The sequence below is a fragment of the Psychromonas sp. 14N.309.X.WAT.B.A12 genome (assembly GCF_030397575.1).
GTDB lineage: Bacteria > Pseudomonadota > Gammaproteobacteria > Enterobacterales > Psychromonadaceae > Psychromonas.
Genome location: NZ_JAPNXS010000002.1, coordinates 57,672 through 173,014 on the forward strand (window position 1 = coordinate 57,672; position 115,343 = coordinate 173,014).

The following is a 115,343-nucleotide window of genomic DNA, read 5'->3' on the forward strand; positions in this document are numbered from 1 at the left end:
AACTTCAACGCCAACACAGGCGACCCTAATATTGGAGTAAACATTATGTCAGCAATTCAATTACAAAGAGCACAAGAACTGAGATTACCTTCTCAAACAGCAATGTTATACAGAGAGTCTTCAGTACAACATTTCTGGGATACTAACAAATCAACCTTAATAGATGCATGGGCTGAGTGGGAAAAAACACAAGAAAATTCATTCCTATTAAACGGTAGTCTCTTTGATAAAGCGTTACGTGAAGCCATCACTCAAGCTTGGCAAGATCCTAGTAAAGAGTTCGCAGTTAAAGATCTATTAACAGAAGTAGCATCGGATGTGTATCAATTGCAATTGTTTGATCCAGCAAAATTAGCGGCGTTAAGAGCGTATTTAAAAAACGCATGGAATGCACAAATCCCATTACGCCCACCCTACGGTATCGCTTTAAACCGTGGTGGAGCAATGTTGGACAAACGCTCTGAAGGTTACTTTGCAGCACCTAGCTTCCAAGCTTTTTATCAAGAGGTATTAGATATTTATATGCGACCAATTTCGCGACTATTATTCCCTGAGATAATCGGGTTTGATACGCAAACATTTGGTTTTTCTATTAACTATAAACCAACGACTGATAACTCACTTCGCCCACATTCGGACGCATCAGCAGTCACATTAAACGTAAATTTGAATATACCAGGAGAGGAGTTTACTGGTTCAAGCGTGGACTTTTTTGACCAAAGCAGTGGAAAAATGATCCCACTAACATTCACACCTGGTAGTGCAATGTTACACCGAGGCTCTGTTGTGCACACAGCACAGCCAATCAGAAGTGGTGAGCGTACTAATTTTGTAATGTGGTTATTCGGTAATAGAGGCCAAACTCCGTTACCCAATACAACAAGACCAATAATAGCTGCAACTGAGCGTTGGACAAAAACACAAAGCCTTACAGATAATTACGCGCCTTTTTAGGCTTTGAAAATGCGAGACGTACATCACCTTTACTAGCTGCGAAATCTAGTAAAGGTGATGCTTTTTCTACACAATATTTCTACGGCTCTTTCACTTAATTTGAAGCATCTTCATATTGATTAATAAAGCCTAGGGTCAGGAACAAGATAACAATAAATCGAAATGCCCCCTCTTGGCCATTCCAAATAGGTGACTGCCACATTAAGAACCATTCCGCACCAATCGTCATAAAACCAGTAAACCATAAAATAATTCCTACAAATAACCCTATACTCGCTAACTTTTTAGCTTGGTTAAATTGAGTCTTATCTTGGGTTAATGCTTTAAGCATATTGATTGCACCTAAAAGACATAACAAGCTCACTAGCCCTTCGCTAGCAATAATCAACCAGTAAAACAGATTATGTAAAAATGTTGACTCGATCGCCCTGGATTTCAACTGATTACCTTCAAAGGTTGTATCCATAGTAAGTACATGTTCTACAAAGGCATAATTAGAGCCATAATCAACAATGTTATTATAAGAGACTAACCCTGCAAATAACGCCACGCCTGCCACTAACAACGTTTTTATTACTCTCAAATGCCGCATATTCATTTCCCTTATTATTTTCAAATTAATTTTCCAATGTTTAATTTCATTATTTATCCTCTTTAATCAAATCAAGTCTTATGAAGCACAAAGAAAATAATCCGATCGGACAAATAAATAACAGCACAATTTATGCCAGCTTGGGATGAGTGCTGAAATAAGTGATGGAATGCAATGTCTGACGGGGTATAAGTATGATAATGACTGAGCTGGGTAATTTTAAAGCTGTGCTGCAGACAATATTATTGACTAAGAAAATTCAATTCCATAAGCGCTTATTCGCACTTAAATGGTGAAAAGCAATTTTGCATGCACAGCATTAGCTCAGAGAATTACTGAGAGAAATGAGAAAATAAAAAACATGAACCATTAAGCAGAGCATAGCTGCTCACCTTTTCTTTTTAAACTAAAGCTTAGTAGTGCTCTGTCTGGTTATGGCTAGGAATATAGCAATACTGACAAAGTCACAGTATTTTTAAACATAGAAGTTAAGTCTTTTAATGGCTAATTAAAAAATAGATTAAGTTGGTGAAGTAGACTGTATCAATTAACAAGATATAGAAGGTAGGATAAAAGTAAACTGACTGAAACGAAAAAAGGCTTCTCAAATGAGAAGCCTTTTTTCTTAATGTGGCGGAGGAGGAGAGATTTGAACTCTCGGAGAGCTATTAACCCTCGCTGGTTTTCAAGACCAGTGCATTCAGCCGCTCTGCCACCCCTCCGCAGAACGAGACGAATAATACAGAGTTTAAGCCTTGTTTGTAAAGGAACTTTTTACAAAAAAAAACTGTTTGTCGAATAATCCAACAAACAGTTTAAATAAAAAACATTCTGATCAATTCTTATACCAGTGCTATTAAAGAAATATCCTTAACGACAAGCTAATATTTATTTGAATCTATTAATATGCGCTTCAGGATGTTGTTCCGCATGACATTTAAACAAATATTCTGTTAATGAAGACAGCATATTATCATCACCCTCTTTACCTAGAGAATAAGCAACTGTATGTTGATCGATACGTCTAATTTGAGACCCTGAAATAGCTAAGCGTTCCTGGTCTGGCAACTGTAGATAAATGTTACTGAGTTCTTTAGGTAATGTCTCGCTTTCAGGGTCATCGATCAGCAAAGAGATACCAGAAGCAGATAAATCCTTAACTCGGTATGGTAAAACTTCACCTTTTTCGTTCACAATGCTCATGGCCGTGTTGTTAGATAAACGCCATGAGCGAAGTTGGTCACCGGTTTCAAAAATCTTAGGAGACTTAAGGCTCATGCTAAAGTTACTAAAATCGCCCATTTGCATCTGTACAGGAAACACTAAATGATGATTGCCATAATTAGCAACTAATTGTAAATCATCTGCTAAACCAAGTTGAAACAACAATGATTCTTGGCCAGATTTTCCTGAAATATCATAAACCAGTTCTTTATTTTCTGCTTTTTCAGTTTCTGCTAGCATTTCAGACAGCAGATCTAATTCCTGATCGTTGATTAATAATTCTTCATGTAATTTAGCCATCTGCTCTTCGCCTTTTGTCACTTATAATTATATATAGTAATACTTTACTGCAGTTTTTGCTTTTTATGTCCAAAAAATTCACTTTTTATGTGGTTCTTTATCTCAATAATTCATATTTCTTAAAAAATAGCCTCTGATTCTTCATAAATATTGTTGCAAAGCAACTGCTACTGTATCCTACAGCCCTTATTATTTCATTTTTCATTGCAGGCAGACTGAATATGCAAGAGTTATACAACCCTAAAGAGATTGAAGCTAAATTCCAAAAATATTGGGATGACAATCAATCATTTAAAGCGACAGAAGATCCAACAAAAGAGAAATACTACTGCCTCTCTATGTTCCCTTACCCGAGTGGGAAGTTACACATGGGCCACGTGCGTAACTACACCATTGGTGATGTTGTTTCTCGTTTCCAACGCATGCAAGGCAAAAATGTAATGCAACCTATGGGTTGGGATGCATTTGGTTTACCTGCAGAAAATGCAGCGATTAAAAACAATACTGCACCAGCAGGTTGGACTTACGAAAATATTGCGTACATGAAAACACAGCTTAAACAGCTAGGTTTTGGTTATGACTGGAGTCGTGAACTAGCAACTTGCCAGCCAGAATATTACCGCTGGGAACAATGGTTCTTCACTAAATTATTAGAAAAAGATTTAGTATATAAGAAAATGGCAACAGTTAACTGGGATCCGGTAGATCAAACTGTATTAGCTAACGAGCAAGTAATTGATGGTCGCGGATGGCGTTCAGGTGCCGTTGTTGAGCAAAAAGAGATCCCACAGTGGTTTATTAAAATCTCAGCTTACGCACAAGAATTATTAGATGATTTAGACCAGTTAGAAGAATGGCCTGAGCAAGTTCGTACCATGCAGAAAAACTGGATTGGTCGTTCTGAAGGCATCGAAATGGACTTTAAAGTGGCAAACAGTGATGAAACTTTCTCTGTTTACACAACTCGTCCTGATACAGTGATGGGTGTCACTTATGTGGCAGTTGCTGCACAACATCCTTTAGCACTTGAAGCGGCAAAATCAAACCCAGCATTAGCAGCATTCTGTGAAAGCTGTAAAAATGTAAAATTAGCAGAAGCTGATTTAGCCACTATGCCCAAAGAAGGTGTGGATACAGGTCTAAAAGCTATCCACCCTATTACCGGTAAAGAAGTGCCAATTTGGACAGCTAACTTCGTATTAATGGGTTACGGTTCTGGTGCGGTAATGTCGGTTCCTGCACATGACCAACGTGACTTTGAGTTTGCTAAGCAATACGGTTTAGATATTAAAGCTGTAATCAAACCTGCCGATGCAGAAGTTGATGTTAGCGCTGAAGCATACACAGAAAAAGGCGTTTGTTTTAACTCTGGTGATTTCGCTGAATTAGAAGGCCTCACTTTTGAAGCAGCATTTGATGCCGTTGAAGCTAAGTTAGTAAGTGAGAATAAAGGTAAGCGCCAAGTTAACTTCCGTTTACGTGACTGGGGTGTTTCTCGCCAACGTTACTGGGGTGCTCCGATTCCAACATTAACATTGGAAGATGGTACCGTGGTACCCGTACCTGAAGACCAACTGCCGGTTGTGTTACCTGAAGATGTAAAAATGAATGGCATCACGTCGCCAATCAAAGCGGATTTAGAGTGGGCAAAAACAACTTACCAAGGTCAACCTGCTACACACGAAACAGATACTTTTGATACCTTTATGGAATCAAGCTGGTACTACGCACGTTACTGTTCACCGCAAAGTGATGACCAGATGCTTGACCCAGAAAAAGCAAACTACTGGTTACCAGTAGATCAATACATTGGTGGTATTGAGCATGCTATTTTACACCTTCTATACTCGCGTTTCTTCCATAAGTTATTACGTGATTTTGGATTAGTAAACAGCGATGAGCCATACAAAAAGCTATTAACGCAAGGTATGGTATTAGCAGACGCTTATTACTATGAAGATGAGAAAGGCGGTAAAGTGTGGGTTGCACCAACAGATGCAATCACAGAAACAGATGCTAAAGGTAAAGTAATTTCAGCGAAAACAGCTGACGGTCAAGAATTGGTTTATGACGGCATGAGCAAAATGTCTAAATCAAAAAATAACGGCATTGACCCACAGTTAATGATTGATAAATACGGCGCGGACAGCGTTCGTTTATTCATGATGTTTGCGGCACCTTCTGACCAAACTCTTGAATGGTCTGATTCTGCATTAGAAGGCTCTTTACGTTTCCTTAAACGTTTATGGAAATTAGCATTTGATCATGTTCAAGCTGGTGATGTTGCTGAATTAGATGTGAAAGTATTTAATGACAACCAAAAAACATTACGCAGAGAAGTACATAAAACAATTGCTAAAGTAAGTGATGATGTTGGTCGTCGTCAAACTTTCAATACTGCAATTGCTGCGGTGATGGAACTGATGAACAAACTAACGAAAGCACCGACTGCGGACGTACAAGATCGAGCTATTTTACAAGAAGCACTAGTAGCCATCACTAAACTACTATCACCAATCACACCACATATTTGTGCAGAGTTGCACACGTTATTAGGCTCTGAAGGTGATATTCTATCTGCACCTTGGCCGACAGTGGATGAATCAGCTTTAGTTGAAGATTCAAAACTGATTGTGGTACAAGTAAATGGTAAATTACGTGCAAAATTAACAGTGCCAGCTGACGCTTCACAGGAACAAGTTGAAGCACAAGCAAACGCTGAAGAAAATGTAAATAAATTTACTGAAGGTAAAACAGTACGTAAAGTGATTTATGTACCAGGTAAGCTACTGAATATTGTAGCTAACTAGTTTGTTACGCTATTGATTAAACGATTAATAGCACTAGCAAATCACGTCATCAACCGCTTATTTATGAGCGGTTGATGAGCGTTTAATTTTATTAAAAAACACATCAACCCGTTTATATTATTGATTGTCATAGACACTACAAAAGGCTTTTTTATGTATTCACTTCGCCCTCAAGCTTTTTATCGCCGCTTTATGTTATTTGCGACTTTGGCAATGACTGTAATGCTCTCTGGTTGTGGATTTCACTTGAAACACAGTGATGGTTTAGTAGAAAAGTTTCCAGAAATATATGTGCAAACCAGTAACCCTAAAGGTGAGTTAGCACGTCTGGTTAAACTCCGCCTAGTAGGTGCAAATATTAAAGTATTAGCAGCACCGAATGAAGATACTGCCATCTTAAGATTAATATCAGAAAAACAAAGTAAACGTACTATTTCTCTGTATGCGACGGCACAAAATGCTGAAAAAGAGATTGGTTACATCATGAAGTATTCTATTAAAATGCCAAATTACACGCCAAAAAATTACAGCGTAAATTTATACCGTGACTTTTTATACGACTCAACACAAGCACTAGCAAAATCTCGTGAAGAAGAACAATTAATAGAAGAGTTACGTGTAGTTGCAGCTGACCACATCATCTCTACTATGTTAAGTATTGAAAACAATTCTCCAGAGTAACGGTTAATGCGCATTTACCCAGAACAGTTATTAAAGCAGCTGCAACAGACGTTACCTAGCTGCTGCTTAATCTTTGGTGATGAAGCATTATTAACCATTGAAGCGCTTGAACAAATTCAAACGCAAGCTAAGCAACAAGGCTTTTTAGAACGTTTTAGTTACAGCCTAGATGGCAGTTTCGACAAAGATCAAATATTTAGTCAATTCAATACTCTATCTCTTTTTTCTGAAAGACAAATCATAGAATTATCCTTGTCTAAAACAACCAAGGATAATACGGATTTTATTAAAGAGATAACCCCTCTACTAAATCCAGATACTTTATTAATACTTAAAGGCCCTAAACTCACCACGCAACAATTAAAAAGTGCTTGGTTTACCAAACTAGAGCAACAAGGCTTATTTGTATCTACTAACGCGTTGTTACCACAGCGCTTTCCACAGTGGTTGTACCAGCGTTTAAAAGTAGTTGGTTTAAGTGCGGATAATGAAGTGATTGACTTTCTGACTTTGCATTTTGAAGGTAATTTACTGGCGGCCAAACAGGAAATTGAGAAGCTGTCTATTTTGTTCCCTAAACAGCACTTACACTTGCCGCAAGTCGAACAAAGCATCACTACCCATAACCATTTCAGCCTGTTTCAATGGGTTGATAGTTTATTAGCCGGTGATAAAGCACGTAATGCGCGGATCATTAAACAACTCAATGCCGAAGGTACTGAACTGCTTTTACTGAGTGCAACTTTAAGCAGTGAAGTGCAAAAACTACTTAATTACGCCTATCAATTAACGCATACACCTTTAAGCCAGTTACTTGCGCAACAAAAACCTAAATTATGGCCTGCGAAACAAGCTTTAATTACTCAGGCCCTCACTCGCTTAAAAATACCTCAACTTGAAAATATTTTAATTGCTTGTGCAGATTTAGAAATTTCAGTTAAAGTAGAAAATCGTTCAGATATTTGGCTACAACTGGATGCTATCTGTTATCAGTTTTTCAAATAAAGGAATTGAATGAACAAAAAACACGAGTCTGCAATTGGCTTTTTGGGAGGGACATTTGATCCTATTCATTTTGGGCATTTACGTCCTGCATTAGAGATTCAGGAAGCACTTCAGCTCCAGTCTTTATACCTCATGCCAAATTATATTGCACCGCATAAAGCAACTAGTTTAGCCAGCACTGAACAACGCATTGAAATGGTTAAATTAGCCATTCAAGATACCCCTAGCTTACAAATGGATACACAAGAGCTATTACGCAACTCTCCTAGCTATACAGTGGAAACCTTAGCACTATTAAGAGCACAATACCCTAATACGCCGATCTGCTTCATTATGGGAATGGACTCATTAATTAACTTCCATACTTGGTATCGCTACCAAGATATTTTGCAATATTGCCATCTTGTTGTTAGCCATCGACCGGGTTGGTCACCGCAATTTAACGAAACAGTCTCAACGATTCTCGCCAAGCATCAAACACAAGATACAACAGATCTGCATTCATCACTTAATGGTTGTATCTATTTTCAAAGCACAACACAGCTAGATATTTCTTCATCACAAATTCGTAAGCTATGCGCGAATAACCAAGGCATAGAATTTTTAACGCCTACCCCTGTCTGTCACTACATTAAGGAGCAAAACTGTTACCAATTAAAATAAATAATTGGTATTACGCCTGACTTTATACCTTCGATAATAAATCTACACAAAAATAAAGGAATAGTATTATGTTAGATCTGATCAAAAATAAAATAGCCAAACCTATTAGCTTATTGGTTGTCTCCACTTCATTTTTATTAACTGCACCAGCGATTAATGCGGCTACCACTTCCCAACCGGCGATCTTTAGCCAAATGTCGATTCATCACCCAGTGTGGGCAAAGAGCGGTATGGTTGCAACACAAGAAGCACTTGCGACTAAGATTGGTGTTGAGATTTTAAAGCAAGGCGGTAATGCGGTAGACGCAGCAGTGGCGGTAGGTTATGCGCTTGCAGTTACTTTACCAAGAGCAGGTAACCTTGGTGGCGGTGGTTTTATGTTAGTTTATTTAGCTGACAAAGAGCAAGTTATTGCCATTGATTATCGAGAAAAAGCACCAGCTACTGCATCACGTGATATGTATTTAGATGAAAATGGTGATGTTGTACCGGGTTTATCTAAATTCCATGGTTTAGCCATTGGTACACCAGGCACTGTGATGGGCTTAGAGCATGCGCGTAAAACCTACGGCACACTTTCAAGAGAAGCATTGATCGCTCCGGCTATTAAGTTGGCAAAAGATGGCATTATCGTTACACCTGATTTAGAAAACTCGTTAACGGCGATGCAAGAACGTTTAAGTAAATGGCCTAATACCAGCAAAATATTTTATAAAAAAGATGGTGCAAACTACCATGCTGGAGAGCTACTTAAACAAACTGACTTAGCTAAAACACTTTCTTTAATTAGTGAGCAAGGTGAAAAAGGTTTTTATCAAGGTCCAGTAGCTGATGCTATTGTATCGAGCATTAAAGAGGCTGGCGGTACAGTTAGTCAACAGGACTTAATCGACTACAACTCTGTTGATCGTAAAGCCATTGAAGGTACATACCGAGGTTACCAAATATTCTCTATGCCACCTCCATCTTCTGGGGGGGTTCACATAGTACAAATCCTTAATATGCTAGAAAATTACGATATTAAAAAGATGGGCCACAATAGTGCTCAACATATTCATACCATGGTTGAAAGTATGCGCCGTGCTTATGCTGACCGTAGTTTACATTTGGGTGATAGTGACTTTGTTAAAGTACCTGTAAAAACCTTAACCAGTAAAAAGTATGCAAAACAACTAGTTGACGGTATTGACCCAGACAAAGCAACACCAAGCTCTGAGATTTTGCCTGATGCAGACTTGCCTTATGAAAGTAACCAAACGACTCACTTTAGTATCGTTGATAAATGGGGTAATGCCGTGGCCAATACTTATACCCTAAACTACAGCTATGGTTCTGGGATTGTCGCCGAAGGTACTGGCGTTTTATTAAATAATGAAATGGATGATTTCTCTTCAAAACCAGGCGTAGCTAATGGTTATGGATTGATTGGTGGTGAAGCAAATGCTATTGAGCCTGGTAAACGCCCACTGAGTTCCATGAGCCCAACTGTTATCCTAAAAGATAATGAATTATTCATGGTAACCGGTACACCAGGCGGTTCAAGAATCATCACCACCACTTTACAGGTGATTTCTAATGTTATCGACTTTGATATGAATGTTGCCGATGCCACTGCAGCACCGCGTATCCATCATCAATGGTTACCTGATTACATTCGTATGGAATCTGGTTTGAGTTTAGATACAATCAAACTGTTAGAAGCAAAAGGACATCAACTTAAAGTTGAATCTGCAATGGGAAGTACGCAAAGTATTATTAAATCTGAAACTGGATTATATGGTGCGTCTGACCCACGTCGCCCTTCTTCTCTTAGTGAAGGTTACTAATCTTCCATAGTTAGCAATAAAAACTAAGCAGTTTACCTTCAGATAACCGATAGAATTGAAGGTAAGCTGCTTTATTGTCAATCAGTTTGGAATAACATTATTTTTGTAAATAGTGTAAAAGTAATTGCTGAATCGCAGATTGCACATCTTCAGGTGTGGTAAATACTAAACCATATTGTACTTCGTCATTAACGCCTAATTCTTTATTACTCTTTAATGCTACTGATAGCGTCACTTTTGAGCTACCATCTCCTAAATCAATCAACAATTGATAAATCCCACCTATCGAAAGGCTGCCCTGCTTTTTACAAACAAACGCACAACCTTGAATAGATACATCAATCAATACACCGTTTGCTAATACAGTATCACTTTCAGAATTGACTAACGCCGCTTCAATACTAACGTCAACACGGCGGTGTTTACGTAACGGCACTGATTCTATATTTTTAGGGTAATCAAGCACTAACCAACGACCAGTAATAGTCATAATTTTTTGTATCGACGTACGAAAAGCAGTGACGTTAGCTTGCTGCTGTTCACTATTCATAAAGCGAACAATCACATCATTCGTCTCTTTTAGATGTGGTAAGGCTTTGATCCAAGAAGCATCATTGCCAAATGCCAGAATAACCGACATATTTGGGTCGATGCCTATTAAACGTGTTTTTAAACGAATAGGCTTAGTGGGTGTGACAACTTGAAGGTGCACTACTTCACCACAATTAACATGATTTAAACGAGTCAATTCTCGATTATCAATCTTAGTCACTTACCTTCCCCTGTATTAAAATCCTTTCCCTTATGACATATTTTACCATGGTTCAAAAATCATAGAAGCGCCTTTGTAACAAGAATAGCAATTATGAGCTCTATCTTCAGTGAAAAAAGATGGCTAAGGTGGTGATAAATGAACGGATCAGTTATGATCTCAATTAAGTTTATTATATGAGAAAAATCATGACACAACCGGTTATCAGCAAAAAACAGCTTATCGATACATTGACACTTTGGCATCAAAAAAAAATCGATAATGAACAATTACAAGATTGGATGGTGACACATTTTGATCCACCAGAGACATTAATTGGTGAAGATGAGCCTGAATTAGTTCAAGAAGCAATGCACGTGATCATGAATGAATATGAACTTGCAAAATTAGATAAGTTTAAGGAGCAAGGGTATGAATTTGCGATGCAGTTCTTACAATGTAACGAAGCCAACTTTACTCAACTAAGACAGCAATTTATCCATCAAGGTTTCAGCGATTAGTTCAGCGACTAAGGCAGTTTTAAATTGACTGCCTTTATTCTAAGTCAGAATTAACGTGAGTTATAAATGGCGTGCCATTTTATAGTAAGCCACATCACTTTTATAAAATAACTCTCCTTCCACTTCAAAACCAAAACCTTGATAAAAAGCTAAAGCAGATTCTCTTGCATCAAACCAAAAATAGCTGGTGCCTGCTTCTTTTAGGGCATTAATAATAAACCTTAACATCAAACTACCCGCACCTTTACCTTGATAGTCAACTAAGGTTGCAAACTTTCTTAAGCGAACACAATCATGATCGCGATAGATCGAAGCAACACAAATCAATTGACCGTTTAATTCCACTGCATAATGTAATGCTTGTTCGTCACCTTCGACAATGCAGAACTCAGGCTTTTTATCTGGCCATAAAACTTGATGGCGAATGGCAATCGTTTGTTGCCAATCAATTTCAATAATACGCAAATAGCCTTCCTTTATGTCAATTTTAATGCACGATTACTTTGCTTGCTGACACTGCCAACAAAAATCAAAGGAGCCATCATTACTCTCATTGCAACTATTACAAACCCAGTCAGGTGTATCAGCACTTTGCTGAGATTGCATTGCGATAGCTAATGCTTGTTGATGATCATTATCGTCAAAGACCCAAATTTCCGGCCAGCTATCTACGGCAGAAGTTTCACCCATTGCACCTTGTGTAAACTCATTCTTAATAAATGTTTGAATGCCTTGCGCTTCTATCAAATTTTTTATGTTACCGACAATAAAGTGGTTATCATGGCTATACACTAGTTTCATTATGGCTGCCTATTTATCTATTCAACTTCTTATTTATTGATAATAAGTAGAACGGAATTAATCCATATATATTTCCATTTCGTCACCTATTTTTTTACGCATCTCCATCAACTTAACAGCCGTTTCGTGCTGTTTAATGTCTTCTTCACTTTCTGGCACCCATTGTGGTACTAATTCAGATTGACCATTTTGATCAACGGCAACCATGATCACTATACAATGTGTTGTCGTGCGTTTATTTAAAGATTTAGGATCACAGGCATTCACCTCTAGGGCAATATGCATTGATGTTTTGCCTGTATAAACAACTTTTGCTTTTACTTCAACTAAGCTACCAACATGGATCGGGGCAACAAAGCGAATACCACCAGCATAAGCGGTAACACAATAACGTCCGCTCCATCCAGCAGCACAAGCATAAGCAGCAAGGTCAATCCATTTCATCACTGCGCCACCGTGTACCTTCCCACCAAAATTTACATCCTGTGTTTCAGCTAAAAATCGAAGTGTTATATCACGTTGTGGTTTTTTCATTATTATTCTCAATAAGTATTAGGGTTATTTAAATTTATATCGTTAACAGTGGCTTAGCAAATATTTAATCGTTTATTAACAACGAACTCAGTACCGTTGGTTATGTAAGCTTTTAATATTTACTATTTAGATATCAATAAGATAATAAAATCAGACTTATAATATACTTAAAATATTTTAATTACCTATCGCATTATAGCCACTAAACAATAAAACCATAAAAATAACACTCCTATATTGGTAGTTTTTTCTGCTAAAATAGCAAACAGAGTTACATTATTTATTAACTCGTTACACACAAAATATTACGATTGTTAATAATAAAAATAGGCTTCTATGCAGGTAAATATAGACCAATTACATACCGCGATCTGGATTTATGATATTGATGCCTATGCAATAATCTGGGCAAATACAGCTGCATTATTGTTGTGGGATAGCGCTAGTATCGATGACTTAGCCCAACGTGATTTTAAGATAGGTCAATCTGACGCTATCAATGAAACCATTGAACAATATCGTCGTGCATTTAAAGAGAATAAAGTCGTACAAGAAAACTGGTTTTTCTCTCCAAAAGGCAATGAAACAGAGGCATTGTGTCAGTTTTCAGGAGTGACTCTGGAAGATGGTCGATTAGCGATGTTAGTTGAAGCCACGCCAACTTTAGCACATACAACGATGCAGTTTAAAAGTGCAACAATCATCTCTTTATATAATTTAAATGGCGAATTCCTGAGTGCTAACTCTCCCTTCGCCAAAAAATTTAGTAGCACCACCACACATTTAAAAGACCTATGTTGCGATCATCAAGATGCGCTGAACTTACTGCAAGCGATCGATAAAGAGGAAAAGTTTGAATCTGATATCTTAATGAAGACTTGTTATGGCGATAACTGGTTTAGAGTGATTGCCAATAGAATTAAAAACCAAGATGACTCGACACATATCTTAATTAATCAATATGATATCCATGAAAGTAAAATTGTTGAGCAAAATTTACGTCAACAAGCATGGGCAGACCCGTTAACGAACTTAGTAAATAGACGTGGTTTAATCGATACTTTAAAACCTATGTTTGAAAAACAAACTCCTTTTACTTTGCTATATATCGACCTAGATGGCTTTAAAATGGTTAATGACTCTCTTGGGCACAGACAAGGTGATGAGATACTAGTTAAAGTGAGTGAACGGTTAAAAGAGCACAAGCAAAAAGGCGATATCCTTTGCCGTTTTGGCGGAGATGAGTTTATTTTCATTATTGAAAACGGTTCATCACAGAGTGATATTTCTACTACATTACGTTGCCAAGCTATCATCGACTCCTTAAGTGAACCTTATCAAAGCTTCCTAAGTCGAGAACTTTTATTATCTGCCAGTATTGGCGTAGCAGATTACCCTAATGATGCACAAAGCTACGAGCAAATTATCGCTTATGCAGATGCCGCTATGTATCACGCTAAAAAACTCGGTAAAAAGCAATGGGTGCAATACCAAACAGGCATGGAAAATAGCCAAAAACGTTTAAGTGTAATTGCACAAAAATTGTCTTTTGCCTTAGCTAATAATGAACTTTACTTGCATTACCAACCTGTACTTGATTGCTCCACAGGAAAGATCGTTTCCTTTGAGGCTTTATTAAGATGGTATAACGATGAGCTTGGGTTTGTTTCACCAGAAGAAGCAATTAGTGTTGCTGAAGAGGTTGGCTTAATATACGAAATTGAAACCTGGGTGCTGGACCAAGCTCTGCATGATCTCCTAACCCTCAAAGATCTGTTCCACCCTAGTATCACCATGGCTGTTAATTTATCTGGGTTACATTTGGTTAACCCTAACTTAGTCGATACTATTTTATACATGCTCGATAAACATGACTTACAGGCACAAGACTTGATTCTTGAATTGACAGAAAGTGTGTTGCTAACTGATGTTAATCATAGCAATAGCCCAATTAATACTCTAGCTAGCCACCAGATTAAAGTCAGTATTGATGATTTTGGTACAGGTTATTCTTCTTTAGCCTACTTGCACACCATTCCTGCAACCACGGTAAAGGTAGATAAAACGTTTCTAGAAAATATCAATAGCACTTTAACTCTGGAATGTATTCAGCGTTTAGTGACTGACTTATCGATGAATAGTTTAATTGAAGGTATTGAAACGGAAGAGCAAGCAGAGTTGTTAAACTCATTAGGTTATCGCTTACAGCAAGGTTACTATCATGGCCGCCCACAACCACTTTCATATTACTTAAGCGCCGACACACAAAGGCAATCAGAGGTTTCTGACTGATGGCATTGCTCAACTAGTGTTAATAGTTGTAACTCTAGCTCCTTTAATTTCGCTATCTTATTCCTAACATCCGTTAAATGACTCTGCACAATAGAATGCGATTTTTGGCCACTATCAAACTGACCGTTTTGTAATTTAATCAATTGTTTAATCTCTTTGAGACTAAACCCTAGTGCACGACTATGGCAGATTAGATTTAATCGTTCGCAATGTGCTTGTGTATATTGACGCTGATTTCCTGTGCTGCGAGTCGCTTTATCTAAAATACCTATCTCTTCGTAATAACGAATGGTAGGTATTTTACACTGTGCCAGTTTACTCAGTTGACCAATTGAATAAATCATATGCATCTCCTCGTTAAACTATTTTTATTAAATAACTGTTCGATATTTTGTATAGGAAAAATGACTTAGTTTAAAACGGAACATTCATAACTAATTGTTAAATTTACAAATAATCCATAAATTACCTTAACAAGAATAATAGGATAGCTAATTTTTATGATTGATATTAATAAAAAAAAGCTTGAACCTCTAGTTACTAGAGCTTGTAGACTATCTTAACGTTTCCGAATTCATTTATCAAAGAGGTATAAACTATGGCTGGATGTTGTGATCATAAAGCAGACTTCACAGGAATTGATCCTGTTTATAAACGTATTTTAATTGCCGTTATTGTAATCAATGCAGTTATGTTTTTAGTAGAGATGTTCGCAGGTATAAAATCTAATTCACAAGCACTGCAAGCCGACGCATTAGACTTTTTAGGTGATACTCTGACCTATGGCATTAGCCTTTGGGTCATTGGTAAATCATTAAGCTTACGCAGTAATATTGCTCTTATAAAAGGCGTTAGCTTATTGTTGATGGCAATATATGTATTAGCTTCTACATTCTACAAACTTTGGTTTTCTGTCACTCCTGATGCCAGCATTATGGGGAGTATTGCGATATTAGCTTTTGCTGCCAATGTATTAAGTGTTTTGTTGCTAATGAAATACAAAGATGGTGACGCCAATGTTCGTTCGGTGTGGTTATGTAGCCGTAATGACGCCATTGGTAACTTAGTGGTTTTATTGGCAGCGTCAGGCGTATGGGTCACAGACAGTGCATTGCCCGACCTCATTGTCGCCGCTTTTTTAGCCACCCTATTTTTAAGTTCTGCAAAACAAATTATTCAACAAGCAAGGCAAGAGAAAAAACAAGCACTTGAAAATGATAGCTGCTCATAAACCTTCCGCTAAGCGACACCTTTGAGTCGCTTAGCTTTTTATTCTTCATTTAGAACTAAAAAAGGCCAGAAAAGCGATACAAATAACATAAACACCCTTTTACAAAAATTTAACCTGCCCTTATGATGGAGAATGAAACAATTAATTATCATTCATCATTGGGAATTGTTATGCAGCCTATTTTATATTCTTTTAGACGTTGTCCTTATGCAATGCGAGCAAGGTTGGCACTTGCAATCAGCGAACAATCAGTACGACTCAGAGAAATTGTATTAAAGCACAAACCCGCTGATCTATTAGCTATTTCACCTAATAAGACCATTCCTGTACTGCAATTAACACAACAAGTGACTCCTGATACTGTACTTGATGAAAGTTTAGAAATTATGGTTTGGGCTTTATCAGAAAACGATCCAGCACAATGGTTGTCCCCCTCTATTGAAGAGATGTTAGACCTTATCGATATTAACGATTATGAGTTTAAACCTTGGTTAGATAGATATAAATACGCAGATCGCCACCCTGAACACTCAGTAGATTATTATCGACAACAAGCAGAAGAGTTTATTTTTCTATTAGAATCACGTTTGAATGAGAATCCCTACCTATTTTCAGATCGTATTAGTTTAGCGGATATGGCTATTTTTCCATTTATTCGTCAGTTTGCCAGTGTTGATAAATCATGGTTTGAGCAGGCAGGTTATCAGCAAGTTAAGCGATGGCTAGAGACATTGATGAATAGTAATTTATTTGCTCAGTGCATGAAAAAGTATCCAACATGGTTAGAATCTGGTGAAGAGATTATATTTCCTTAACACGTAGTGAGGTTTACGATGGCAACAATAATTGCTAAATATAATGGATTAAGTAGAGCGTTTCATTGGCTATCAGCAGTACTTGTAATTGGCTTGTTTGCAGCCGGATATTGGATGGTTGACTTAAGCTACTACAGTGAATGGTATAAAACAGCCCCACACTGGCATAAATCAGTAGGCCTTTGTTTTGTTGCTATCACCACTGCTCGATTAATCTGGAAACTACTATCAACCGCACCAGAGATTGAAGGCTCAGCCATTGAGAAGAAAGCGGCGACGGCAGCGCATATATTAATTTACATATTATTGTTCACTATGTTTTTATCTGGCTATTTAATCTCAACAGCAGATGGGCGGGGTATTGATGTATTTGATTGGTTTGAAGTACCAGGATTAGGCTCTTTTGTGGAAGATCAAGAAGACTATGCAGGATTAGTACATGAATACGTTGCTTATACCTTAATTGGCTTAGCTAGTTTGCATGCACTTGCGGCACTCAAACACCACTTTATTAATAAAGATAACACCCTAAAGAAAATGCTTTAATTTACATTTAACTTAATAAGGAAATATCATGAAAAAATTAATGATGGCTTCAGCACTAACTGCTGTAATGGCCTTACCGCTAAGTGCAATGGCTGCTGACTATACTGTTGATACTAAAGGTGCACATGCTTTTGTTAGCTTTAAAGTAAGTCACTTAGGTTATAGCTTTATTCAAGGCCGTTTCAATGAGTTTGATGGCACATTCAGTTACGATGCTGACAATATAGAAGCTTCTAAAGTGACCGTAAACGTTAACACTGAAAGCTTAGATTCAAACCATGCTGAACGTGATAAGCATTTAAGAAGTGATGATTTTATTAACGCAAGTAAATACTCAACAGCTAAATTTGTGAGTACTAAAGTAACAAAGAATGACGATGGTACATTAGCTATTGCAGGCAATATGACACTACACGGCGTGACTAAACCAGCGGTTATAGATGCTAAATTTATCGGCGAAGGTAAAGATCCATGGGGTGGTTACCGTGCAGGTTTTGAAGGTACAACTCGTTTACAAGTGGCAGATTACGGCATTAAAGTGGTAGGTGCTTCGAGTTATGTCGATTTAGACATTGTATTGGAAGGTGTTAGAAACTAAGCTAAACAATTGATTCATAGACAAAAAATTTTACCAATAGACATCTATTCTGTTGGTAAAATGACCTCCATTTTTTTAAATTCCTTATTTTTTAACTTACTTTTTTAAAGAAAAAACACTTTAAAATTTTATTTTTCAGTCATTTACTTATATTTTTCATTATAGAAACGCGTTACACTTTTTATGTGATTAGCAAAACTATGGTGAATATATGAGTTTAGAGACGAACACAGTAACAGTAGATAACCTACAAGAAGCTAACGACACAGAATTACATTTAGACCCAAAACAGCCTACTCTTTTTGTATCCGATATCTGGCTAGAGCGTTTAACAGCAGAGCCTAATAAAAATCGACGACTCGACCAACGCAGCGCATTTCAGCGAGATAAAGCACGTGTTTTGCATTCTGCAGCCTTTCGACGACTGCAATCTAAAACACAAATTCACAATAATGGATTAAGTGACTTTTACCGTACCCGTTTAACCCACTCTCTAGAAGTGGCGCAAATTGGCTCGGGGATTATTGCGAACTTAAAAATGATCCAACCAGAATTTCGTCCTTTATTATCTGGTTATAACTTGATAGAAACAATCTGTCTTAGCCACGACATCGGTCACCCACCCTTTGGGCATGGCGGTGAAACAGCCCTGAATTACATGATGGCTAAACATGGTGGATTTGAAGGTAATGCACAAACCTTTAGAATTCTCACTCAACTAGAGCAATACACTGAGCATAACGGTATGAACTTAACGCGCCGCAGTTTATTAGGGGTATTAAAATACCCGCTATGTTTAAGTGAATTAAGCATGCCTTATCCTGCAGATAATCAACGTAACTTTCGCCAATTAAAAACATCAGAGTGGACGCCAGCAAAAGGCATTTACGACCATGATAGACATTTATTGGATGCCGTATTATCAACGTTGTGTGAAAGTGACCGCCGCTTGTTTGCCAGCACCCGAACGCCCGATGCCGATGTGCAGACTAAGCAACACTTAAAAACAAAATATAAATCCTTTGATTGTTCAATAATGGAAATAGCTGATGACATTGCCTACGGCGTACATGACTTAGAAGATGCGATCGCGATGGGGATTATCAATAAATCACTATGGCAAGAAAAGGTAGTTCCACAACTAGCCGCCATTGAAAATTTTTGTCTTCATGATAAATTGCAAGAACTCACCGACAACTTATTTTCATCACAGCACTTTAAACGCAAAGATGCGATAGGCTCATTAGTTAATGCGTTAATCACTTCCATTACCATTCAACGTGTTGATAAGCAGTTTAAAGAGCCGCTATTGGCTTACAATGCTTATTTAGATACTGCTATGTTTAAAACCTTAGAAGTATTGAAGAAGTTTGTATTAACCTATGTTATCCAAAGCCCAGATTTACAAATTTTGGAATACCGTGGACAACAAATTGTAATGGAACTATTTGAAGCCTTTGAGTCTGGCCCTTTACGTTTTTTACCAGAAAGAGCAAAAAACCTGTGGACGCTGTATGAAGGCGATGTATCACGTCAACAACGAGTGATTGCCGATTACATTTCCAGCTTAACTGATAATCATGCATTACGATTACACGCTAGCTTATTCAGCAGTAACCAAACCGCCCCAATGATCGGTGAACATGCTTTTTAATAAATAGATTCAATATTAAATAAACGGCGCTTAATAGCGCCGTTTTTGTTTCTTGTAAAAACAGAGAAGAGTAATGATGACTCGTCAAAGTTTATGGGTGTTCTTGATCTCATCCCCAAATATACGTGTCATTTCGTGAGTTTTAACTACATCCATTGTTTGGGTTGTCTATTGCGTTAATCACTAACCACATTTTGGTCTAAATAGATGACGTAAGTTATTTATTGCCCCCATTGCTGTATTGGTTTACTAAACCAAAAAATCTATGTTTCTAGCACATAGAAAAAAATCATAGTCATGGTAATAGATGAATAAAGTGGGGATTAAAAATAGAAATGCGCAACATTAAGTGCACTTATCTATAAAAAAATTAAAGGAGAGAAACTAAAAAATCCCATGGTCTGTTAAGTCATGGGATTTTTTATTTAAGCTGAATAAGTAATCTCACTTATTGCTCTAAGCTCAGGTTAGCCAGCGTAAGCAACTTAATCCTGTTTAATATTACGATAAGCTAAGGCAATAGGATAACCACGTTGTTGCGTATACAGCTCTGAACGTTCAGTAATTGCTTGGTCGTCAATCGAGTCAGTGATTGGGAACAATCTTGCACCTACTTTTTCTCTATCCACAAACCCTAGTTCAGCTAACTTTTCAGTTAATGCATCAGCACAAGTTAATACTGAAGAAGCTTTCACTATTTCACAACGCGCATAATGGTTACTTTCAAAAGAGATACCTGCAGTACGTAACGTTGAATCATCACCTGGTATTTGCTGCGCACCAAATAAAGGTTTACCAGCAACGCTAGCATCTTTAAAGGCAGGGATATACTGCGATAGGAAATCTATCGACAACTGCCCTCTTGCAGCGATCTCTTGCTCCAACCACCCTTTATCTATTTTTCTCAAAAATTTAGCATCTAATTGCGGCTGAGAGCTGTTTTCAGTATTTTCGACTAAACCATCTTTAAATAAGGTAATATCCTCGGTCATACCGTGCAATTGTACTAGATTACCTGGGTATGGGGTAAATTGAGCCATCCCCTGAGGTGTACCGCGTGTGCCATGAAAAATTACTTCAGGCCAGAAACCACCTGTACCTTCCCAATGCGTAACGTAAGCAGCTTTAAACTCTACTAAACGATCTCGATGAAATCCTGCTAAGTCATCAATTTCACCCGTTCTAAAACCAGCAGCATTGATCACATAATCAAATTCATGCTCACCTTCCACATCATCTTCAACATAGTTTAACTGCCATTTTTCCGGCTGTTGTTGAGATAGTTTGGTTACCTTGCTATTGAGATGAATCTGACAATTAGCATTTTTCTCTAAAGATAACGCAGCCGTTGCACCTAAGCGGAATACATTCCAACCGAACTCTTGTACCAGAACCACAGGGAACTTAAGTAAAGATAGATCGGTATGCTTAGCAAAGGGAATTAACCATTCCTCAGATGTGCTTGGCACTTTTTGCTCATCTAAAGTGGCTAAGTGCTGTAACTCTTCTAATTCAACTAAACGATAATAATCATTTACTTCACCTAGCACTTTATTATTACTATCTTTATCAATTAACTTTTGATATTCATCTTGTAATAACGTTAAACGTGGTAACAGATCCAATGGTTGCCCTGGGTCATGTTTTGGCACTGCGATGACCGTTGGTCGGTAATCAATAGAATCGGGGTACAAACGTAATGCTTCAATAGACTCTTCTAATAAAGTCACGCATTGCTCGTCAGGAATCTCTCTATACAGATTGCCACCAGCATGTAAGTGGCAAATTGGAGGTCCATTAACTAGACTTGTGCCCTTTTCAAATAAATCTACTTTTAACCCAATTTCACTCAAGTACAGGGCAATGGATGCTCCTGCGATTCCACCACCTATAACTGCAATTTTTTTATCAGACATATCGCTTCTAGTCACTATTAAACCGTTCATATTTGCGTAAAAAGAGGGAAACTAATCAGTTAACATTGATTGATTAGCGTCCTAAAGTGTCGCAATGATATTTGCAAAATCATCAAAGCTAACATCAGGCCCATGCTCGTTAATATCTTCGCCGTAGTTATAACCGTAGGTTAAACCAATGCTCTGCATGTTCGCTGCATTAGCGGCTAAAATATCGTTTTTAGAATCACCTACCATCACACACTGTTCCGCTTTTACGCCTAGTTTTTCACAAGCAAAGTGTAAAGGCAGTGGATCAGGTTTCCGTTTCTCTAAGGTATCTCCGCCAACTAACAGCGAAAATAAGCCGTTCAGTGATAAACCATCTAAAATTGGCTGTATAAAGTCATAAGGTTTATTGGTCACAATCGCAAGTTGGTAGCCCTTGTCTTTCAATGCGTGAAGCGATGAAACCACATTAGGATATGTCACTGTATCAACGCAAAGATTTTTAGCGTAAAAGTCTAAGAAAATGGCTAAAGACTTTTCTAATAATACAGGATCTAAATCTGGGTCAATCTCTGTTTGCCCAGATAAACCACGTTGTACTAAAATGCTAGCTCCATTACCTACCCAAGAGCGGATGATAACAGGGTCAATCTCTTCTCGACCGATACTGGTTAGCATGTGATTAATGGCTAATGCTAAATCTGGCGCGCTATCAATTAAAGTACCATCTAGATCAAACAGGATTGCTTTTTTATCCGTGAATTTCAAAAATAACTCCTACAACATTTTTATTTTTTAGTGTGTGTTCATCTAAGCAGAATGTGTTTAATAACGCCAATAAAATTTGATATTTATCACAATTATTCACTCTTTCAGCCTTTAATAAGTGATACGGAGATCTCTTAGATTAAGTTCACCGATTTTTAGATTATTTAGATAGATTTAATCAATGACTTAGTTAGTTTTAACCAATTAAACTTTTAAGCCTAATCATTGATGTTTTATAGCAGAGGATAAGCAATGCAAAAGGTTTTACAGGAATGGGTTGATAGGCATTAAAATACTGGGAGGAAATATACAAGTAAGAGCAGAGGTTCCTCTGCTCTTACTGAGGGATGCTCAAGTTAAGCTTCAAAGCCACCATGGCGAGAACCTGAATCTGAGTCTGGTCCTGAGTCGGAATCTTGATCATCTGTTTCTGTTACCGCAATGCTCACACCACAGATTTGACGATAAACAATACCTAATACGTTGATGCAGTAAGGAATAACAAACAGTAAACCGATGCCAGAAGTGATTAAACCAAAGAGAAACAGTAAACAGAAAATAACTAATAATTGTGTAAACTGGCTAATGTTTTTATGCACTAATTTAAAAGACAATTTTAAGGCCATTACAGGCGAGGCTTTCTTTTCCGCAATCAATGGATAAACCAAGCAGAATGACATTTTCAAATACAGTAAAACAAGTACAGACAATACAAATCCTGCACTGCCAAATATTTGTCCAAACACCATACTCACAGCATTAGTCATTAAATTAACCATCATCGCTGCCAGTGACAATTTCAATATCATTTTAAAGTAATGAAAAAGATGGAAAGAGTTGGTTTTAAGCCCCACAGAATGATGAACGCCCATCATAATAAGCCCTGTCATTATTGGAGGTGCAATCAGTAATGCAAATACAAAAAATAAACCAATCACTTTAGGATCGGTTAGTGACGTTTCAGTATCAATGAATAGACTTAATAAGGAGAAAGACGCTAACATGATAAAAAGACATGCAGAGACAAGCGGCAGAAAATGTTTGCGAGTGATTTTAAAACCATCGCTTAACAATTTTTTTAAATCTAAATGATACCCTTCGGCCAACGATTTTTTAATATCACCGCCCAATACAAAATATTTTGAACTCATAACCTAGTAACTTCCCTAAATGAAATAACAGCTGTTCAGCAGCCCGTCATTGTAGGGGGTTCTGATAGCATTTCAAGTTTATTCATACTTAGCTAAGACGATTTAGATTGAAAACAAAACAACCAAGACTTAGTGCTTAGCTTAAAATTTGTTTAACTAATTCAGGCACCAACTGCGTTGCTTTACCTTGTATAACTTGATCAAAATGACTATGTACTTCGCTGACTTCAAGGTTAATCTCAATGGACTCTGCCCCACTACTTTTTGCTTCTTCCACAAAGCCTGCTGCAGGATAAACAGTGCCGGAAGTCCCAATCGCAATAAACAGGTCTGCTTCAGATAAATGATGATAGATTTTATCCAAGCCAATCGGCATTTCACCAAACCAGACAATATGTGGGCGTAAGGGAACTGGATACTGGCAACAAGTACACAAGTCATCACTGTTTAAATCTCCCAGCCACTGCACCAATTGATTAGAGCCAGGGCAACGCGCTTTTAATAATTCCCCATGCATGTGTAACACATTTTTCGAACCCGCTTGCTCATGTAAATTATCAATATTTTGTGTCACTAAGAGAAAGTCACCATCAAACTTTTGTTCTAACTCAACCAATGCATGATGAGCAGCATTAGGTAGGTTAATACCCGAACAAAATTGCTTTCGGCGTTGATTATAAAAATCTAAGACTAATTCTGGATCACGCTGATACCCTTCGGGTGTCGCTACATCCTCTAGTTTGTACCTTTCCCATAAGCCATCTTTAGTACGAAATGTATCAATACCAGACTCTGCAGAAATACCAGCTCCGGTTAATACCACAATTTTTTTATAGTCACTCAAATCTTCGGTCCTAATTGGTTAAGGAAGTTGAAAGTACATAAAGTTAGCATTCATTTTATGCACAACATTGTAATCTGAACAGCATGACAAATGTGTGTCTGAACTCATGTAATACCAATCACATATTTAAGCGAGCCAAATTTTAGGCAAAAAAAAAGCCGCAGAGCGACTTTTCTAGATAGTATATTGGCTAACCCTAGATTAATGATTAATAGCAAAAACGCTGATTAATTATTTGTTAGGTTTGTCTGATAAGCTAGTTTCCACTAACTCTTTCAGCTTCTGACCCGCTTTAAAGGTAACAACTCTTCGAGCTTCAATCGGGATATCTTCTCCCGTTTTAGGGTTACGACCAGGTCGCTCGCCTTTGTCTTTAAGCTCAAAACCACCAAAGCCAGAAATTTTAACTGGCGAGCCAGATTCAAGCGTTGATTTAATTTCTTCAAAGAAAGATTCTACAAACTCTTTTGCTTCTCGTTTGCTTAATCCAATTTCTTCCGATAAGTGTGCTGCTATTTCAGCTTTTGTCAGTGCCATAAAATTAATCTCTCAAAGATGCATTAAACTCCGTAGAAACCGCTTCAACTATCGAGCTAACGCTGTCAGCAATCTCTTGTTCTTCCAAAGTACGTGTAGAATCTTGTAATATTAAGCCTATTGCTAAGCTTTTTTTACCTTCTTCAACGCCTTGACCTTGGTATACGTCAAACAAGTTTATGCTAACTAGCTCAGAACCGCCAATTTTTTCTATAAATTTTAGGACCTTACCTGCATTTACTTGTTCATCTACAACAAAAGCAAGATCTCGGCTGTTCGCAGGGAACTTAGAAATATCACCAGCTTGAGGTAGTTGTCTAGTTAATATACTATCAACTTCTATTTCAAAAACAATAGCTTGACCATTTAATGCAAAAGGTTTCTTCAAACTTGGGTGTAGGCTACCGATATAACCAACATTTACACCATTTCGGTAGATACCTGCTGATTGTCCTGGGTGCAATGCACTGTGTTTTTCTGCTTTAAACTCAAAACTAGCATCATCAACCGTTAAATCTAATACTGCTTCTAAATCAGCTTTAAGATCAAAGAAGTCTGCGGCACGAGTTTCCATTGACCAATGTTCATCGCTAACATTACCGATAATCACACCTGATAACATAGCCTGTTGACGAATACCATTTTCAGCTTGTTCATCTTTGATGAAACGTAAACCCGTTTCGAATAAACGAACACGGTTCTGTTGACGTTTTTGATTTTTAGATACACTTTCTAATAAACCAGTCCATAAGCTAACACGCATTGCTGACATATCTTTAGAGATTGGATGCGGTAAAATAAGTGCATCAGCTTCTGGGTGTAATTTAAGTTGCTTATCAGGGTCAACAAAGCTGTATGTGATAGCTTCTTGGTATTCACGGTTCACTAATACATCACGAATTTTAGATAATTTTAAACGTGACTCATTGTGAGCTGGCATAGTTAATGCAGCTTGAGGTGCGATATTTGGGATGTTGTTGTAACCAAATACACGAGCAACTTCTTCGATTAAGTCTTCTTCAATTTCCATATCGAAACGGTAACTTGGTGCAACTGCAGACCAACCTTCAGCGGTTTCAGTTACTTCACAACCTAGTTGAGTCAGAATTTGTTGAACACGTTCTGCATCAATTGAAATACCGATTAAACGATCTAGTTTGCTACGACGTAATTCAATGGTTGCTTGTTTTGGTAAATTTGCTTCGCTCACAGCTTCTGTGATTGGGCCAACTTGACCGCCACAAATTTCAACTAATAACTGAGTTGCACGTTCCATCGCAGTTACTTGTAACAGTGGATCAACACCACGTTCGTAACGATGAGAAGCATCTGTATGTAGACCATAGCTACGTGCACGGCCTGCAATAGCTAATGGAGCAAAGAAAGCACTTTCTAAGAAGATATCTGTTGAACCTTCTTGTACACCAGAATCTTGACCACCAAAAATCCCTGCCATTGCTAAGGCTTTTGATTGGTCTGCAATCACTAATGTGTCTGCATTTAATTTAACTTCTTTGCCATCTAATAATGTAAGCTCTTCATCTTGGTTAGCTAAACGAACTTCAATACCGCCTTCTAGTTTTGATAAATCAAAGGCATGCATCGGATGACCTAGCTCAAGTAATACATACTGAGTAATATCCACGACTGCATCAACACTGCGCACACCACAACGGCGAAGTTTTTCAACCATCCATAATGGCGTTGTTGCATTTTGATTAATACCTTTGATCACACGTCCAAGGTAACGAGGGCAAGCTTCTGGCGCTTGTAAGTTGATAGCCACTTGGTCATCAATTGAAACAACCACATTTTCCCAAGTTGGTTGTGTTGCTACAATGCCATTTAATACCGCCACTTCACGAGCAAGACCTGCAATACCTAAACAATCTGCACGATTTGCTGTTAAATCAACATCAATGATCACGTCATCTAGTTGTAAGTACTCACGAACACATTGACCAATCGGTGCATCTAAAGGTAGTTCAATGATACCTTCTGCACTTTCTGCCATGCCTAATTCAGATTCACTACACAGCATGCCAAAAGAGGGTTGGCCGCGCAGTTTTGCTTTTTTAATTTTAAAGTCACCAGGTAAAACAGCACCCACAACCGCGACTGCTACTTTTAAACCTAAACGACAGTTTTTAGCACCACAAACAATATCGATTAACTCTTCTTCACCGATATTGATTTTAGTCACTTGTAGTTTATCAGCATCAGGGTGTTGACCACATTCAACCACTTCACCGACTAATACTTTGGTAAACTCACCGGCAACAGGATCTACATCATCAACTTCAAGACCTGCCATGGTAATTTGATGTGTTAATTCATCACGTGTAATTTCTGGGTTAACCCACTCGCGTAACCAAGCTTCACTAAATTTCATTATTATTAACCCTTATTTGAATTGCTTGAGGAAACGAAGATCGTTTTCAAAGAATGAACGTAAATCGTTAACGTTGTAACGTAGCATTGTTAAACGCTCAATACCCATGCCGAAGGCAAAACCAGAGTATTTCTCAGGATCTACACCCATTGATTTTAATACGCTTGGGTGAACCATGCCGCAACCTAATACTTCTAACCAACCGTTTTTACCTTTCACGTCAACTTCTGCAGAAGGTTCTGTGAATGGGAAGTAAGATGGACGGAAACGAATTTCCAAATCTTCTTCGAAGAAGTTATGTAAAAAGTCATGCAAAATACCTTTAAGCTGTGTAAAGCTTACGTTTTCTGCAATCATCAAGCCTTCTACTTGATGGAACATTGGTGTATGTGTTTGGTCGTAATCATTACGGTAAACACGTCCAGGAGAGATAATACGCACTGGTGGCTTTTGTGCTTCCATGGTACGGATTTGCACACCTGAAGTTTGTGTACGAAGTACTAAATCAGGGTTGAAGTAGAAAGTATCATGATCAGCACGCGCTGGATGATGCGGTGGAATGTTCAATGCATCAAAGTTATGGTAACCATCTTCTACTTCAGGACCATCTTTTACTTCAAAACCTAACTCACTAAAGAACTCAACGATACGATCAGTAGTACGAGTTACAGGGTGAACATTACCTTGTTTTGTACCACGACCCGGTAGCGTTACGTCAATCGTTTCTGAGGCTAGTTTGGCATTTAAAATATCCTCTTCCATGCCTTTTTTACGTTCAACTAATACCGCTTGAATCGCTTGTTTTGCTTTATTAATTAATTGACCTGCAGCTGGTTTCTCAGCAGGTGGTAATTTGCCTAAGCCTTTCATTTGCTCAGTCATTAGGCCTTTTTTACCCAGATACTGTAAACGAATCTCTTCTAATTCATTAGTATCTGCGGCGTTTTCGATCTGTTGTTGCGCGTTAGCAACGATTTCATCTAGATGCTGCATTCAATTTACTCTACTTTATACAAGTGATAAAAAATATGGCTGTAATTTTACGCAGATCAAATAGATATGGCTAGTGCTGAGAAGTGTTTGCGGCAGATAAAAGGCTGGAAATGCATAATTATTTTGTGCATTTCCAGTACCTAATAGGATGAGTGCTTAATGCACCTTATGAGACGGTCCAGCTTTGCGACACTAAAAGTGTGTCCTGAGAAAAAATCTGCCCAGTGAATTTATCACCTTGGTTAATTTTACCCACACCTTTTGGTGTGCCTGTCATTAAAATATCGTGCTTTTCAAAGGACATAAATTCATTTACTGCCGCAATAATTTCAGCAGGTTTGTAAATCATAAGTTGGTAGTTTGCCTGTTGAATGATTTGATCATTAATCGATAAAACTAAGCTTAAGGAATCCACCGGCTGATCAAAACTCACAAACTCAGAAAAAACAGCAGAGGCATCAAAAGCTTTAGCTCGCTCCCAAGGTAAAGATTTGCTTTTAAGCACACTTTGTACTTCTCGCTTAGTTAAATCTAATCCAACAGCAACACCAACAAACTGATTATCGTCGATCAATAGTGAGATTTCAGCTTCATAGTGAATCGCATCAACAGCATGGGTCGTCATGTCAGTACTAATCGCAGAATTCGGCTTCACAAAAATCACTGGTTCTGTAGGAACTTCATTATTGAGTTCAGCAATATGCTCAACATAATTACGTCCAATACAGACCACTTTTGAAGGGCTAATGGGTTGTCCATCAAATAATACTGTTTGCATAAAAGCTCCTTGGCTAATACCGCCTAATTAATTAACGTTTTGCATTTTTAAATAAGGTGAAGTAGTTATTAGTCGTTGCTTCGGCTAGTTCAGCAAATGAAACACCTTTTAAGTCAGCAACAAACTCTGCCACATTGTAAGTGTATGCGGGTTCATTTTCTTCACCACGATGTGGTACAGGAGCTAAATAAGGCGAATCAGTTTCCACTAATAAACGTTCTAACGGTACCGCTTTAATTACTTCTTGTAACTCTTTAGCATTCTTGAAGGTAACAATGCCTGATACTGAAATATAAAACCCCATTTGCATTGCTTCCTGCGCCATTTCAATAGACTCTGTAAAGCAATGTAAAATGCCACCGACTTGTTCCGCCCCCTCTTCACGAAGAATATTCAGAGTATCTTCACGAGCGCCACGGGTATGAATAATCAAAGGTTTGTTGAGTTTTTTAGCAACTCGAATCTGTTTACGGAAAGCATCTATTTGCCACTCTTTTGTCTCTGGCGAGTAGAAATAATCTAAGCCTGTTTCACCAATGGCAATCACTTTTTCAGCACTTGCATATTCAAGTAACAAATCTTCATTCATCACTGCTTCTTTGTACAAGGGATGTACGCCACAAGTACTCGATACTTGATCGTAAGGTTGAATCATTTCAGCCATCGCTGGATAATCTTCTAACGTGACACAAACGCTTAATAGGTGATTGATGCCTTTTGCTTGTGCCTTTTCAATCACATCGGCAATTCCCGTGTGTTTTTTAGTGTAATCTAATCGATCAAGGTGACAGTGAGAATCAACTAACATGGTGCGTTTCCTTAAATTCGTTCTTTATTTTAATCAACAGAGCGCTGATCAATAACTCTTTCTTTAATGCGTTGTGTTCGGTTAATAAGCTTCGTGTTTTTAATATTTCTTGGCTTAACATACGTAAACTTTTAAAGCTTAATTGGGCTTGCCAAAGTTGTAACTGTGGCAATGCAAAGTAATAGATAGCATCTTGATCAAGTTGTTCGGTGTTTAATTTTAATTTATGAATATCATGTAATAGATGAAAAAGCAGTAATAAATTTTGCTCTGCATCGTTAGCTAACAAGCGTGAAAAGCTAAATAACTGCTGTGGTTGATACAGCATGTTAAACACACCTTCCACACATTGACGACGTGTATCTAGACTTGCATCTTGCTGTAATGCTTTTAAATGATTTAATAAAGCTAATGGACTATTTTGAAACCAACGCAATACACCTAGATCACTGACTTGATAACCCAGTTCATACAACCAGTTAATTAAGCTTTGGTCATCCGGGCTATGCAAATGAGTTTGTTGCAATCGGCTTAATAAAGTTGGCATTAATTGATGATGCGTTCTTGCTAGCAAAACCAGATAACTATCACCCTGCGGCTCTTCTAATGTTTTTAATAATGCATTGGCTGCGGCTTCAGTGAGCTGTTCTGCTCCTTTAATTAGCACGACTTTATTGTTGCCTAGCTGTGGGCGTTCATTGAGTTTTTCAGTCAATAAACGAATTTGATCAATACCGATAGATTTATTTTTTTCAGCCACTAACAAATGATAATCGAGGTGATTATGAGCACTAAATAGCTTGCAGGAATGGCATTCAAAGCAGGCATCATCATGTTGTTTGTTAGTACACAACAGATATTGTGCTAATTGTTGTGCTAACTTGTACTTTCCAATACCAGCACTCCCCGTAAACAACAAACCATGGGCAAATCGCCCCTGCAAATAAGTCTGCTGAAGTTGCTGATAAAAAGGAGTTAACCAAGGCGTTGACACTTGTTCAAAACTTGATTCAACCATATCTGATGTTACTTGCGTAGTAGCCATTTATAAACTCGCTAACCAGTTATCGAGTTGCAGATGAATCGCAGCTTTTACTTGTTCAAAATCCTGACTTGCATCGATACTCACGGCATTTTTTTCTTGCTCTGTCAGTTGCTGAAACACTGCTCGAGAGCGATTAAAGAAGTCGATAGCTAATCGCTCGATACGATCTAACTCTCCGCGACCTCTTGCTCGGCTTAACCCTAATTCCGGTTCAATATCTAAAAATAGGGTAAAGTCTGCCTTGAAGTCACCTAAAGCCACTTGCTTAATGTCATTAATTAACTGTAAGTCGATGCCACGACCGCCGCCTTGATAGGCTAAAGAAGACCAATTATGACGATCACCAATCACCACTTTATCTGCTGCCAGTGCTGGTTTAACTTTATGTTCAACCAGTTGTACACGAGCAGCATACATGATCAATAACTCTGCTTTGTCATCAAGTTGTTCATCTGCGACATCCATTTTAACTATTTCTCGCATCTTTTCAGCGAGTACAGTGCCACCAGGCTCACGCGTTAATTCAATATGTTGTTTATTGACTCCTTGTTGCTCTAACCAATCTTGAATGTATTGAATAGCAGTACTTTTACCTGCACCTTCTAATCCTTCAATAACAATAAATTTACCCGCTAGTTTTTGTATTGCTGACATTTTATTTTCCTCGGATATATTTATTAACTGCATTGTTATGCTCTCTTAAGTTTTTAGAGAAATAAGAGGTGCCATCCCCTTTGCTCACAAAATATAAGTATTTTGTATCTGCAGGGTGCAAAGCGGCATACAGCGCTTCTTCACTTGGCATCGCAATTGGTGTCGGTGGTAATCCGGTAATGGTGTAAGTGTTATAAGCTGTTTTTTCTCGTAAATCTTTACTACGGATACGTCCATCATAACGTTCCCCCATTCCATAGATAACCGTTGGATCTGTTTGTAAACGCATACCTATTTTTAAACGATTAACAAACACCGAGGCTATTTTGTCTCTATCGTTGGCTAAACCACTCTCTTTCTCAATGATTGACGCCATAATCAAGGCTTCATAAGGTGTTTTATAGGGAAGGTTTTTGTCTCTTTCTGCCCATAATTTTTCAACGACCGCCTGTTGATGTAAGTACGCTTTTTTAATAATACTAAAGGCACTCATATCAGCAGAATAGTGATAGGTTTCAGGAAAAAGTAACCCTTCTAATTTAGGTGAAGTGCTGCCTAGCTTAGCTAAAATAGCTTGTTCATCTTCTACAATTGGTTTGATTCTGTCAGCTTTGCTTAATGTGGTTAGCCAATCCTTGTAAGTGCTACCTTCAACAAAGGTCACTTTAAACTGATAGCCTCGCCCACTGTTTAAGATAGTTAAGATTTGCTGTAAAGATGCCTCTTTAGGAAATTGATAAGTACCTGATTTAATATGTGTTAACTCAGGATACAATTTCGCAACTACTTTCCACCAACGGTCTGAGTCTAATAATCCTTGTTCCATTAATTGTGGTGCTAAATGCGAAAAGTAGCTGCCCTCCGACAAGGTAAATAGTTGTGTTTCAGTTACACGTGGTGTACTTAAATAAGTGTCCACTTGCTGTTTTGCCCAACCTATCATAGCGATTACTATAACAATGAATAAGGCGACTGCTAAACCAACTTTCTTGATCATATAAATTAACTTCCTTGCTTAAGCAATGTTTGTAATTCAGTAACAGGTTTAAGTTGCTCTACTGAATAATGTCTATCTTGATATTGTTTGACTGCAACAACGCCCATAAGTGCATTAGTTAAACACAGGCATGTTGCTTGATTAATGTCTGCTAAGGTGATCTCTTTCTCAATCACATTGATATTTTGCAGCTGTAAAATACGGGCTCTCATCACTCCAGCGACACCACTATAATTAAGCTTTGGAGTGATCCATTGACCTGCTAGGTAAATAAAAACATTGGCGCTACAGGCTTCGATGATATGGCCGAATTCATCGCAAACTAACCCTTCAACAGCATTCAATTTAAGTAGTTCTTGTTTGATAAAGACTTGCTCTAATCGTGCTAAGGACTTTAAACCAGCTAATTGTTGGTTGCGCCCTAATTGACTCTGGCACTGTACTATGGCGATGCCTGTTTGTTGCCAAGTAAGATACTGCTCGGGAAAAGCTGACAAGCTGATAATCCGCACCACTTGCTCACAGCCACTTGCACTATAGCCTCGACCACCACTGCCTCTGGTCAACATCACTTTTAATACATGTTGAGGGTATGCAGCAACTGATTGCGCACTGTTAAATACTTCTGTTTGTAACAACTCCCAATCAATATCAGGGAAAAATAAACGCACTGCACCATCTTTAAGTCGTTGTAAATGCAATGACCAATCAATTACTTCACCGTGTGCAATTTTGATGGTAGAAAATACCCCATCACCATAAGCTAAACCACGATCAGCAGCATCAATAGTTTGACTGACAATACCGTTAATTAACATGACGTTACTCATCCAATGTAAAGTTGAATAAAGGATTATACGCATAATCCCTTGTTCACTAAATAGCAGATCGGAAATAATCCCCATCACGCTAAATAGCGGAATATTATTCATTACTAAAATACATTATTTTAGATTATAAATTCTGCAAAAAAGTGCAGCATTAGCTGTATGTCTACCCATAATTGCTATTATTAAAATTGAAATATCCCTTTTGCGGACACAATTTTTGGACATAAAAAAACCCGAACTTGCGTATCGGGTTTTTAAGATCAGCAACTACAAGTGGCTGATTCATATCATTAGCAATAGTACTAGATACGTTTAAAAATTAACGTACCGTTAGTGCCACCAAAACCAAATGAGTTTGACAGTGCATATTCAATATTTGCAGGACGTGCTTTACCGTCTGTTACGTAATCTAAATCACAGCCTTCACTTGGGTTTTTAAGGTTAATCGTTGGTGGAGCAACTTGATCTTTCAGGGCTAGCACACTGAAGATAGCTTCGATTGCACCAGCAGCACCTAATAAGTGACCCGTCATTGATTTAGTTGAGCTCATCATCACTGAATTTGCTGCCTCACCCCAAATGCTTTTCACTGCTTGAGTTTCAGCAATGTCACCAGCTGGTGTAGACGTACCATGTGCATTGATGTACTGAATATCAGAAGCATCGATACCTGCATCACGGATTGCATTTTTCATTGATAATGCTGCACCTGCGCCACTTTCTGGTGGTGACGTCATGTGGTAAGCATCACCACTCATACCAAAACCAACCATTTCAGCATAGATTTTTGCACCACGTGCTTTCGCGTGCTCATATTCTTCGATAATTAATACGCCTGCACCATCACCTAATACAAAACCGTCACGAGATTCATCCCATGGGCGACTGGCTGTTTCTGGTGAATCATTACGTGTAGAAAGTGCACGTGCAGCACCGAAGCCACCCATTCCCATTTCAGTTGATGCTTTTTCTGCACCACCAACAAACATAACATCCGCATCACCATGTTGGATCATACGCGCACCTAAACCAATGCTGTGTGTACCTGTAGTACAAGCAGTTGTTACGGCGATGTTTGGACCTTTCAGGCCTTTGTTGATTGAAACATGACCAGAGATCATATTGATAATAGTTGCAGGTACAAAGAAAGGACTGATTTTACGTGGTCCTGTTTTGTTATAATTATCTTTGTTTTGTTCGATAATGCCTAGACCACCGATACCAGAGCCGATTGCAACACCGATTCTCTCTGCATTTTCTTCTGTAATTTCTAAGCCAGAATCTTGTAATGCTTGTTCAGAAGCGGCCACACCGTATTGGATAAATAGATCCATTTTGCGTGCTTCTTTCTTTGGCATATACTCTTCGACGTTAAAGTCTTTAACTAGACCAGCGAATTTAGTGGAAAACTTTTCAGTATCAAAGTGTTCAATATTTGAAATCCCACTTTGACCAGATTGAATAGCCTGCCATGATTGCTCAACCGTATTACCTACTGGTGAGATGATCCCTAAACCGGTTACTACAACGCGACGCTTTGACACTAGACTCTCCTAAAATAAAGCTATAAAAATAATAACTAAAAATTTTTATACCAATGTATATTAATTTCGTGTTTCTAATATGACACTGATGAAAAAATGGCTGAATTTGTGACGTAAGTTAATGTAATGATGTCTCTTTTACTAAACTTACAACAAAAAACAAGTCACTTTAACCAGGAATATAGAACACGGGATTTGTATGATTGGTGTTTTAAAATACTTAGCTATTATTTAAGGTCAAATTATTAATGTTTAAATAGACAAAAGGCGGTCACAAGACCGCCTTTAGATATTTCTACACTTATAGTGAGAAATTAACCGTTGTTAACAACGTAATCAATCGCAGATTGAACAGTAGTGATTTTCTCTGCTTCGTCATCTGGGATCTCTGTATCAAATTCTTCTTCTAGAGCCATTACAAGCTCAACTGTGTCTAGTGAATCAGCACCAAGATCGTCAACGAAAGAAGCTTCGTTTTTAACTTCGTCTAGTTGAACACCTAATTGCTCAACGATGATGTTCTTTACGCGTTCTTCGATATTGCTCATTTTTTATCTTCCTATGTAATTACGCATTTGCGTTAAGTTGCGGTAGTTTATTCTATCGCGTTTAATATTCAAGTATTCTATCACTGGTTAGACCAGTATTTTAAGATTTTAATCAATAAATTAATAGAATATCTATCTTTTTGAGTTAATTGCTTATTTGCTCAACAAAGTTAGGCAAAAAATTAAACCATGTACATGCCGCCATTAACGTGAATTGTTTCACCGTTAATGTAAGCAGCACCTTCAGAGGCTAAAAATACAACAGTAGCAGCAATCTCTTTTGGATCACCTAAACGACCAGCAGGCACATTTGCTAAAGTAGCTGCGCGTTGCTCTTCGTTTAATGCTTTCGTCATATCTGTTTCAATGAAACCAGGTGCAACTGTATTAACAGTAATACCACGGCTTGCAACTTCACGTGCTAATGATTTAGTAAAACCAATTACACCAGCTTTAGCAGCTGCATAGTTAGTTTGACCAGCATTACCCATTGTACCGACTACAGAACCTACATTAATAATGCGACCAGCACGCTTTTTCATCATTGGACGAAGTGCAGCTTTACTCAATTTAAAGATAGGCGTTAAGTTAGTGCCAATGATGTCATCCCACTCAGCATCTTTCATACGCATCAATAGGTTGTCACGTGTGATACCTGCGTTATTCACTAACACATCCACACTACCAAACTCTTTCTTAATGTCAGCAAATAATGCTTCAATAGACTCTGTTTCTGTGACGTTTAAGACAAAACCTTTACCAGCATCACCTAAATATTCACTGATTGCAGCAGCGCCACTTTCGCTCGTTGCTGTTCCTAATACAGTTGCACCTAATGCTACAAAACTTTCAGCAATTGCTCGGCCAATACCACGGCTTGCACCTGTTACTAAAACAACTTGATCTTGCATACTCATTCTTATTCTCCTTTAACAGCAGCTAATGCAGCCGCTAAACTTGCTGTATCGTTAATTGCTTGTGCAGTGAAGCTCTTGTCGATACGACGAACTAAACCACTTAATACTTTACCTGGGCCAGCTTCAACTTGTAAGTCGATACCTTGCTCAGCCATTTTAACTACTATATCAGTCCAACGAACCGGACAATATAGTTGACGCACTAGCGCATCTTTAATTTTGTCAGCATCTGTTTCAATCGCAACATCTACATTATTAATGACTGAAATGCTTGGCGTATTAAAAGTAACGTCTTGTAATGCAACAGCTAACTGGTCTGCAGCTGGTTTCATTAATGCACAATGTGAAGGTACTGATACTGGTAATGGCAAGGCACGTTTAGCACCTGCTTCTTTACATAACACACCAGCACGCTCAACGGCATCTTTGTTACCTGCAATAACCACTTGACCTGGTGAGTTAAAGTTTACTGGAGAAACCACTTCTCCTTGCGCTGCTTGCTCACAAGCCGCTTGAATTTCTGCATCACCTAAACCGATAATCGCATACATTGCGCCAACACCTGCAGGAACCGCTTGTTGCATCAATTGGCCACGTAATTCAACTAATTTAAGTGCATCTTTAAAGTCAATCACACCAGCACATACTAATGCTGAGTACTCACCTAAACTATGCCCAGCAATGATCGTTGGTTTTTCCCCACCAACCTCTGCCCAAACACGCCAAATAGCAACAGAAGCAGCTAATAAAGCAGGTTGTGTTTTATCAGTTTGGTTTAATGATTCTACCGGTCCATCTTGGCATAACGCCCAAAGATCGTAACCTAGTACTTCACTTGCTTCTTTAAATGTATCAACAACAACCGGGTAAGTTGCCGCTAAATCAGCGAGCATACCTAAGCTTTGCGAACCTTGGCCAGGAAAGGCAAATGTAAAGTTTGTCATGTTTAATTCCTAATATTTATTCTTACGATCTCATCAATGTATCGCTTGTCTATATTGTTACTTTAAAGAGTGTCAGTTGTTACATTACAACTAATGCACTTCCCCAAGTAAAACCACCACCAAATGCTTCTAATAGCACTAATTGGCCAGGTTTAATTTTTCCACTTTTTACCCCTTCGTCTAAGGCAAGTGGTACTGAAGCAGCTGAGGTATTCCCATGTTTATCAAGTGTTAAAATAACTTGATCCATAGACATACCTAGTTTTTTAGCTGTTGCAGCAATAATTCGTTGATTGGCTTGATGTGGAACTAGCCAGTCTAACTTGTCTTTCTCAATGTTATTTGCAGCTAATGTATCCACCACCACTTGGCTCAGTTTCTTCACCGCTACTTTAAACACTTCGTTCCCAGCCATTGATAGGTATGAATTAGTTAATGTTTGATCATTACCACGTTCAACATTAGGCAACTTTAATAGGTCACCAAAACGGCCATCGGCATTAATATGAGTAGATAAAATACCTACTTCTTCAGTTGCTGTTAACACTACGGCACCGGCACCATCACCGAACAAAATGATAGTACTACGATCTTCTGGGTCACAGGTTGCCGCTAATGCATCAGCACCAATCACTAGCACATTCTTAGCGCTACCTGATTTGATAAAATTATCTGCCACACTCAATGCGTATGTGAAACCAGCACAAGCGGCTGATACGTCAAACGCAGGAATATCATAAATACCCAATAGATTCTGAACTTCACAAGCAGCAGAAGGGAAGGCATTATGATTACTTGTTGTCGCTACAACAATTAAATCCAAATCACTTGCAGCTAAACCAGCAGATTGTAACGCTTGCTCGCCAGCTTTTGTGCCCATAAACGCGATCGTTTCTTGTTCACTTGCAATACGACGCTCTTTAATGCCGGTGCGTACTGTGATCCATTCATCACTAGTATCGACCATCTTCTCTAAATCTTGATTGGTGCGTACTGCTGTTGGTAAATAACTACCCGTACCTATAATTTTGCTATTCATGTAATAAACAATCTCGCTCTGCTAATACAGATGCCAACCTTTCGCTAATACTCGTTGGGATCTGCCATTGAATTTCTTTGATGGCTTGTTCTATTGCACAAGTGAATGCTTCTACATTTGCGCTACCGTGACTTTTCACAACAATGCCACGTAACCCTATCAAACTGGCACCATTATACAGATCTGGATGTAAATGTTTTAATTGGTTTTTTATCAATGGATTTAATAACTTACCAAGCAAACGACTATACCAGGTTGCATCCATGGCTTTTTTTAATTGTGCTATAAAAACGCGTCCCATCCCTTCATAGCTTTTTAATGCGATATTGCCACTAAATCCATCAGTTACTACAACATCCGCTGGGCTATCAAACAGCTCATTTGCTTCAATAAAACCGATATAATTAATATATTTAGTTTCATTAAGTAAACTCGCGCAATGTTTGATTTCATCGCTCCCTTTATTACTTTCTCGTCCTACATTTAATAGGGAAATAGATGGTGAACTCACTTGTTCAACCTTCTCGCAAAGCACACTTCCCATTAATGCAAAATTAAATAAAGTATCACAACCACATTGTAAATTTGCCCCCAAATCCATCATATAACTGTGTCCGCCACGGTTATTGGGTAAAGCAGAAACCAATGCTGGTCTGGAAATCCCCTCAAGCGTTTTTAATATATGCTTAGAAAGCAACATTAATGCGCCAGTATTTCCCGCACTAACACATGCATCAGCTTCTCCATCAGCGACTAATTGTAGTGCCATTAGCATTGAAGAGGGTGAGCGATGACGTAACACTGAAACAGGATCATCTTCCATTGATATGGTTTCAGGTGCATGCACTAATTTAACGCGAGCGTGATCAAGTAAATGATATTTTTTTAATAAGGGATTTATTTGCTGCTCATCACCGACAATTATGATGAATAAGTTGGGATGGAGTTGTAAGGATTTATAGCTTGCAGGTAAAGAAATATGGGGGCCAAAATCGCCCCCCATGGCATCAAGCGCAATAGTAAAGTTACGCAAAGTAATAACTTACTTTTCGATTACTTTTTTGCCTTTGTAGAAGCCGTCAGCAGTAACGTGATGACGACGGTGAGTTTCACCAGAAGTACTGTCAACAGTTAAAGTAGGTGCACTTAGTGCATCATGTGAACGACGCATACCGCGTTTTGAAGGAGTCTTACGACTTTTTTGTACTGCCATTTTAAAAATTCCTGCTTGTTACTTGAGCTTTAGCTGAGCTAGAGCATCAAATGGGTTAGGACGTTCTTGTTCTTCTTCAATTTCGCCGAAGCTACTTTCGTAGTCACTGTAATGACAATCCTCAATTGCATGCATTGCAATCTGTGGAAGTGTTAATAACAGCTCGTCTTCAACTATTTGGTGAAGATTTACCTCCCCATTTTCATCGTAATAAATGGGTTCATAAACGTCTGGTAAATTATTTTCCTGCTCTTCATTCAGAACAGGACAATACGTAAATTCAGCTTCACATTGATAAGTCATAGGCTCATTGCACCGTTGACAAGTGAGTTCTACTGCGACGCTTGCTTTCCCATGAAATATTCTCAACCTTTGCTGATCTACTTCAAAAGAAAAATGCACGTCGATATCAGAGTGAATACTGTTTGTTGACTCTCTTAATCTGCTTAATAAAGACTTGTCGAGGCTAGCATTTAGCTCCAATCTATTATTAGCAGCGCGAACAGAATCAACGCTAATCGGTAGTTTAACCTTTTGCATGGTCGCGAATAATATAGATAGAGTTCAATATAGTCAAAGAAAAACCGCTATTTTTCTTAAGTTTTTATTCAACTATCGCTTTATTCTTTCACAGTCCTTAAAATAAACTTATTTTTACACATAACTAGGATTCATTATGCCACAAAAGCTAGTATTAGCATCGACTTCGCCGTTTCGTAAACAGCTATTAGAAAAGCTACACGTAGACTTTTCCACAGCTAACCCACAGGTTAATGAAGATGAACTGCCTGGTGAAACCGCCATTCAATTAGTAGAAAGACTGGCGATCGCAAAAGCACAAGCTGTCACTAGTGATTTTCCCAATGCTTTAATCATTGGTTCAGACCAAGTTTGTTTGAACAATGGTCAAATTTTAGGTAAACCCGGTAACTTTGAAAATGCCTTCAAACAATTAAAAGCAGCTAGTGGTCAACATGTCACCTTCTACACTGGTTTAGCCTTAGTGAACAGTGCAACGGGCGAAGTACAGTCTTTAGTTGAACCCTACGATGTTTATTTTCGTGAGTTATCAGACCAAATGATCACTAATTACTTGAACAAAGAAGAGCCGTATAATTGTGCAGGCAGTTTTAAAAGCGAAGGGTTTGGCATCAGTTTATTTAGCCGCTTTGAAGGTAAAGATCCGAACAGTTTAATCGGCCTGCCACTTATTTCATTAATCGAAATGTTAGACAAAGAAGGTCATCCTGTACTTTAATCGAAAGCAATATTGACATTACAGTATTACCTTTGGCATGATTCAAGGGAAGTAATATTAGGTGATTCACCTTTATTCAATATAAGCTCATCGCTGTATATTAATATTACTTCCTTTTGTTCTATATTTTTTAAGCAACACTTAGCTACCCTGTTTCGTTGCCACTTTGCCACTCATGAAAAGAGTCACTTGATTTTAAAATAGATTTTACCACATACATATTTTTATCTGCTCTATGGATCAGGGTATCTGGTAAACAAAAATCACTAGGCCCGGTCTGCGCATAACCGATACTCATGGTGAGATTATCTAAATTAAGCTTAACCCGTTCTATTAAACGTACTCCAAAGGTTTGTCGCACTTGCTCATGTACACAGTTGGGAAAAATAATACAAAACTCATCACCACCATACCGAAAAGCATAATCCTCTACTCTAGTCAGCTCTTGAATTGTCTGTGCGACAGCCAGTAAAATTTCATTGCCTTTTTGATGCCCTTGCATATCATTAATTTGCTTAAAATCATTAATATCAATATACACTAAAGTAACTGGATATGAGTGTCGCTGTGCTATTTTTAAAGTGTCAGCAAGGGTATCGTTTAATGCTTTTACATTCAGTAATCCGGTGAGAGGGTCTTTTCTTGCTTGCTCACGTAAATGATTAAAGATGTACTCGCGTTTAGATTCATAAACATACACCATTGACCAGATAGCAGCGAGTGTAAAACCAACGTTTCCCATAACAATCCAATGCATCTCATGATTATCAACCCACACCATGTTCCCCAAAACAGCTAAACCACCAGATACACTAATAAAAGTGATCCAACTGCCCGCTTTTATGCCTAGTAACAGATAAGACAAAATAGGGAAAATGAACAACCAAGAAAATAATCCAGCTTTAAAAGTGGTGATCAAAATACCGTAAATCACTAAAAAGTAGAAAGTACACAAATAAATAAAAGACCATCGCTGTAGGTATTTTGTACTTTTAGCAAAAATCAAGATCCAACACCAAAAAGCGGCAACACCCCCTTCTATTACAGCAAAAAGGTGGAAACCTGCTATCCAATTATTCACCGCAAAAAAACTTGCAGCAAAAATGGTCACGGCGAGTAAAACCCGTAATGTAGTACGGCGATATCCATATTCTTCGTTATCAATCATTAACTTTCCATTTTAAGATTGCTGAATTTTTTAACTATTCATTATTATTGCTTAATTTAAGGATTTTGCCTGTAATCGTACTTTAGTATTAAGATAAAGTTTAATTTTGTCTTTGATTTCTACTCAAAAATACAAGTTATTAATACCTAGTTACAACAACACAATTTATCCCACTGATAACCTACTTACTTTATTTCCATATAAAGCGAGCTAGTATTTTAACGGATCCCCTCATTAGTAATAGTTATTTATCCTGTTGCAATAAGTTGCTCGTGTAATTTAGAGACTTGATCACGTAATTGAGCAGCTTTTTCAAACTCTAAATCCTTTGCAAAGGCAAACATTTGCTTTTCTAATTTAGCAATCTCTTTCAAAATTTCCTGCTCTGAACGAACCACTTTATCAGCGGAATATGGCGCATCGGTTTCAGCCACTTTATTCAATGGTGTAATGGTTGATTTTGGTTGAGGGTTTTGCCCTAGTTGCATCACATCGGCCACTGACTTCGACAACCCTTTCGGTGATATGCCATTTTCTTTATTAAAGTTATCTTGCAGTTCTCTTCTATCTTCAGTGGTTTTAATCGCTTTTTTCATTGAGTCAGTAATTCTATCAGCATATAAAATGGCTTTACCTTCAAGGTTACGTGCTGCACGTCCCATGGTTTGAATCAACGAACGCTCTGAACGTAAGAATCCTTCTTTATCTGCATCAAGTATCGCCACTAAAGAAACCTCTGGAATGTCTAGCCCTTCTCGTAATAAGTTAATACCGATCAACACATCAAATATACCTAGGCGTAAATCACGAATAATCTCCACACGCTCCACGGTATCTACATCAGAATGCAGGTAACGTACTTTAATACCGTGTTCATTTAAGTATTCAGTTAAATCCTCTGCCATACGTTTCGTTAATGTAGTGACCAACACTCGTTCACTTTTAGGAATGCGAATATTAATTTCAGATAGTAGGTCATCAACCTGAGAACTAACCGGACGTACTTCAATAATTGGGTCCAATAAACCAGTCGGACGTATCACCTGCCTGATAATATCACCCTGTGATTTATCTATTTCATAGTCGCTCGGTGTTGCCGATACATATATGGTTTGTGGAGCAAGCTTTTCAAATTCTTCAAATTTAAGAGGACGATTATCTAACGCAGAGGGTAACCGAAACCCATAATTGACTAGATTTTCTTTACGTGACCGGTCACCTTTATACATCGCGCCAATTTGCGGCACAGTAACATGGCTTTCATCCAATATTAATAAGCCATCTTTAGGTAAATAATCAAATAAGGTAGGCGGCGCTTCGCCCTGCCCTCTACTAGACAGATAACGTGAATAGTTTTCGATACCTGAACAATAACCTAACTCGTTCATCATCTCTAAATCATATAACGTACGCTGCGAAATGCGCTGCTCTTCTATTAATTTATTTTCCGCTAAGAACTCTTTTTTACGTTCCTGTAATTCTTCTTTAATACCTTCAATAGCATTTAAGATTTGCTCTCTTGGAGTCACATAATGAGTTTTAGGAAAAATTGTGGTGCGCGATAATTTTTCTAACTGCTGTCCGGTGAGTGGGTCGAATACACTTATGCCTTCTACCTCATCGTCAAATAGCTCAATGCGTATTGCTTGTTTCTCTGAATCAGCAGGGAAAATATCAACAACTTCCCCTCGTACTCTAAATGTACCGCGACTTAACTCAGTTTCATTACGGGTATATTGAATATCCACTAATCGCTGTAAAATATCACGACTTGAAATTATCTCTCCAACACTGATATGTAACATCATTTGTAAATAAGATTGTGGATCACCTAAACCATAAATAGCTGACACTGATGCAACTAACACTACATCTTTACGCTCTAGTAAGGCTTTAGTAGCCGATAACCGCATCTGTTCTATATGTGCATTTACCGCAGCATCTTTTTCTATAAAAGAATCAGAGCTAGGTACATAGGCTTCCGGCTGATAATAATCATAATAAGAAACAAAATACTCCACCGCGTTATGTGGGAAGAACGCTTTCATTTCACCATACAATTGAGCCGCTAGGGTTTTGTTTGGCGCGAGGATCAAGGTGGGTTTATTCAATTGAGCAATAGTATTGGCTAATGTAAATGTTTTACCCGAACCGGTTACCCCTAATAGCGTTTGATAAGCAAGACCAGACTCAATCCCTTCGACTAACTGCTCTATCGCTTGTGGTTGGTCCCCTGCGGGAGAAAATGGACATACTAATTCAAATGACTTACTCATAAACCCTCTTTACAACCTGTTAATACTACTCACTCAAAAAGTGTTACCAGTATAGTTATCTTTTTATCTTACCATTACTCATTCGCAACAGAATGATCCTTTACGAATAAAATTAAATAAATGCAGATCGTAAAAACTGAAAACCATAAAAACACGTAGTATGTAAAATTATTATCCTCAAACCTGCATTTTAATTAACAACAATGCTACAAAATAAGCCAATAAGCCCCTTTTTATTTATCAAATGTTATTTACTATCCAATAAATAAAGCCTCACAAAACACATATCCTCCTAAAATAGCTTGTAGAATAAATAAACAATATAAATTCTGTTATGTAAAAGTTTGTCAATAAAAATAAATTAATATATTTTCAAATAATACACACATAGCTATTGACAGACTAATAAATAAAGAGCCGGTATAGATTACTAAACCTTCTCTATAAAAAACCACTTGACGATTATAACCAGTTGAAAATAAAGGGTTATTTATTACGGTTAAAAATAACTCTATTTAACCAAAAGCAAGGTATAGCAAGGCCTTCAGACACTTCTCATTGAACTTCCCACAGAGTTATCCACAGAAAAAGTGGATAACCACCGCTAGCCTAGAGTTAATCAGTGTTACAGAAAGATTAAGGTAATATGACGAAGATCTCACAATAAAAAAAATAGCCTGACTAGGTCAAATTTTATGCAAAATGTTTTTAGTAAAGTTATCGTCTGTTTAGCATGGCAAACAGCTAAATACTTGCTCATAATAGGTAAAACACCTCTTTATTAGATAAAAATATCCTATACAAAATAAGTAGTGGTTAAAATAAAATCGATTAATGGCATCGCTTAAGATAAATTAACTCGCTTCTATAATAGGTTTGCTATGATGTACCTTTACTCACCCAATCAGGATCTAAAAATGTTTAAAATGTGTTGCAAATGGCTTTTACTCAATATCAGTTTATTCACTTTGTTAGGGTGTGCTTCCACTCCCACTTATACCAATATCACACCCCAGGTTAATCTTGAACAAAATAGACAAGCATTCACCAACTTGCAGCCTTGGAAAATAGACAGCCAAGATTTACGTATAGCTCGACACGTTATTGAAATAACAGATGGAGATGGGGTTGCCAAATTAATCAACGAACAGCAGTCATTACGTCTCTTAGTCGAAAAAAGTTTAACGAAGGCTTGGTTAGAGAATGGTTTAAAAACAGATGCTAACAGTGACTACCAAGTCGACATAAAACTGGTTAAAGCAATCGCTAAAGTGACTGAGTCGACTTTTAGTTACGATGCCTCGTCACAAATGGTAGTAGATGTTGCATTAAGCCATCGAGGTAAACACTTCCATAAAATATTCCGCTCTAATAAACAATGGGATGGTGCCTTTTCTAATCAGATTGACGGCATTACAGACCAACTTAACAAGCAATTATCTTTATTATTAAAACAAATTATTGAAGATCAAGAATTAAACGGTCAGCTTCAACAATTTTAAATATCTACTTATATCAAGGAAATTACATGAAATTTATTACCGCACTATTCTTTTTATTAATGAGCAATACCGTACTTGCTGCAAATCCAACTGTACTAATTGATACGAATAAAGGCCAAATAACTCTTGAGCTGTATCCTAATGAAGCACCTAAAACCGTTGAAAATTTTTTGACTTACATACAGAAAGATCAGTTTAAAGGAACTGTCTTTCACCGTGTGATTGATGGGTTTATGATTCAAGGAGGTGGCTTTTTAACATCAGGGCAACGTGCAGAAACGCTTGCGCCTATTAAAAATGAATCAACTAATGGTTTAAGCAATAAACGTGGGACGATTGCCATGGCACGAACTAATTCACCTCACTCTGCTTCTCGTCAGTTTTTCATTAATCAAAAAGACAATAGTTTTTTAGATGCAAAGGGAAGCCAATGGGGTTATGCAGTATTTGGCAAAGTTACTGAAGGGTTAGATGTAGTTGATAGTATCGCTAAAGTGCAAACAACATCCCAGGACAAACCTTTACATAACATCATAATCAATAGCATTGTTGTTCAAGAGAACCAAGAATAAATACTTTAAAGCGTCTTTTTCAGAGCAAAAAAATGCGACTGTTTAAGTCGCATTTTTTATTTGAAGCGCTATATCTCATCAGATATAGATTACTTTTGTTTTGGTAACGTTACATTCACTTCTAATACAGATAGCTCATCTTCTTCTTTATCACTGAATTCACATTTAACATCATCTGTTGAGATATCCATGTATTTACGGATAACTGCGACCAGCTCTTTTTGTAATTCAGGCATGTAAGATGGAACATCAAAGCTAGAGTGTTCGTGTGCAACAATGATCTGTAAACGATCTTTAGCTAATTTAGCCGTACCTTTTTTTGGTTTGTCCTTAATAAAGTATTGTAATAATCCCATTTTATCCCCCAAATATACGACTTAAAAAGCCTTTCTTTTCGACCGTTACAAAACGTAAGTCGCGTTTTTCTCCTAATAATCTATCAACAGCATCTTGATATGCCTTACCTGCATCACAATCTTGATTTAAGATAACAGGTTCACCTAAGTTAGATGCACTTAATACATCTTGAGACTCAGGAATCACGCCCAATAAATCAATACCTAATAGGTCATCAATATCTTCAATACTTAACATCTCTTCACGCTCAACACGCTCAGGAGAATAACGTGTAATTAACAGGTGTACCTTAACCGGTTCCATCTGTTTTTCTGAACGGTAAGACTTACTTGATAGCATGCCTGTAATACGATCAGAATCTCGTACAGAAGAGACTTCCGGATTAGTAGTTACAACAGCTTCATCAGCAAAATACAAGGCCATCATCGCACCTTGTTCAATACCAGCTGGTGAATCACAGATGATATAATCGAAACCATCGGCTTTTAACGCATCGATAACTTCAGCCACACCTTCTTTACTCAACGCATCTTTATTGCGCGTTTGAGAAGCAGGTAAAATGTATAAGGTCTCAACACGCTTATCTTTTACTAATGCTTGCTGTAAGTTTGCTTCGCCGTTAATCACGTTAATCAAATCGTAAACAACACGTCGCTCACATCCCATGATTAGATCTAGATTTCGTAGACCAATATCAAAATCAATAATAACCGTTTTAGCGCCCGTTTTCGCTAACCCTGTACCAATAGCAGCACTACTTGTTGTTTTACCAACGCCGCCTTTACCAGATGTGACAACAATTACCTTTGCCATATAACTTTCCTTTGAATTTTAAATTTTATTTAAACTTGAAAAGACCAAATTTTGGTCCTCTAAAGAAACAGAGCAAGAGGTAGACCACATATCCTCTGGTAATGTTTCACTTAATTTATAAACACCCGCAATTGATACTAATTCAGGCTCTAATACAGTACAAAAGATAGCCGCACTCGTGTTGCCCATGGCACCCGCTAATGCTTTACCTCTTAATGTTCCATATATATGAATGTTGCCATCGGCAATAACTTCAGCGCCGGCACCCACATCGCCGTTAATCACCAAATCACATTCTTTAGCATAAATTTGTTGGCCTGAGCGGACTCGTCCAACATGCACTTTTGTTTTCACTTCGCTGACCACATATTCAGAGTCATCTAACGAAGCTTCAGTGCTTTGTGTATTTTGTTGTTCTGATTCAGCTGACTGTTCGGTTGTTTTTTCCGAAGGTGTTGCTTTGACCACTTGTCTTTTTGAACCATGCAATAGTGCAATCGAATGCTCAATTGCTAACTGTTTTTGTGCTTCTGATACCGTTCCAGTAATGCCCACTAAAATAAAGCCATGCTCTGCAACTGTACGCTTTAATTGAGAAAAATCGATATTTAATGAAGATTCTTCTATATTTACCACCATGGGAGTATTAGCAAAAAACTCAGGTGCCATTAGTCGTCTTTTATTCAACTCTTCAGCTAATGCTGAAAGTGATTCACTTTCAAGATTGACGACCAATAAGGTAAAATTCAACGATTTTAACGTCATAATTGTCCTTTCTAATTAAATCTTTCTGTTTTGACATAAAATTCAGTCAATTTCTATAAAAAATAAATGCTTATGCATGTTATAGTTTGCGTCAACATTAGGCAAGTAAAGGGCTCGATAAGTATTATGTTATGTGCTGTATATAAAAGTATCCGTAAACCGCAAACCTATCTTTTTGTTGCAAAACGAGACGACTTTTCTCGCGTCCCCACTCCTTTGCTCGAACAATTTGGTCCACCGAAATTAGTCTCTGTATTAAATATTACAGACACCACTAAAATGGCGATGGCAAAAGCACCTAAAGTGATCGCTGAAGTCACTTTATCTGGTTTTTATTTACAGCTTCCACCACCACCTGTAGATTACTTAAAAGACCATAAACAACGTAAACAACAGCAATTGGAATCAGATTCATGAAAGTAAAGAATGTATTACTTAACAATATTAGTCGCTCACTAAAAAGCCTTTCCGCGATCACTTTGTGCTGTTTTTCTATCACAAGTTTTGCAGCTACAGAGCGTGACATTTCATTTACACAATATATCGATAATTTAAAACAAGAAGCCACTGAGCTAGGCATAGATCAAAATACCATCAATAGTGCCTTTAAAGATGCTGAATTTTTGGAACGCAGTGTTTCGTCGGATAAACAGCAACCTGAATTCAAAATGACCTTGGATACTTACATTCCTCGTGCTGTTCCTGAATGGAAAGTAAAGCAAGCGCGTGAAGCTTATAAAAAGCATTACAAACTGTTGCATAAAATTGGTAAAGAATATGGCGTTCAACCCAGCTTTATTGTGGCGCTTTGGGGAATTGAAACTAATTTTGGACGCTTAACTGGGCGTCATTACGTCATCTCTTCATTAGCGACTATGGCGTATGAAGGCCGCCGTGAAGCATTATTTAAAAAGCAATTATTTGCAGCCTTAACCATTTTAGAACAAGGTCATATCAGCCAAGATAAATTTATTGGTTCATGGGCTGGTGCAATGGGTCAAGTACAATTTATGCCAACTTCATATCTAAATTATGCTGTTGATTATGATGGTGACGGTAGAAAAGATATATGGGGCACCCCTGCCGATGTATTTGCCTCTGCTGCTAATTACCTTAAAACTGAAGGGTGGGATAGTCGCCATATTTGGGGGCGCCAAGTTACCATTCCTAAAGATTTCGATACTGATCTAGCAGGTATTAAACAACAAAAATCATTAGCTGAATGGCAGGTATTAGGTGTGCGTCGTTATGAAGGCCAAGACCTACCGGATGTTGATTTACAAGCTTCACTGATTATTCCTGATGATAAAAACGGTCGTGTTTACCTCGCTTATAATAATTATAAAGTACTGATGCATTGGAATCGTTCTTATTACTTTGCAACAGCGGTCACCTATCTTTCAGAACGTATTATGTCACCGCAAATTGTAGTTGAGTAAGGAAAAGTAAATGGACAAATTTTGGGAAACCAAGACACTTTCACAAATGTCACAACCAGAATGGGAATCACTCTGCGATGGTTGTGGTAAGTGCTGTCTTAATAAGATAATTGATGATGAAACAGAGGAGCTGCATTTTACGAATGTGGCCTGTCATCTTTTACACACCAAAACATGCCGATGCAAAAAATATGAAAAGCGTTTAAAAATAGTACCAGAATGTGTGAAAGTATCCTTAGATGATATTGAACAATTTCATTGGTTACCTGCGAGTTGCGCCTATAAATTATTAGTGGAAGAAAAACCATTGCCTGAATGGCATCCATTATTAACAGGCAGTCAATCTGCAATGCATAAAGGCGGCCACTCAGTGCGCGGGAAAATAGTCTCAGAAACGCAGGTAGATCCTGATAATTTAGAAGATTATATTGCCATTTGGCCTGCAGAATAATAAATACAAGATAGAGAACGATATGACAGATATTACTTTTTACCACAACCCTCGCTGCTCTAAAAGCCGTGAAACATTAGCTTTAGTAGATAATGAACAACACCAAGTAGAAATAATTAAATACTTAACCACACCACCTTCAGTGGAGACAATTACACAGCTAATTAAGCAGTTAGGATTTGATTCAGCACGTCAATTAATGCGCACTAAAGAAAGCGTATATAAAGAGTTAAACTTAGCTGAAGAGGAAGATGAAGTGGCATTAATTGCGGCGATGCAGGCCAACCCAAAATTAATTGAGCGCCCAATTGTAGTAGCTAATGGCAAAGCAGCCATCGGTCGTCCACCAGAGTCAGTATTAAGTATTTTATAATCACCTAATATATAAAAAACACCGATGATAGAAAACGATATCATCGGTGGTTCATGATCCAAATAACAGTCAAAGAATTATTAATAAACGCCTTATAAACGTAATACTTCTTTGACAAAAGGAATCGTTAGCTTACGTTTAGCTTCTAAAGACGCATTATCTAATTGGTCTAGTGTATTTAATAACATACACATTTCACGGGATAAACGATTCAATAAAAATCGCCCCACATCAATTGGTAAACGCATCCCTTTTAACTGTGCTCGTAACTGTAATGCGCCTAATTTTTCTTCATCATTGAGCGGTTGTAAATGATGGCAAGCCCCCCACTCCAAACGTGATACTAAATCCACTAACTCGATACCAATTTGTTTAGGTAAATCACTAGCAGAAATGACCAAATTCGCACCAGGTGCACGGTTATCTTTATTGTCTAACCAACGATTATAAAAATCGAACAGCGCTTTTTCCCATTGTTTGTTACCCGCAATCGCATCCACATTATCAATACATACGAGAGTGATATTTTCCATGTTTTCGAAAATATCTAAGGTCATACTACGATGATGATGCAAAGGAATATAAGCAACGGTTTCGCCTATTTCGTCCACTTCAGAACATAAAGCATGTAATAGGTGTGAACGGCCGCTGCCTGACTCTCCCCACATGTACAAGATAGGTTCGCCGATACCTACCACATTATTCTTAAGTAAAGTTAATAACTCGGCATTTTGACCAGGATAAAAGCTCGCAAAGGTTTCATCATCAGGAAACTTTAACGCCAATAAAGGGTATTGAAATCTTAATTCATCTTGAGGCATTAAATACTCTACTGTCGCCAGTTATAATAAAAAGGTGCGTTGCTAATTAAATCTTGTTGTAATTTAGGTTGTGCATTGAGTGCATTTTCTAAACTTGCTGCACTGCCTTTTAAAGTGACTAATACTTGCACCTTTGTAGCACTTAAACTCAATATTTCAAAGCTATCCACCGCATTTAAATTATTCAATATATTGTCTAGTGCCATCAAACTCGTCAATGAAGTTAAGTTGCTGATATTAACAAGCTGTGTAGTTCGCTCGCCGTTATTTTCTACAATAGCAAATTGCTTCGCATAATAGTCAGCAATATCTCCCATCATATTAGCCATGACATTAGATTTTTCACCACGATTAGTTTGCTTGATGACTACTTGGCTTTGCTTATTTTGGGCATTATATTTCACCAATTCCCATTTCAACTGCCATTCCCCAGCAGCGCGGTTTAGATTTGCTAATACAAAAAACTCTGCATCATATCTTGTTGAAGCTTCGGCAACGGTTTGGTAAAAGCGTCCGCTCACATCTGAAACAGAGACTATTAATGAATCCTCTAAATCAACCAATGGAAAATTAGCCGAAATACCACGTTCAAGCTGCGCACTATCTAAACCAATAGAAAGCGAGTTGTCTTGGTGACTATTAACCATGTTATCTGAGGTTAACTGTCTATTTTCATTGACTAACCAAATCAGAGGGTTAGGACGAGTCTCATCCCAAATTGGTTGTTGCATCTCAATTAATGCTTGATTAATTCTTTGTTTATCAAATAAAGCGGAGTAGTAACGGTCACCCTCAATATTTTGATAACCATATTTGGCTAAGATCGAAGGGATATCTTTTGCTAGTAGCTGTGTTTCATCTAATTTGATAACACTTTTATTGCCGGATACTTTGACTAATACTTGTTGCAAAGCTTGCTCTCGTAATTGCGCTTCGTTATTTCCCTCTGCAAGTACTAAGCCTTGATAAGCACTGATTTGCGGTAAAGCAACACTGTGCGCTGAAAACAACACACTTACCACTAACATAAAAGCAATCAACACATTATTTTTCATCTACTTACACAACCATTCAATTTCATCAATACTAAGAGATCATAAGCAGATCTTCTACTAATGCAAGTATCATGCATTAAATATATAAACGTTTGACTATTTAACCTTCTTTTTAATGACTTACGAACCTAAATCAAAAAATTTTAGGTAAAAGAGACAATTCTTTTCAGAAATAATTCGACCCTCGTCGTATAGATGTTAAAATACGCGCAATTTTTTACCTTCTAAACTTTTAAAGCGATTTTCGCTTTTAACTTCTATCTGTGGGGAAACCAAGTGAGCAACCAAAAAACCTCTTTAAGCTACAAAGACGCTGGTGTTGATATTGACGCGGGAACGGCATTAGTTGAACGTATTAAAGGTGTAGCAAAAAGCACTAAACGTCCTGAAGTAATGGGCGGACTAGGTGGTTTTGGCGCATTATGTCAACTACCAACGGGTTACAAAGAGCCGCTATTAGTTGCTGGAACTGATGGTGTTGGTACTAAGTTACGTCTAGCTATCGACCTTAAAAAACACGATACCGTTGGTATTGATTTGGTTGCTATGTGTGTTAATGACCTAATCGTACAAGGTGCTGAGCCACTATTCTTCTTAGATTACTATGCAACAGGTAAGCTAGATGTTGATGTTGCAGCTGACGTGGTAACAGGTATCGGCGAAGGTTGTCTATTATCGAACTGTTCATTAATCGGTGGTGAAACTGCTGAAATGCCTGGTATGTATGAAGGTGACGATTACGATATCGCTGGTTTCTGTGTAGGTGTTGTTGAAAAATCTGAAGTAATTGACGGTACTAAAGTTGCTGCTGGCGATGCATTAATTGCTGTTGCTTCGAGTGGACCTCATTCAAACGGTTATTCTCTAGTACGTAAGATTTTAGAAGTATCTGAAGCTGATACGAATGCACCATTTGGTGATTCAACGTTAGGTGAAACACTATTAACACCAACAAAAATCTACGTTAAATCTACATTGGAATTAATCAAGAACTGTCCAGTACATGCTATTTCTCATATTACTGGTGGTGGTTTCTGGGAAAACATTCCTCGCGTATTACCCGCTGGTAGCAAAGCGGTTGTTGATGGCAAAAGCTGGGAATGGCCTGCTATTTTCGACTGGTTACAAGAAAATGGTAATGTTGAAACAGAAGAGATGTACCGTACCTTCAACTGTGGTGTTGGCTTAATGATTGTTGTGCCAGCTGCAGAAAAAGAAAAAGCAGTTGAGATCTTAAATGCACAAGGCGAAAAAGCTTGGGTATTAGGTCACATCGAAGATGCTGCTGAAGGTGAATCTCAAGTAGAGATTAAATAATCAGATGAGCATTAAAAAAGTCGTTGTACTTATCTCTGGAAGTGGCAGTAACTTACAAGCATTAATGGATAAGTTACACCAACAACAGATAAATGAACAACAAGTTGAAGTGGTTGCTGTGATTAGCAATAAAGCAGATGCATACGGTTTACAACGTGCAACTGATGCCAATATCCCTGCTATATTAGTAGAGAGTAAAGGTGTTGCTTCACGTGAAGAGTATGATGCTTTATTAGCCGCTGAACTTGATAAATTACAACCAGATCTTATTTTGTTAGCAGGCTTTATGCGCATTTTAACACCTGATTTTGTTAATCAATACCAAGGTAAAATGCTTAATATCCACCCTTCTTTACTACCAAAATATCCGGGTGTTAATACACATCAGCGTGCTATTGATGCAGGTGATAAAGAACATGGAGCAACAGTGCATTTTGTGACACCAGAGTTAGATAGCGGTCCAACTGTACTGCAAGCTAAAGTGCCTATTTTCACTGAAGATAGTGCACAAGATCTAGCGGAGCGTGTGTTAACGCAAGAGCATCAGATTTACGCATTAGCTGCATCGTGGTTTATTAGTGACCGTTTAACGATGCAAGGCCAATATGCGTTTTTAGATGGTCAACAACTCACTGAGTTTGGCTACGCTGCTGACTAATATCATCATTTATATCGCATAATAAAAAACCGAAGCAAGCTTCGGTTTTTTTTCGTCTACTCAATTTTAATATGATTGGTATAACAATTAGATAATTAACCACTGATACAACACAGGCATAATCAAGGCCGACAAAATAGCACAAATAATTAATGCAATAGAAGAAAAAGCGCCAGACTCTTCACTCTCTTCTAATATTTTTGCCGTGCCTAATGCATGAGACGCACAGCCAATTGCTACACCGACTGCTTGAGGGTCTTTTACGTTACATAACCTTAAAAAAGGCAGCCCAATACTTGCACCAATAATACCTGCAAAAATGACCATAGCAGCCGTTAAGGAAACAATACCTTGCAGATTTTTACTGATCTCCATAGCAATTGGAGTAGTCACAGATTGTCCGGCAAAAGACGCTGCAGTCACTGGATCAGCGCCTAATAAAGGCATCACGTAAAAAGCACAGAAAAAGGCAACCAGTACAGAGACCAAACAGCTTAATAATATATATTTAAGGCGTGCTTTAATCACCTTTAATTGTAAATACAACGGCACAGCTAAAGCAACAATAGCGGGCTCTAATAAAGCGGTGATCACACTCGTGCCCTGTTGATAATCTTGATACGGGATAGCAAATATCAGTAACAGAGAAATTAAACTAAAAATAGTTACTAATACCGGGTTCAATAATGGGTTAGGTGCCATGCTGTATAATTTTTTGGCTAAGAAAAAAAACAATAATGTCAGTGGTGTAGCGATATAAACAAACATCAGCTTTTCTCCTTAGTTAGCCATTGATAACAATGCCCAACCATAAATAAAGTCACTAAAGTGGTAAAAAACAAAGAAAAGATAATCACTAACCAATGCGCAGTAATCAACTCAAAATAGTTAATCAAGCCAACACCAACCGGAATAAACAACAGTGCAAGATATTTTAAAACCAAGTTACCTGTGAACTCAATCCAAGTTAATTTTATGACCCCTAACGACAGCGCTAAAAACAACATTAACATACCAAGAATTGAAGCAGGAAAGGTACTGTTAAAGTAATGAATAATTAACTTAGCTATCGCTAAAAACAAAAATATAATGGATAAACCTGCGCACAGTTGTAAGCTATTTTTAACCATTATTGCGACTTTTTGCAGATCAGTTAGCGGCGTTTCAACGGTTTGTTGTGTTTTTGGGCTGTTTAATGAGTTAGTCTGCTGATCTTGTGTTTTCGAAGGCTCTTTCATGATATCAATTCAACTAGATTAAATGAGCTGTTACTATACCAAGTTACATCCTCAGTGTTAAAAACAATTATAAATAAGTAACCAATATGTCTCTACAATTACAACAATTTATCACCGAAAGCCGTAATCAAGCTAGTACTGATATTGATATTGTATCTACTGAAACAATGTTAACCATTATCAATAATGAAGATAAAAAAGTCGCACTGGCCGTTGAGCGTATTTTACCGGCTATTGCTCAAGCAGTTGACCTAATACAATCAGCTTTTAGTCAAGGTGGACGTTTAATCTATTGCGGTGCAGGCACCTCGGGACGTTTAGGTATTTTAGATGCAAGTGAGTGTCCGCCTACTTTTGGTAGTCCTGCAGAGCAAGTCATTGGGTTAATTGCTGGTGGAAATCAAGCTATTTTAAAAGCGGTTGAAAATGCTGAAGATAATCAACAAGCAGGACAGCAAGACTTAGTAGATATCAAATTAATTTCACAGGATGTAGTGGTAGGTATTGCAGCTAGTGGGCGCACACCTTACGTTATTGGTGCAATGCAATATGCACAACAACAAGGTTGTAAAGTAATTAGTTTAACCTGTAATGACAACAGTACGATGGCTAAAATTGCAGATGTTCCGCTAGAAGTCATTGTTGGGCCAGAAGTCGTAACAGGCTCGTCAAGATTAAAAGCAGGCACTGCGCAGAAGATGGTACTGAATATGTTAAGCACAGGCGCTATGATCAAAAGCGGTAAGGTATTTGGCAACTTAATGGTGGATGTTCAAGCAACTAATGCCAAACTCATCGAACGCCAAAAGAAGATCATTATGGAAGCCACAGAATGTAGTAGGGAAACTGCTGAATTAGCACTGGAAGAATCAGGTAACCACTGTAAAACAGCGATAGTAATGATATTAACTGGCGTAAATGCCCAGCAAGCAAAAAACAGTTTACAGCAACATCAAGGTTTTATTCGAGAATGTATTTAATTTAACAATGCAAAAAATGGCATAAAAAAATGCCGCTCACACAGTGAACGGCATTTGCAAATATAAGTTTATAACATTCACTAAGGACTAGTCTTCGTAAAGGTTGTCATAAACGTAGTTAGTCGCTTCGATGTAACCAGGGACACTACCGCAGTCAAAACGCTTACCTTTAAATTTATAAGCTAATACACAACCACGTTTAGCTTGTTCTAACAACGCATCGGTAATTTGAATTTCGCCACCTTTACCAGGCTTAGTCTCTTTAATAATATCAAAAATATCAGGTGTTAAGATATAACGGCCAATAACAGCTAGGTTACTAGGCTCAGTACCTGGCGCTGGTTTTTCAACCATATCATCAACACGGTAAATATCATCACGGATCATCGACCCTTTAATCACACCGTATTTATAAATCTCTTCTTTTGGTACTTCTTGCACAGCAACAATTGAACAACGGAACTGTTCATATAATGCAGCCATTTGTTTCAATACGCCATCACCATCAGGGTTGATACATAAATCATCAGCTAGCACCACTGCAAAAGGTTGGTCACCAATCAGCTCTTGACCAATTAGGATTGCATGGCCTAAACCTTTCATTTGACGTTGGCGAATAAAAGAGAAGCGTGCATTATCCATAATCTTACGGATATCTTTTAATTTCTCTTCTTTTGGTGTGCCACTGATTTCATTTTCTAACTCGTAATTATGATCAAAATGATCGGCAATTGAATGCTTACCACGACCAACTACAATCCCCATACCTGTCATACCAGCTTCAAGTGCTTCATCAACACCAAACTCGATTAACGGTTTGTTAACCAATGGCATCATCTCTTTAGGCATAGACTTAGTAGCAGGTAGAAAACGCGTTCCGTATCCAGCAGCTGGAAATAAACATTTTTTAATCATAATCCCTCACCTTGTTAATATATTTATTTGACATAGATCTACTTTATCATTGTTTTAAAAATAAAACACCTAAACATAATCTATTGTTTTTTAACTTCTTGTACGGGTTACGCGACGTCTTTCACCTGCTTTACGGTGTTGATTATGTTTTTTCACTGCTCGGCGGATTCGAGCCTGAGGGTTAGAGACTTTATTAGTATCAACACGTACTTTAGTTTCCGTTTCACGCGGCATATCAACCATTTTACGTAAGTAGTTCACTTCTTTTAGTGTTAGCTCCTGCCAACCGCCCTGTGGTAATTGATTATTTAAAATAATGTTACCGTAACGAACACGCATTAAACGGCTAACTTGAAGGCCCTGGCTTTCCCATAAACGACGAACTTCACGTGTACGCCCTTCAGTTAATACCACATGGAACCAGCGGTTGATACCTTCACCACCGTGCTCTTTAATATCCAAGAATTTTGCTTCACCATCTTCAAGTTGTACGCCAGTACGTAAGCGATTCAAAATAGCTTCCGTGACATCACCGAATACACGCACTGCATATTCTCGCTCAACCTGTTGGCTTGGGTGCATCATTTTATTTGCAAACTCACCGTCAGTTGTAAATAACAACAGACCTGACGTATTGATATCTAAACGGCCGATAGAGATCCAACGTGCACCTTTCAATTGCGGTAGGCGATCAAAAACCGTTTTGCGCCCTTCTTCATCACTACGAGTACACACTTCACCTTCCGGTTTGTTGTAAGCTAGAATACGACAAACAACACTTTCTGCTGCTTGGTATTTAACCACATGTCCGTCTACACGAATTACTTGCTCCTGTGTAACACGCTCACCTAACTCAACAATTTTACCGTCTAAACTGACACGACCTTCTGAGATCACGGTTTCCATTTTACGACGAGAACCTAATCCCGCTCGTGCTAATACTTTTTGTAATTTTTCGCTCATGTTACTTTCCTTTGGGTAATTCACATTATGCCAACTGCCTTTCTCTATTAACAAAGCTCAATAAAGAGAGACAACATTGTTTCTGTTTAAATTAAATTTATTGGAACGGACTTAAATCGCCCGTGCCTTCTCTTACTATCACGACATCATCTTCGGATAAATCAATTACAGTAGTGGGTGATTCTCCTAAATATCCGCCATTAATAATCAAATCGACTTGATGCTCTAATTGATCACGAATTTCTTCAGGGTCAAACTCTGTACTTATATTGCCCGGTAGTATTAAACTTGTGGTCATTAGAGGGGTCTCTAATTCTTCTAAGAGCGATAACGCAATCGCGTTATCTGGAATACGTATACCAATGGTACGTTTACTTGGATTCATCAAACGTTTTGGTAAGTCTTTAGTGGATTTAAAGATAAAGGTGTACGCGCCTGGTGTATTATTTTTCAACATACGATATGCACTATTATCAACACGAGCATACACAGCGATTTCAGCTAAGTCTTTACATACTAAAGTGAAATTATGCTTTTTATCTATTTTCCTGATTTGACACATACGCTCAAGTGCACGCTTGTCATCCAGCGCACAACCTAATGCATACCCGGAATCGGTCGGAAAAATAATCACGCCACCATTGTTCACTATTTCAGCTGCTTGCTTCATTAGTCTTTTTTGTGGGTTTTCAGGATGTACATAAAAAAACTGACTCATATTGTTCTATAGCCTTTTATCAAAATCACTAACTAAAAAATGACACACTAGCCTAACTCTCATTGCTACCAACTCAATATTAAGCGCTAATCTCTGCGCTATGATTGAGATCCCAATTATGCCAAATTGGCTGACAAATATCAGGTAAAAATAGACTTTTTCCTAAATCGCGCCAACGCCCAACAAAATGGAAGTCACTACCTTGAGAAGCAAGTAAATCATACTCTTTGCTCCACATACCTAATTGTAAACGCATCTGTGGCGATTGTTGCCCCATTGCCACTTCCATGGCATCTCCACCAGCGGCTTTAAAGGTAATTAATAGCTTTCTTAACCATTTGTTAGATAATCGGTAAGCATCTGGATGTGCTAATACCGCTTGTCCACCAGCAGCATGAATGGCCGCTATTGCATCAGCTAAGTCCACCCAATCGTGAGGCACATATCCCGTGTTGCCGCGACTTAAGTATTTATCGAATACTTTAGGGAATGTAGGTGCAACGCCAATCTCTACAAGATAACGCGCAAAATGGGCTCGAGTGATCGCACCATCACCGGCTAGAGCCTTAGCTCCTTCATAAACATTTTCAATATTTGCCTTGGCTAAACGTCGCCCCATTTCAATAGCACGCTGTTCACGTTTATTTTTTTGTATGTCAATCAGCTCCAGTAAAGCAGGATGCGTAGGATCGATATTTAAGCCTACAACGTGAATCTCATGATTTAACCAATTACTGGTGACTTCTATTCCATTAATTAACTGTAATTTTAACTGATGATTTTGAATATATTGTGACGCTTCAGCTAAACCATCTATAGTGTCATGATCGGTAATGGCTAAAAAGTGAACTTGTCTGTTTTCAGCACGTTGCACTAATTCACTAGGGGTAAGTTGTCCATCTGAAGCTTTAGTATGCGAGTGAAGATCAATTAACATGAATATCCTAAAAATAACCTTGACATTAGAAGCAGAATGCAAAAAAATAACTCCTAATTAATACGGGATGCATAATATATGATTTTTAATACAATTACTCTTAAAGATTCTTGGTGGCACTCATTCTCATAAGCGAGCAATGAGGTTTTTGTATATTTAATTTCCCAGAAAAACCTATTTAGAAGCTCGCATATTGCGGGCTTTTTTCATATTTGGAACACACAAAAGTAAAACAGGTAAACCATGATCATTTTAAACACCGCCCTTAATTGGCGATGGCAAATAAAAATCAGCTAAACACTCTATTTGCAATCACTAATTTTTAAGGACTTAAATATGAACACGCACCACCCAATCGGCACATTAAAAACGATCGAAGCACCCTGTCAATACATCCAAGATTCATTGGGACTATTTCAGCAAATCAGTGCAGACAGCGACCATCATCTCCTCTTTGACTCAGCAGAAATTGAAAGCAAAGCGCACTTAAAAAGTTTAATTTTAGTTGATGCTTGTTTAAAAATAACCTGTCAAGGGTTGACCGTTACTCTAGATGCATTAACGGATAATGGTAAAGACCTACTTACTTTCATTACTCCTAAATTTTCAACGCAATTAATCACAGCACAGCAACCAAGCCAATTACAACTTACTTTCCCTCAATCAGATACCAGTGGTGACGAAGACCAACGTCTAAAATCAGCTTCGCCAATGGATGCTATTCGTTGCATCGTAGAGCGTATTAAAAAGGTATCAACCCATCCTGAAGCGTTGTTCCTCGGTGGAGTGTTTGCCTATGACTTTATCGCAACCTTTGAACAGTTATTAGAGGTACCTGATAGTGAAAACACAACACCTGACTACCTGTTCTATGTTGCAGAGACATTAATGCTACACGATCACCAAACTCAACAAGGTGAAGTGCTAGGCAGTGTATTTGGTGGTTTATATTCAGATGAGAGTGAAGCGCGTATTGCACAGCGTATTGAACAATTACAAGGCTTCTGTACTGACTTTATTGCGCCTGTTAATCAACAAGTAAGCATTGATGCGACAGTAAAAGTCGATATCAGTGATGTCGAATATTGCGCTATTGTCGAAGAGTTGAAAACTAATATTGTTAAAGGTGATATTTTTCAAGTAGTCCCTTCTCGAAGTTTTTCATTGCCTTGCCCCGATCCTATTTCTGCTTACCAAAAGTTAAAAGAAACTAATCCAAGTCCATATATGTTCTACTTAAAAGACAGTGATTTTGTTTTGTTTGGGGCATCACCAGAAAGTGCAATTAAATATACGCAAAGCTCAGGTGATGTGGAGATTTACCCCATTGCCGGCACACGTCGTCGTGGTTTCAATGCAGATGGCAGTATTAATAAAGATTTAGATGGACGCCTAGAATTAGAATTGCGTCTTGATAAAAAAGAGACATCAGAACATCTTATGCTGGTTGATTTAGCACGCAACGATGTAGCACGAATTAGTCAACCAGGCACTCGCCACGTAGCAGATCTATTGCAAGTTGATCGCTACAGTCATGTGATGCACTTAGTGTCACGCGTTGTTGGTAAATTACGTGAAGATTTAGATGCATTACATGCATACCAAGCTTGTATGAATATGGGCACCCTAGTAGGTGCGCCAAAAATCAGTGCTTCTAACCTAGTACGTAAGGTAGAGAAAAAGCGCCGTGGTAGTTATGGTGGTGCAGTCGGTTATATTAATGGTAACGGCGATATGGATAGCTGTATTGTTATTCGCTCTGCGTTTGTAAAAGACGGGGTTGCCCATGCGCAAGCAGGTGCAGGCGTTGTCTATGATTCAGTGCCGCAATTAGAAGCTGATGAAACCCGTAGCAAAGCGGCAGCAGTACTTAATGCAGTAGCACTTGCTCATGGCACCACACTCAAGGCTGTTACAGCCAACACCACAGAGCAAGGAGAATAAGCAATGACTTCTACCAACAACAAAGCAACCTTATTCTTTCTTGATAATTTTGACTCATTTACTTACAACTTAGTAGATCAATTCAAATCATCAGGTTACCCAGTCAAAATTTACCGTAATAACCAAAGTGCTGAACAAATCAAAGCACATATTGATGCCTGTATAGGCGAAGTGGTGTTAGTGTTATCACCTGGTCCAGGTACACCAAGTGCTGCAGGGTGTATGATTGACTTAATCACACTGTGTAAAGGACAAGTGCCTATCCTAGGCATATGTCTAGGGCATCAAGCTTTAATTGAACAATATGGCGGAGTTGTAGGACAAGCAGATGAAATTCAACATGGTAAATCATCGTTAATTAACCATTGTGCTGACAAGATGTTTGCAGGTTTATCTTTGCCGTTATCCGTGGCCCGTTACCACTCATTAGTAGGTACTAAGGTACCAGATACATTACAAACTGTGGCGGATTATAACGATATGTGTATGGCTATCTATCAAGCACAAGATAAGGTGATCGGGTTTCAATTCCACCCTGAGTCTATTTTGACCTGTGAAGGGGCACAACTTTTAGAGAACAGCCTTAATTTATTGACTAAATCGGAGAATGTTTAAATGAGCAAATATGATGTATACCCGACCTTGGAACAATTATATCAAGGTCAAACTCTCTCTGAGTCACAAAGCCAAGCATTCTTTGAGCAAGTTGTCTTAGGTGAAATAGACCCGATTGTACTGTCTTCAGTATTAACTGCGCTAAAAATTAAAGGCGAAACCCCTGCTGAAATAACTGGTGCAGCAAGAGCCTTGTTAGCACAAGCAAAAACCTTCCCTCGCCCTGATTACCCATTTACCGATATCGTGGGTACGGGCGGTGATGGACTAGGTACTATCAACATTTCAACGGCCAGCGCATTTGTTGCTGCAGCTTGTGGTGTAAAGGTTTGTAAACATGGTAGCCGTAGTGTTTCTAGCAAATCTGGTTCATCAGATTTGCTGGCGGCGTTTGGTGTTAACTTAGATATGTCACCTGAAACAGCGCGCCAATGTTTAGATGATTTGAACGTATGCTTTATTTTTGCACCAAGCTACCATGCAGGAATGCGTTTTGCAGCACCGGTGCGTGGCGCATTAAAAACTCGCTCAATTTTCAATGTACTTGGCCCGCTAATTAACCCGGCACGCCCTGACTTTGAATTGATGGGTGTGTATGCACCAGAGTTACTCGTCCCCATTGCTAAAGTACACCAACAATTAGGTATGAAACGTGTCATGGTGGTTTTCGGTAGTGGTTTAGATGAAGTAGCATTGCATGGTTCAACTCAAGTAGCCGAACTACACAATGATAAAATAACAGAATACACATTAACACCTGAAGATTTTGGTGTGCAGCATCATCCAGTTGAAAGTATTTTTGGTGGCACACCAGCAGAAAATAAACAGATTATTGAACAAATTTTACAAGGTAAAGGCACTGAAGCTCAGCAATCTGCTGTGGCAATTAATGTATCTGCATTATTAGTCTTAAACGGCAAAGCAGATAACTTTAAACAAGGGACTGAAATGGCCCTCAATATCATGAAATCAGGGCAACCTTTAACACTATTAAAACAACTTGCGGAGCAAAGTAATGCTTAATGACCAAAGTTTACAAGATACAATTTTAGGCAAGATTGTTGATGACAAATTAATCTGGGTTGAACAACGTAAACAGCAACAACCTTTAATTACCTTTAAAGATCAATTAATAGAAAGTGATCGCCACTTCTATCAAGCACTCGACCAAGAAGACAGTGTATTCATTCTTGAGTGTAAAAAAGCGTCACCTTCAAAAGGGTTAATTCGTAAAGAGTTCGATTTAGATTTAATTGCCAGCACTTACAAAAACTATGCTTCAGCTATTTCAGTATTAACTGATGAAAAGTATTTTCAAGGTGACTTTGAATATATTAATACTGTACGTTCTCAAGTTTCTCAGCCGGTTATTTGTAAAGACTTTATTGTTGACCCATACCAGATTTACTTAGCACGTTATTATCAAGCAGATGCGATCTTATTGATGCTATCGGTATTAGATGATGATGCTTACCAAGCTTATCGTGATACCGCTCATAGCCTCAATATGGGTGTATTAACCGAAGTCAGTAACGAGCATGAATTAGTACGTGCTATTGCCCTTGGTGCTAAAGTTATTGGCATTAATAATAGAGACTTACGTGATCTGAGTATTGACCTAAACCGTACCAAAGAGTTAGCGGTTAAGATTCCACAGGATCGCATTGTGATTTCTGAATCAGGCATTTACGAACACCAACAAATAAAAGACCTTAGCGCCTATGCGAATGGTTTTTTAGTAGGCAGTTCAATCATGTCACAGGCAAACATTGACTTTGCTTGTCGTAAACTGATTTTAGGTGAAAACAAAGTGTGTGGTTTGACGCACGCTCGAGATGCCGCTGATGTACATAAAGCGGGAGCGGTTTACGGTGGATTAATTTTTGTCGAAAAATCACCTCGTTTTGTAGAATTAGAGCAAGCACGTTTAGTGATGTTAGGCGCACCACTCGCTTATGTCGGCGTTTTCCAAAATGAAGAAGTTGAGCTAGTTGCTTATACTGCCAAAAGCCTAGGCTTAACTGCAGTACAACTTCACGGTGATGAATCACCTAAATATATTAAAGAGTTACTTGCAGTATTGCCTAAAAACTGTGAAGTTTGGAAAGCACACGGCATTACTGACAGCTTACCTGAGTTTGAAAAATACAATGTAAGCAAGCATATCTTAGACACACGTGTTGGCGAGCAAAGTGGTGGCACAGGTCAACGCTTTGACTGGACTCTACTTAATCAACAAAACTGTGATAAAAATAGCATTATTATCGCAGGTGGTCTTAACCCTGAAAATGCACAGCAAGCCGCATTAATAGGCTGTGCAGGATTAGATTTCAACTCAGGTGTTGAATCTGCTCCAGGAAAGAAAGACGCGGACAAATTAAACCGTAGCTTCTCTGAAATTCGTCGATACATGACGCGATAAATGATGTTGATATTAGACAACATTAAACCGATTAAAAGGTAATATAAAAATGGAAACATTAAACGCTTATTTTGGTGACTTTGGTGGTATGTATGTACCACAAATATTAGTCCCAGCATTAAAACAACTTGAAGCTGAATTTCTAAAAGCGCAGCAAGATGAATCATTTCAAGAAGAATTTAAAGAACTACTGACAGAGTATGCTGGTCGCCCTACTCCACTGACTTTGTGCCGTAATTTAACCAAGGGTAAAAAAACCAAGTTATACCTAAAACGTGAGGACTTGTTACACGGTGGCGCACACAAAACTAATCAAGTATTAGGCCAAGCTTTATTAGCAAAACGCATGGGTAAAACAGAGATCATTGCTGAAACAGGCGCAGGTCAACACGGTGTAGCAACAGCATTAGCCTGTGCATTACTTGGTTTAAAGTGCCGAGTTTACATGGGTGCAGTAGACTGTGAACGCCAAAAACCTAATATGTTCAGAATGCGTCTAATGGGGGCTGAAGTGATTCCAGTTACTTCTGGCTCTTCAACATTAAAAGATGCATGTAATGAAGCACTTCGTGATTGGGCTGGTAGCTACGAAACTGCGCATTACCTGTTAGGTACTGCTGCAGGACCACACCCATTCCCTACCATTGTCCGTGAATACCAAAAAGTCATTGGTGAAGAAGCGAAGCAGCAATGTTTACGTAAAGAAGGTATTTTACCTGATAAAGTAATTGCTTGTGTTGGTGGTGGGTCTAATGCGATTGGTATTTTTGCTGACTTTATTGAAGAAGAAAACGTGCAGCTAATTGGTGTAGAACCAGGTGGCCACGGAATAGAAACGGGCGAGCATGGTTGTCCTATTGCTTGTGGTACAGATGGTATATTCTTTGGAATGAAATCATTGATGATGCAAGATGACCATGGCCAAATTCAAGAATCATACTCAATTTCAGCTGGTTTAGATTTTCCATCAGTGGGGCCACAACATGCTCACTTAGCAAAAATAGGCCGCGCAGAATATGTCAATGCAACCGATGATGAAGCGCTACTTGCATTTAAAGCATTAGCCGAGCAGGAAGGTATTATTCCAGCTTTGGAATCATCTCATGCTTTAGCACACGCATTAAAAATTATTGAGCATGATGATAAAGAACAGGTCATCATTGTGAATTTATCAGGACGTGGCGATAAAGATATCTTCACTGTCGCAGACATATTTGAAAAGAGAGGTATGATCTAATGGCACACGATCTACAATCACAGCGATACGCAAAATTATTCGACAAACTAGCAAAAGCGAATCAAGGTGCCTTTGTCCCATTTGTGACAGTTGGAGACCCTGACCGCGAGCAGTCGTTAAATATTATTGATACACTAGTTAAAGCAGGCGCAGATGCACTTGAATTAGGCATCCCATTTTCAGATCCCGTTGCTGACGGCGTGGTGATTCAAGATGCTTCAATTCGTGCCTTAAACTCAGGTACTACACCGCAAGTATGCTTTGAAATAATCAAAGAGATTCGTGCAAGGCATCCTGAAACTCCTATCGGTTTATTGTTATATGTTAACCTTGTTTATCGTAATGGCATTGAATCTTTCTACCAAGAGTGTAAAGCAGCTGGCGTTGATTCAATTCTGATTGCGGATGTGCCGTTACATGAAAGTGCACCTTACCGAGCAGCAGCAGACAAAGTGGGGTTACAACAAATCTTTATTGCACCACCTAATGGTGATAAAGCAACTTTAAAACAAGTTGCTGAATATGGCCAAGGTTATACTTACTTATTAAGTCGTGCCGGTGTCACTGGCGCTGATGCTAAAGCAGGTATGCCCGTTGAACATATGCTTGAAACATTAGGTGAGCATAACGCCCCTCCTTCGTTACTGGGCTTTGGTATTTCTCAACCTGAACAGGTTGCAGATGCTATCAAATCGGGTGCAGCTGGAGCTATTTCTGGGTCCGCGGTAGTTAAAGTGATTGAGCGTAATCTAGGTAATCCGGAAAAAATGCAATCAGAAATGACTGAATTTATCAGTGCTATGAAAGCTGCAACATTCAAATAATAGAGAGTGATATGAAACAATTTTTTGAATTTATACCTTTAATCATCTTTTTTATTGTTTATAAAATGGTTGATATCTACGCAGCGACTGGCTCGTTAATTATCAGCACGGGGTTATTACTCGCTTATAACTACTTTAAACACGGTAAAGTAGAAAAAATGCACGTGATCACTTTTTTAATGGTGTTAATCTTTGGCTCTTTAACACTCGTCCTACACAACGACCTATTTATTAAATGGAAAGTGACGGCAGTATATGCCCTCTTCTCTATTGCTTTGTTAGCCAGCCAATATATCTTCAAAAAGCCAATCATCAAGCAGATGTTAGGTAAAGAGATCACCTTACCAGAGCAGGTTTGGAAAAATTTAAACCTAGCTTGGGCGGTATTCTTCTTCATCTTAGGGCTCTTGAATATCTACGTAGCTTTTTATATGGCAGAAGATGTTTGGGTTAACTTCAAAGTATTTGGTTTATTGGGCGCAACTATCGTCTTTACATTAATAAGTGGTGTTTATATTTATAAATATTTACCTAAAGATGAAGAAAAAATAAAAGACAAAATGGATGCAGATAGTAAATAGCCTTTATTGGCACGCTTAATTTAATAAACCATCAGCATTGAATAGATAATTCACAAAATCCAATACAGCAATGTATTGGATTTTTTCTTTAAGCAATATAAATAACACTGCTTTTAGCTTTTATAATCCCTCATTTCAGCATTTCTGTGACAGAACAATTATTACGCACATTTCAAAGTGAAAAACTAATACCCATTAAAAATATAAGACTATTAAGAGTAAAACGCTAAATTCTACGATATTTTCAGTGTTTTATTCTGAAAGAAATGTAAATACAAACATTAATAATGATCAATAGCCATTATGATGAGATTACTAATGGATGATTATTTTTGGAATAATAATGAAAGTGTTAATTTTAGGTTCAGGTGTAATAGGCGTAACAAGTGCATGGTACTTAGCTAAGTCCGGACATGATGTTACTGTTGTTGATAGACAATCTACAGTTGCTAACGAAACTAGCTTTGCTAATGCAGGTCAAATTTCTCCTGGGTACTCTGCACCTTGGGCAGCACCGGGTATTCCAATCAAAGCAATGAAGTGGTTAATACAAGAACTCGCTCCTTTAAAGATCAACTTTAAAGATCTTGATACAGAAACCATGATTTGGATGACTAAAATGGTCGCCAACTGTAATACATCTGATTACCAAATCAATAAAGCTCGCATGATGCGTGTTGCTGAATATAGTCGTGACTGTTTACGTGATATTCGACGTGAAATTAATATCCAGTACGATCACAGAACGCAAGGCACATTACAAGTTTTCCGTACAGAGAGCCAAGTACAAAGTGCTAAGAAAGATATCCAAGTACTGACTGAGTGTGGCGTTGCTCATACCGTATTAAGTGCTGATGATTGTCTAAGTTATGAGCCAGCTCTTAAACATACCATTAATAAAATTGTTGGTGGTCTTCACTTACCTAATGACGAAACCGGTGATTGTCACCAGTTTGTTACTGAACTCTCGAAAGATTGTGAAAGAATGGGTGTGAAATTTATGATGGATACCAACATTCAAAAGCTAAACAAGCAAGGTGGTGAAATTGTCAGTGTCTCAACTGATAAAGGTGAACTTACTGCTGATACTTACTTAATGGCGTTAGGCTCTTACTCAACTCATATGTTAGCGAATGTGGGTATCAAAGTACCTGTTTATCCAATTAAAGGTTACTCACTAACATTACCTATTGAAGATTTTTCTGCTGCGCCTGAGTCGACAGTAATGGATGAAACCTATAAAGTGGCGATCACTCGTTTAGGTGACCGAATTCGAGTGGGTGGTACAGCCGAAATTAGCTCTTACAACACGGCTTTATTAGAAAAACGTCGCAAAAATATCGAATTCTCTATTGCGGACCTATTCCCACATGCAGCTGACTTAGCAAAGGCAGAGTTCTGGACTGGTTTACGACCGATGACACCAGACGGCACACCTATTCTGGGTAAAACTAACATCGACAACTTATTTCTCAACACAGGCCACGGTACATTAGGTTGGACCATGTCTTTAGGCTCAGCAAAATTTGTTAGCGATGTAATTAATGATAAACAGCCAGAAATTGATGATGCTGGTTTATCAGTTGACCGTTACGCAAAATAGGATTCAAAATGGCTAGACCTGCAACGGCAGTTATTAAGTTAAGTGCAATTAAACAAAATTATTTATACGCAAAGTCATTGGCAGCACCGGCTAAAGCCATTGCAACGATTAAAGCCAACGCTTATGGTCATGGTGCTATTGAAGTAGCAAATGAACTAAGTGATGTCGCCGATGCTTTTGCTGTTGCATGTATCGAAGAGGCAAAAGAGCTTCGTGATGCAGGTATTGAACAACCGATCTTATTACTAGAAGGTTTCTTCACCGCAGATGAGCTTACTTATATCAGTGAATTTAATTTATGGACTGTTATACACAGCCAATATCAATTAGATGCAATACAACAAGCAAGTTTCGCTAAACCGATAAATGCTTGGTTAAAAATGGATACTGGTATGCATCGCTTAGGTTTTTTACCTCACCAATATGCAAATGCTTGGCAGCAACTTGAAAAGATGCCACAGGTTAATAGTATAACCCATATTACGCACTTCTCTTCTGCTGATGATTTAAGTTCACTCCGCACTAAACAGCAAACAGAACTTTTTTTAGAAACCGTTGGAGATTTACCTGGCGACATTAGTATTGCAAACTCATCTGCAGTATTAACTAAGGCTATGCCAGATAGAGTACAATGGGTTCGTCCTGGGATTATGTTATATGGAGCTTCTCCTATTGATAGTCCAGAGATTGCAAAGTCATTAGCACCGGCTATGACCTTTAAGGCAAAAGTCATTTCTGAACGCATCATCGAAGCCGGTGAATGCGTTGGTTATAACGCCCTGTGGGAAGCTAAAGAACCAAGTAAAATAGGAACAGTTTCTATCGGTTATGCTGATGGTTACCCAAGACATGCAGGTACTGGCACACCAGTTTTGGTGAATGGTAAAAAAAGCCAATTACTAGGTCGAGTAGCAATGGATATGATCATGATTGATTTGTCTATGTTCGAAGACCAAGACTGTATTGGCTATGAAGTAGAATTTTGGGGAGATAACATCCCAGTCAATGAGATTGCACAATGTGCCGATACTATTGGCTATACTTTACTTTGTGGTATTTCACGTCGTGTAAATAAGCAGTATGTAAAATAAAAAGCTGCTTAAGTTTCACTTACAAAACTTCAAAGACCTACCAGCTTGGCTAGTAGGTCTTTTTTATACCAATTTTTTAAATAAGCGTTCGACATTTTGCGCAGTAAAATGAGTTAGTATAAGACGAAAATTAAAATAAACAGCAGTCTCTTTTGTGAAATTTACAACGAAAAATAAGCTATTTTAACAAATGAAATAGCGCAGTTAATTAGTATTATGCAGCTATATCATCACTACTGTCTTGAAAGTGCGCTGCAATCTCAACAAACCTATCCTCCACCTCTAAAAAGGCGACCACTATATTAGGATCAAAGTGCGTACCTTGCCCCTCAAGAATAATTCCCTTTGCTTTGTCATGTGAAAAAGCAGGTTTATAAACACGTTTACTAATTAATGCATCATAAACATCAGCCAATGCCATTAATCTACCTGATAATGGAATATCCTCCCCCACAAGTTGCTTAGGGTAACCTGAACCATCCCACTTCTCATGATGTGATTGTGCTATCTCTTTAGCCACTTGTAAGAAAGAACTCGTGCCTAATTGCTTCTCAGCAATCGATAGGGCATCAGCACCAATTTGTGCATGCCCTTTCATAATAACAAACTCTTCATCAGTTAATTTATCCGGTTTAAGTAGAATGTTATCGGGAATTCCTACTTTTCCCACATCATGTAACGGCGCAGATTTATATAACAACTCAATGTATGTAGGTGTTAATAACTCCTTATATTTAGAAGATAAACTTAACTGCTCAGCTAAGGCTTTTACATACTCTTGAGTGCGCAAAATATGTGCTCCAGTTTCATTATCTCGAGACTCGGCTAATGCAGACAAACTAACAATAGCCACATCGCGTGTAGTTTTCACCTCGTTTTGTGAAAATTGTAAACTATCTAACATGCTATTAGTCAGCGATGCTGCAGTGCCAAATTCATCGAAACTGAATATAGGTAAACGCGTATCAAGCCGACCTTCACTGACATCGATTAATGCGCGTTCTTGACTTAATAACACACCTTTAATTACCTTCGCCCATAACCTCATTACCGCAATCGCATAGCCAGTGACAATTGCCGCAATAAATAGCAGTTCCTTAATCACACTAATTTGCCCAGTGCCATCAGCCACTAAAGCAGGATTGTGTTTCAACCAAAAAATATCCTTAACCGCAACCATGGTTAATGCACCGGTTAGCATAATTAATAGAAATACTACTAAGGCAATCATCTGATTAACTAATGAAGTACGCGAACCTAATAATTGATAGTTAAAATCACCCTTTTCTTGCATCTCTTGCATATGGGTTAACTTAGCAGAAAGCTGCAAAAGACAACCTGTGAAAAAGCCAAATAAGGCCATTCCAAATAACACTTTAGCATTACTGTCTAAACCAAAGTCATAAAAAATATTGTAAACAAGTGTCAAAGGGATACTAGCGATGAAAAAACACCAGGTGTCTAATTTAATCTGCTGATTACTCTTATTTAAATGATGATCTGCTAATAAAAAGTGACGAGCTAAAAATAAACTCGTAAAAGTTAGGGCAACATGTATAAATATCTCAGTGAAGGTTAAAGTCGCCAAAAAAGGACAAACCTTACCACCATAACTGCCAAATAAAATGGCAGCTAGTGCATATAATTTAAGTGTCAATGACGCATTATAATGACTCTTATCCATTGTTTCCCTCTTCCTTTTTTCCATTTTACGCTGATTTAATTGACATTAATAAATGAGTATAGACATAAAAAACAAAACTACCTCTTTTGTACTATATATAGAGTAAGTTAAAAACACTAAGCAAATGCATCTCAAAATAAAATCAGAAAGTGGTAGAAGAAACTAAAGGTTGGACAAGCTATAAATTAATCACAGCAACTTTTAAGCAGATACAAAAAAGGTTATCCGAAGATAACCTTAATAGGAGCACTAAATAAACATTAGTATTTAGTTTGAATGTAGCATGCTATTTAATTCAACAGCGCTTTTGTTTGCTAAGCATTCAATTTGACCAGTCATTGAATTACGGCGGAATAATAGGTCATCTTTATTCGCTAGGTCACGCGCTTTAACAAAACCAGCATCGTTACCTTCGTTGTCTAACATTTTAACTTTAGAGCCTGCAGTAACATATAAACCAGATTCGATAGTACAACGATTACCTAGTGGGAACCCTAAACCTGCATTTGCCCCCAGTAAGCTATTTTCACCAATAGCAACAACCATTTTACCACCACCAGAAAGTGTGCCCATAATTGAAGCACCACCACCGATATCACTACCTTCACCGACCATAACGCCAGCAGAGATACGGCCTTCAACCATACTTACGCCTGAAGTACCTGCGTTAAAGTTGATGAAACCTTCATGCATTACCGTCGTACCTTCACCTACGTGCGCACCTAGGCGTACACGTGATGTATCAGCAATACGCACACCAGCAGGTACTACGTAATCAACCATTTTAGGGAATTTATCTACACAATCTACAATGATAGTTTTACCTTTTAGACGCGCTTCGATTTGACGATCTTTTAACTCTGGAAGGTCAATAGCACCTTTATTAGTCCAAGCAATGTTATGAAGTAGACCAAAGATACCGTCTAATACAACACCATGTGGTTTAACTAAACGGTGTGAGATAAGTTGTAACTTTAAGTAACCTTCAGCAACACTTTGTGGTGCTTCATCTGTCGCTAAAATAACGAGTACTAAGGTTTGCTTTGATTTAGCCGCTGCAACAGCAAAATCAGCATTATCAGTGTCGTTTTCGCCATTAAATGCCGCTGCTAATTGTTCAGCAAGTGAACGGTCAATTTCAATAACTTGGTTGCCACCTTGGTAACCTACGATAGCAGCAATCGTTGCCACTAGATCTTCATTTGGATTTAAAATTGGATTTGGAAAAAACGCTTCAATGATTTTTTGGTCGCGATTTTTAGTAGCAGTACCAAATGCAAGAGAGAAAGTAGACATGATTTAAGCTCCGATTTAAAAGTCTATTAGAAATAATAAGGTGCTAATAATAGAGAAGCGATGCAATAGATGCAAAAGTTAAATGCCTATTTAACCTCAGTTTGGATTGATGGGAGCGAAGAATAACATAAAATCATATAGTTAGAGCATTTATTAGACAATACAGCTAGTTGTGCGTAGCTCAAGGTAAATTATGGAAGCAATAACGGGTTATTAAGAAATAATGTAACGTAGAAACCAGTATAAATAGCGGTCTGACTCGCTTTTCTTATCCAGTATTGAGGTTATTTAGACTTAAAAGAAATACACAACAGGGTTTACAGAGCAGCCTGAATCCTTCAGTTTTTAACCGGTTGTTTAGTGCGAATAAATAGACTCGATATTAAATATTTTATTAACGTTAAAATAACTTCTAAGAGCAGCATCAATATAATTGCCACAGAAACACCAACAATAATTGCTTGCTGATTAAGCACAATATTAGCCTGATAGTTTTGCCACGTTTGTTTAATGATCGGAGAATTAACTTGTTGAGTTAACCTGAATAGACGATGCCATAAAGGCTGTTGTAATTCATTGATTTGTATTTTTAATGTTTGCACGCGTTGATAATTGGCTGAAATCACTTCAGCTTCATCACGAAATACATTTTCATTACTATCGCGATGCTGTTGAATAAGAGCTCCTAAGTCACCTTCAAAGTATAAATCAGCCAGTGACTGGAATTTAGCAAGTTGTAATTGAGCTTCAGCAAAGTGCCCTTGTAAACGCGTTTCATACTGATGTAAAAAACTCGGTAATTGTAAACCAACCAGTAAACTCAAAGTGAAGACGAGTTGTAAGCTATAACGTTTAATTACCGAGTACATTAGTTATTTCAAACCAGAGTTATTTAAGTGCACAGTTATTTAAAGCCACGACTAGTACGTAATACTTCGTAGGCTTTTTGAATATCTTGCGCTTTCTCTTTTGCTAGCTCCATCATCTCTTCAGGTAGCCCTTTTGATGCCAATTTATCAGGATGATTTTGACTCATCAATTTACGGTAAGCTCGTTTAACTTCTTTATCAGTGGCACTGCTTTCCACACCTAACACTTTGTATGCATCCGCTTCTGAATCGGCTTTATTATATTGCTGTCCTCCCTGGCTACCGCGATGGAAATGTTGCTGGCCTTGAATCATTTGAATCAACCTGTCTAACTCAAAACGAGAAAAACCTAAGGTTTCGGCAATGGTGTACAGAATAGCTTGTTCATTTTGGTCAATCTCACCATCTGAACAAGCAACTTGCACTTGAATAGCCAAGAACATTTGCAATACATTACGCTCACCATGAAGACCACGCTTAAAATCTTGTAATCTATCGACCAATGCAAAATCAGCATTTTTACCTTCAGTAAACGCCGCTTGTGCTTGTGTACGAGCTTCACCGTGCAAGTTCATTTGATCCATGTAAGCATTGGCTACTTGAATATCAGTTTGTGTTACTTGCCCTTTAGATTTTGCAACGTGCCCCATTACTGAAAAAGCAGTTTCAAAAAATAATTTTTGTTTTTCTGCGCTATTTCCGCGGCCGCCTAAAATACCATCTTGCATATTAAAGTTACGTCCCACAGCAACATCAAAACGATGGCCTAACCACACACCTAAGATCAAGCCTAAAAAATGCCCGAACATAAATCCAAAAAGACCACCTAATAATTTGCCCCATATGCGCATAACTAATAATTACCTATAAATTAAGAAAAAATTCAATCTGTTTATTATTTTGACTAACTCTGAAACGATTTGCCAATTATTTGTACTAAATAACAAAAATACACGCGTATTAATCAATCAAAGATTGGAGCATGCATAAGTTTACTCTATTATATACGCCATATTATTGTTTCTGCTTAGCGTTTGTTAATGCTTCTAAGCACTTGTTGTGAGTTATCCATGCTAAAACTACTGCCTTTATTGTTTATAATATCCCCCATTGCAAGTGCGATTGCACAGGAAGTTGATAATAGTGAATTAAAAGACAATATAAATAATACAGATAATGGTTCAGAAAGTTCAGAAAACACTGAGCTTAATGATCAAGAACTGTTTTTCCAACAGTGTTATCAGCAAGTTCCTCGTATCACAACACGTAATAATGAATTAGATAGAAACCAAATCCCTGTTAGTGTTGATGCTGACTCACTGAGAGGACTAGACGGTGAAATTATTTATCAAGGCGACGTTAACCTAGTGCAAGGTGATAAAAGCCTAAATACTGATAAGTTAATTTATAACCGAGATACCGCACAAGCCAATGCTATTGGTAATGCGCGTTATGTTGATGGCCAAGTTACGCTGTTAGCAGACCAAATTGATACCAACTTTAAAACCGATGAATCTTCAATATTCCAAACCGAATTCCAATTCCATGGCCAAGGTGGTCGCGGTAGTGCAGATGAGGTACATGATAACGGTAAAGGCTTTTACGAACTAAAGTCATCAAATTACACTGCTTGTCCACCTAACGATATTACCTGGAGCTTAGATGCCTCAACGTTATATATCGACCAAGAAGAAGATATGGGTACAGCTTGGAATGCCGTACTAAGAATTAAAGATGTGCCGGTTTTCTATTTCCCTTATATCAGTTACCCATTATCTGATACTCGTAAAACAGGTATTTTATTCCCTACTTATGAATACTCGTCAGTTAATGGGTTAACCTACAAGCAACCTGTATATATTAATATTGCACCTAATCAAGATGCAACTATTACTCCTACTTACATGCAAAATCGTGGCATGTTAGTTGCCGCTGAATATCGTTACCTGTTTGGGATTGGTTCAGGCACAGCTCAGGTTGAATACCTCTCCGATGACCGTATTCGTCAAGATGATGATGGTAATGACATTGGTGACCGTTATTTAGTGCATCTTGATCACTCCGTTGACTTTGGACAAAACTGGCGCTTTGAGGCTGACTACAACAAAGTAAGTGATGAATATTACTTCAGTGATATCAGTACTGATTACGGTACACGTAGTGATAACCAATTATTACAAACCGCGCAATTAAGTTACACAGAAAGCAACTGGAATAGTGAATTAGAAGTGAGAAATTTCCAAGTACTAGAAAGTGATGATGACGATGATTCTTCACATATTGTGTTGCCTAAACTTGCTTTCAATGCGCACAAACCACTTAACTGGAAAAGTTTACAGTTTGATTTGTATTCTGAAGTTACCCGATTTACTCATGATGACGATGACGTATACACAGGTACGCGTGTACATGTAGAGCCTAAAATATCTTTACCTCTATATTATGATTCAATGTTTGTTAACACTGAACTGAAATATATGTTGAGTTACTACGAACAAGATTTAGATAACGCAACCAAGTATGACTGGTATGACGATTTAGAAGAGACTGAAGTGCGTAACCTGCCTTCTTTCAAAATTAACTCAGGTATTAACTTAGAGCGTGACTTAACTTGGTTTGGTGATGATTACCGTCAGACATTAGTACCTCAACTTCAGTACTTATATGTGCCTTACCAAGATCAATCTGGTATTGGTTTATACGATACGACCACTCTTCAACAAGATTACTACGGTCTGTTCCGTGATAACCGTTATTCAGGATATGATCGTATCGCTGAAGCCGATCAACTTACTTTTGGTGTTTCAACAAGCTTCTTAAACGCACAAGGTAAAGAGAAATTACGCTTTGCAGTTGGTCAAAACTACTATTTCTCACAATCACGCACCGTGTTACCAAGTGACGATGATGACGATGACGACACTGAACTAAATAAATCATCGATAGTAGCAGAGCTAGATGTTAACTTTGAAAATGACTACTTTTACCATGCTGGTATCGAGTGGAATAGTGACCAGAACTTTATTCGTCGCGCTAATACAACCTTCGAAAAACGTTGGCTTGGCGACAACTATATGCAACTAAGTTATCGTTATTACAAAGATGACCAAGATGCAGACTGGGATGAAATCGTTAACCAAGTGGGGACAAAAGTAAACTGGTCTCTAAATACTCAATGGTCAACATTTGCTAGTTATTATTATAATGTTGACTATGACAATAGTTTTGAAAGTATTATCGGTATTAAATATCAATCATGTTGTTGGGCGATTGGTTTAACGTATGATCAACATTTACTTTCTTATTATGGTGACGAAGACAGTTACGATGATGATATTGAAACAGAAAGAAGTGTTAGCTTAACATTAGAGTTAAAAGGTTTAGGTGGTGTTGGCACTTCTGGTACTGATGATGGTCTATTCGACTATGGCCGTCCATTTTATTTAAAGTAATAGGTAGAAAATGAATTTATCAAAACGAATTTTAAGTGCTCTTATTGTAGTGACTACATTATCGCCATTCGCGAATGCAGCAGAAGTAGAAGTCGATAAGATTGAAGCCGTGGTCAATAAAGAGCTAATACTCACAAGTGATATGACCAACATGAAACGAGACTTAATAAAACGTTACCAAGACAGTGGCCAAAGCTTACCTGATGCAGAAATTTTAGATAAACAAGTATTAGATAAATTAATCAGTGACCGTCTACAGCTACAAATTGCAGACCGCATTGGTCTGCGTATCAATGACTCTCAAGTTGACCAAACAATTGTAGAAATAGCAAAAGATCGTGGTACAACAGTTGCTGGCCTACGTGAAGAATTAGCGTCTTCAGGCATTAATTACAAATCATTTGTCAGCAATATTCGTGATGAATTAACGATTAATGAAGTGCGTCAAATACAAGTACGTCGTCGTATCAGCATCTCAGATCAAGAAGTAGAGCAAGTTATTGCCCGTATTAATCAAGCTGGCGAAGAACAAACGGAATTACGTTTTGCGCACATTTTATTAAAAGTAGCTGAGGATGCATCACCAGAAGAGAAGCTAGCAGCTGATAAAAAAGCAGAAAAATTAGCAGAACAGATTAAAAATGGCGCGAGTATCCAAACACTTGCAATTGCTAACTCTGAAGGCCCTAAAGCTGAAGAAGGTGGCGATTGGGGATGGAGAAAGTTAGATGAGGTGCCAAGTCTGTTTGCTGAAGAGTTATCAGAAAACAATACGAAAGGCGAAGTCGTTGGCCCTTTCCATACACGCTTAGGTGTACATATAATTAAGATATTGGATAAAAAAGGTGGTCAAAATGTGATGACTGAAGAGGTTAAATCTCGCCATATTTTAATTAAACCGAGCATTATTTTAAGTGAACAAAAAACACAAGAGTTATTAGCGCGCTTACGTCAACAGATCTTAGATGGCACCAAAACCTTTGAAGAATTAGCGAAGCAATACTCACAAGATCCAAGTTCAGCTGTGCGTGGCGGAGATTTAGGTTGGGCAGATCCAAACGTTTATGTACCAGAATTTAGAGACATTGCACAAACTCAAGCGATTGGTGAAATTAGCCAACCATTCCAAACAACACATGGATGGCATATTTTACAAGTGCTAGACAAACGTGAGTCTGACACCACTGAAAGTGCAACCAAACAAAAAGCCTACAATTTAATTTACAGACAACGTTTCCCGGCTGAAGCTTACGCTTGGTTAAATGAATTACGCCAAGAGGCTTACATTAAAATCACTAACCCTGACTACATCATCGAGGAATAAATATGTTACCACGTATTGTAGTAACCGCTGGTGAACCAGGCGGCATAGGCCCTGATTTAATTTTACAACTTGCCGACCAAGTATGGCCGGTAGAGTTAGTGATTTGTGCTGATTTAAACTTACTAAAATCCCGTGCTACGCTACTCAACAAACAGATTAACTTCGTTGAGTATCAACGCGACGGACAACAAGCATCCCCAGCTGTTGGACAACTTACAGTAGCACATATAGAAGCCCCAGCAACTGTTGTAGCAGGCCAATTAAACATAGAGAATGGTGCTTACGTATTGGAAACATTACGCTTTGCTAGCCAAGGTTGTTTAAATGGTGAATTTGCTGCGGTAGTCACTGCACCGGTCCATAAAGGCATTATTAACGATGCTGGCGTTGCATTCAGTGGCCATACAGAGTTTTTTGCTGAGCAAGCAGGTGTAGATTTAGTGGTAATGATGTTAGCAACCACAGGCTTACGAGTTGCACTTGCAACAACTCACTTGCCGTTATCGGCAGTGCCTGCTGCGATCACAGAGCCATTGCTAGATAATATTATCAGTATCTTAAACGCTGAATTAAAAAACAAATATGCAATACAAAACCCAACTATCTATGTATGTGGATTGAACCCACATGCTGGTGAAGGTGGGCATATGGGTAGAGAAGAGATCGACATCATTGAGCCTGCTTTAGATAATATCCGAGCAAAAGGCATTAACTTAGTAGGTCCACTCCCAGCCGATACCCTCTTTCAAGAAAAATACTTACAAGATGCAGATGCTGTATTAGCCATGTACCATGACCAAGGGTTACCGGTACTTAAGTACAAAGGCTTTGGTCAATCAGTGAATATTACACTAGGCCTACCTTTCATCCGTACATCGGTTGATCACGGCACCGCATTAGATTTAGCAGGAACAGGAAAAGCCGACTCAGGTAGTTTATTATGTGCAGTCAATGAAGCAATTACCATGGTCCAAAGTAACATCAACAAGGTTAACTAAAAAATGAATGATAAAACCCACCTAGGCCATACTGCCCGTAAACGTTTTGGACAAAACTTCTTACATGATGATTACATCATCGATTCGATTGTTGCGGCTATTGCACCACAGGCAGAAGACAATATTGTAGAAATTGGTCCCGGTTTAGGTGCTTTAACAGAGCCCGTTGCACGTAAAGTAAATTGCTTAAACGTCGTCGAATTAGATCGTGATTTGGCAGCACGATTAGAAGAGCACCCAACCCTACGCGATAAACTAAAAATTACTCAAGCCGATGCTATGCGTTTCGACTTTGGTCAATTAGTACAAGGTGACAAGCAGCTACGTGTATTTGGTAACTTACCTTACAATATATCTACACCGTTAATGTTCCACTTGTTTGAGTTTGCAGACAAAATTTCAGACATGCACTTCATGTTACAAAAAGAAGTAGTTAACCGTTTATGTGCAGGTCCTGACTGTAAAGCTTATGGCCGTTTAAGTGTAATGGCACAATATTACTGCAATGTTATTCCAGTGCTAGAAGTGCCACCAACAGCATTTAAACCAGCCCCTAAAGTCGACTCTGCAGTAGTACGTTTAGAGCCTTACGACACACCACCATTTATTGCTAAAAGTATCAAAGTCTTAAACCAAGTATGCTCAATGGCCTTTAACCAACGTCGTAAAACGGTACGTAATGGCTGGCGTGAAATCCTTACTGCTGAAGAACTAACCAGTTTAGATATCAATATTGGTAGCCGTGCAGAAAATATTTCAGTAGAAGAGTATGTACGTGTTGCTAACTACGTTTTTGACCGTCAACAAGACTAAGTTGTTATGGCAACCTATATAGTTGGCGATATTCAAGGCTGTTACGACGAATTGCGTCAGCTACTTAAATTGGCAGAATTTGATACTCAGCAGGATGAACTATGGGTAACCGGTGATTTAGTGGCGCGAGGTCCTAAATCACTGCAAACCTTACGTTACATAAAGAAAATAGGCGCAAAAGTGATTCTTGGGAATCACGACTTGCACCTGTTAGCCACCGCCTTAGGTATTCACCCGTTTAAAGAAAAAGATAAAACAGCAGAAATTGTGGCTGCCGATGATGGGCAAGAGCTGCTTACCTGGTTAAGACAACAACCACTTTTACTGCAACATCCTGAGCACAAATTCATCATGGTTCATGCCGGTATATTGCCTGCTTGGAGCATTAAAAAAGCCAAGAAACTTGCTAAAGAAGTTGAAGCACAATTACATGGTGATAATTATAAAACCATGCTGAAAGATATGTACGGTAATCACCCCACACGTTGGAGTAAGTCGTTACAAGGTGTTGAAAGAATGCGTTTTATTGTTAATGTATTCACCCGTATGCGTTACTGTACTATTGATGGCGAATTAGAGTTTCAAAATAAACGTTCACCTAGTGAAGTTCAAGACAGCCAGTTAAAGCCTTGGTTTGATATTACGCCACGTAAGCATAAAAAGCCGATCTTATTTGGACACTGGGCTGCTCTATTAGGTAAAACACAACAACCAGACATTTATCCGTTAGATACAGGATGTGTATGGGGAAATAGTTTGTCGATGATACGTTGGCAAGATAAAAAAATGTTCTCTCTATCCTGCCCTGTTTATGGTTAAACTCAAACGGTCTAAATAATCTAAGTCTATTTAAACTTCACCATTTAGCTCTGAGTTATACTCTATCCAAAGTCACAAATTCTAAATTATGGGCATTTTTTTCATCAGCGGCATAATGCTCACTACTCACCTTTTGCCACTGACCTTGTGCTAAATAATCAGGGAAATGCGTATCCCCCTTAGTTTTTAAGTCAATCAAAGTCAGGTATAAACGATTCGCACTTGCAAGAAAGTGTTCATAAATGGTTGCACCACCAATAATCATCACCTCATCACTGCCTTCAGCAGCAGCAATTGCCTGCTCTACAGTAGACACACAAGTTACGCCTTCGATACTCAGGTTTACATCTCTTGATACCACAATATTTAAGCGCCCCGGAAGAGCACGACCAATTGAGTCATAGGTTTTTCTGCCCATGATCACTGGCTTACCTAAGGTAGTTTTTTTAAAGTGCTGTAAATCAGCAGGTAAATGCCAAGGCATATCGTTGTCTAAACCAATTACGCGATCTTCAGCCATTGCTACTATCATTGAAATTTTCATGTAACGCCCAAAATATAAAGTGAATATATAAATAACCTGTAAAGCGTTAGTTTAACAATTAAGTTTTAGAATTCATCTATTTAATTAACCTGAGCTCAGCTTAACGGAAACCAGGCTTTCTAAAGTCAGATAGTTAAATCATTTATTAGGCAATACGGTTGGTTGTAATCAGAAATCTGTATAAATAACTGTGTTAACTCGCTTTTCTTATCCAGTGTAGAGGCTATTTATTATCTACAAAGGATAATTATTACTCAGGTTATGCTACAGTCATACTATAGTTATTACTGAAATAGGAAGCCTATAATGCTTACTGCGCTAAAAAAATCTGCCATCCCTTTATTAATCATCATTATTTTTATCTCTTGGTTACTGTCTATTTGGTGGGGCTGGATGCCATCATCTTATAATGTTAAATCGCGTGTTCAGGAAACAGCACAAGCAGAAAATGTTGAATTAGTACCAGGTTATGCCACTGTCACTACCTTAATTGATATGGCTGAGTGGTTAGTGGATAAACCTGGAGGCTTATTATCAAATGATGTTATTCCTCCAGGGTTACTAATGGATAATATGCCTGCATTTGAATATGGTGTGTTAGAGCAAGTTCGTGATTTAGCGTTAGTGATGCGTTTAGACTTCAGTCGTTCACAGTCACAATCAACGGGTGATAAAGACCTTGAAACAGCACAAAATAAAATGAATATTTCACATAAAAATTGGGTGCTACCTAGTGCTGAAAGCGAATATAAAGATGCAATAAAAGCCTTTGCTCGTTACCGTACTCGTCTAAGTGCCGAAGATGAAACAGAAGCACAATTTTATACACGAGCAGATAATTTAAGTGATTGGTTACGAGAAATTGAAAAGCGCTTAGGCTCTATTTCACAAAATTTGAGTGCCAGCGTCGGTAATGATATTTTTGATACCAACTTAGCAGGTGACACCACAGCTAAGCAATCAACAAGAACCTCTGAAGAGTTAAAAATTCAAACTAGCTGGTTTAAAATTGATGATGTATTTTATGAAAGCCGCGGCTCAACTTGGGCTATACTGCACTTTTTAAAAGCGGTTCAAATTGATTTTGCTGATGTATTAGAGAAAAAGAATGCGACAGTGAGCTTAAAACAGATCATCCGTGACTTAGAAGGTACTCAACAAGCAGTATGGAGCCCAATGGTATTAAACGGTAGCGGCTTTGGTTTTCTAGCGAACCATTCATTAGTGATGGCGAATTACGTGTCACGAGCAAATGCAGCATTAATCGACTTAAGACGTTTATTAGAGCAAGGTTAAAACTTCCCTACCCACCATAGAAAACAAAAACGAGCTCCTAGGAGCTCGTTTTATGTAAAAGACGATGTCAACCTTAGGATCTAAGCACCACAACATTTCTTGAATTTTTTACCACTGCCACAAACACATGGCTCGTTACGTGCAGGTTTCTTTTCAAAACGTGTAGTCACAGGCTTATTAATTAATACATCTAACTCAGTAGTATTTTCTGCTTGCTCAGCATCGACCGTAACTGTAACAACTAATTGATGTTGCTTAGCTAAAGCTTGAATCTCTTCACTGCGCGCTTCGCTGTTTACAATCACCTGCAACGGTAACTCTTCAGTTCCCGCTTTTACAGCACGCTTTGTATTAAAACCATAACTTGAATGTTTTGGCTTCTTCTCTTTTTTACCTTTGAAGAAAAACTTATCTGACATATTTAACCTTTGTTATTTTATTCTTTATTCACGCTTAATCTGTTACGCATATACTCAGCACATGCATTTTGCCGACAGTGTACAGTATTATTAATACCAATCTAGCCTAATCTATAAGCAACGCTAGATTAAACAATAGGTCGACCACGGTAGATAAGAATAGACGGTAATGCCAAACCAAAACTTAACGCGGTTAGGATAAATAAAGTGCGTAAGCCATTTTCCGTCACCAATTGCATTAACCCTAAACTATAACCCGTAGTATTGATTTCAACTAAAGCAATCATTGCGGTAAAAGCATAACTACCGGGGATCATCGGAATAACCGAAGCAACTGTAAAAACTGGTCTTGGAATAAGGTGTTTACGTGACCAATACAGACCTAAGAACCCCATATTCGCAGAAACAATAAAAGTCGCCCATTCAATTGGTACACCGTAATGCATTAATAAAAAACGCGAACTATGCGTTAAAGCACCACCGATAGCGCAGTAAATTAACATATGACGCGGTACATTAAACACCATTGCAAAACCGACTGCAGGTATCCAGGCAAACCATGCATCTTCTAATAACAGATAAAGTAATTCAATCATTAGCTAGTCCACCCTGACACACCCACTAGTGTCATCGAAGCGACGATACCAATGGATACACTAATAGCTAATAGTGTCGCAAACACCCAACGTGCTATGCCCATATTAATATGCCCTTTGAGCATATCTGACACTGAGTTAATTAAGGGAAAACCAGGCACCAATAGTAATACACTGGCTGCCATTGCAATTTGTGGGTTCTCACCAGCTTCAAATATCACCCCAAAACTGGTGATAGTCGTTGCGACAAAAGCCGCAGCAGCAAAATTAACAAAGGGATTATGATGTCGATGAGCGAGCTCTTGACGGAGGATCATAGCAAGAGCAGCAGCTACAAAAGTAACCCAGTAAGCTGCACGGTCACCGCCGAAAAAGTGGCTAAAACTTGCACATGAAAAGCCAATCATTAATACCACCAGCCAGCGGTTATGCTTGAACGGAATTAAACGTTTTAAACGTTTTTTTACATCTCTCACATCCAATAGCTGCTTTTCAGCCATCACACAAATACGCTGAACTTCACAAACCATTTGCATATTAATACCACGATCAAAGCAACGTCTTGTGGTAGTGACACAATGACCGTCCGACAAACTGGTAATGACAATGGCATCAGGACTAACAGATAACTCTATATTATCTGCACCTAGCGCCAAACCAATGCGTTGTGTGGTTTGTTCAATCAGGCGGCTTTCAGCACCATGTTGATGTAAAATCTGTCCTGCAAACACGGCTACCCGTGTCAATTCCGTTTGTGCTTCCTTCGACAAGCTCATGGTGTACTCGACCTATAGTTGAGATTCAGCCAGTTTTAGATCTAACGTGGCTTTAAGAAGTTTGAATAATAATATAGCAGCATCTATCTCTTCTTTGCGATTGGTTAAACTTTCGATGTTTAATCCGAGCGGAATATTTAAAGGTAATACCGCCTGTAATATTTGCTCAAAGTTATTACGACTGATTTGTAGTGATTCTTTTAACGGGTTATCCGACGCTAAAATACGCAATGATGTTGCTTCCGGTACAGAAATCCCTAACCACTCGATAAACTCTAAGGTTTTAGCGCTGCCACATGGAGAAAAAGTTAAAATAACACGTTTTGGTTGAATACCTTGTTGCTTACATTCACTTGCATAACGAGTTAATAGATCAATAGTCGCTTGCGCATTGTATACCGCTTGGGTAATAAAGTACTCACAACCTTGGTCTTGCTTATTACGTAAACGAAGGTGTTCATTCCCCTTAGCAACATGGCGCTCAGCAATCGTCACACCACCTAAATAAAAATCTTGAGGATGGTCTTCAAGCGTTTTATAAGCATCATTCAAAGACAGTTTAATGTCCCCTTCTGATGAAGGAGAGCCAACTAATACCAAATCACGCACTGAAAATTGATGCCAAGCATCAGATAACCACGCAGTAAAATCAGCAGCATCACGTTGCGATACACTTTTATAGGTAATAACGGGTTTATTTACTTTATCGTGTAATAATTTCGAATATAAACGCGAATCATGAGTATATTTAAAAGGAAATGGGCGGGGTTTATCAGTACGAGATGTTTCATCTTGAATATCGTAAACGATTAAACCGTCATATTCTATCTCATCTAAACGCCCTAACAATTTATCTGCAATGCCAGAAACCAGCTCTAAATCAGTATCTTTTTTTGGAGGTGTAGTACCAATGAAATAAACGCCACGTTTCGGATCAGTGGTAATACTTTTTAACTTAGAGTTAGACATATCAAGTTCCCAGACTTTACACAGAAAATAAAAGAGCAAAAGTATCCCATATCTTGCCAACAATTGGTATTAAGGAAAGCATATTAAAAACGCGAGCGTTAAGGTTCACTGCGGCAAAAATCAGCGAATAGACTAAAAGCTTGTATTAAATAGGAATAATTAACCTTTCATCGATGGCGACATAGAAAGTTTTCGCGCTATACTAGCTATTATTTACAACAAAAAAGACCCGTTATGCGCAACCCTCGTTTTTATGAACCACAACAGTTAGCAGAAAACAGCATCATTACACTTTCTGATGATGCTGCTCAACATATTCGTGTTTTGCGTCTTAACCAAGGCGATCAAGTTACTTTGTTTAATGGACAAGGTGGACAGTTTTCAGCACAACTTACTGAGGTACAAAAGCGAAGTTGTAAAGCGCAAATAAACGCATTCCAAGCAACTGATAATGAAAGTCCTCTGTATTTACATTTAGGGCAAGTTATCTCTCGTGGTGACAGAATGGAGTTTGTGGTACAAAAAGCAGTAGAGTTAGGGGTAAACGAAATAACGCCATTAGTCAGTGAACGTTGCGGTGTTAAATTAAATGCTGAACGTATGGCGAAAAAACAACAACAATGGCAAAAAATAGCCATTGCGGCCTGTGAACAATCAGGTAGAAATATCGTCCCTACAATCCATCCTGTTGTATCCTTAACAGAGTGGAGTGAAGAGCCTGTCGATTGCTGTAAGTTAACCCTACATCCACGTGCTAAATATTCAATGAATACATTACCCGACGATATCCAGCATGTACGTTTATTGATTGGGCCTGAAGGTGGATTTAGTGACGAAGAAATCACCCTAACAGAGACCTTAGCATTTACAGAAACATTATTAGGGCCGCGAGTTTTACGTACTGAAACAGCGGCATTAACTGCGATTACTGCATTACAATGTCGTTTTGGCGATTTAGCTTAATTTATTATCAATAGGAAATTATATGACCATTAAAATTGGTATCGTGATGGATCCCATCGCTGACGTTAATATTAAAAAAGACTCAAGTTTTGCGATGTTATTAGAAGCTCAATCACGTGGTTGGGAATTATACTATTTAGAAATGAAAGATTTACACCTAGAAAACGGTCGCTGTTTTGCAACTAGCAAAAAACTAACTGTTCAACGTAAAGAAGGTGATTTTTATCAATTAGAAGAATCAGTAACGCATCCATTATCTGATTTAGACGCCGTATTAATGCGTAAAGATCCACCTTTTGATACCGAATATATCTATGCCACTTATCTATTAGAGCGCGCAGAAGATGAGGGTTGTTTAATCGTTAACAAACCACAAAGTCTTCGTGATGCCAATGAAAAGCTGTTTACCGCTTGGTTCAGTGAATTCACACCAATTACCTTAGTGACACGCAGTGCTGAAAAAATTCGTGAATTTCACGCTAAGCACAAAGACGTTATCCTAAAACCATTAGATGGAATGGGTGGCGCATCTATTTTCCGTATTAAAGAAAATGACAGCAACGTAGGTGTAATCATCGAGACACTAACCGAGCATCAACAACGTTATTGTATGGCACAAGCATTTATCCCTGAAATCAAAGACGGTGATAAACGTATCTTGATCGTTGACGGTGAACCAATGCCTTATGCATTAGCACGTATTCCAGCAAAAGGTGAAACACGTGGTAACTTAGCAGCTGGCGGTCGAGGTGTAGCACAGCCATTATCTGAATCAGATTGGCATATTGCAAATACCATCGGGCCTAAGTTAAAAGAGAAAGGCTTAATCTTTGTTGGTTTAGACGTCATTGGTGATAAAGTCACTGAAATCAATGTAACAAGCCCAACGTGTATCCAAGAGATTGACAACGCTTATGGTACTAACATCAGTGGCAAATTAATGGATGCCATTGAGAAGCGTGTAAAAGGTGCTTAAATAGACCTAAAAATCCCTATTAATTTGAATACATTGTTATAGTCTAAACACAGAAGATATTGTCAATGTATTCAAAATTCATGGAGAAGCATATGACTATCGATAAAACAAAACCCCCTTTTTCCGATCCAGAGGTTGATCCTTCATTGGAGGTATCTTCTGTTGATGCTGAAATTAAACTTACCGATGAAAATACGCAAACGGAAGTGATTGCTTCTTTAAAAAACCATTTTTTGATTGCGATGCCTTCTTTAACAGATCCTTACTTCAAACAATCAGTAGTTTATATCTGTGAACATGACGAGTTAGGGGCAATGGGTTTTATTATCAACTACCCGGTTAAACTAACCGTACAAGAGTTATTAAAAAATGCTGAAAGCATTGACCATGAACCAAATCCGCCTCTTAAAAACCCCGTGTTTTTAGGTGGTCCATTAGATATGGATAGAGGCTTTGTATTGCATAGCCCAACCAGTGATACTGGCGCACAAAGCACCGTACTGAATGAGCACTTAATGATGTCTAACTCAAATACAGTGTTGTCATCTTTAGGCACAACTCATGAGCCAACTAACTATATGGTCACTCTAGGTTATGCCAGTTGGGATTCAGGACAATTAGAAGAAGAGATGGTTAAAAATCAGTGGCTTACCATTAACTTTGAACATGACATCATCTTCAATACACCTGCAGAACAACGCTGGGCTAGCTCCTTACAAAAATTAGGCGTAGACCCATTACAATTAAGTAGCGAAATAGGCCACGCATAATGACAACAGAAACAAAAGCCCCTAATGCCCTGTTGGGGTTTGACTTTGGTACCAAAAGTATCGGTGTTGCAACAGGACAAATGATCACTGCTACCGCTCAACCTCTCGCAGCAATCAAAGCCAATGATGGCATTCCTAATTGGGACACTGTTGAACATGTCATTAAAGAATGGAAACCCGACCTTATTGTTGTTGGTTTACCCTTAAATATGGATGGTACAGAGCAACCAATTACCCAAAGAGCAAAGAAGTTTGGTAACCGACTATCTGGGCGTTTTGGTGCCAAAGTCGCATTTCAAGATGAGCGTTTAACTACTGCGAGTGCCAAAGAATTTATTTTTGAGCGAGGTGGTTATAAAGCCTTAGAAAAAGGCAAAGTAGATAGTGTATCCGCCGCGTTGATTTTAGAAAGCTGGATGGAAAGTTACTGGCAATAACAAACCACTATTTAGCTACTGCTCTGACATTAAGCACAGATACTTAGCCATATGGATTTAAGTATCTGTCATTTTTCATTATAACGTTCAATTTATTCTAACAACATCATTTCAATACAGTACTTGATATTATATTGACCTACCTGATATTCAGTTTTATATTAAACCGTTGCCTGCCAACGAATAAATTCAACATGGATGCTGCATCTACTCATTAAGATGTTAGCTTTTTGATAACTAAAAACAACACCAGAAAAATGGACCGCCAATGCCAATCTTACATATTGAAGCTTTTCTGATCGCCATTACTATCTTAACCCTGACTCCAGGACTGGACACCGCATTAGTCATTCGCAATACCACTCGAGGTGGAGAAAAGGATGGATTTGTGACAAATGTTGGAATCTGTTTTGGCTTATTCTTCCATGCCACCTTATCTGCCGTTGGTATCTCATTATTACTTTCACAATCACCACAATTATTCCAAGCCGTGAAGATGATTGGTGCCCTGTATATCCTGTATTTAGGAATTCAAGGTTTAAGACACAGCTTCTTTGCTTCAGCTAAAGATCCTGAAAAATTCGGTAGCCAAGGTAGTTTTAAAGCAACAAGAAGCTTTCGAGAAGGTTTACTGTCGAATGCATTAAATCCAAAAACAGCCATATTTTACTTAGCGTTTTTACCGCAATTCATTAACCCAGAGTACTCTGCTTTCATGCAATCATTATTGATGGCAGCCATTCATTTCGTGATTGCACTTTGTTGGCAAGCCTTTATTAGCCGTATGATTGTCGCTGCTAAGAAACGTTTCGATGGAGGAAAAACACAACTGATGATGGAACGTTTAACAGGGGTAGTATTGATTGGCTTGGCAGTTAAACTGTTAATGGAGAAATAGTAGCAGTAAGTGTATTACCCGTCTATTACACAGGTAATACACTTATCACTGACACATTAACTAATGTTTTTCTTACCTCAATACCAAGTACAATCCCGCCAATATCATAATACCCCCCGCTACTCGATTTAATTTTTTATGAGCACTTGGTGTTTTTAACAAATTAGCCATTCGACTCGCACCAATTGCAATTAGTATTAACCCTGCAAACAAAGCAAATGCAGAAAGTACTGACACTAATAAAATATCCGAAGAGGTCAGCACATTTAAATTAATAAAAGTCGGTAAAAATGAAATATAGAATAGGATAACTTTCGGATTAGACACTGAAATGAGGAACCCTTGTATAAAACCAGAAAAACGCGCAGGATTTTTCACAACATCCTCTTCTATTTTCATATTACCTTGCAATGGAGGCAAAGCATTAAACATCTGATAACCGAGGTAGATCAGATAACCAGCACCTATATAACGAATAGCAATAAACACTTCCGACCAATTAGTTGCAACAGCAGCTAACCCTAAACACGCTAAAATAAGATAAAGCACATCACTGGCTATCATACCTAAAATCAACATTGCCGTGCTTTTAGGGCCGCTGACCATTGCTCTAGCTAAAACGGCAAAGACACCTGGGCCCGGTGTAATACCAAAAATAAAGATTGCAATAAAAAATGTAATTGCAGATTCAAATGACATACTTAATCCTTTAATCGTTATCACCTTGATTAACAAGGCTATTCATCCATATTTAATGGCTCAGTATAAATGAGATTGAATAATACCAATTATATTAGATAAGAGTGCTAAATTTTGTGTAGAGAAAATAACTGAGTTTAACAAATAAACTAAAACGATTAATTAGCGTGATTGGCATGATAGTAACGTTGTTTTTTATAACACTTCCTGATAGGTTATTGAACACTTGTTCTTTTATTTTCTAACCCTTAAATAAAAGAGCTCCCCCTTAACTTCCATCAGCTGATTAGGAAAAAAAGATGACAACATTAAGAGAACAAACTGATGCTAAAATTGCAGCAGGCCGTAAAGGTAACCCTGAATTTATGAGAGGGATTGATGACGTTATCAAGGAAGCTAAATCATTCAAAGAAGGTAGTAATGCACTCAAACTAGGGGATAAAGCACCGCGTTTTACCTTACCAAACCAGCAAGGAAAATTAACCTCATTAGATGACTTATTAGCAAAAGGCCCGGTTATTGTTACTTTTTATCGTGGTAGTTGGTGCCCTTACTGTAACCTGCAATTAAGAGCCTTACAGTCTCGTTTAGAACAAATTAATGGACTGGGAGCTCAATTAATAGCCATCAGTCCAGAAGTACCTGATGACTCGTTAACTAAAAATGAGATCAGTGAAATGACTTTCGAAGTATTGTCAGATCAAAATGCAGATGTTGCAGCACAATTTGGTGTAGCGTGGAAAGTACCAGACTTTGTATTAGAACATATGAAGGTTGATCGTCATCTAGACATTGAAAAAATCAATAACGGTAACGCTAATATCATGCCGATCCCAGCAACCTATATATTAGATAAAGAAGGCACAGCAGTATGGCGTTTTGTAGACGTTGATTACCGCGTTCGCTCTGAGCCAGAAGATATTATTAATGAGCTAAAAAAACTAGCGTAATCCTATTTTCCAGTTAACTTTACTTGGCATTGTAAAAATAGACAGCCTCACCCGGTGACTACTTTTAATGCCACTTTTAAAATACTAACGCGGAGGGTCAACTCGGTCAGTAACCGAAGTATTCACCCTGAACCAACCAGCAATAGAATATCGATCACGGTTCGCAGCCAGTACCTCATGTGGAAACTCTTCACTAAGAAAAGCCACAATAGTCCCCATTAATGGCACGACTTTTGTACCAACTTGGTCATGTTGATCCTGATATAACACTAATTCACCGCCATCGTTTGGCAGCCAGTGGCTGTTAAAGTAAACAATCAATGATAAAACACGATTCGACTCACCTTTAAATGCATCATAATGGCGTTTGTAATAATCACCAGGGCTGTAATGAGCAAAGTGACTTTCAAATGAGAACAAACCTAAAAACAAACGACGATTTAAATAACTTTGTAATCCTGCAACCCAGTTTAACCAATCTTTTCCAGCTTCGGTTTCACCTGTGATCCAACTAATTGCATCGGTTCTCACAAATTCATTTTTTAAATACTCTTTACCACGCCCTATTCCAGCATTTTTAAATTTATCTGCTTCCATCAGTTGTTGGTGAGTAAACAACGTTTCAGTTAATGCTTCAGGTAATGCAGTTGGTAGAATACTGTAACCATTGGATTCAATTCCCTGTGCAATTAATGCAAATAAAGAATCATCATTAAAGTTATTTTCAGAAAACTGACTGACATTTTTTAACGCTAACAAAGCGGTGCCCTTATTAAATAAATGAATAACACCAGTTACACTAATTAACTGGTCTATTTTACTTGTTAAAATAATGCTAGCTAAAACGTATTGTCGATTTAATTAAGCTAACAACACTGCGTCTTTGATTGGAGAGAATAAAAAGGTCTCTTTTTATCGCGATAAGGAGTGAATGCGAATAGTGCCAGTTTTTTTGAAAAAGAAAAGTATTTAATGATGATCAGTCATACTGAATGATTTGCAGAACTAATCATCATTGAGACTAGTGTGATGCATATGGATAAGGGCTCTGTTACCTCAATTTTGAACAATAAGGGACCTACTAATTAACAGTATTACTATTAATATATTCGGATAAGGTTTTAAAGCGATCACTGATACTGTCACCAAACAATGGATCACTATATTCTTTTTGTTTCCACTGTAAACTTAAATGCGCCCAATCATCAGGGGTAAGACTCGCTTGGATTGCGGGCAATATAGATAACTCTTCATAACTTAAATGCTGTTTTTGTTTATTCACAAAAGTTTCAAGCTTTTCTATAAAAATATCTTTAGGGATAATCGCATCTAGTAATATCATACTTAACATATCGTCTAGCTCCGTTGTTAACTCACTTAATTGCTGGTGGTCTTCTTCCAAACGATTGGCTACTTGATCTGATACCACTCTGTATTTTAAGTAATAAGCGTAGATCAGATCTTCCATTGGGTGATGATATTTATCTGCGTAACTTTTAAGATAATCGGTAATCGATTTTAATAATTGATAATCAATATTGCCATCAATCTTTAGCATCGCTACCTTATTCTCAACCACCTTCAATAACTGCATAATATTAATATGATCTTTATGAATACGATTAATCATGTCACTTCACCTGTTAATGAATGTATTGATAAATAATAAACACATTGACGGAGTTAACTTATGCGCCACATCAATAAATAATCGATTAAAAAACCAACAACCAATTTTTACCAATTAATAGGCTTTTTATTTTGATCAGATAATAACTTATTAGTTTGTGAAAAATGTTTACAGCCAAAAAATCCACGATAAGCTGATAAAGGTGATGGATGAACAGCGGTTAATACATGGTGTTTTTGTTGATCAATCATGCTCGACTTTTTAATCGCATGGCTTCCCCATAATAAAAAAACCACGCCTTCAGTTTGTTCATTGATATGCTGTATTACATTATCTGTAAATATTTCCCAACCTTGCTTTGCATGGCTACCCGCATTGGACTCTTCTACCGTTAACACGGTATTCAATAACAATACACCTTGTGTTGCCCAATGGCTCAAATCACCGTCACTTGGTAGTTCATCCCAAGCAAGGTCATCGGCCAACTCTTTGTATATATTACGTAAAGAAGGCGGTAGATTAATACCGGGCTTAACAGAAAAACTTAGACCATGCGCTTGCCCTGCTCCGTGATAAGGATCCTGACCTAGAATAACTACTTTAACCTTGTCTAAGTCAGTTAATAAAAAAGCATTAAAACGATCTTTTTCAGATGGATAAATGGTTTTTCCCTGGTCAACTTGTTGATCAATAAATCGCTGTAGTTTATTGAAGTAAGTTTGCTGTTGTTGTTCTGCTATAAAATCTGACCAAGACATAATCACCTGCTGTTTATCTAAATGTTATAAGCACAATATAACATATAAGCTATTGTTAAATATTAACTTTATTTGTTCACATTTAAATAACATAAGTTTTTTATAAAAAACAAACAGTTAGTAAACTTCCTTGATGCAGCTCAATTTACATACAAATAATCCTTAAATAAAGTAGGTGAATAGTGTTGTACATCCCTTAAAACCAGCCCTATAATCATTAATAGATTAATTAATCAGCAGTTATGAACAGTAAATTTAACTGGCATATTCATTAAACAAAATTAAGGGAAATATTATGGCTTTAGGTATCCAAATTACACAAGCAGATAACGCGGCATTATTAAATTCATTCTGGTTATTAGATCAAGAAAATGCACAAGCTCGTTGCCTATGTGTAAAAGATAATACATATGCAGAAGATCAAATTATCTCTTTGGCTGAACTAGGTGATATTCAATACAAAGAAGTAGCTATTGAAGCGCCAGCAGCGCAGGAAGGTGGTCAACACTTAAACGTTAATGTATTACGCCGTGAAACATTAGAAGATGCGATTAAGCACCCTGAAAAATACCCGCAATTAACCATTCGCGTATCAGGTTATGCAGTGCGCTTCAACTCATTAACACCAGAGCAACAGCAAGATGTATTAACGCGTACTTTTACTGAAAGTTTATAAGTTCTCCCCCCTAAAAGTGGGCTAACATGCTTTTTTAACACTAAATACATCACTTTCTAACAGCCTAACAATGCTTACTTATTAGGCTGTTTATTTCCACTTCCCCCTGGTACTTAACATCCATTCGAGTAACCAAAAACTGTTTAAAAGTTAAAAGCAAGTGACAGTAACCTGTTTAATCAATGGTTAACTGTATCAATTAACTTATCTAACTCCTTTGCAGGAATCGGTTTGCTGAAATAGAAACCTTGGAAGATGGCTAAACCAAGTTCGGTCAACAAATCCAATTGTTCTTTTTTTTCAACACCTTCAGTGACAACTTTTAAGTTAAAGTTATCAGCCAGATTAACAATAGACTTAACCATCATTAATGCATTTTTGTCATTATGAATATCTTTCATAAAAGAGCGGTCAATTTTAATTTCATCTATAGGCAGGTCTCTTAAGTAGCTTAGGGATGAGAAGCCAGTACCAAAGTCATCTAACGAAACTGAAATACCAATGGCTTTAAGTTTATTCAACTTATTTGTGGCAGCTTTAATATCCTTAAGAAAAATAGACTCCGTGACTTCCATAATTAATTTGCTAGCATCAATATGATAAAGGTTAACAACCTCGATAATCTTCTCAGCAAAATCTTTTTGCCAAATTTGTTTTGCACTTAAATTCACCGCAATAGTTAACGCCGCTGTGCTTGGTGAAGCTTGCCACTTTTGCAATTGTTTACAAGCTTGTTCAAGTACTTCCATACCAATAGGGACAATTAAATTGCTCTCTTCAGCCATATTAATAAAATCATAAGGAAGTAATAAGCCTAGAGTAGGATGTTGCCAACGGACCAGTGCTTCTGCTCCGATAATTTTATGCTCGTTAGAGTATTTAGGTTGTAAATAAATACAAAATTCATGATCATCGATAGATTGACGCATCGCTTTTTGTAATTCACCGCTATGATTTAAGTCATATTGTGTCTGTGGATCTAGAATGACAGCTTCGTTACCACCGTTAGCTTTTGCTCTATATAACGCCATATCTGCTAGCTGCAATACTTTATTTTCATGAAGCTCATTGGAGTTAAAAATAACCCCCCCCATGCTTGCCGTTACTTCATATTCGATGTCAATATCTTGCAAATCACTCTTCAAGGAAACCGCTTCAGACAACACCTTTATTAATTGATTAGCATAATTAGTCGTATAAGCAGTTGCGGCATTTAAGTGCCTTTCGATAAGCGGGAGAATTACCACAAACTCATCTCCCCCAAACCGAGAGATTAGTTCATTGCCCTGTCTATTGCGTAATAGCTTTTCAGCTATAATCGACAAAAGCTTATCCCCCATATAGTGCCCATAACTATCGTTGAGCAACTTAAACTTATCGATATCTAGAAATAGTAAGGCGCTATACCTATTTTGTTGCTGACTCTGTTTTACAGTCTCATGTAAATGCAATTCAAACTGAGTACGGTTGTACAATCCGGTTAACTGGTCGTGATAAGCTAACTCATGAATTCGTTGCTGATTAAGTTTTTCTTGGGTTATATCAAGCGCAAGTCCTACGACTAGGGTGGGGTTATTATCTTTATCTCGCTCAGCAATCCGACCTCGATCCCATATCCAAACAATTTTGCCGTCAGGTCGTTTTAAACGATATTTAATATTTAAAGTAATATCATCAGTCAATAATGCCGTAATCGCATCAAATACAGCGGCTTTGTCCTCTTCAAGAATACATTTTTCATATTCCTCAAAGGTTTGTTGATCTCCGTAAAGACCAGACATCTCTTCCCAGTTTTCGTTATAGGCCACTTCACCCGTTTGTGGATTCCACTCCCATAAACCTTCCTCCGACACACCTAGAACATGTTGCAATCGAGATTTATTTTTTTCTGAATCCTCTTTTAATTGGATAATATCAGTGACATCTTTTGAAATAACAAATAATCGTAATTGATTTTTTGTATTGTAAAATGGAATTTTAATAGAATGGAAATGGTGAGTTTTATTTTCTTTAATATCCATAGAAACATCAAAAGTTTCTACTGTTTCAAATTTCTTTAATACTGACTTTGTATTGTTTAAAATAGCTTCAGATTGCTCAAGGTTACCAGTGAAATCATGATCAATTTTACCAACTAACTCTGATTCAGTAGTCCCGTAAAGTTCAGCAACGCTCTTATTACCATAAACAAAACGCCCCTCCTCATCCTTTATCACCACAAAATCAGTGATATTCTGAAGTATATTATTGACAACTTTAAGAGATAAACGATGCTGTTGCTCATCAAGCAATAGCATACAAAATAGACTAGCTAATATGACGGTGAACAGTATCAAAATACTTGGTAGCTGACCAAACTGCACAGAGAAATAAAGGTGGATCAGAATGATAAGAACTGATGCTATACAAGTGATAACCAACACCCAAATGTACTTTTTTGTTGTAGATGCCGATTCTACAATATCAGACATACCTATTTCCCTATAACATATGTACTTTAACTTCACATAATAATCATACTTACAACAAAAAAGTACTAATTTTTGAGTATTAAGGTTAAAAGATAGCATTCCATGGATAATTTAGATCAAGGTCACGAAATGTAATGCCTTAAGTGAAAAACAAAAACTATAATGAAAAAACCATTAACTTCATTAAATTAGTGGATATTGTAACCAAGCATGAAATTGAACAGTATTAATATTAGTCAACTTTTAGAAGTTGAACAGTAAGAGATTCATTTTGGCAAGTTAATACCCTTGACTTCAAAAAGAGGTATGAGAAAAGACAGTGAACGGAGTGTAAAGGCCTCCCCCATTTATTAGGCCTTTTAAAAAGTATTTATCCATAGAGGCTTAACCTAGGGTGGTATCTAATAACATCATTAGCGCAAAACCAATCATCAACCCTATAGTCGCAACCGTTTTATTACCATTACTGTGTGTTTCTGGAATAACTTCATTGGAAACAACAAACAGCATCGCAGCTCCTGCCAACCCCAAACCAATTGGATACGCGACAATAAATCCCCCAGCTAAACTCACCCCCAATAATGAACCTAACGGCTCTAATAACCCTGTGGCCATTGCAATCAAAACAGAAAAGCCAGTATTAAAACCAGTGGCGCGTAAGGTTAATGCGACGGCTAACCCTTCAGGAATATCTTGTAATGCAATAGCCGTTGTTAGAGGCACACCAACAGACAAGTCACCTTGCGCATAACCAACACCAATCGCCATACCTTCAGGGAAATTATGTAATGCAATAGCAAATACAAACAACCAAGCGCGGCTGCAGGCTTCATGTCCTGCACCACAAGGCCCTGTATCCATGTGTTCATGAGGTACAAATTCATCTAACCCCATCATTAAAGCAACACCAATAATCATACCGAATAATACAATCATGCCCCCTAAGAAAGTACTTCCAGTAAAATCAATAGCCGCTTCAATACCGGGTAGCAATAATGAAAAAGCAGAAGCAGCTAACATCATGCCAGCAGCAAAACCAAGCATGGCATCAGAGAGTTTGCGCGGGATCTCTTTAATGAATAATGCAGGTAGGGTCCCAACAGCAGTAGCAACAAACCCAGCAGTACCACCTAATAAAGCATATTTAACATAGGCCTGATTATTCGCATTAATAGAATGTAAGATCATTAATGTGATTAAAATAACCGAAGCAATCAACGCGAGAATAAGATAGGGATGATTTTTACAGTGTTGTTTAAACCCAGATAACCAAGTATCAGGTGCAGTTATATCCATAGGAAAGTTCCTCATTTGTGTCATTCTATAGTAATGCACTTATTTAATGCGATGACTATTCTTAACGCATACTATCCCACAAATTAACAATCTATAGGTCATTTAACCTTTTCTTTTAATTTAGTTAATTTAAAAGTGAAAATAGAATTATGTGGTTAGCATGTAATGAACAACATAATTTAAAAATAGTACTATCCGTATTAAACACTAAAATTATAAATAGCTTAACTATCTATCATACCAACTCAAGTCAGCAGATAACTTTCACAAAGACGACCGTTGACACCTTTAGGGACTCACTGCGACTTGTTAGTCGCTTAAATATATTCGTAAACAGAAAATAATAACGCTATGAAGGTGGCTTTCGGTTAGCAATATTGAGTAAAAAAAATACCTATAACTGCGAAAATACCCTCATTAAATATTTATAAATCAATAAACGTTATAAAATTATGAACAAAATAGTTAAACATCTTTAAGTGTAAAAAGAAGGTGTAGAAGCTTATAGTTACCCTTTATAGGCTACCTATCACTTTTCAAGTTGATTTGATGAATACAGAGAAACAACTTGCCATTATATTCTCAGACTCCATTCCCACGTAAAGCATAGGTACGAGTTACAAGTAATTCCCCATACATTATCAACAAATACTGCGCCATATCAAAACCTCCTTACAAAACTCCCGCTAATATCAATACCATCAAGCTATTCCTGAACTAAGGGGTTTTATGACACCAATTATTGCACAAGCTGTTACTCAAATTATGTTACCTGTTGTATTAGGGTTGGTAATGTTAGGGATGGGGTTAAGCTTACAAATAAAAGACTTTAAAGCAGTATTAACTGAACCAAAAGCTGCGATGATTGGTTTATTACTACAACTACTTTTACTGCCGATATTAGCGCTGTTTATTAGTAAGGTTTTTGCACTTAATCAAACGGCGGCAGCTGGGCTATTTTTATTGGCGTTATGTCCTGGTGGTGCGACTTCAAACTTATTTTCTTTTCTTGCTAAGGGTAACCTCGCCTTAAGTGTTTGCTTAACAAGCCTGGTTAGTATGTTATCACCACTCATTTTACCGATAACCTTTATTGGCTTCATCCATTACAGCGGTAGCGCAGATAACCAACTTTTTGATTTACCTTTGTTACCAGCAATGAAACAACTCGCTGTTGTCACCTTACTTCCAACAGTAGTTGGTATGAGTATTCGTTATTTTGCCGATAAATGGTCGCAGTCGGCTATTCCTTTGGTTAAAAAGGGATCAACAATTGCGATGTTATTAGTGATTACTGCACTTGTTTTGACAAACTTAACGATTATTCCTGCGATGCTTTCTTTACAGGGTGTTGCTGTAGTGACTATGTGTAGTTTGGCGTTAATCATTGCCTATTTTATGTCAGGCAAGTTGAATGTTAACAACACAGATAGAAAAACTATTGCGATAGAGGTCGGCATTCAAAATGCAGGTACTGCGATGATGATTGCCTTCACTATCATGCATCAACCTGCACTGGCGACTATACCTTTACTGTATGGGCTGTTAATGAACATACCTGCGTTTATTTTTGTGTACTGGCTTTTACTCCTAAATAAAAAGAAAGACAAAGTAATTATGCCACTCGAAATAAGACCTTAGTTAACTAGAGACGCATGCGGTTGCAACTTCGCGCCATTAAACCTTTCCAAGTGATTGCCCATTTTTAATAAAGGTTAGATTAGTTGAGGCTAGCACGGAGATGCACATACGCAGCGCTACCTTAACAATGAACAGATGAATTAGATGCTCTATTTAAGCGTAGAAAAAACCGATGAAAGTAAGAAGTTGATTGCACTAACTAGTTGTTTTAATTAAACATAAATAACCAAGCTAGTATTCATTTTAACAAGCATAGATGAGTAGATAATTAGGAAAATTGTTACAAGCATAGGTTTGTCTGCTGACAAAGAGAAAGTAAAATCGCCAACCGTTGTAGATACTGCTAACAACATTGATGAATATGACGATCAAAAACAAGTAAATCGAGATTAACATTTTAAGTACCACTCCCACGCATAGCATGGGAATGATCTAAATAACTTTAGCCTTTCAATTCCGTCAACTTCAACCTCACACGTTTAGCGGACACTGGGTAAGGCGTACCTAACTGTTGTGCAAACAACGAAACCCGTAACTCTTCCATCATCCAATACACTTCAGCTAAACCTTCATGTTCCGTTTCATTACTTAATAACTGCTTACATAGTGCACGGTAACGCTCTTCCAGTTCATGCAGCTCAATAGTGTTTAATCGGTCTTGATTAGGATTAACCGGCAGCTTCTCTAGACGTTTTTGTAAGGCTAATAAATAACGCTTAATATCATTTAACTTCGCTTCACCTACTTGGCAAACAAAACCAGGGAAGATCAAACGCTCTAGTTGCGACTTAATATCTCCCTTTGCCACCAGCATGGTTAAATCAGCTTTGCCTTTAAGCTGTTTATTAACCGCATGTGCCAATGTTAATACCTCTTCAACCTGTTGGGTAATTTGTAAAGTTTTATCTGCAAGTTCTGCGCGTACTTTTTCTTTTTGAGCTTCAAATTCAGGTGCTTCTTGTGGGTGAACTTCACCGTCTAAAATGGCATCAACAGCACAACTAATACAGTCATCGATTAAGTCTTTAATTTGCCCAAAAGGATTGAAATACAAGCCTAGCTTCGCTTTATTCGGCAAGCTTTGTTGTAGATATTTAATCGGTGATGGCACATTTAATAGAATTAAACGGCGTACCCCAGCTTGGTTAAATCGTTGTGCTTTATCTTCACTATCAAACAGCTCAATGGCGACACTTTTGTTTTTATCCACTAGCGCTGGATACGCTTTTACTTCGTAACCTCCATGATCTTTCTTGAAAGATTTAGGTAATTTACCAAAGTCCCATTCAACTAAGTCAGACTTCTCAATCCCTTGTTTCGATACGTTAGATAAGGTCTGTTTTACCTTACCTTTTAGGTCGTGCTGTAATAATTTGAGGTCGGTGCCCACAGCAACACTTTTTTGTTTGTCATCAACCACATTAAACTTAATACGTAAATGCGTTGGCAAAGCATTTACATCCCAAGAATCTTCGGGGATGCGCACACCTGTCATGCGTAAAAGCTGTTTTTCGAAAGCTTCTAGTAGTGAGCCTTGTAAAGGCACTAAGTTCGCCATAGCGGCTTCTGCATAATTAGGTGCAGGAACAAAATTACGACGTATCGCTTTGGGTAATGTTTTAATTAAGGCAATCAATAACTCTTCACGTAAGGCCGGAATTTGCCAATCAAAACCTTGATCAGAAACCTGATTTAATAGCGCTAAAGGAATGTTCACCGTCACACCATCTTGACTAGTGCCCGGTTCAAAAGCGTACTCTAGCTTTAAACGGAAATCACCTTGCTGCCAAAAATCAGGGTAGGCATTAGCAGTCACTTTATCAGCATCATGCGCCATGACTTGTTCACGCTGATAATTTAATAAATCAGGTTGTTGTTTCTTTTCTCGATTCCACCAGCTATCAAACTGTTTTGCACTGCAGACAGTTTGCGGCACGATTTCATCGTAAAACAAGAACAAGGTTTCATCATCCACTAAAATGTCGCGACGACGTGATTTATGCTCTAACTCTTCAATATCATTTAATAATGCTTGGTTATCTTTAAAGAATTGATGACGAGTTTCAAACTCCCCTTCCACCAAAGCATGACGGATAAACAGTTCACGACACAATACAGGGTCGATTTGTGTATAAACAACACGGCGTTTACTGACAATGGGAATACCGTAGAGCGTTTGTGTTTCAAAGGCCCCTACGACACCCGATTTCTTCTGCCAATGCGGCTCTGCATAACTACGTTTAATTAAATGTTGTGCTTGCTGCTCAACCCACTCAGGTTTAATTCTTGCAGCCACACGCGCAAATAATTTAGAGGTTTCTACTAATTCGGCAAACATCCCCCATTTAGGCTGTTTTTTAAATAAACCAGAACCAGGGAACATATAGAATTTACTGTTGCGCGCTCCTAAGTATTCCGCATCTTTATCCTTTAAACCTATGTGTGATAACAAACCTGCCAATAGGGCTTGGTGAATTGCATCAAAGCTCGAAGGAGTATCGCTCACTTTAATATCTAACTCATCGGTCACTTGCTTAATTTGCGTGTAAATATCCTGCCACTCACGCACGCGCATATAGGCTAAAAAATCTTTCTGACACATTTTACGGAAGTTGTTATTGGTTAACTCTTCACGCTGTTCATTGATGTAGTTCCATAGATTGACGTAGGTAATGAAGTCAGATTCTTTATCATAAAAACGACGATGTTTTTCATCGGACGCTTGTTGTTTATCCATTGGACGTTCGCGCGGATCTTGAATACTTAAGGCCGCACTGATCACCATTACTTCGTGGACACAGTTAAATTCTTTTGCCGCTAAAATCATTCGAGCTAAGCGCGGATCTACTGGTAATTTAGCTAATTGACGCCCTAAGCCTGTCAATTTTTTTCGTGGGTCTTTAGCTTTTAAATTAACTGCACCTAACTCTTCTAACAGATTCAAACCATCTTTAATATTGCGATCTTCTGGTGGCTCTACAAATGGGAATTTATTTAATTCACCTAGGCCAAGCGATAACATCTGTAGAATAACCGACGATAAGTTAGTACGAAGTATTTCTGGGTCAGTAAATTCAGGGCGACCATTAAAGTCTTCTTCACTGTATAAACGAATACACACACCTTCACTAACACGACCACAACGGCCTTTACGCTGGTTTGCACTGGCCTGTGAAATGGCTTCAATCGGTAAGCGTTGTACTTTAGTGCGATAGCTGTAACGACTAATACGAACAGTACCCGTATCAATAACATATTTAATACCGGGAATAGTTAACGACGTTTCAGCAACGTTGGTTGCTAGGACAATGCGTTGCCCTCGATGACCTTGGAATATTTTATTTTGTTCTGCCACACTCAAGCGCGCAAACAAGGGTAAGACTTCAGTATCACGCAATTTACGTTTGGTTAATGCGTCTGCAGTATCACGAATTTCACGTTCACCATTCATGAAGATAAGAATATCGCCACGACCTAAACGTTGTAATTCATCTACCGCTTGGAAAATCCCCTCTATTTGATCGCCTGCCGCATATTCATCTAATGGACGATATAAGGTTTCCACTGGAAAAGTACGACCAGAGACTTCAATAATTGGTGCTGGTTTACCACGTTTATCAGAAAAGTGATTAGCAAAACGCTCAGGATCGATGGTCGCAGAGGTAATAATAACTTTAAGGTCAGGACGACGAGGTAATAGGCGTTTTAAATAACCCATTAAAAAATCGATATTTAAACTACGTTCATGAGCTTCATCTATAATGATAGTATCGTATTGACTTAAAAATCTGTCATTTTGAATTTCGGCTAATAAAATCCCATCAGTCATTAATTTAATGTAAGACTTATCGCTGACTTTATCGGTAAAACGAACACGATAACCAACGGTTTCACCCAACTCAGAATCAAGCTCATCTGCAATACGATTGGCGACCGTTCTCGCTGCTAAACGACGTGGTTGCGTATGACCAATTAAACCAGAAACGCCACGCCCTAACTCTAAACAGATTTTAGGAATTTGCGTCGTTTTACCTGAACCCGTTTCACCAGCAATGATAACCACTTGGTTGTTGGCAATCGCTTCGGCTATTTCATCTTTTTTCTGGCTAACCGGTAAGTCTGGATAACTCACTTCAGGTAGATTATCTAAACGCTGTTTACGCTTATCCATTGACACTTGAATATCAACGGCTATTTTGGTCAAACTCGCTTCTACTTTTTCGGGTGTTTTTAGATTACGTAAATCATCAATACGGCGCTTTAAGCGGAATTGATCTTTATATAACACGTCATTTAAATGGTCTTTTAAAGTAGTAGCAGAAATGGTCAAAACAAGTACCTAGCAGAAACAAAAAACCGATCCTAGCAAGGCTAATAGCAAAAGGATAGTGGGAGTTAAACGATTGAGAATGGTAATCTTGATAAACCATCATTTTTTATCCATATAAGTGCCTTTAACGGACATAAAAGTAAGTGTTATTCACCTAATTTAACACTTACTTTTATGTGGGTTTACAGTTCGATAGATTCGGCAATTACTTTCAAGGTTAACCCTGCTTTATGTTGTTGAGCGACCTCTTTTTGTAACATAGCAAACAAGTCATTTTCTTTAAATAAAACCGCGGGTACATCAAGTTGTAACTTATCCCCATTGAGCTTTATTTTTGCTAACTGTAAAGGGAAGTCTCGACGCCCTAAAGTTAAAATGATCGCTACTCTGAGCAATTGTACTAATTGATAATACTCACTTTCACTGATCATATCTGACACAATAGCTTGTTTAATTTTACCTCGGTGATCACCCACCATAGTGGCTATAATTTCCTGTCCCTGCTCACTAAACCCCGGCATATCAGAATAATGCAAAATATAAGCGCCGTGATGTTGACGCTTTTTAGAATGAATATTAATGCCAATTTCATGGAGCAAAGCGGCATAACGTAGGAACATAAAGTGCATATCGTCGAGCGCTTTGCCTTGCTCAGACAGCTGCTGATTAAACAGTTGTAACTGTAACAACACGCGCCTACTAAAAACTTGGTCAATACGATGGAGGTGCAATAGGTTATTCACGGTACGGTCACGTGGTGCCATATCTTCTTCGGTACTACTTAAACCGTATAGCACCCCTTCACGTAACGCTGAAGTACAGACATTAATGTTCTTAATGGCAAACTCATCCATAAAACTACTGACAATGGCTAATGCGGCTGCTGTTAGTTCAAAACGGCTCTCTTCAACGCTTTCTAATCCTAATTTATCGAAGGTTTTAGCCCCCACAAATTGTGCAATTAAACGGCGCACACGTTTTTCAGTGATATGACTATCACCGTGTAACTCTAACATGCATTGTTTTATTGACTTGTAGGAGCCAGAAGTACCTAACACCCCCTTCCAACCGAGTTGCAAACACTCCTCTACAATCGGCGCTAAAGTTTGTCTTGCTTCAGCTTGAGCCAAGCGCATGCCTTTACGAGTGACTTCACCTTTACCAAAGTAACGTTGTGCAAAAGAGCGAGACCCCATCTCTAAGCTTTGTGCAAATTTAATTTTAAAACGCTTACCAATAATGAATTCGGTACTGCCACCACCAATATCCATCACAAACGTCGTGCCTTTAAGCGGATAGGTGTGAGCGACACCTTGATAGATTAGCTTGGCTTCTTGCTCGCCGCTGATCACTTCAATGGGGTGGGGGAAAATGGCTTTAGCACGTTCAATAAACTCATCACTGTTGACGGCTACGCGAAGGCTATAAGTGGCAACAATGCGAACTGCACGACAGGTTAACCCTGACAGTTGTTGGTTAAATTCAGCGAGACAATCTAAGCCACGCTGAATCGCTTCTTCCGATAAGACTTTATTTTCATCCAAGCCGCTGGCTAAACGAACACTTTTCTTATTAGTGAATACGGTTTGAATGCAGCCTGTTAACTCTCTTGCTACAATCAAATGAAAACTATTTGAACCTAAATCAATAGCGACTAAATGGCAGTCCTCATTCATATTTATTCCTCATTGTTATAACGATGTCACCAATAAAGTACTCGGTATTATTTTAGTGCTTTAGCTTCTTCTTTATTAATTTTTTGAAGATAGTCGTAAATTACCATTTGCGAGCGTAGTGGTTCGTCGCCTTTTTTCGGCGTTAAATATTCATTAGACTGATCTGTATTAAGAATCCTTGCCTTACAGTTATCAGCTAATTGAATATTAATGATATCAATAATGGTTTTTTGTACCTTAGGGCAATAAATCGGACACCCTACTTCAATACGTCTTTCTATGTTGCGCGTCATCCAATCCGCAGAGGAAATATAAACACGTTGTTTGCCACCGTTTGAGAAAATAGAAACACGTGCATGCTCTAAATAACGATCAACAATACTTACAGCGGTAATGTTTTCACTTTGACCTGAAACACCAGTCACCAATGCACAAATACCACGTACGATAAGAGTGACTTTCACACCAGCCTTACTGGCACGATACAATTGCTCAATAAAGATATCATCAACTAAGTTATTAAGCTTAAGTATAATTTCACTCGGGTAGCCTTGTTTAGCGTATTTAATCTCTTTATCAATTAACTCAATCACTTTATCGCGGGTATGCGTTGGCGATACAATTAAATGCTTATATTTAAACTGTAAGTAAGGTGATTTAATAAACTCAAATACCTGAGCGGATTCAGTACAAATATCTAAATCCGACGTGAACAAACTAAAATCAGTGTAAATTTGGGCATTACTTTCATTAAAGTTACCACTGCCAACATGTGCATAACGAATAATTTCCCCTTCTTCTTCACGGGTCACTACGCATAATTTAGCGTGTACTTTTAAGTTACTCACGCCATAGGTCACATGGACACCAGCATTAGATAGCTTTTCTGCCCATTCGATATTCGCTTCTTCATCAAAGCGCGCTTGCAGTTCAATATTAACGTGTACATGCTTACCGTTTTTCACTGCTTCAATTAGTGCTTCAATAACCGCAGATCTCTTTGCTACTCGGTATAAACATATCTCAATACTGACCACCTGTGGATCAAAGGCAGACTGTCTTAACCATTCAGTAAAATAGCTAAATTTATGATAAGGGTAATACAGTAAAATATCTTGCTCTTTAATCGCCTGCGTAATATTGCGGTAATTATCCAATACGATATGAGGTAAAGCAGGTAATTTTTTATAACGTAGATCTTTAGAGCCAATCGATGGAAATTGAATAAAATCTTTAAAACTTAAATAACGGCCACTCTCGTTTAAACGTTTGTTGGACTTTATTTTTAAGCCTTTTTTCAATACTTCAACCATAGCTTCAGGCATTTTTCTGTCATAAAGCAAACGTACTGGCTCTGCATTTAAACGGGAACGAAGTCCACTGGACATACTCTCTAATAAACTTTGATTAATTTCGCCATGTACTTCAAATTCAGCGTCACGGGTTAGCTTAATAGAAAAAGCACGAGTATGGCTAAAGTCATAAAATACGCTAAATACTGACTGCAGAGAGTGACGAATTATATTATCAATTAAGATAATATTTTTTTGTTTACTATTTTGATCGACAGGCAGCTCTACAAAACGGGGCACATCGCTTGGCACCTCGACTAATGCATAATGGTCTTTCAGGTCTTCCTCTGCGGTACGCATCTCAACCATTAAATAGGTGCAATCATTTTTTATTTGTTCAGTTAGATTGATTTTATCAGTAATCATCAACGGGAAAACATGGCTGCTTAATTCACTTTGAAAATACTCTGTTAACCATTGTTGCTGATATTCATTAAGTTGTTTTTCGTTAATCAGATCAATATCGTGATCGCTTAACAGCAATAATAACTCTTGATAGGTTTGGTCAAATTCATTTTGTAGTTGCTGTACTTTCTCTTGAATCTCCAAGAACAATTGCTTTGCTTTATCTTTTTTCTGAAATTGACTTAAAAACGCCACGCGTCTAACACTGGCAACACGCACTTGATAAAACTCATCAATATTACTTGAATAAATGCCTAAGAAACGTAATCGCTCGATCAGAGGAACAGTTTTATCTTGAGCTTCTTGTAACACTCTTTGATTAAAGGATAACCAACTAAGTTCTCTATCGAAGTACTGCTGTTGCGATGTTGACATAATATTTTGAATTCCATTTTTTATTAAGCGTAAGACTTTCTAAACTAGTCAAAGAAGATGACAAGGGTATGGCTAAAATATGAAATAAAAGTGACATAAAGTTAAAATTAATGAAGTAATAAATATAAGGGGAAAGGATCGACTAAGCAAACAATAAAATGGTAAAACTTTGAACTATAAAGACAAAAAAAGCAGGCGAACCTGCTTTTTATATTTAAGATAAGCGTAAAGTAACTAGTGGTTAGACATCATCTTCATAGCAGCAATGACTGCAATAAATGCAATGCTCGCTGCAGTCAACGAAATAGCCATAGATCCAGTAAAGCCAATTACTACAAAACCAACGATAGAGACTAATGCCATTGATAATGCGTAAGGTAACTGTGTTGAAACATGGTCAATATGCTGACAACGTGCCCCCGTTGAAGATAAGATAGTAGTATCAGATATTGGAGAACAATGATCGCCAAATACTGAGCCCGCTAATACCGCACTTAACATAGGCAGCATCATTGTTAAATCCGTTGCGCCCGCCATATCACCAGCAATCGGCAGCATGATACCGAAAGTGCCCCAAGATGTACCTGTAGAGAAAGCCATCGCACCAGATAATACGAATAAAATCACCGGTAACCAATGTAAACCGATATTACCTTGTACGAGTGTCGATAAATAATTACCGGTATTCATATCACCAATCACACTGCCAATTGACCAAGCAAAGAACAGGATGATGATAGCGCCAAACATCGATTTAGCACCCACCCATAAAGCAAAACGGATATTATCAAAAGATTGTTTTTGTTTAAGTACAGTGAACAATGCAAATGCTAAGCCTACCAAACCACCGTAAACTAATGACGCACCTACATCAGTATTCTCAAAAGCACCTAATACAGAAAATGTTTTACCAGCCTCTACTAGTGCATTGTTACCGGTATAAACCATAAAGAATAAAGTGGCTAAGATTAAGCTGATAATTGGGTAAACTAGGTCACCGACCTTGCCTCGTTGGTGTTCTTCAATGCCTAGCTCGTCTTGTAAATCAACATGATTAGCATCTTCCACTGTCGCATTATTTTCAGCAGCTTGTTCATGTTGCTTCATGGTCCCTATATCTAATTTAAATAAGATAACAGCAAACACCATTAACAAGGTAAATAGCGCATAGAAGTTCATTGGAATTAAGGCGACATAAGCCCCTAATGGCGAATACTCAGTCATGCCATGGCTAACTAAAATGCCACCAATAATGGTCATGATATAAGCGCCCCAACTCGACACTGGCATCAAGATACACATTGGTGCAGCAGTAGAATCAAGAATATAAGCTAGTTTGGCACGTGATACGTTAAAGCGGTCCGTCACTGGGCGTGATATGGAGCCAACCGCTAAACTGTTAAAGTAATCATCAATAAAGATAAATACACCCAAGAATGCCGCAAGCAGTGATGCACCACGTTTATCTTTAATATGATCCAATGCCCAATCAGCAAAAGCGCGCGTACCACCAGATAAGGTTAACACGGCAGTCATCATGCCAAGTAATAGCAAGAAGGCAACAATACTCATATTCCAAGTATTAAGGCCACCATCTTCCACAACAACACTTTTAACTGTACTGAAAATGTATTTGCCAGCATCCACGATTGAGTAATCAACCAGCAATAAAGCACCTAAGATAATACCGATACCAAGTGATATGAGTACGCGGCGAGTAATAATAGCTAACCCGAGCGCAACGGCAGCAGGTAAGATCGACAGCATCGAAGCTGAGAAGTCGATTAAAGACATGAAACTTTCCTTTGGTCTACATTAAATTCGAAACTGCAGGAATACAGTTTCTAGGCAATGTGTTTTAATTGAACGATAAAGTCCCAATCACACTAATTAAGTGCTCTATTTGTCAGAATAAATAGCGGCTATCAATTTGCTCAAGGAGTACCTTAAACAATCATCCTGGCTATTTTTCCTGCACATTAATTTAGCTCACTTATTTAATATAATCGGTATTAAATACCGAGTTCAGGGGGGCGAGATTTTATACTAGTTTAAGCACAAAAAAACCCCCTACTCTAAAAAAGAGAGGGGGTTTATCTTTTTACTATAATTTAAAACAAATGATTGGTTAATTTATCACTCAAATCAGTTCAATAAATGTTCGGCCATTATAATAAGGGTTTAGTTAGCGATCATTAATGAATCGTTGATACATTCAAGGTTAGTGTTACCCATCAGGTATGTATCAATTGCACGTGCTGCTTCACGACCTTCATTGATACAACGTACGATCAGTGATTGACCTGTACGCATATCACCAGCAGCAAAAACGCCACTTTGAGTTGTTTGGTAATCGTCAGTTTTAACGTTACCGCGCTCATCAAGACCAATCTCTAATTGTGCTAAAACACCTGTTGGTTCTGGGTGTAAGAAGCCCATTGCCAAGAATGCTTTAGTACAAGGAATTGAACGTACAGAACCTTCAACTTCTTTAAAGTTTGGACGTTGGCCCGGTGCTGCTTCTTCCCATTCGATATCCGCAACGACTAATTCTTTAACGTTACCGTTTTCATCACCAATAAACTCTTTAGTCAAGATAGACCAATGGCGATCCACGCCCTCTTCATGTGAAGTGGTTGTTTTTAAGATCATTGGGTACGAAGGCCAAGGCATGTTAACAGTACGTTTTTCAGGTGGAATTGGCATGATTTCCACTTGTGTAACTGAAGCAGCGCCATGACGGTTTGAGGTACCAACACAGTCAGAACCTGTATCACCACCACCGATAACCACTACGTGATCGTCAGCTGCATGGATTTCTTCTGTTTTAAGATCCATACCGTTAGCTCGACGGTTATTTTGACCTAGAAACTCCATTGCAAAGTGAACACCTTTCAGGTCACGACCTGGAATAGGTAAATCACGAGGTACAGTAGAGCCACCGCTTAATAACACAACATCAAACTGCTTACGTAAATCTTTAGCATCGAAATCAACACCGATATGTGCATTCACAACCATCTTAATACCAGCTGCTTCCATTACCGCGATTTTACGATCGATAACGTCCATACCTAGTTTAAAATCAGGAATACCAAAACGTAATAAGCCACCTACTTTTTCGTCACGCTCATAAACTGTCACAGTATGACCCGCTGAGTTTAATTGCTCAGCTGCTGCAAGACCAGCAGGACCTGAACCTATGATTGCCACTGTTTTACCCGTACGTGATGTCGGGATTTTAGGCGTTACGTAACCATTTTCGTAAGCTTTTTCTACGATGGTTTTTTCAATATTACAAATTGTAATTGGGTCTTGATTGATCCCTAATACACACGAGCTTTCACAAGGAGCAGGACAAACACGACCAGTAAATTCAGGGAAGTTGTTAGTAGAGCTTAGGATATCCCAAGCTTCTAACCAACTTTCACGGTACACCGCGTCATTGAATTCAGGGATGATGTTACCAATCGGACAACCGCTATGACAGAAAGGAACACCACAGTCCATACAACGAGAAGCTTGGTCATTGACCTTCTTACCAAACACGTCGTTTTGTACGAACTCTTTATTGTTTTTTAGGCGCTCTTCTACCGATACTTTCGGTGGCAATTCACGACCTAATTCTAAAAATCCAGTAGGCTTACCCATTATGCTTCTCCTTTCGCTCGAGCCGCTAATACAGCCTTGTAATCACGAGGCATTACTTTCACTACTTTAGCTAAGCTTGCTTCAACATCAGCTAAGAAATCTGCTGCTGTATTAGACTCAGTAAGTTCTAAATGTTTAGTGACTTTAGCAATTAATAGCGCTTTATCAGCTTCATCTAACGGATCTAAATCAACTAGTTCCATATTACAGTTAGCTGTGAATGTGTCATCTTTATCCCAAATATAAGCAACACCGCCACTCATACCTGCCGCAAAGTTACGACCTGTTGTACCTAAGTTAACCATGATACCACCAGTCATGTATTCACAACCGTGATCACCGATACCTTCTACAACGACTTCTGCACCCGAGTTACGTACACAGAAACGTTCACCAGCCATACCGTTAATGTAAGACTGACCAGACGTTGCACCATAGAAACATACGTTACCTACGATGATGTTGTCTTTCGATACAACACTTGAATTACGATGAGGATAAACCACGATCTGACCACCAGATAAACCTTTACCCCAGTAATCGTTCGCATCACCTTCAACAGTAAACTCAACACCTTTAGCAAGGAAACAACCAAATGATTGACCTGCAGAGCCGTTAAATTTAACTTGCATCGGCTGTGGTAAACCTTGGTCGTTGTACACTTTTGAGATCTCGTTTGACAACATGGTGCCACACGAGCGGTCGATATTAGTAATTGGGAATGAACCCGATACTGCTTCGCCTTTTTCTAGTGCCGGTTTAGCTAAATCAATCAGTTTTCTATCTAATACTGCTTCAAGGTTATGATTTTGAGTCGTTTGATTAAACATCCCATCATCTTCTTTAGCCGTTTCTTTAAATAGAATTGTGCTTAGGTTTAGGTTTTTGTATTTCCAATGGCTTACATCATCACGCACTTTAAGGTTTTGTGTTTGACCCACCATTTCAGTAATCGTCTTGTAACCTAGCTTAGCCATGTTTTCACGCATGCCTTGCACCATGTAACCGAAGAAAGTAACAACATCTTCTACACGGCCGTCAAAACGTTCACGTAATGTTTTATTTTGCGTTGCAATACCAACAGGACACGTATTCAAGTGACACTTACGCATCATGATACAACCTTCAACAACTAATGCTGCTGTTGCTACACCCCACTCTTCAGAACCTAGCAACGCTGCAATCGTTAAATCACGTGGTGTTTTCATCTGACCATCGGCTTGTAGAACAACACGGTTACGTAAACCATTCTTCATGAGCGTTTGATGTGCTTCAGATAAACCTAATTCCCACGGTAAACCTGCATGGCGGATAGACGATAAAGGTGATGCGCCAGTACCACCATCAAAACCAGCGATTAAGATAACGTCAGCTTTTGCTTTAGCAACACCTGATGCAATCGTACCTACACCTGCTTCTGATACTAACTTAACGTTAACACGACCTTCACGGTTCGCATTTTTCAAATCGTAGATAAGCTGTGCTAAATCTTCGATTGAGTAAATATCATGATGCGGTGGTGGTGAAATCAAACCTACGCCTGGCGTAGAGTGACGCGTGCGACCAATCCAGTCATCAACTTTATGACCTGGTAATTGACCACCTTCACCTGGTTTAGCACCCTGTGCCATTTTAATTTGGATTTCAGCTGCGTTAGTTAGATAGTAAGACGTTACACCAAAACGACCTGATGCCACTTGCTTAATAGCTGAACGTTCCCAGTCACCGTTTTCTTTTGGCTTGAAACGGATAGGATCTTCACCACCTTCACCAGAGTTTGACTTAGCGCCAATTCGGTTCATCGCAATCGCTAACGTTGAATGAGCTTCATGTGAGATAGAACCGAAGCTCATCGCACCTGTTGCAAAGCGTTTTAAAATATTTTCAGCTGGCTCTACTTCATCAATTGAGATTGGACCCGATGCTTTCGGTACAAACTCAAACTGGCTACGTAGCGTTGCAGCATCATCACCTTGTTTATCAACGGTTTCAGCGTACTGTTTAAACTGTTCGTAGTTTTTATTACGCGTTGATTCTTGCAGTAATGAAATCGTTGTTGGATTGAATAAATGCTTCTCACCACGTTGTTTCCATTGGTAAACACCACCTACATCTAAACGCTGTACAGGTACTGCACGTAATGGATAAGCAAAACGATGACGCACTAAAATTTCATTCGCAATATCATCGATCGATAGACCTTGAATACGCGTTACTGTGCCTTTGAAGTAATCATCAACAACTGATTTACTAATACCCAATGCTTCAAATATTTGTGCACCTTGGTAAGACTGAATCGTTGAGATACCCATTTTCGAGAAGATCTTCAATAGACCTGCATCGATTGCCGCTTTGTAAGACTTAAAGATATCTTCTACAGACTTCTCTGCAGGTAAACGTTTCTTAGCTTGAAGGTCAACAATCATCTCTTCAATTAAGTAAGCGTTAACAGCTGAAGCACCGTAACCAATTACTGTTGCGAAATGATGTGTTTCACGTACGTCGCCAGTTTCTACAACGATATCACACATAGCACGTAGGCCACGTTTGATTAAGTAATGATGTACCGCACCTGTTACTAACATAGCAGGAATTGGCGCATGATCAGACGTTGCGTTACGGTCAGAAAGAATAATGATTGAGTAACCATCGTGAATTGCATCTTCTGCGTAACGACAAATACGTGCCAATGCTTTCTTCAACTTGCCTGGTTCACCAGAAGCAGCAAAGAAAGTCTCTAATGTTTTAGCTTGTAAATGTTTATCATCAAGTGCATTAATTTTTTGTAATTCAGCATTACTTAATACAGGTGACTCAAGCTCAACTTTATGACAATGCTCAGGTGTTTCAGACAATAAATTCTGATCTTTACCTAAGTATGTATTAAGCGACATAACCATACGCTCACGAATCGGATCGATTGGTGGGTTAGTTACT

108 protein-coding genes and 1 tRNA gene (1 of these 109 only partly in view) are annotated in these 115,343 nt (G+C 38.2%); 46 read left to right on the plus strand and 63 right to left on the minus strand.

What is annotated here, in order from left to right; genetic code table 11:
- Positions 1 to 45: 45 nt before the first annotated feature.
- Positions 46 to 954: a 2OG-Fe(II) oxygenase family protein gene (locus OW492_RS03245; RefSeq protein ID WP_290038406.1), complete on the plus strand. Its 909-nt coding sequence runs from the start codon at positions 46 to 48 to the stop codon at positions 952 to 954.
- 94 nt (positions 955 to 1,048) lie between these two features.
- Here the strand turns inward: OW492_RS03245 and OW492_RS03250 are convergent, their stop codons facing one another.
- The 3 genes from OW492_RS03250 to OW492_RS03260 all read right to left on the minus strand — a co-directional run bounded on the left by OW492_RS03250 (position 1,049) and on the right by OW492_RS03260 (position 3,070).
- On the minus strand, positions 1,049 to 1,546 hold the full coding sequence (locus OW492_RS03250) for a DUF2165 domain-containing protein (RefSeq protein WP_290038407.1): 498 nt from the start codon (positions 1,544 to 1,546) through the stop codon (positions 1,049 to 1,051).
- A 631-nt stretch (positions 1,547 to 2,177) separates the two neighbouring features.
- Positions 2,178 to 2,268: transfer RNA gene (locus OW492_RS03255), tRNA-Ser, on the minus strand.
- Positions 2,269 to 2,434: 166 nt separating this feature from the next.
- On the minus strand, positions 2,435 to 3,070 hold the full coding sequence (locus OW492_RS03260) for a PilZ domain-containing protein (protein WP_290038408.1): 636 nt from the start codon (positions 3,068 to 3,070) through the stop codon (positions 2,435 to 2,437).
- Positions 3,071 to 3,291: 221 nt separating this feature from the next.
- Here OW492_RS03260 and leuS point away from each other — a divergent pair, with 221 nt between their 5' ends.
- The 5 genes from leuS to ggt all read left to right on the plus strand — a co-directional run bounded on the left by leuS (position 3,292) and on the right by ggt (position 10,055).
- Positions 3,292 to 5,880, plus strand: coding sequence for a leucine--tRNA ligase (leuS, locus tag OW492_RS03265; RefSeq protein WP_290038409.1), 2,589 nt, complete (start codon positions 3,292 to 3,294; stop codon positions 5,878 to 5,880).
- Positions 5,881 to 6,033: 153 nt separating this feature from the next.
- Positions 6,034 to 6,561: an LPS assembly lipoprotein LptE gene (lptE, locus tag OW492_RS03270; RefSeq protein ID WP_290038411.1), complete on the plus strand. Its 528-nt coding sequence runs from the start codon at positions 6,034 to 6,036 to the stop codon at positions 6,559 to 6,561.
- 6 nt (positions 6,562 to 6,567) lie between these two features.
- Positions 6,568 to 7,566 carry a DNA polymerase III subunit delta gene (holA, locus tag OW492_RS03275; protein ID WP_290038412.1) on the plus strand — a complete coding sequence of 333 codons (999 nt, stop codon included), beginning with the start codon at positions 6,568 to 6,570 and terminating at the stop codon, positions 7,564 to 7,566.
- Positions 7,567 to 7,575: 9 nt separating this feature from the next.
- Positions 7,576 to 8,229, plus strand: a complete 654-nt coding sequence (gene nadD / locus OW492_RS03280; RefSeq protein ID WP_290038413.1) for a nicotinate-nucleotide adenylyltransferase — start codon at positions 7,576 to 7,578, stop codon at positions 8,227 to 8,229.
- Positions 8,230 to 8,297: 68 nt separating this feature from the next.
- Entirely contained in the window at positions 8,298 to 10,055 is a 1,758-nt protein-coding gene (gene ggt / locus OW492_RS03285; protein WP_290038414.1) for a gamma-glutamyltransferase, read from the plus strand.
- A gap of 97 nt (positions 10,056 to 10,152) precedes the next feature.
- Here ggt and OW492_RS03290 read toward each other — a convergent pair whose 3' ends face one another.
- On the minus strand, positions 10,153 to 10,827 hold the full coding sequence (locus tag OW492_RS03290) for a PilZ domain-containing protein (protein WP_290038415.1): 675 nt from the start codon (positions 10,825 to 10,827) through the stop codon (positions 10,153 to 10,155).
- A 188-nt stretch (positions 10,828 to 11,015) separates the two neighbouring features.
- Here OW492_RS03290 and OW492_RS03295 point away from each other — a divergent pair, with 188 nt between their 5' ends.
- Positions 11,016 to 11,327 carry a hypothetical protein gene (locus tag OW492_RS03295; RefSeq protein WP_290038417.1) on the plus strand — a complete coding sequence of 104 codons (312 nt, stop codon included), beginning with the start codon at positions 11,016 to 11,018 and terminating at the stop codon, positions 11,325 to 11,327.
- Positions 11,328 to 11,387: 60 nt separating this feature from the next.
- Here the strand turns inward: OW492_RS03295 and OW492_RS03300 are convergent, their stop codons facing one another.
- Genes OW492_RS03300 through OW492_RS03310 form a run of 3 tightly spaced genes read right to left on the minus strand, consistent with a single transcriptional unit; the run spans position 11,388 to position 12,662 of the window.
- Positions 11,388 to 11,792, minus strand: coding sequence for a GNAT family N-acetyltransferase (locus OW492_RS03300; protein ID WP_290038418.1), 405 nt, complete (start codon positions 11,790 to 11,792; stop codon positions 11,388 to 11,390).
- 33 nt (positions 11,793 to 11,825) lie between these two features.
- Complete coding sequence (locus OW492_RS03305) at positions 11,826 to 12,128, minus strand: DUF2007 domain-containing protein (RefSeq protein WP_290038419.1); 303 nt, start codon at positions 12,126 to 12,128, stop codon at positions 11,826 to 11,828.
- A gap of 57 nt (positions 12,129 to 12,185) precedes the next feature.
- Entirely contained in the window at positions 12,186 to 12,662 is a 477-nt protein-coding gene (locus OW492_RS03310; protein ID WP_290038420.1) for an acyl-CoA thioesterase, read from the minus strand.
- Between the two features lie 336 nt (positions 12,663 to 12,998).
- Here OW492_RS03310 and OW492_RS03315 point away from each other — a divergent pair, with 336 nt between their 5' ends.
- The gene (locus tag OW492_RS03315; protein ID WP_290038421.1) at positions 12,999 to 14,954 is read left to right on the plus strand and encodes an EAL domain-containing protein; all 1,956 of its coding nucleotides are present in this window, start codon (positions 12,999 to 13,001) and stop codon (positions 14,952 to 14,954) included.
- Here OW492_RS03315 and OW492_RS03320 read toward each other — a convergent pair.
- Positions 14,909 to 15,298 (minus strand): MerR family transcriptional regulator, encoded by a 390-nt coding sequence (locus OW492_RS03320; RefSeq protein ID WP_290038422.1) that lies wholly within the window; start codon positions 15,296 to 15,298, stop codon positions 14,909 to 14,911. The genes OW492_RS03315 and OW492_RS03320 overlap by 46 nt on opposite strands.
- 254 nt (positions 15,299 to 15,552) lie before the next feature.
- Here OW492_RS03320 and OW492_RS03325 point away from each other — a divergent pair, with 254 nt between their 5' ends.
- The 5 genes from OW492_RS03325 (at position 15,553) to OW492_RS03345 (ending at position 19,798) form a co-directional block, all read left to right on the plus strand.
- A complete protein-coding gene (locus OW492_RS03325) occupies positions 15,553 to 16,185 on the plus strand; it encodes a cation transporter (protein ID WP_290038424.1) in 633 nt (210 codons plus the stop codon).
- Between the two features lie 170 nt (positions 16,186 to 16,355).
- Positions 16,356 to 17,000: a glutathione S-transferase gene (locus OW492_RS03330; protein WP_290038425.1), complete on the plus strand. Its 645-nt coding sequence runs from the start codon at positions 16,356 to 16,358 to the stop codon at positions 16,998 to 17,000.
- An 18-nt stretch (positions 17,001 to 17,018) separates the two neighbouring features.
- A complete protein-coding gene (locus tag OW492_RS03335; protein WP_290038426.1) occupies positions 17,019 to 17,546 on the plus strand; it encodes a cytochrome b in 528 nt (175 codons plus the stop codon).
- A 28-nt stretch (positions 17,547 to 17,574) separates the two neighbouring features.
- Complete coding sequence (locus OW492_RS03340; protein ID WP_290038427.1) at positions 17,575 to 18,144, plus strand: YceI family protein; 570 nt, start codon at positions 17,575 to 17,577, stop codon at positions 18,142 to 18,144.
- 211 nt (positions 18,145 to 18,355) lie between these two features.
- The gene (locus OW492_RS03345) at positions 18,356 to 19,798 is read left to right on the plus strand and encodes an anti-phage deoxyguanosine triphosphatase (RefSeq protein ID WP_290038428.1); all 1,443 of its coding nucleotides are present in this window, start codon (positions 18,356 to 18,358) and stop codon (positions 19,796 to 19,798) included.
- Positions 19,799 to 20,283: 485 nt separating this feature from the next.
- Here OW492_RS03345 and OW492_RS03350 read toward each other — a convergent pair whose 3' ends face one another.
- The 21 genes from OW492_RS03350 to yceD form a co-directional block, all read right to left on the minus strand.
- Positions 20,284 to 21,714: an FAD-dependent oxidoreductase gene (locus tag OW492_RS03350; protein ID WP_290038429.1), complete on the minus strand. Its 1,431-nt coding sequence runs from the start codon at positions 21,712 to 21,714 to the stop codon at positions 20,284 to 20,286.
- A gap of 81 nt (positions 21,715 to 21,795) precedes the next feature.
- A complete protein-coding gene (locus tag OW492_RS03355) occupies positions 21,796 to 22,470 on the minus strand; it encodes a phosphoglycolate phosphatase (protein ID WP_290038430.1) in 675 nt (224 codons plus the stop codon).
- Positions 22,471 to 22,826: 356 nt separating this feature from the next.
- Positions 22,827 to 23,621 (minus strand): hypothetical protein, encoded by a 795-nt coding sequence (locus tag OW492_RS03360; protein WP_290038431.1) that lies wholly within the window; start codon positions 23,619 to 23,621, stop codon positions 22,827 to 22,829.
- A gap of 136 nt (positions 23,622 to 23,757) precedes the next feature.
- Positions 23,758 to 24,465 (minus strand): Sir2 family NAD+-dependent deacetylase, encoded by a 708-nt coding sequence (cobB, locus tag OW492_RS03365; protein ID WP_290038432.1) that lies wholly within the window; start codon positions 24,463 to 24,465, stop codon positions 23,758 to 23,760.
- Positions 24,466 to 24,696: 231 nt separating this feature from the next.
- Positions 24,697 to 25,002 carry an integration host factor subunit alpha gene (locus OW492_RS03370; protein ID WP_113820660.1) on the minus strand — a complete coding sequence of 102 codons (306 nt, stop codon included), beginning with the start codon at positions 25,000 to 25,002 and terminating at the stop codon, positions 24,697 to 24,699.
- Positions 25,003 to 25,006: 4 nt separating this feature from the next.
- Positions 25,007 to 27,394, minus strand: coding sequence for a phenylalanine--tRNA ligase subunit beta (pheT, locus tag OW492_RS03375; protein ID WP_290038436.1), 2,388 nt, complete (start codon positions 27,392 to 27,394; stop codon positions 25,007 to 25,009).
- Positions 27,395 to 27,406: 12 nt separating this feature from the next.
- Entirely contained in the window at positions 27,407 to 28,387 is a 981-nt protein-coding gene (pheS, locus tag OW492_RS03380; RefSeq protein WP_290038437.1) for a phenylalanine--tRNA ligase subunit alpha, read from the minus strand.
- A 166-nt stretch (positions 28,388 to 28,553) separates the two neighbouring features.
- Positions 28,554 to 29,165, minus strand: a complete 612-nt coding sequence (locus tag OW492_RS03385; protein ID WP_290038438.1) for a fumarylacetoacetate hydrolase family protein — start codon at positions 29,163 to 29,165, stop codon at positions 28,554 to 28,556.
- A gap of 31 nt (positions 29,166 to 29,196) precedes the next feature.
- Positions 29,197 to 29,973, minus strand: coding sequence for a TatD family hydrolase (locus tag OW492_RS03390; RefSeq protein ID WP_290038439.1), 777 nt, complete (start codon positions 29,971 to 29,973; stop codon positions 29,197 to 29,199).
- A complete protein-coding gene (holB, locus tag OW492_RS03395; RefSeq protein ID WP_290038441.1) occupies positions 29,963 to 31,018 on the minus strand; it encodes a DNA polymerase III subunit delta' in 1,056 nt (351 codons plus the stop codon). Before holB ends, OW492_RS03390 begins: the two co-directional genes overlap by 11 nt.
- On the minus strand, positions 31,019 to 31,672 hold the full coding sequence (gene tmk / locus OW492_RS03400) for a dTMP kinase (RefSeq protein WP_290038442.1): 654 nt from the start codon (positions 31,670 to 31,672) through the stop codon (positions 31,019 to 31,021). It abuts the gene before it with no gap.
- 1 nt (position 31,673) lies between these two features.
- Positions 31,674 to 32,669, minus strand: a complete 996-nt coding sequence (gene mltG / locus OW492_RS03405; RefSeq protein ID WP_290038443.1) for an endolytic transglycosylase MltG — start codon at positions 32,667 to 32,669, stop codon at positions 31,674 to 31,676.
- Positions 32,670 to 32,674: 5 nt separating this feature from the next.
- On the minus strand, positions 32,675 to 33,601 hold the full coding sequence (pabC, locus tag OW492_RS03410) for an aminodeoxychorismate lyase (protein WP_290038444.1): 927 nt from the start codon (positions 33,599 to 33,601) through the stop codon (positions 32,675 to 32,677).
- A 200-nt stretch (positions 33,602 to 33,801) separates the two neighbouring features.
- Positions 33,802 to 35,043, minus strand: coding sequence for a beta-ketoacyl-ACP synthase II (gene fabF, locus OW492_RS03415; RefSeq protein WP_290038445.1), 1,242 nt, complete (start codon positions 35,041 to 35,043; stop codon positions 33,802 to 33,804).
- A 314-nt stretch (positions 35,044 to 35,357) separates the two neighbouring features.
- Positions 35,358 to 35,591 carry an acyl carrier protein gene (acpP, locus tag OW492_RS03420; protein WP_025562459.1) on the minus strand — a complete coding sequence of 78 codons (234 nt, stop codon included), beginning with the start codon at positions 35,589 to 35,591 and terminating at the stop codon, positions 35,358 to 35,360.
- 182 nt (positions 35,592 to 35,773) lie between these two features.
- The gene (gene fabG / locus OW492_RS03425) at positions 35,774 to 36,508 is read right to left on the minus strand and encodes a 3-oxoacyl-ACP reductase FabG (protein ID WP_290038448.1); all 735 of its coding nucleotides are present in this window, start codon (positions 36,506 to 36,508) and stop codon (positions 35,774 to 35,776) included.
- A gap of 2 nt (positions 36,509 to 36,510) precedes the next feature.
- Positions 36,511 to 37,452, minus strand: a complete 942-nt coding sequence (fabD, locus tag OW492_RS03430) for an ACP S-malonyltransferase (RefSeq protein WP_290038450.1) — start codon at positions 37,450 to 37,452, stop codon at positions 36,511 to 36,513.
- A 79-nt stretch (positions 37,453 to 37,531) separates the two neighbouring features.
- Positions 37,532 to 38,491 carry a beta-ketoacyl-ACP synthase III gene (locus tag OW492_RS03435; protein WP_290038452.1) on the minus strand — a complete coding sequence of 320 codons (960 nt, stop codon included), beginning with the start codon at positions 38,489 to 38,491 and terminating at the stop codon, positions 37,532 to 37,534.
- Entirely contained in the window at positions 38,484 to 39,524 is a 1,041-nt protein-coding gene (gene plsX, locus OW492_RS03440; protein ID WP_290038454.1) for a phosphate acyltransferase PlsX, read from the minus strand. Before plsX ends, OW492_RS03435 begins: the two co-directional genes overlap by 8 nt.
- Positions 39,525 to 39,533: 9 nt before the next feature.
- Positions 39,534 to 39,704, minus strand: coding sequence for a 50S ribosomal protein L32 (gene rpmF, locus OW492_RS03445; RefSeq protein ID WP_025562454.1), 171 nt, complete (start codon positions 39,702 to 39,704; stop codon positions 39,534 to 39,536).
- Positions 39,705 to 39,722: 18 nt separating this feature from the next.
- On the minus strand, positions 39,723 to 40,244 hold the full coding sequence (yceD, locus tag OW492_RS03450; RefSeq protein WP_290038457.1) for a 23S rRNA accumulation protein YceD: 522 nt from the start codon (positions 40,242 to 40,244) through the stop codon (positions 39,723 to 39,725).
- A gap of 136 nt (positions 40,245 to 40,380) precedes the next feature.
- Here yceD and OW492_RS03455 point away from each other — a divergent pair, with 136 nt between their 5' ends.
- The gene (locus OW492_RS03455; RefSeq protein ID WP_290038460.1) at positions 40,381 to 40,962 is read left to right on the plus strand and encodes a Maf family protein; all 582 of its coding nucleotides are present in this window, start codon (positions 40,381 to 40,383) and stop codon (positions 40,960 to 40,962) included.
- 145 nt (positions 40,963 to 41,107) lie between these two features.
- Here the strand turns inward: OW492_RS03455 and OW492_RS03460 are convergent, their stop codons facing one another.
- Together OW492_RS03460 and uvrB are read right to left on the minus strand one after the other, a co-directional pair.
- A complete protein-coding gene (locus OW492_RS03460) occupies positions 41,108 to 42,130 on the minus strand; it encodes a GGDEF domain-containing protein (protein ID WP_290038461.1) in 1,023 nt (340 codons plus the stop codon).
- 248 nt (positions 42,131 to 42,378) lie between these two features.
- The gene (gene uvrB / locus OW492_RS03465) at positions 42,379 to 44,406 is read right to left on the minus strand and encodes an excinuclease ABC subunit UvrB (RefSeq protein WP_290038463.1); all 2,028 of its coding nucleotides are present in this window, start codon (positions 44,404 to 44,406) and stop codon (positions 42,379 to 42,381) included.
- A gap of 917 nt (positions 44,407 to 45,323) precedes the next feature.
- Between uvrB and OW492_RS03470 the strand changes: the two genes are divergently transcribed.
- Positions 45,324 to 45,908 carry a YajG family lipoprotein gene (locus OW492_RS03470; protein WP_290038464.1) on the plus strand — a complete coding sequence of 195 codons (585 nt, stop codon included), beginning with the start codon at positions 45,324 to 45,326 and terminating at the stop codon, positions 45,906 to 45,908.
- Positions 45,909 to 45,967: 59 nt separating this feature from the next.
- Positions 45,968 to 46,480: a peptidylprolyl isomerase gene (locus OW492_RS03475; RefSeq protein ID WP_354669216.1), complete on the plus strand. Its 513-nt coding sequence runs from the start codon at positions 45,968 to 45,970 to the stop codon at positions 46,478 to 46,480.
- An 89-nt stretch (positions 46,481 to 46,569) separates the two neighbouring features.
- Here the strand turns inward: OW492_RS03475 and minE are convergent, their stop codons facing one another.
- From minE to minC, 3 genes are read right to left on the minus strand one after another with little or no spacing between them, the layout of a single operon-like run.
- The gene (gene minE, locus OW492_RS03480; RefSeq protein WP_290038466.1) at positions 46,570 to 46,836 is read right to left on the minus strand and encodes a cell division topological specificity factor MinE; all 267 of its coding nucleotides are present in this window, start codon (positions 46,834 to 46,836) and stop codon (positions 46,570 to 46,572) included.
- A 1-nt stretch (position 46,837) separates the two neighbouring features.
- Positions 46,838 to 47,650: a septum site-determining protein MinD gene (gene minD / locus OW492_RS03485; RefSeq protein ID WP_290038467.1), complete on the minus strand. Its 813-nt coding sequence runs from the start codon at positions 47,648 to 47,650 to the stop codon at positions 46,838 to 46,840.
- An 18-nt stretch (positions 47,651 to 47,668) separates the two neighbouring features.
- Entirely contained in the window at positions 47,669 to 48,415 is a 747-nt protein-coding gene (gene minC, locus OW492_RS03490; protein ID WP_290038468.1) for a septum site-determining protein MinC, read from the minus strand.
- 126 nt (positions 48,416 to 48,541) lie between these two features.
- On the opposite strand from minC, the gene OW492_RS03495 reads away from it, so the two are divergent.
- From OW492_RS03495 to arsC, 4 genes are read left to right on the plus strand one after another with little or no spacing between them, the layout of a single operon-like run.
- The gene (locus OW492_RS03495) at positions 48,542 to 48,832 is read left to right on the plus strand and encodes a YcgL domain-containing protein (RefSeq protein WP_290038469.1); all 291 of its coding nucleotides are present in this window, start codon (positions 48,542 to 48,544) and stop codon (positions 48,830 to 48,832) included.
- Positions 48,829 to 49,854, plus strand: coding sequence for a lytic murein transglycosylase (locus tag OW492_RS03500; protein ID WP_290038470.1), 1,026 nt, complete (start codon positions 48,829 to 48,831; stop codon positions 49,852 to 49,854). The genes OW492_RS03495 and OW492_RS03500 overlap by 4 nt, the downstream gene beginning before the upstream one ends.
- Positions 49,855 to 49,864: 10 nt before the next feature.
- Positions 49,865 to 50,305: a YcgN family cysteine cluster protein gene (locus OW492_RS03505; protein WP_290038471.1), complete on the plus strand. Its 441-nt coding sequence runs from the start codon at positions 49,865 to 49,867 to the stop codon at positions 50,303 to 50,305.
- Positions 50,306 to 50,327: 22 nt separating this feature from the next.
- Positions 50,328 to 50,678 carry an arsenate reductase (glutaredoxin) gene (arsC, locus tag OW492_RS03510; protein ID WP_290038472.1) on the plus strand — a complete coding sequence of 117 codons (351 nt, stop codon included), beginning with the start codon at positions 50,328 to 50,330 and terminating at the stop codon, positions 50,676 to 50,678.
- A 92-nt stretch (positions 50,679 to 50,770) separates the two neighbouring features.
- On the opposite strand, the gene hda is transcribed toward arsC, so the two are convergent.
- Both hda and OW492_RS03520 read right to left on the minus strand, forming a co-directional pair.
- Positions 50,771 to 51,499, minus strand: a complete 729-nt coding sequence (gene hda, locus OW492_RS03515) for a DnaA inactivator Hda (protein ID WP_290038473.1) — start codon at positions 51,497 to 51,499, stop codon at positions 50,771 to 50,773.
- 8 nt (positions 51,500 to 51,507) lie between these two features.
- A complete protein-coding gene (locus OW492_RS03520; protein WP_290038474.1) occupies positions 51,508 to 52,554 on the minus strand; it encodes a DUF2066 domain-containing protein in 1,047 nt (348 codons plus the stop codon).
- 276 nt (positions 52,555 to 52,830) lie between these two features.
- Between OW492_RS03520 and purM the strand changes: the two genes are divergently transcribed.
- Positions 52,831 to 53,871 (plus strand): phosphoribosylformylglycinamidine cyclo-ligase, encoded by a 1,041-nt coding sequence (purM, locus tag OW492_RS03525; protein ID WP_290038475.1) that lies wholly within the window; start codon positions 52,831 to 52,833, stop codon positions 53,869 to 53,871.
- A 4-nt stretch (positions 53,872 to 53,875) separates the two neighbouring features.
- Positions 53,876 to 54,529: a phosphoribosylglycinamide formyltransferase gene (gene purN, locus OW492_RS03530; RefSeq protein WP_290038476.1), complete on the plus strand. Its 654-nt coding sequence runs from the start codon at positions 53,876 to 53,878 to the stop codon at positions 54,527 to 54,529.
- A gap of 87 nt (positions 54,530 to 54,616) precedes the next feature.
- Here purN and OW492_RS03535 read toward each other — a convergent pair whose 3' ends face one another.
- Both OW492_RS03535 and OW492_RS03540 read right to left on the minus strand, forming a co-directional pair.
- Entirely contained in the window at positions 54,617 to 55,297 is a 681-nt protein-coding gene (locus OW492_RS03535; RefSeq protein ID WP_290038477.1) for an LrgB family protein, read from the minus strand.
- Entirely contained in the window at positions 55,297 to 55,767 is a 471-nt protein-coding gene (locus tag OW492_RS03540) for a CidA/LrgA family protein (protein WP_290038478.1), read from the minus strand. The genes OW492_RS03535 and OW492_RS03540 overlap by 1 nt, the downstream gene beginning before the upstream one ends.
- Positions 55,768 to 55,853: 86 nt before the next feature.
- Here OW492_RS03540 and murQ point away from each other — a divergent pair, with 86 nt between their 5' ends.
- The gene (murQ, locus tag OW492_RS03545; RefSeq protein ID WP_290038479.1) at positions 55,854 to 56,747 is read left to right on the plus strand and encodes an N-acetylmuramic acid 6-phosphate etherase; all 894 of its coding nucleotides are present in this window, start codon (positions 55,854 to 55,856) and stop codon (positions 56,745 to 56,747) included.
- Positions 56,748 to 56,834: 87 nt separating this feature from the next.
- On the opposite strand, the gene galU is transcribed toward murQ, so the two are convergent.
- From galU to OW492_RS03565, 4 genes are all read right to left on the minus strand, one after another.
- Positions 56,835 to 57,662, minus strand: coding sequence for a UTP--glucose-1-phosphate uridylyltransferase GalU (gene galU / locus OW492_RS03550; protein WP_290038481.1), 828 nt, complete (start codon positions 57,660 to 57,662; stop codon positions 56,835 to 56,837).
- Between the two features lie 90 nt (positions 57,663 to 57,752).
- Positions 57,753 to 58,625, minus strand: coding sequence for a 23S rRNA pseudouridine(2605) synthase RluB (gene rluB / locus OW492_RS03555; protein WP_113820629.1), 873 nt, complete (start codon positions 58,623 to 58,625; stop codon positions 57,753 to 57,755).
- Between the two features lie 97 nt (positions 58,626 to 58,722).
- Complete coding sequence (locus OW492_RS03560) at positions 58,723 to 59,343, minus strand: L-threonylcarbamoyladenylate synthase (RefSeq protein WP_290038484.1); 621 nt, start codon at positions 59,341 to 59,343, stop codon at positions 58,723 to 58,725.
- Between the two features lie 79 nt (positions 59,344 to 59,422).
- Positions 59,423 to 60,280, minus strand: coding sequence for a PHP domain-containing protein (locus OW492_RS03565; protein ID WP_290038486.1), 858 nt, complete (start codon positions 60,278 to 60,280; stop codon positions 59,423 to 59,425).
- A gap of 336 nt (positions 60,281 to 60,616) precedes the next feature.
- On the opposite strand from OW492_RS03565, the gene OW492_RS03570 reads away from it, so the two are divergent.
- The 9 genes from OW492_RS03570 (at position 60,617) to alr (ending at position 70,597) form a co-directional block, all read left to right on the plus strand.
- Positions 60,617 to 62,224, plus strand: coding sequence for an anthranilate synthase component 1 (locus OW492_RS03570; RefSeq protein WP_290038487.1), 1,608 nt, complete (start codon positions 60,617 to 60,619; stop codon positions 62,222 to 62,224).
- A gap of 3 nt (positions 62,225 to 62,227) precedes the next feature.
- On the plus strand, positions 62,228 to 62,839 hold the full coding sequence (locus OW492_RS03575; RefSeq protein WP_290038488.1) for an aminodeoxychorismate/anthranilate synthase component II: 612 nt from the start codon (positions 62,228 to 62,230) through the stop codon (positions 62,837 to 62,839).
- On the plus strand, positions 62,840 to 63,862 hold the full coding sequence (gene trpD / locus OW492_RS03580) for an anthranilate phosphoribosyltransferase (RefSeq protein ID WP_290038489.1): 1,023 nt from the start codon (positions 62,840 to 62,842) through the stop codon (positions 63,860 to 63,862).
- On the plus strand, positions 63,855 to 65,261 hold the full coding sequence (gene trpCF / locus OW492_RS03585; protein ID WP_290038490.1) for a bifunctional indole-3-glycerol-phosphate synthase TrpC/phosphoribosylanthranilate isomerase TrpF: 1,407 nt from the start codon (positions 63,855 to 63,857) through the stop codon (positions 65,259 to 65,261). Before trpD ends, trpCF begins: the two co-directional genes overlap by 8 nt.
- 49 nt (positions 65,262 to 65,310) lie before the next feature.
- Positions 65,311 to 66,498 carry a tryptophan synthase subunit beta gene (gene trpB / locus OW492_RS03590; RefSeq protein WP_290038491.1) on the plus strand — a complete coding sequence of 396 codons (1,188 nt, stop codon included), beginning with the start codon at positions 65,311 to 65,313 and terminating at the stop codon, positions 66,496 to 66,498.
- Entirely contained in the window at positions 66,498 to 67,322 is an 825-nt protein-coding gene (trpA, locus tag OW492_RS03595; RefSeq protein ID WP_290038492.1) for a tryptophan synthase subunit alpha, read from the plus strand. Before trpB ends, trpA begins: the two co-directional genes overlap by 1 nt.
- A gap of 11 nt (positions 67,323 to 67,333) precedes the next feature.
- On the plus strand, positions 67,334 to 67,903 hold the full coding sequence (locus OW492_RS03600) for a septation protein A (RefSeq protein WP_290038493.1): 570 nt from the start codon (positions 67,334 to 67,336) through the stop codon (positions 67,901 to 67,903).
- A gap of 343 nt (positions 67,904 to 68,246) precedes the next feature.
- Entirely contained in the window at positions 68,247 to 69,506 is a 1,260-nt protein-coding gene (locus OW492_RS03605) for a D-amino acid dehydrogenase (RefSeq protein WP_290038494.1), read from the plus strand.
- 8 nt (positions 69,507 to 69,514) lie between these two features.
- On the plus strand, positions 69,515 to 70,597 hold the full coding sequence (gene alr / locus OW492_RS03610) for an alanine racemase (RefSeq protein ID WP_290038495.1): 1,083 nt from the start codon (positions 69,515 to 69,517) through the stop codon (positions 70,595 to 70,597).
- 214 nt (positions 70,598 to 70,811) lie between these two features.
- On the opposite strand, the gene OW492_RS03615 is transcribed toward alr, so the two are convergent.
- From OW492_RS03615 to djlA, 4 genes are all read right to left on the minus strand, one after another.
- A complete protein-coding gene (locus tag OW492_RS03615) occupies positions 70,812 to 72,281 on the minus strand; it encodes an HD domain-containing phosphohydrolase (protein WP_290038496.1) in 1,470 nt (489 codons plus the stop codon).
- A 267-nt stretch (positions 72,282 to 72,548) separates the two neighbouring features.
- Entirely contained in the window at positions 72,549 to 73,577 is a 1,029-nt protein-coding gene (gene dapD, locus OW492_RS03620) for a 2,3,4,5-tetrahydropyridine-2,6-dicarboxylate N-succinyltransferase (protein ID WP_290038497.1), read from the minus strand.
- A 338-nt stretch (positions 73,578 to 73,915) separates the two neighbouring features.
- Entirely contained in the window at positions 73,916 to 74,446 is a 531-nt protein-coding gene (locus OW492_RS03625; RefSeq protein ID WP_290038498.1) for a DUF2937 family protein, read from the minus strand.
- Positions 74,447 to 74,481: 35 nt separating this feature from the next.
- Positions 74,482 to 75,297, minus strand: coding sequence for a co-chaperone DjlA (djlA, locus tag OW492_RS03630; protein WP_290038499.1), 816 nt, complete (start codon positions 75,295 to 75,297; stop codon positions 74,482 to 74,484).
- Between the two features lie 219 nt (positions 75,298 to 75,516).
- Between djlA and lptD the strand changes: the two genes are divergently transcribed.
- The 5 genes from lptD to OW492_RS03655 are packed head-to-tail and all read left to right on the plus strand — an operon-like array spanning position 75,517 to position 81,852.
- The gene (gene lptD, locus OW492_RS03635) at positions 75,517 to 77,898 is read left to right on the plus strand and encodes an LPS assembly protein LptD (RefSeq protein WP_290038500.1); all 2,382 of its coding nucleotides are present in this window, start codon (positions 75,517 to 75,519) and stop codon (positions 77,896 to 77,898) included.
- 10 nt (positions 77,899 to 77,908) lie between these two features.
- Complete coding sequence (surA, locus tag OW492_RS03640; RefSeq protein ID WP_290038501.1) at positions 77,909 to 79,222, plus strand: peptidylprolyl isomerase SurA; 1,314 nt, start codon at positions 77,909 to 77,911, stop codon at positions 79,220 to 79,222.
- Between the two features lie 2 nt (positions 79,223 to 79,224).
- Positions 79,225 to 80,220, plus strand: coding sequence for a 4-hydroxythreonine-4-phosphate dehydrogenase PdxA (gene pdxA, locus OW492_RS03645; protein WP_290038502.1), 996 nt, complete (start codon positions 79,225 to 79,227; stop codon positions 80,218 to 80,220).
- A 3-nt stretch (positions 80,221 to 80,223) separates the two neighbouring features.
- On the plus strand, positions 80,224 to 81,033 hold the full coding sequence (rsmA, locus tag OW492_RS03650) for a 16S rRNA (adenine(1518)-N(6)/adenine(1519)-N(6))-dimethyltransferase RsmA (protein WP_290038503.1): 810 nt from the start codon (positions 80,224 to 80,226) through the stop codon (positions 81,031 to 81,033).
- Positions 81,034 to 81,039: 6 nt separating this feature from the next.
- Positions 81,040 to 81,852, plus strand: a complete 813-nt coding sequence (locus OW492_RS03655) for a symmetrical bis(5'-nucleosyl)-tetraphosphatase (RefSeq protein ID WP_290038505.1) — start codon at positions 81,040 to 81,042, stop codon at positions 81,850 to 81,852.
- A 55-nt stretch (positions 81,853 to 81,907) separates the two neighbouring features.
- Here OW492_RS03655 and folA read toward each other — a convergent pair whose 3' ends face one another.
- Positions 81,908 to 82,396 carry a type 3 dihydrofolate reductase gene (gene folA / locus OW492_RS03660; protein WP_290038506.1) on the minus strand — a complete coding sequence of 163 codons (489 nt, stop codon included), beginning with the start codon at positions 82,394 to 82,396 and terminating at the stop codon, positions 81,908 to 81,910.
- 306 nt (positions 82,397 to 82,702) lie between these two features.
- On the opposite strand from folA, the gene OW492_RS03665 reads away from it, so the two are divergent.
- On the plus strand, positions 82,703 to 83,692 hold the full coding sequence (locus OW492_RS03665; RefSeq protein WP_290038507.1) for a DUF2333 family protein: 990 nt from the start codon (positions 82,703 to 82,705) through the stop codon (positions 83,690 to 83,692).
- A gap of 80 nt (positions 83,693 to 83,772) precedes the next feature.
- Here OW492_RS03665 and OW492_RS03670 read toward each other — a convergent pair whose 3' ends face one another.
- The 4 genes from OW492_RS03670 to OW492_RS03685 all read right to left on the minus strand — a co-directional run bounded on the left by OW492_RS03670 (position 83,773) and on the right by OW492_RS03685 (position 86,452).
- A complete protein-coding gene (locus tag OW492_RS03670) occupies positions 83,773 to 84,111 on the minus strand; it encodes a PBPRA1643 family SWIM/SEC-C metal-binding motif protein (protein ID WP_290038509.1) in 339 nt (112 codons plus the stop codon).
- 128 nt (positions 84,112 to 84,239) lie between these two features.
- Positions 84,240 to 84,707, minus strand: a complete 468-nt coding sequence (locus OW492_RS03675) for a threonine/serine exporter family protein (protein ID WP_290038511.1) — start codon at positions 84,705 to 84,707, stop codon at positions 84,240 to 84,242.
- A complete protein-coding gene (locus OW492_RS03680; RefSeq protein WP_290038512.1) occupies positions 84,707 to 85,483 on the minus strand; it encodes a threonine/serine exporter family protein in 777 nt (258 codons plus the stop codon). Before OW492_RS03680 ends, OW492_RS03675 begins: the two co-directional genes overlap by 1 nt.
- Positions 85,484 to 85,495: 12 nt before the next feature.
- Positions 85,496 to 86,452 carry a hypothetical protein gene (locus tag OW492_RS03685; RefSeq protein WP_290038514.1) on the minus strand — a complete coding sequence of 319 codons (957 nt, stop codon included), beginning with the start codon at positions 86,450 to 86,452 and terminating at the stop codon, positions 85,496 to 85,498.
- 234 nt (positions 86,453 to 86,686) lie between these two features.
- On the opposite strand from OW492_RS03685, the gene rsmE reads away from it, so the two are divergent.
- The 5 genes from rsmE (at position 86,687) to OW492_RS03710 (ending at position 90,496) form a co-directional block, all read left to right on the plus strand.
- Positions 86,687 to 87,415 carry a 16S rRNA (uracil(1498)-N(3))-methyltransferase gene (rsmE, locus tag OW492_RS03690; protein ID WP_290038515.1) on the plus strand — a complete coding sequence of 243 codons (729 nt, stop codon included), beginning with the start codon at positions 86,687 to 86,689 and terminating at the stop codon, positions 87,413 to 87,415.
- Between the two features lie 22 nt (positions 87,416 to 87,437).
- Positions 87,438 to 88,391: a glutathione synthase gene (gene gshB / locus OW492_RS03695; RefSeq protein ID WP_290038517.1), complete on the plus strand. Its 954-nt coding sequence runs from the start codon at positions 87,438 to 87,440 to the stop codon at positions 88,389 to 88,391.
- Positions 88,392 to 88,483: 92 nt separating this feature from the next.
- Positions 88,484 to 89,161 (plus strand): YqgE/AlgH family protein, encoded by a 678-nt coding sequence (locus OW492_RS03700; RefSeq protein WP_354669213.1) that lies wholly within the window; start codon positions 88,484 to 88,486, stop codon positions 89,159 to 89,161.
- Positions 89,161 to 89,598 (plus strand): Holliday junction resolvase RuvX, encoded by a 438-nt coding sequence (gene ruvX, locus OW492_RS03705; RefSeq protein WP_290038519.1) that lies wholly within the window; start codon positions 89,161 to 89,163, stop codon positions 89,596 to 89,598. The genes OW492_RS03700 and ruvX overlap by 1 nt, the downstream gene beginning before the upstream one ends.
- Positions 89,599 to 89,866: 268 nt before the next feature.
- Positions 89,867 to 90,496 (plus strand): LysE family translocator, encoded by a 630-nt coding sequence (locus tag OW492_RS03710; protein ID WP_290038520.1) that lies wholly within the window; start codon positions 89,867 to 89,869, stop codon positions 90,494 to 90,496.
- A 72-nt stretch (positions 90,497 to 90,568) separates the two neighbouring features.
- On the opposite strand, the gene OW492_RS03715 is transcribed toward OW492_RS03710, so the two are convergent.
- Positions 90,569 to 91,195, minus strand: coding sequence for a LysE family translocator (locus OW492_RS03715; RefSeq protein ID WP_290038521.1), 627 nt, complete (start codon positions 91,193 to 91,195; stop codon positions 90,569 to 90,571).
- A gap of 299 nt (positions 91,196 to 91,494) precedes the next feature.
- Here OW492_RS03715 and OW492_RS03720 point away from each other — a divergent pair, with 299 nt between their 5' ends.
- On the plus strand, positions 91,495 to 92,145 hold the full coding sequence (locus OW492_RS03720; protein WP_290038522.1) for a peroxiredoxin-like family protein: 651 nt from the start codon (positions 91,495 to 91,497) through the stop codon (positions 92,143 to 92,145).
- 84 nt (positions 92,146 to 92,229) lie between these two features.
- Here OW492_RS03720 and OW492_RS03725 read toward each other — a convergent pair whose 3' ends face one another.
- From OW492_RS03725 to ung, 3 genes are all read right to left on the minus strand, one after another.
- Positions 92,230 to 92,904, minus strand: a complete 675-nt coding sequence (locus OW492_RS03725) for a 2OG-Fe(II) oxygenase (RefSeq protein ID WP_290038524.1) — start codon at positions 92,902 to 92,904, stop codon at positions 92,230 to 92,232.
- A gap of 322 nt (positions 92,905 to 93,226) precedes the next feature.
- Positions 93,227 to 93,775: a hemerythrin domain-containing protein gene (locus OW492_RS03730; protein WP_290038526.1), complete on the minus strand. Its 549-nt coding sequence runs from the start codon at positions 93,773 to 93,775 to the stop codon at positions 93,227 to 93,229.
- A 107-nt stretch (positions 93,776 to 93,882) separates the two neighbouring features.
- Positions 93,883 to 94,536 (minus strand): uracil-DNA glycosylase, encoded by a 654-nt coding sequence (gene ung, locus OW492_RS03735; protein WP_290038811.1) that lies wholly within the window; start codon positions 94,534 to 94,536, stop codon positions 93,883 to 93,885.
- A 292-nt stretch (positions 94,537 to 94,828) separates the two neighbouring features.
- On the opposite strand from ung, the gene grcA reads away from it, so the two are divergent.
- The gene (grcA, locus tag OW492_RS03740; RefSeq protein ID WP_290038527.1) at positions 94,829 to 95,209 is read left to right on the plus strand and encodes an autonomous glycyl radical cofactor GrcA; all 381 of its coding nucleotides are present in this window, start codon (positions 94,829 to 94,831) and stop codon (positions 95,207 to 95,209) included.
- A 179-nt stretch (positions 95,210 to 95,388) separates the two neighbouring features.
- Here the strand turns inward: grcA and OW492_RS03745 are convergent, their stop codons facing one another.
- Both OW492_RS03745 and OW492_RS03750 read right to left on the minus strand, forming a co-directional pair.
- The gene (locus OW492_RS03745) at positions 95,389 to 97,680 is read right to left on the minus strand and encodes a GGDEF domain-containing phosphodiesterase (protein ID WP_290038528.1); all 2,292 of its coding nucleotides are present in this window, start codon (positions 97,678 to 97,680) and stop codon (positions 95,389 to 95,391) included.
- A 384-nt stretch (positions 97,681 to 98,064) separates the two neighbouring features.
- Positions 98,065 to 98,976 carry a ZIP family metal transporter gene (locus tag OW492_RS03750; protein WP_290038530.1) on the minus strand — a complete coding sequence of 304 codons (912 nt, stop codon included), beginning with the start codon at positions 98,974 to 98,976 and terminating at the stop codon, positions 98,065 to 98,067.
- A gap of 729 nt (positions 98,977 to 99,705) precedes the next feature.
- On the opposite strand from OW492_RS03750, the gene OW492_RS03755 reads away from it, so the two are divergent.
- A complete protein-coding gene (locus OW492_RS03755; protein WP_290038531.1) occupies positions 99,706 to 100,617 on the plus strand; it encodes a bile acid:sodium symporter in 912 nt (303 codons plus the stop codon).
- 442 nt (positions 100,618 to 101,059) lie between these two features.
- Here OW492_RS03755 and hrpA read toward each other — a convergent pair whose 3' ends face one another.
- The 6 genes from hrpA to gltB all read right to left on the minus strand — a co-directional run.
- Entirely contained in the window at positions 101,060 to 104,947 is a 3,888-nt protein-coding gene (gene hrpA, locus OW492_RS03760) for an ATP-dependent RNA helicase HrpA (protein ID WP_290038532.1), read from the minus strand.
- Between the two features lie 182 nt (positions 104,948 to 105,129).
- Positions 105,130 to 106,623: a Ppx/GppA phosphatase family protein gene (locus OW492_RS03765; protein WP_290038533.1), complete on the minus strand. Its 1,494-nt coding sequence runs from the start codon at positions 106,621 to 106,623 to the stop codon at positions 105,130 to 105,132.
- 47 nt (positions 106,624 to 106,670) lie between these two features.
- Positions 106,671 to 108,755 (minus strand): polyphosphate kinase 1, encoded by a 2,085-nt coding sequence (ppk1, locus tag OW492_RS03770; RefSeq protein ID WP_290038535.1) that lies wholly within the window; start codon positions 108,753 to 108,755, stop codon positions 106,671 to 106,673.
- A 234-nt stretch (positions 108,756 to 108,989) separates the two neighbouring features.
- Positions 108,990 to 110,549, minus strand: a complete 1,560-nt coding sequence (locus OW492_RS03775) for a Na+/H+ antiporter NhaC family protein (protein WP_290038536.1) — start codon at positions 110,547 to 110,549, stop codon at positions 108,990 to 108,992.
- 387 nt (positions 110,550 to 110,936) lie between these two features.
- Positions 110,937 to 112,406 carry a glutamate synthase subunit beta gene (locus tag OW492_RS03780; protein ID WP_290038538.1) on the minus strand — a complete coding sequence of 490 codons (1,470 nt, stop codon included), beginning with the start codon at positions 112,404 to 112,406 and terminating at the stop codon, positions 110,937 to 110,939.
- Positions 112,406 to 115,343, minus strand: partial view of a glutamate synthase large subunit gene (gene gltB / locus OW492_RS03785; RefSeq protein ID WP_290038539.1) — the 3' portion only. It continues 1,580 nt past the right edge of the window; the window shows 2,938 of its 4,518 coding nt (coding positions 1,581–4,518); the start codon falls outside the window, past its right edge — the gene reads right to left on this strand; its stop codon occupies positions 112,406 to 112,408. Before gltB ends, OW492_RS03780 begins: the two co-directional genes overlap by 1 nt.

What these genes read in the sequence shown, in the direction of transcription:
- lptD (WP_290038500.1), top strand. Translation starts at nt 75,517, where the DNA reads ATGCTAAAACTACTGCCTTTATTGTTTATAATATCCCCCATTGCAAGT.
- OW492_RS03715 (WP_290038521.1), bottom strand. Translation starts at nt 91,195, where the DNA reads ATGTCATTTGAATCTGCAATTACATTTTTTATTGCAATCTTTATTTTT.
- OW492_RS03360 (WP_290038431.1), bottom strand. Translation starts at nt 23,621, where the DNA reads ATGAGTTCAAAATATTTTGTATTGGGCGGTGATATTAAAAAATCGTTG.
- OW492_RS03435 (WP_290038452.1), bottom strand. Translation starts at nt 38,491, where the DNA reads ATGAATAGCAAAATTATAGGTACGGGTAGTTATTTACCAACAGCAGTA.
- rsmE (WP_290038515.1), top strand. Translation starts at nt 86,687, where the DNA reads ATGCGCAACCCTCGTTTTTATGAACCACAACAGTTAGCAGAAAACAGC.
- tmk (WP_290038442.1), bottom strand. Translation starts at nt 31,672, where the DNA reads ATGTCAGCAATACAAAAACTAGCGGGTAAATTTATTGTTATTGAAGGA.
- holA (WP_290038412.1), top strand. Translation starts at nt 6,568, where the DNA reads ATGCGCATTTACCCAGAACAGTTATTAAAGCAGCTGCAACAGACGTTA.
- OW492_RS03570 (WP_290038487.1), top strand. Translation starts at nt 60,617, where the DNA reads ATGAACACGCACCACCCAATCGGCACATTAAAAACGATCGAAGCACCC.
- rluB (WP_113820629.1), bottom strand. Translation starts at nt 58,625, where the DNA reads ATGAGCGAAAAATTACAAAAAGTATTAGCACGAGCGGGATTAGGTTCT.
- OW492_RS03260 (WP_290038408.1), bottom strand. Translation starts at nt 3,070, where the DNA reads ATGGCTAAATTACATGAAGAATTATTAATCAACGATCAGGAATTAGAT.
- OW492_RS03315 (WP_290038421.1), top strand. Translation starts at nt 12,999, where the DNA reads ATGCAGGTAAATATAGACCAATTACATACCGCGATCTGGATTTATGAT.
- lptE (WP_290038411.1), top strand. Translation starts at nt 6,034, where the DNA reads ATGTATTCACTTCGCCCTCAAGCTTTTTATCGCCGCTTTATGTTATTT.
- OW492_RS03670 (WP_290038509.1), bottom strand. Translation starts at nt 84,111, where the DNA reads ATGTCAGATAAGTTTTTCTTCAAAGGTAAAAAAGAGAAGAAGCCAAAA.
- OW492_RS03565 (WP_290038486.1), bottom strand. Translation starts at nt 60,280, where the DNA reads ATGTTAATTGATCTTCACTCGCATACTAAAGCTTCAGATGGACAACTT.
- OW492_RS03615 (WP_290038496.1), bottom strand. Translation starts at nt 72,281, where the DNA reads ATGGATAAGAGTCATTATAATGCGTCATTGACACTTAAATTATATGCA.
- ppk1 (WP_290038535.1), bottom strand. Translation starts at nt 108,755, where the DNA reads ATGTCAACATCGCAACAGCAGTACTTCGATAGAGAACTTAGTTGGTTA.
- OW492_RS03775 (WP_290038536.1), bottom strand. Translation starts at nt 110,549, where the DNA reads ATGTCTTTAATCGACTTCTCAGCTTCGATGCTGTCGATCTTACCTGCT.
- surA (WP_290038501.1), top strand. Translation starts at nt 77,909, where the DNA reads ATGAATTTATCAAAACGAATTTTAAGTGCTCTTATTGTAGTGACTACA.
- galU (WP_290038481.1), bottom strand. Translation starts at nt 57,662, where the DNA reads ATGATTAAAAAATGTTTATTTCCAGCTGCTGGATACGGAACGCGTTTT.
- OW492_RS03685 (WP_290038514.1), bottom strand. Translation starts at nt 86,452, where the DNA reads ATGTCTAACTCTAAGTTAAAAAGTATTACCACTGATCCGAAACGTGGC.
- pabC (WP_290038444.1), bottom strand. Translation starts at nt 33,601, where the DNA reads ATGAATAATATTCCGCTATTTAGCGTGATGGGGATTATTTCCGATCTG.
- pheT (WP_290038436.1), bottom strand. Translation starts at nt 27,394, where the DNA reads ATGAAATTTAGTGAAGCTTGGTTACGCGAGTGGGTTAACCCAGAAATT.
- rpmF (WP_025562454.1), bottom strand. Translation starts at nt 39,704, where the DNA reads ATGGCAGTACAAAAAAGTCGTAAGACTCCTTCAAAACGCGGTATGCGT.
- holB (WP_290038441.1), bottom strand. Translation starts at nt 31,018, where the DNA reads ATGGCTACTACGCAAGTAACATCAGATATGGTTGAATCAAGTTTTGAA.
- minD (WP_290038467.1), bottom strand. Translation starts at nt 47,650, where the DNA reads ATGGCAAAGGTAATTGTTGTCACATCTGGTAAAGGCGGCGTTGGTAAA.
- nadD (WP_290038413.1), top strand. Translation starts at nt 7,576, where the DNA reads ATGAACAAAAAACACGAGTCTGCAATTGGCTTTTTGGGAGGGACATTT.
- OW492_RS03680 (WP_290038512.1), bottom strand. Translation starts at nt 85,483, where the DNA reads ATGAGCTTGTCGAAGGAAGCACAAACGGAATTGACACGGGTAGCCGTG.
- gshB (WP_290038517.1), top strand. Translation starts at nt 87,438, where the DNA reads ATGACCATTAAAATTGGTATCGTGATGGATCCCATCGCTGACGTTAAT.
- OW492_RS03500 (WP_290038470.1), top strand. Translation starts at nt 48,829, where the DNA reads ATGAAAGTAAAGAATGTATTACTTAACAATATTAGTCGCTCACTAAAA.
- OW492_RS03720 (WP_290038522.1), top strand. Translation starts at nt 91,495, where the DNA reads ATGACAACATTAAGAGAACAAACTGATGCTAAAATTGCAGCAGGCCGT.
- OW492_RS03455 (WP_290038460.1), top strand. Translation starts at nt 40,381, where the DNA reads ATGCCACAAAAGCTAGTATTAGCATCGACTTCGCCGTTTCGTAAACAG.
- OW492_RS03310 (WP_290038420.1), bottom strand. Translation starts at nt 12,662, where the DNA reads ATGAAAAAACCACAACGTGATATAACACTTCGATTTTTAGCTGAAACA.
- yceD (WP_290038457.1), bottom strand. Translation starts at nt 40,244, where the DNA reads ATGCAAAAGGTTAAACTACCGATTAGCGTTGATTCTGTTCGCGCTGCT.
- alr (WP_290038495.1), top strand. Translation starts at nt 69,515, where the DNA reads ATGGCTAGACCTGCAACGGCAGTTATTAAGTTAAGTGCAATTAAACAA.
- minC (WP_290038468.1), bottom strand. Translation starts at nt 48,415, where the DNA reads ATGACGTTAAAATCGTTGAATTTTACCTTATTGGTCGTCAATCTTGAA.
- minE (WP_290038466.1), bottom strand. Translation starts at nt 46,836, where the DNA reads ATGGGATTATTACAATACTTTATTAAGGACAAACCAAAAAAAGGTACG.
- OW492_RS03245 (WP_290038406.1), top strand. Translation starts at nt 46, where the DNA reads ATGTCAGCAATTCAATTACAAAGAGCACAAGAACTGAGATTACCTTCT.
- OW492_RS03750 (WP_290038530.1), bottom strand. Translation starts at nt 98,976, where the DNA reads ATGGATATAACTGCACCTGATACTTGGTTATCTGGGTTTAAACAACAC.
- OW492_RS03340 (WP_290038427.1), top strand. Translation starts at nt 17,575, where the DNA reads ATGAAAAAATTAATGATGGCTTCAGCACTAACTGCTGTAATGGCCTTA.
- hda (WP_290038473.1), bottom strand. Translation starts at nt 51,499, where the DNA reads ATGCCTCAAGATGAATTAAGATTTCAATACCCTTTATTGGCGTTAAAG.
- rsmA (WP_290038503.1), top strand. Translation starts at nt 80,224, where the DNA reads ATGAATGATAAAACCCACCTAGGCCATACTGCCCGTAAACGTTTTGGA.
- OW492_RS03700 (WP_354669213.1), top strand. Translation starts at nt 88,484, where the DNA reads ATGACTATCGATAAAACAAAACCCCCTTTTTCCGATCCAGAGGTTGAT.
- OW492_RS03475 (WP_354669216.1), top strand. Translation starts at nt 45,968, where the DNA reads ATGAGCAATACCGTACTTGCTGCAAATCCAACTGTACTAATTGATACG.
- folA (WP_290038506.1), bottom strand. Translation starts at nt 82,396, where the DNA reads ATGAAAATTTCAATGATAGTAGCAATGGCTGAAGATCGCGTAATTGGT.
- OW492_RS03385 (WP_290038438.1), bottom strand. Translation starts at nt 29,165, where the DNA reads ATGCAAACAGTATTATTTGATGGACAACCCATTAGCCCTTCAAAAGTG.
- ggt (WP_290038414.1), top strand. Translation starts at nt 8,298, where the DNA reads ATGTTAGATCTGATCAAAAATAAAATAGCCAAACCTATTAGCTTATTG.
- OW492_RS03605 (WP_290038494.1), top strand. Translation starts at nt 68,247, where the DNA reads ATGAAAGTGTTAATTTTAGGTTCAGGTGTAATAGGCGTAACAAGTGCA.
- OW492_RS03505 (WP_290038471.1), top strand. Translation starts at nt 49,865, where the DNA reads ATGGACAAATTTTGGGAAACCAAGACACTTTCACAAATGTCACAACCA.
- OW492_RS03535 (WP_290038477.1), bottom strand. Translation starts at nt 55,297, where the DNA reads ATGTTTGTTTATATCGCTACACCACTGACATTATTGTTTTTTTTCTTA.
- ruvX (WP_290038519.1), top strand. Translation starts at nt 89,161, where the DNA reads ATGACAACAGAAACAAAAGCCCCTAATGCCCTGTTGGGGTTTGACTTT.
- OW492_RS03730 (WP_290038526.1), bottom strand. Translation starts at nt 93,775, where the DNA reads ATGATTAATCGTATTCATAAAGATCATATTAATATTATGCAGTTATTG.
- purN (WP_290038476.1), top strand. Translation starts at nt 53,876, where the DNA reads ATGAGCATTAAAAAAGTCGTTGTACTTATCTCTGGAAGTGGCAGTAAC.
- fabG (WP_290038448.1), bottom strand. Translation starts at nt 36,508, where the DNA reads ATGAGTATGCAAGATCAAGTTGTTTTAGTAACAGGTGCAAGCCGTGGT.
- OW492_RS03335 (WP_290038426.1), top strand. Translation starts at nt 17,019, where the DNA reads ATGGCAACAATAATTGCTAAATATAATGGATTAAGTAGAGCGTTTCAT.
- mltG (WP_290038443.1), bottom strand. Translation starts at nt 32,669, where the DNA reads ATGATCAAGAAAGTTGGTTTAGCAGTCGCCTTATTCATTGTTATAGTA.
- OW492_RS03745 (WP_290038528.1), bottom strand. Translation starts at nt 97,680, where the DNA reads ATGTCTGATATTGTAGAATCGGCATCTACAACAAAAAAGTACATTTGG.
- pheS (WP_290038437.1), bottom strand. Translation starts at nt 28,387, where the DNA reads ATGCAGCATCTAGATGAAATCGTTGCTAACGCGCAACAACAGATCGAA.
- OW492_RS03320 (WP_290038422.1), bottom strand. Translation starts at nt 15,298, where the DNA reads ATGATTTATTCAATTGGTCAACTGAGTAAACTGGCACAGTGTAAAATA.
- OW492_RS03250 (WP_290038407.1), bottom strand. Translation starts at nt 1,546, where the DNA reads ATGCGGCATTTGAGAGTAATAAAAACGTTGTTAGTGGCAGGCGTGGCG.
- OW492_RS03345 (WP_290038428.1), top strand. Translation starts at nt 18,356, where the DNA reads ATGAGTTTAGAGACGAACACAGTAACAGTAGATAACCTACAAGAAGCT.
- fabD (WP_290038450.1), bottom strand. Translation starts at nt 37,452, where the DNA reads ATGACAAACTTTACATTTGCCTTTCCTGGCCAAGGTTCGCAAAGCTTA.
- OW492_RS03305 (WP_290038419.1), bottom strand. Translation starts at nt 12,128, where the DNA reads ATGAAACTAGTGTATAGCCATGATAACCACTTTATTGTCGGTAACATA.
- OW492_RS03390 (WP_290038439.1), bottom strand. Translation starts at nt 29,973, where the DNA reads ATGTTAGTTGATTCTCACTGTCACCTTGATCGATTAGATTACACTAAA.
- OW492_RS03325 (WP_290038424.1), top strand. Translation starts at nt 15,553, where the DNA reads ATGGCTGGATGTTGTGATCATAAAGCAGACTTCACAGGAATTGATCCT.
- OW492_RS03780 (WP_290038538.1), bottom strand. Translation starts at nt 112,406, where the DNA reads ATGGGTAAGCCTACTGGATTTTTAGAATTAGGTCGTGAATTGCCACCG.
- OW492_RS03470 (WP_290038464.1), top strand. Translation starts at nt 45,324, where the DNA reads ATGTTTAAAATGTGTTGCAAATGGCTTTTACTCAATATCAGTTTATTC.
- OW492_RS03350 (WP_290038429.1), bottom strand. Translation starts at nt 21,714, where the DNA reads ATGTCTGATAAAAAAATTGCAGTTATAGGTGGTGGAATCGCAGGAGCA.
- OW492_RS03710 (WP_290038520.1), top strand. Translation starts at nt 89,867, where the DNA reads ATGCCAATCTTACATATTGAAGCTTTTCTGATCGCCATTACTATCTTA.
- acpP (WP_025562459.1), bottom strand. Translation starts at nt 35,591, where the DNA reads ATGAGCAATATCGAAGAACGCGTAAAGAACATCATCGTTGAGCAATTA.
- trpB (WP_290038491.1), top strand. Translation starts at nt 65,311, where the DNA reads ATGGAAACATTAAACGCTTATTTTGGTGACTTTGGTGGTATGTATGTA.
- OW492_RS03460 (WP_290038461.1), bottom strand. Translation starts at nt 42,130, where the DNA reads ATGATTGATAACGAAGAATATGGATATCGCCGTACTACATTACGGGTT.
- OW492_RS03575 (WP_290038488.1), top strand. Translation starts at nt 62,228, where the DNA reads ATGACTTCTACCAACAACAAAGCAACCTTATTCTTTCTTGATAATTTT.
- OW492_RS03600 (WP_290038493.1), top strand. Translation starts at nt 67,334, where the DNA reads ATGAAACAATTTTTTGAATTTATACCTTTAATCATCTTTTTTATTGTT.
- OW492_RS03295 (WP_290038417.1), top strand. Translation starts at nt 11,016, where the DNA reads ATGACACAACCGGTTATCAGCAAAAAACAGCTTATCGATACATTGACA.
- OW492_RS03370 (WP_113820660.1), bottom strand. Translation starts at nt 25,002, where the DNA reads ATGGCACTGACAAAAGCTGAAATAGCAGCACACTTATCGGAAGAAATT.
- trpD (WP_290038489.1), top strand. Translation starts at nt 62,840, where the DNA reads ATGAGCAAATATGATGTATACCCGACCTTGGAACAATTATATCAAGGT.
- pdxA (WP_290038502.1), top strand. Translation starts at nt 79,225, where the DNA reads ATGTTACCACGTATTGTAGTAACCGCTGGTGAACCAGGCGGCATAGGC.
- OW492_RS03560 (WP_290038484.1), bottom strand. Translation starts at nt 59,343, where the DNA reads ATGAGTCAGTTTTTTTATGTACATCCTGAAAACCCACAAAAAAGACTA.
- trpCF (WP_290038490.1), top strand. Translation starts at nt 63,855, where the DNA reads ATGCTTAATGACCAAAGTTTACAAGATACAATTTTAGGCAAGATTGTT.
- OW492_RS03755 (WP_290038531.1), top strand. Translation starts at nt 99,706, where the DNA reads ATGACACCAATTATTGCACAAGCTGTTACTCAAATTATGTTACCTGTT.
- uvrB (WP_290038463.1), bottom strand. Translation starts at nt 44,406, where the DNA reads ATGAGTAAGTCATTTGAATTAGTATGTCCATTTTCTCCCGCAGGGGAC.
- murQ (WP_290038479.1), top strand. Translation starts at nt 55,854, where the DNA reads ATGTCTCTACAATTACAACAATTTATCACCGAAAGCCGTAATCAAGCT.
- djlA (WP_290038499.1), bottom strand. Translation starts at nt 75,297, where the DNA reads ATGCGCATATGGGGCAAATTATTAGGTGGTCTTTTTGGATTTATGTTC.
- OW492_RS03540 (WP_290038478.1), bottom strand. Translation starts at nt 55,767, where the DNA reads ATGAAAGAGCCTTCGAAAACACAAGATCAGCAGACTAACTCATTAAAC.
- OW492_RS03765 (WP_290038533.1), bottom strand. Translation starts at nt 106,623, where the DNA reads ATGAATGAGGACTGCCATTTAGTCGCTATTGATTTAGGTTCAAATAGT.
- arsC (WP_290038472.1), top strand. Translation starts at nt 50,328, where the DNA reads ATGACAGATATTACTTTTTACCACAACCCTCGCTGCTCTAAAAGCCGT.
- OW492_RS03675 (WP_290038511.1), bottom strand. Translation starts at nt 84,707, where the DNA reads ATGATTGAATTACTTTATCTGTTATTAGAAGATGCATGGTTTGCCTGG.
- dapD (WP_290038497.1), bottom strand. Translation starts at nt 73,577, where the DNA reads ATGTCTACTTTCTCTCTTGCATTTGGTACTGCTACTAAAAATCGCGAC.
- OW492_RS03520 (WP_290038474.1), bottom strand. Translation starts at nt 52,554, where the DNA reads ATGAAAAATAATGTGTTGATTGCTTTTATGTTAGTGGTAAGTGTGTTG.
- OW492_RS03625 (WP_290038498.1), bottom strand. Translation starts at nt 74,446, where the DNA reads ATGTACTCGGTAATTAAACGTTATAGCTTACAACTCGTCTTCACTTTG.
- OW492_RS03495 (WP_290038469.1), top strand. Translation starts at nt 48,542, where the DNA reads ATGTTATGTGCTGTATATAAAAGTATCCGTAAACCGCAAACCTATCTT.
- OW492_RS03655 (WP_290038505.1), top strand. Translation starts at nt 81,040, where the DNA reads ATGGCAACCTATATAGTTGGCGATATTCAAGGCTGTTACGACGAATTG.
- leuS (WP_290038409.1), top strand. Translation starts at nt 3,292, where the DNA reads ATGCAAGAGTTATACAACCCTAAAGAGATTGAAGCTAAATTCCAAAAA.
- trpA (WP_290038492.1), top strand. Translation starts at nt 66,498, where the DNA reads ATGGCACACGATCTACAATCACAGCGATACGCAAAATTATTCGACAAA.
- grcA (WP_290038527.1), top strand. Translation starts at nt 94,829, where the DNA reads ATGGCTTTAGGTATCCAAATTACACAAGCAGATAACGCGGCATTATTA.
- OW492_RS03330 (WP_290038425.1), top strand. Translation starts at nt 16,356, where the DNA reads ATGCAGCCTATTTTATATTCTTTTAGACGTTGTCCTTATGCAATGCGA.
- OW492_RS03665 (WP_290038507.1), top strand. Translation starts at nt 82,703, where the DNA reads ATGCTTACTGCGCTAAAAAAATCTGCCATCCCTTTATTAATCATCATT.